The organism is Methylobacterium sp. DB0501 (assembly GCF_011043735.1).
Taxonomy (GTDB): Bacteria; Pseudomonadota; Alphaproteobacteria; order Rhizobiales; family Beijerinckiaceae; genus Methylobacterium; species Methylobacterium alsaeris.
The window spans coordinates 53,640-167,289 of the sequence record NZ_JAAKGV010000009.1 but is presented as its reverse complement, the minus strand read 5'-3'; the positions used below and the strand labels follow the sequence as shown (position 1 = coordinate 167,289).

General features: G+C 71.8%; 101 protein-coding genes, 1 tRNA gene and 2 pseudogenes (2 of these 104 only partly in view). 52 read left to right on the top strand and 52 right to left on the bottom strand.

Annotation, left to right across the window (positions count from 1 at the left end; translation table 11 throughout):
* Both G4G93_RS15325 and G4G93_RS15320 read right to left on the bottom strand, forming a co-directional pair.
* Positions 1-1,237, bottom strand: the 5' portion of a protein-coding gene (locus G4G93_RS15325) for an ABC transporter substrate-binding protein (RefSeq protein ID WP_165085259.1). 194 nt of this gene lie to the left of the window's left edge; the window shows 1,237 of its 1,431 coding nt (coding positions 1-1,237); the start codon lies at positions 1,235-1,237; its stop codon lies off the left edge, out of view.
* A gap of 73 nt (positions 1,238-1,310) precedes the next feature.
* Positions 1,311-4,343 (bottom strand): ATP-binding protein, encoded by a 3,033-nt coding sequence (locus G4G93_RS15320; RefSeq protein ID WP_312892001.1) that lies wholly within the window; start codon positions 4,341-4,343, stop codon positions 1,311-1,313.
* Between the two features lie 268 nt (positions 4,344-4,611).
* Here G4G93_RS15320 and G4G93_RS15315 point away from each other — a divergent pair, with 268 nt between their 5' ends.
* The gene (locus G4G93_RS15315; protein WP_165085257.1) at positions 4,612-5,100 is read left to right on the top strand and encodes a phasin; all 489 of its coding nucleotides are present in this window, start codon (positions 4,612-4,614) and stop codon (positions 5,098-5,100) included.
* A gap of 368 nt (positions 5,101-5,468) precedes the next feature.
* Here G4G93_RS15315 and G4G93_RS15310 read toward each other — a convergent pair whose 3' ends face one another.
* A complete protein-coding gene (locus G4G93_RS15310; RefSeq protein WP_165085256.1) occupies positions 5,469-5,720 on the bottom strand; it encodes a hypothetical protein in 252 nt (83 codons plus the stop codon).
* 182 nt (positions 5,721-5,902) lie between these two features.
* Here G4G93_RS15310 and G4G93_RS15305 point away from each other — a divergent pair, with 182 nt between their 5' ends.
* A complete protein-coding gene (locus tag G4G93_RS15305; RefSeq protein ID WP_165085255.1) occupies positions 5,903-6,214 on the top strand; it encodes a hypothetical protein in 312 nt (103 codons plus the stop codon).
* A 71-nt stretch (positions 6,215-6,285) separates the two neighbouring features.
* Here G4G93_RS15305 and G4G93_RS15300 read toward each other — a convergent pair whose 3' ends face one another.
* The 8 genes from G4G93_RS15300 to G4G93_RS15265 form a co-directional block, all read right to left on the bottom strand.
* Positions 6,286-6,945: a L,D-transpeptidase gene (locus G4G93_RS15300; protein WP_165085254.1), complete on the bottom strand. Its 660-nt coding sequence runs from the start codon at positions 6,943-6,945 to the stop codon at positions 6,286-6,288.
* Positions 6,946-7,114: 169 nt separating this feature from the next.
* Positions 7,115-7,921 (bottom strand): transglutaminase family protein, encoded by an 807-nt coding sequence (locus tag G4G93_RS15295; RefSeq protein ID WP_165085253.1) that lies wholly within the window; start codon positions 7,919-7,921, stop codon positions 7,115-7,117.
* A gap of 141 nt (positions 7,922-8,062) precedes the next feature.
* Positions 8,063-9,043, bottom strand: coding sequence for a transglutaminase family protein (locus G4G93_RS15290; protein WP_165085251.1), 981 nt, complete (start codon positions 9,041-9,043; stop codon positions 8,063-8,065).
* A gap of 71 nt (positions 9,044-9,114) precedes the next feature.
* Positions 9,115-9,363, bottom strand: coding sequence for a hypothetical protein (locus G4G93_RS15285; protein ID WP_165085250.1), 249 nt, complete (start codon positions 9,361-9,363; stop codon positions 9,115-9,117).
* Between the two features lie 200 nt (positions 9,364-9,563).
* Complete coding sequence (locus G4G93_RS15280; RefSeq protein WP_165085249.1) at positions 9,564-10,196, bottom strand: response regulator; 633 nt, start codon at positions 10,194-10,196, stop codon at positions 9,564-9,566.
* Positions 10,197-10,348: 152 nt separating this feature from the next.
* A complete protein-coding gene (locus G4G93_RS15275) occupies positions 10,349-11,467 on the bottom strand; it encodes a transglycosylase SLT domain-containing protein (protein WP_165085248.1) in 1,119 nt (372 codons plus the stop codon).
* Between the two features lie 213 nt (positions 11,468-11,680).
* The gene (locus tag G4G93_RS15270; protein ID WP_165085247.1) at positions 11,681-11,905 is read right to left on the bottom strand and encodes a hypothetical protein; all 225 of its coding nucleotides are present in this window, start codon (positions 11,903-11,905) and stop codon (positions 11,681-11,683) included.
* A 98-nt stretch (positions 11,906-12,003) separates the two neighbouring features.
* The gene (locus G4G93_RS15265; RefSeq protein ID WP_165085246.1) at positions 12,004-12,621 is read right to left on the bottom strand and encodes a hypothetical protein; all 618 of its coding nucleotides are present in this window, start codon (positions 12,619-12,621) and stop codon (positions 12,004-12,006) included.
* Positions 12,622-12,910: 289 nt separating this feature from the next.
* Between G4G93_RS15265 and G4G93_RS15260 the strand changes: the two genes are divergently transcribed.
* The 3 genes from G4G93_RS15260 to G4G93_RS15250 all read left to right on the top strand — a co-directional run bounded on the left by G4G93_RS15260 (position 12,911) and on the right by G4G93_RS15250 (position 14,355).
* On the top strand, positions 12,911-13,210 hold the full coding sequence (locus G4G93_RS15260; protein WP_165085245.1) for a hypothetical protein: 300 nt from the start codon (positions 12,911-12,913) through the stop codon (positions 13,208-13,210).
* A 477-nt stretch (positions 13,211-13,687) separates the two neighbouring features.
* Positions 13,688-13,972: a hypothetical protein gene (locus G4G93_RS15255; protein WP_165085244.1), complete on the top strand. Its 285-nt coding sequence runs from the start codon at positions 13,688-13,690 to the stop codon at positions 13,970-13,972.
* A 194-nt stretch (positions 13,973-14,166) separates the two neighbouring features.
* A complete protein-coding gene (locus G4G93_RS15250; protein ID WP_165085243.1) occupies positions 14,167-14,355 on the top strand; it encodes a hypothetical protein in 189 nt (62 codons plus the stop codon).
* Positions 14,356-14,457: 102 nt separating this feature from the next.
* Here G4G93_RS15250 and G4G93_RS15245 read toward each other — a convergent pair whose 3' ends face one another.
* Entirely contained in the window at positions 14,458-14,682 is a 225-nt protein-coding gene (locus tag G4G93_RS15245) for a hypothetical protein (RefSeq protein ID WP_165085242.1), read from the bottom strand.
* 203 nt (positions 14,683-14,885) lie between these two features.
* Here G4G93_RS15245 and G4G93_RS15240 point away from each other — a divergent pair, with 203 nt between their 5' ends.
* On the top strand, positions 14,886-15,320 hold the full coding sequence (locus G4G93_RS15240; protein WP_206289784.1) for a hypothetical protein: 435 nt from the start codon (positions 14,886-14,888) through the stop codon (positions 15,318-15,320).
* Between the two features lie 16 nt (positions 15,321-15,336).
* Here G4G93_RS15240 and G4G93_RS15235 read toward each other — a convergent pair whose 3' ends face one another.
* Both G4G93_RS15235 and G4G93_RS15230 read right to left on the bottom strand, forming a co-directional pair.
* Positions 15,337-15,630 (bottom strand): DUF6894 family protein, encoded by a 294-nt coding sequence (locus G4G93_RS15235; protein ID WP_165085241.1) that lies wholly within the window; start codon positions 15,628-15,630, stop codon positions 15,337-15,339.
* 133 nt (positions 15,631-15,763) lie between these two features.
* Positions 15,764-15,840, bottom strand: a tRNA-His gene (locus G4G93_RS15230).
* A gap of 171 nt (positions 15,841-16,011) precedes the next feature.
* Between G4G93_RS15230 and G4G93_RS15225 the strand changes: the two genes are divergently transcribed.
* From G4G93_RS15225 to G4G93_RS15215, 3 genes are all read left to right on the top strand, one after another.
* Positions 16,012-17,832, top strand: coding sequence for a chloride channel protein (locus G4G93_RS15225; protein ID WP_165085240.1), 1,821 nt, complete (start codon positions 16,012-16,014; stop codon positions 17,830-17,832).
* A 63-nt stretch (positions 17,833-17,895) separates the two neighbouring features.
* Positions 17,896-18,975 (top strand): tartrate dehydrogenase, encoded by a 1,080-nt coding sequence (locus G4G93_RS15220; protein WP_165085239.1) that lies wholly within the window; start codon positions 17,896-17,898, stop codon positions 18,973-18,975.
* Between the two features lie 152 nt (positions 18,976-19,127).
* On the top strand, positions 19,128-20,045 hold the full coding sequence (locus G4G93_RS15215; protein ID WP_165085392.1) for a DUF1236 domain-containing protein: 918 nt from the start codon (positions 19,128-19,130) through the stop codon (positions 20,043-20,045).
* Positions 20,046-20,065: 20 nt separating this feature from the next.
* Here the strand turns inward: G4G93_RS15215 and G4G93_RS15210 are convergent, their stop codons facing one another.
* Positions 20,066-21,262: a helix-turn-helix transcriptional regulator gene (locus G4G93_RS15210; protein ID WP_165085238.1), complete on the bottom strand. Its 1,197-nt coding sequence runs from the start codon at positions 21,260-21,262 to the stop codon at positions 20,066-20,068.
* A gap of 252 nt (positions 21,263-21,514) precedes the next feature.
* On the opposite strand from G4G93_RS15210, the gene G4G93_RS15205 reads away from it, so the two are divergent.
* The gene (locus G4G93_RS15205; protein WP_165085237.1) at positions 21,515-22,717 is read left to right on the top strand and encodes a pyridoxal phosphate-dependent aminotransferase; all 1,203 of its coding nucleotides are present in this window, start codon (positions 21,515-21,517) and stop codon (positions 22,715-22,717) included.
* A 553-nt stretch (positions 22,718-23,270) separates the two neighbouring features.
* Positions 23,271-23,516, top strand: a complete 246-nt coding sequence (locus G4G93_RS15200) for a hypothetical protein (RefSeq protein WP_165085236.1) — start codon at positions 23,271-23,273, stop codon at positions 23,514-23,516.
* A gap of 136 nt (positions 23,517-23,652) precedes the next feature.
* Here G4G93_RS15200 and G4G93_RS15195 read toward each other — a convergent pair whose 3' ends face one another.
* Positions 23,653-24,594, bottom strand: a complete 942-nt coding sequence (locus G4G93_RS15195) for a class I SAM-dependent methyltransferase (protein WP_165085235.1) — start codon at positions 24,592-24,594, stop codon at positions 23,653-23,655.
* 108 nt (positions 24,595-24,702) lie between these two features.
* Between G4G93_RS15195 and G4G93_RS15190 the strand changes: the two genes are divergently transcribed.
* From G4G93_RS15190 to G4G93_RS15170, 5 genes are all read left to right on the top strand, one after another.
* The gene (locus G4G93_RS15190; protein ID WP_165085234.1) at positions 24,703-25,767 is read left to right on the top strand and encodes a ligase-associated DNA damage response exonuclease; all 1,065 of its coding nucleotides are present in this window, start codon (positions 24,703-24,705) and stop codon (positions 25,765-25,767) included.
* Positions 25,764-27,473, top strand: coding sequence for a cisplatin damage response ATP-dependent DNA ligase (locus tag G4G93_RS15185; RefSeq protein WP_165085233.1), 1,710 nt, complete (start codon positions 25,764-25,766; stop codon positions 27,471-27,473). The genes G4G93_RS15190 and G4G93_RS15185 overlap by 4 nt, the downstream gene beginning before the upstream one ends.
* Positions 27,470-27,922, top strand: coding sequence for a secondary thiamine-phosphate synthase enzyme YjbQ (locus G4G93_RS15180; RefSeq protein ID WP_165085232.1), 453 nt, complete (start codon positions 27,470-27,472; stop codon positions 27,920-27,922). The genes G4G93_RS15185 and G4G93_RS15180 overlap by 4 nt, the downstream gene beginning before the upstream one ends.
* Before the next feature lie 321 nt (positions 27,923-28,243).
* Positions 28,244-28,501, top strand: a complete 258-nt coding sequence (locus G4G93_RS15175; protein ID WP_165085101.1) for a hypothetical protein — start codon at positions 28,244-28,246, stop codon at positions 28,499-28,501.
* A 191-nt stretch (positions 28,502-28,692) separates the two neighbouring features.
* Positions 28,693-29,358, top strand: coding sequence for a response regulator (locus G4G93_RS15170; protein ID WP_165085391.1), 666 nt, complete (start codon positions 28,693-28,695; stop codon positions 29,356-29,358).
* Positions 29,359-29,379: 21 nt separating this feature from the next.
* Here G4G93_RS15170 and G4G93_RS15165 read toward each other — a convergent pair whose 3' ends face one another.
* The 7 genes from G4G93_RS15165 to ptsP form a co-directional block, all read right to left on the bottom strand.
* A complete protein-coding gene (locus G4G93_RS15165) occupies positions 29,380-30,042 on the bottom strand; it encodes an acyl-homoserine-lactone synthase (protein ID WP_165085231.1) in 663 nt (220 codons plus the stop codon).
* A gap of 432 nt (positions 30,043-30,474) precedes the next feature.
* Complete coding sequence (locus tag G4G93_RS15160) at positions 30,475-30,615, bottom strand: hypothetical protein (protein ID WP_165085230.1); 141 nt, start codon at positions 30,613-30,615, stop codon at positions 30,475-30,477.
* Between the two features lie 98 nt (positions 30,616-30,713).
* A complete protein-coding gene (locus G4G93_RS15155; RefSeq protein ID WP_165085228.1) occupies positions 30,714-30,920 on the bottom strand; it encodes a hypothetical protein in 207 nt (68 codons plus the stop codon).
* A 235-nt stretch (positions 30,921-31,155) separates the two neighbouring features.
* On the bottom strand, positions 31,156-31,893 hold the full coding sequence (locus G4G93_RS15150) for a LuxR family transcriptional regulator (RefSeq protein ID WP_165085227.1): 738 nt from the start codon (positions 31,891-31,893) through the stop codon (positions 31,156-31,158).
* Positions 31,894-32,008: 115 nt separating this feature from the next.
* The gene (locus G4G93_RS15145) at positions 32,009-33,742 is read right to left on the bottom strand and encodes a PTS fructose transporter subunit IIC (protein ID WP_165085226.1); all 1,734 of its coding nucleotides are present in this window, start codon (positions 33,740-33,742) and stop codon (positions 32,009-32,011) included.
* 245 nt (positions 33,743-33,987) lie between these two features.
* Complete coding sequence (gene pfkB, locus G4G93_RS15140) at positions 33,988-34,938, bottom strand: 1-phosphofructokinase (protein WP_165085225.1); 951 nt, start codon at positions 34,936-34,938, stop codon at positions 33,988-33,990.
* Positions 34,935-37,496, bottom strand: a complete 2,562-nt coding sequence (ptsP, locus tag G4G93_RS15135; RefSeq protein WP_165085224.1) for a phosphoenolpyruvate--protein phosphotransferase — start codon at positions 37,494-37,496, stop codon at positions 34,935-34,937. The genes pfkB and ptsP overlap by 4 nt, the downstream gene beginning before the upstream one ends.
* A gap of 190 nt (positions 37,497-37,686) precedes the next feature.
* Between ptsP and G4G93_RS15130 the strand changes: the two genes are divergently transcribed.
* Positions 37,687-38,682, top strand: coding sequence for a LacI family DNA-binding transcriptional regulator (locus G4G93_RS15130; RefSeq protein ID WP_165085223.1), 996 nt, complete (start codon positions 37,687-37,689; stop codon positions 38,680-38,682).
* A gap of 42 nt (positions 38,683-38,724) precedes the next feature.
* On the opposite strand, the gene G4G93_RS15125 is transcribed toward G4G93_RS15130, so the two are convergent.
* On the bottom strand, positions 38,725-40,104 hold the full coding sequence (locus G4G93_RS15125; protein WP_206289783.1) for a CoA transferase: 1,380 nt from the start codon (positions 40,102-40,104) through the stop codon (positions 38,725-38,727).
* 108 nt (positions 40,105-40,212) lie between these two features.
* Here G4G93_RS15125 and G4G93_RS15120 point away from each other — a divergent pair, with 108 nt between their 5' ends.
* The 3 genes from G4G93_RS15120 to G4G93_RS15110 all read left to right on the top strand — a co-directional run bounded on the left by G4G93_RS15120 (position 40,213) and on the right by G4G93_RS15110 (position 44,704).
* Positions 40,213-41,358 (top strand): citrate synthase, encoded by a 1,146-nt coding sequence (locus tag G4G93_RS15120; protein ID WP_165085222.1) that lies wholly within the window; start codon positions 40,213-40,215, stop codon positions 41,356-41,358.
* Positions 41,359-41,469: 111 nt separating this feature from the next.
* Positions 41,470-42,441: a collagen-like protein gene (locus tag G4G93_RS15115; RefSeq protein ID WP_246736788.1), complete on the top strand. Its 972-nt coding sequence runs from the start codon at positions 41,470-41,472 to the stop codon at positions 42,439-42,441.
* Positions 42,442-42,634: 193 nt separating this feature from the next.
* Complete coding sequence (locus G4G93_RS15110) at positions 42,635-44,704, top strand: methyl-accepting chemotaxis protein (RefSeq protein WP_409513823.1); 2,070 nt, start codon at positions 42,635-42,637, stop codon at positions 44,702-44,704.
* A 397-nt stretch (positions 44,705-45,101) separates the two neighbouring features.
* Here the strand turns inward: G4G93_RS15110 and rnd are convergent, their stop codons facing one another.
* Positions 45,102-46,265, bottom strand: coding sequence for a ribonuclease D (gene rnd / locus G4G93_RS15105; protein WP_165085221.1), 1,164 nt, complete (start codon positions 46,263-46,265; stop codon positions 45,102-45,104).
* A gap of 86 nt (positions 46,266-46,351) precedes the next feature.
* Positions 46,352-46,744, bottom strand: a complete 393-nt coding sequence (locus tag G4G93_RS15100) for a hypothetical protein (protein WP_165085220.1) — start codon at positions 46,742-46,744, stop codon at positions 46,352-46,354.
* 325 nt (positions 46,745-47,069) lie between these two features.
* Between G4G93_RS15100 and aspS the strand changes: the two genes are divergently transcribed.
* The 5 genes from aspS (at position 47,070) to G4G93_RS15075 (ending at position 51,767) form a co-directional block, all read left to right on the top strand.
* Positions 47,070-48,884 carry an aspartate--tRNA ligase gene (gene aspS / locus G4G93_RS15095; protein WP_165085219.1) on the top strand — a complete coding sequence of 605 codons (1,815 nt, stop codon included), beginning with the start codon at positions 47,070-47,072 and terminating at the stop codon, positions 48,882-48,884.
* Between the two features lie 9 nt (positions 48,885-48,893).
* A complete protein-coding gene (locus tag G4G93_RS15090; RefSeq protein ID WP_165085218.1) occupies positions 48,894-49,799 on the top strand; it encodes a glycosyltransferase family 2 protein in 906 nt (301 codons plus the stop codon).
* Entirely contained in the window at positions 49,796-50,851 is a 1,056-nt protein-coding gene (locus G4G93_RS15085; RefSeq protein ID WP_165085217.1) for an acyltransferase, read from the top strand. The genes G4G93_RS15090 and G4G93_RS15085 overlap by 4 nt, the downstream gene beginning before the upstream one ends.
* Before the next feature lie 71 nt (positions 50,852-50,922).
* Positions 50,923-51,462 carry a hypothetical protein gene (locus G4G93_RS15080; RefSeq protein ID WP_165085216.1) on the top strand — a complete coding sequence of 180 codons (540 nt, stop codon included), beginning with the start codon at positions 50,923-50,925 and terminating at the stop codon, positions 51,460-51,462.
* An 8-nt stretch (positions 51,463-51,470) separates the two neighbouring features.
* The gene (locus G4G93_RS15075) at positions 51,471-51,767 is read left to right on the top strand and encodes a nucleotidyltransferase family protein (protein WP_165085215.1); all 297 of its coding nucleotides are present in this window, start codon (positions 51,471-51,473) and stop codon (positions 51,765-51,767) included.
* A gap of 20 nt (positions 51,768-51,787) precedes the next feature.
* Here the strand turns inward: G4G93_RS15075 and G4G93_RS36760 are convergent.
* Both G4G93_RS36760 and G4G93_RS15065 read right to left on the bottom strand, forming a co-directional pair.
* Positions 51,788-51,943 (bottom strand): annotated as a pseudogene (locus G4G93_RS36760) (CopG family antitoxin); the annotation flags it as partial.
* A 12-nt stretch (positions 51,944-51,955) separates the two neighbouring features.
* Positions 51,956-52,324, bottom strand: a complete 369-nt coding sequence (locus G4G93_RS15065) for a BrnT family toxin (RefSeq protein WP_312891995.1) — start codon at positions 52,322-52,324, stop codon at positions 51,956-51,958.
* Between the two features lie 168 nt (positions 52,325-52,492).
* Between G4G93_RS15065 and ligA the strand changes: the two genes are divergently transcribed.
* Both ligA and G4G93_RS15055 read left to right on the top strand, forming a co-directional pair.
* Complete coding sequence (gene ligA / locus G4G93_RS15060) at positions 52,493-54,973, top strand: NAD-dependent DNA ligase LigA (RefSeq protein ID WP_165085214.1); 2,481 nt, start codon at positions 52,493-52,495, stop codon at positions 54,971-54,973.
* Between the two features lie 32 nt (positions 54,974-55,005).
* A complete protein-coding gene (locus G4G93_RS15055) occupies positions 55,006-55,875 on the top strand; it encodes a 3'-5' exonuclease (RefSeq protein ID WP_165085213.1) in 870 nt (289 codons plus the stop codon).
* 90 nt (positions 55,876-55,965) lie between these two features.
* Here the strand turns inward: G4G93_RS15055 and G4G93_RS15050 are convergent, their stop codons facing one another.
* The 4 genes from G4G93_RS15050 to G4G93_RS15035 form a co-directional block, all read right to left on the bottom strand.
* Positions 55,966-56,190, bottom strand: a complete 225-nt coding sequence (locus G4G93_RS15050) for an AsnC family transcriptional regulator (RefSeq protein ID WP_165085211.1) — start codon at positions 56,188-56,190, stop codon at positions 55,966-55,968.
* A gap of 184 nt (positions 56,191-56,374) precedes the next feature.
* Positions 56,375-56,587, bottom strand: coding sequence for a cold-shock protein (locus tag G4G93_RS15045; RefSeq protein ID WP_048429112.1), 213 nt, complete (start codon positions 56,585-56,587; stop codon positions 56,375-56,377).
* A 225-nt stretch (positions 56,588-56,812) separates the two neighbouring features.
* The gene (locus tag G4G93_RS15040) at positions 56,813-57,019 is read right to left on the bottom strand and encodes a hypothetical protein (RefSeq protein WP_165085210.1); all 207 of its coding nucleotides are present in this window, start codon (positions 57,017-57,019) and stop codon (positions 56,813-56,815) included.
* A 36-nt stretch (positions 57,020-57,055) separates the two neighbouring features.
* Positions 57,056-57,430, bottom strand: a complete 375-nt coding sequence (locus tag G4G93_RS15035; protein ID WP_246736787.1) for a DUF6496 domain-containing protein — start codon at positions 57,428-57,430, stop codon at positions 57,056-57,058.
* 169 nt (positions 57,431-57,599) lie between these two features.
* Between G4G93_RS15035 and G4G93_RS15030 the strand changes: the two genes are divergently transcribed.
* Positions 57,600-57,986 (top strand): hypothetical protein, encoded by a 387-nt coding sequence (locus G4G93_RS15030; protein ID WP_165085209.1) that lies wholly within the window; start codon positions 57,600-57,602, stop codon positions 57,984-57,986.
* A gap of 163 nt (positions 57,987-58,149) precedes the next feature.
* Here the strand turns inward: G4G93_RS15030 and G4G93_RS15025 are convergent, their stop codons facing one another.
* Positions 58,150-58,371, bottom strand: coding sequence for a hypothetical protein (locus G4G93_RS15025; protein WP_165085383.1), 222 nt, complete (start codon positions 58,369-58,371; stop codon positions 58,150-58,152).
* Positions 58,372-58,521: 150 nt separating this feature from the next.
* On the opposite strand from G4G93_RS15025, the gene G4G93_RS15020 reads away from it, so the two are divergent.
* The gene (locus G4G93_RS15020; RefSeq protein WP_165085208.1) at positions 58,522-59,094 is read left to right on the top strand and encodes a type 1 glutamine amidotransferase domain-containing protein; all 573 of its coding nucleotides are present in this window, start codon (positions 58,522-58,524) and stop codon (positions 59,092-59,094) included.
* A gap of 192 nt (positions 59,095-59,286) precedes the next feature.
* Here G4G93_RS15020 and G4G93_RS15015 read toward each other — a convergent pair whose 3' ends face one another.
* From G4G93_RS15015 to G4G93_RS15005, 3 genes are all read right to left on the bottom strand, one after another.
* Positions 59,287-67,686 (bottom strand): ExeM/NucH family extracellular endonuclease, encoded by an 8,400-nt coding sequence (locus G4G93_RS15015; protein WP_165085207.1) that lies wholly within the window; start codon positions 67,684-67,686, stop codon positions 59,287-59,289.
* Positions 67,687-68,098: 412 nt separating this feature from the next.
* A complete protein-coding gene (locus tag G4G93_RS15010; RefSeq protein WP_165085206.1) occupies positions 68,099-69,106 on the bottom strand; it encodes a TRAP transporter substrate-binding protein in 1,008 nt (335 codons plus the stop codon).
* A gap of 77 nt (positions 69,107-69,183) precedes the next feature.
* Complete coding sequence (locus tag G4G93_RS15005; protein ID WP_165085205.1) at positions 69,184-70,035, bottom strand: MaoC family dehydratase N-terminal domain-containing protein; 852 nt, start codon at positions 70,033-70,035, stop codon at positions 69,184-69,186.
* Positions 70,036-70,179: 144 nt separating this feature from the next.
* Between G4G93_RS15005 and G4G93_RS15000 the strand changes: the two genes are divergently transcribed.
* Complete coding sequence (locus G4G93_RS15000; RefSeq protein ID WP_165085204.1) at positions 70,180-72,210, top strand: elongation factor G; 2,031 nt, start codon at positions 70,180-70,182, stop codon at positions 72,208-72,210.
* Between the two features lie 6 nt (positions 72,211-72,216).
* Here G4G93_RS15000 and G4G93_RS14995 read toward each other — a convergent pair whose 3' ends face one another.
* The 3 genes from G4G93_RS14995 to G4G93_RS14985 all read right to left on the bottom strand — a co-directional run bounded on the left by G4G93_RS14995 (position 72,217) and on the right by G4G93_RS14985 (position 75,603).
* Positions 72,217-73,206 (bottom strand): cation diffusion facilitator family transporter, encoded by a 990-nt coding sequence (locus tag G4G93_RS14995; protein WP_165085203.1) that lies wholly within the window; start codon positions 73,204-73,206, stop codon positions 72,217-72,219.
* Between the two features lie 108 nt (positions 73,207-73,314).
* Positions 73,315-74,133 carry an alpha/beta hydrolase gene (locus G4G93_RS14990; RefSeq protein ID WP_165085202.1) on the bottom strand — a complete coding sequence of 273 codons (819 nt, stop codon included), beginning with the start codon at positions 74,131-74,133 and terminating at the stop codon, positions 73,315-73,317.
* 120 nt (positions 74,134-74,253) lie between these two features.
* On the bottom strand, positions 74,254-75,603 hold the full coding sequence (locus G4G93_RS14985) for a dicarboxylate/amino acid:cation symporter (protein WP_165085201.1): 1,350 nt from the start codon (positions 75,601-75,603) through the stop codon (positions 74,254-74,256).
* A gap of 389 nt (positions 75,604-75,992) precedes the next feature.
* Between G4G93_RS14985 and G4G93_RS14980 the strand changes: the two genes are divergently transcribed.
* Both G4G93_RS14980 and G4G93_RS14975 read left to right on the top strand, forming a co-directional pair.
* Complete coding sequence (locus G4G93_RS14980; protein WP_395410925.1) at positions 75,993-77,771, top strand: ATP-binding protein; 1,779 nt, start codon at positions 75,993-75,995, stop codon at positions 77,769-77,771.
* Positions 77,768-79,108: a sigma-54 dependent transcriptional regulator gene (locus G4G93_RS14975; protein WP_165085200.1), complete on the top strand. Its 1,341-nt coding sequence runs from the start codon at positions 77,768-77,770 to the stop codon at positions 79,106-79,108. Before G4G93_RS14980 ends, G4G93_RS14975 begins: the two co-directional genes overlap by 4 nt.
* On the opposite strand, the gene G4G93_RS14970 is transcribed toward G4G93_RS14975, so the two are convergent.
* The 8 genes from G4G93_RS14970 to G4G93_RS14935 form a co-directional block, all read right to left on the bottom strand.
* Positions 79,099-79,923, bottom strand: a complete 825-nt coding sequence (locus G4G93_RS14970) for a methyltransferase domain-containing protein (RefSeq protein ID WP_165085199.1) — start codon at positions 79,921-79,923, stop codon at positions 79,099-79,101. The two genes, G4G93_RS14975 and G4G93_RS14970, sit on opposite strands and share 10 nt — an antisense overlap.
* A gap of 80 nt (positions 79,924-80,003) precedes the next feature.
* Positions 80,004-80,750, bottom strand: a complete 747-nt coding sequence (locus G4G93_RS14965; RefSeq protein WP_246736786.1) for an AraC family transcriptional regulator — start codon at positions 80,748-80,750, stop codon at positions 80,004-80,006.
* Positions 80,751-80,963: 213 nt separating this feature from the next.
* Positions 80,964-81,875: an outer membrane protein gene (locus G4G93_RS14960; RefSeq protein WP_165085197.1), complete on the bottom strand. Its 912-nt coding sequence runs from the start codon at positions 81,873-81,875 to the stop codon at positions 80,964-80,966.
* Positions 81,876-82,101: 226 nt separating this feature from the next.
* The gene (locus tag G4G93_RS14955) at positions 82,102-83,427 is read right to left on the bottom strand and encodes a folylpolyglutamate synthase/dihydrofolate synthase family protein (protein ID WP_165085196.1); all 1,326 of its coding nucleotides are present in this window, start codon (positions 83,425-83,427) and stop codon (positions 82,102-82,104) included.
* 120 nt (positions 83,428-83,547) lie between these two features.
* Complete coding sequence (gene accD / locus G4G93_RS14950) at positions 83,548-84,501, bottom strand: acetyl-CoA carboxylase, carboxyltransferase subunit beta (protein WP_395413652.1); 954 nt, start codon at positions 84,499-84,501, stop codon at positions 83,548-83,550.
* 47 nt (positions 84,502-84,548) lie between these two features.
* Positions 84,549-85,379, bottom strand: a complete 831-nt coding sequence (trpA, locus tag G4G93_RS14945; protein ID WP_165085195.1) for a tryptophan synthase subunit alpha — start codon at positions 85,377-85,379, stop codon at positions 84,549-84,551.
* Between the two features lie 101 nt (positions 85,380-85,480).
* Positions 85,481-86,413 (bottom strand): ABC transporter ATP-binding protein, encoded by a 933-nt coding sequence (locus G4G93_RS14940; protein ID WP_165085194.1) that lies wholly within the window; start codon positions 86,411-86,413, stop codon positions 85,481-85,483.
* A gap of 149 nt (positions 86,414-86,562) precedes the next feature.
* Positions 86,563-86,874, bottom strand: coding sequence for a hypothetical protein (locus tag G4G93_RS14935; protein WP_165085193.1), 312 nt, complete (start codon positions 86,872-86,874; stop codon positions 86,563-86,565).
* 230 nt (positions 86,875-87,104) lie between these two features.
* On the opposite strand from G4G93_RS14935, the gene G4G93_RS14930 reads away from it, so the two are divergent.
* Positions 87,105-87,491 (top strand): DUF2293 domain-containing protein, encoded by a 387-nt coding sequence (locus G4G93_RS14930; protein ID WP_165085192.1) that lies wholly within the window; start codon positions 87,105-87,107, stop codon positions 87,489-87,491.
* Between the two features lie 71 nt (positions 87,492-87,562).
* A complete protein-coding gene (locus G4G93_RS14925; protein ID WP_165085191.1) occupies positions 87,563-89,749 on the top strand; it encodes a primosomal protein N' in 2,187 nt (728 codons plus the stop codon).
* Between the two features lie 195 nt (positions 89,750-89,944).
* Here G4G93_RS14925 and G4G93_RS14920 read toward each other — a convergent pair whose 3' ends face one another.
* A complete protein-coding gene (locus tag G4G93_RS14920; RefSeq protein ID WP_165085190.1) occupies positions 89,945-90,241 on the bottom strand; it encodes a hypothetical protein in 297 nt (98 codons plus the stop codon).
* Positions 90,242-90,604: 363 nt separating this feature from the next.
* On the opposite strand from G4G93_RS14920, the gene G4G93_RS14915 reads away from it, so the two are divergent.
* From G4G93_RS14915 to G4G93_RS14905, 3 genes are all read left to right on the top strand, one after another.
* The gene (locus G4G93_RS14915) at positions 90,605-93,223 is read left to right on the top strand and encodes a PAS domain S-box protein (RefSeq protein WP_165085189.1); all 2,619 of its coding nucleotides are present in this window, start codon (positions 90,605-90,607) and stop codon (positions 93,221-93,223) included.
* Positions 93,220-93,579, top strand: a complete 360-nt coding sequence (locus G4G93_RS14910) for a response regulator (RefSeq protein ID WP_165085188.1) — start codon at positions 93,220-93,222, stop codon at positions 93,577-93,579. Before G4G93_RS14915 ends, G4G93_RS14910 begins: the two co-directional genes overlap by 4 nt.
* A 389-nt stretch (positions 93,580-93,968) precedes the next feature.
* A complete protein-coding gene (locus tag G4G93_RS14905; RefSeq protein WP_165085187.1) occupies positions 93,969-94,547 on the top strand; it encodes a response regulator in 579 nt (192 codons plus the stop codon).
* A gap of 86 nt (positions 94,548-94,633) precedes the next feature.
* On the opposite strand, the gene G4G93_RS14900 is transcribed toward G4G93_RS14905, so the two are convergent.
* Entirely contained in the window at positions 94,634-95,434 is an 801-nt protein-coding gene (locus G4G93_RS14900) for a GntR family transcriptional regulator (protein ID WP_165085185.1), read from the bottom strand.
* A gap of 165 nt (positions 95,435-95,599) precedes the next feature.
* On the opposite strand from G4G93_RS14900, the gene G4G93_RS14895 reads away from it, so the two are divergent.
* From G4G93_RS14895 to G4G93_RS14875, 5 genes are all read left to right on the top strand, one after another.
* The gene (locus G4G93_RS14895) at positions 95,600-96,268 is read left to right on the top strand and encodes an amino acid ABC transporter permease (RefSeq protein ID WP_165085379.1); all 669 of its coding nucleotides are present in this window, start codon (positions 95,600-95,602) and stop codon (positions 96,266-96,268) included.
* Positions 96,269-96,277: 9 nt separating this feature from the next.
* Positions 96,278-96,919: an amino acid ABC transporter permease gene (locus G4G93_RS14890; protein ID WP_165085184.1), complete on the top strand. Its 642-nt coding sequence runs from the start codon at positions 96,278-96,280 to the stop codon at positions 96,917-96,919.
* A 51-nt stretch (positions 96,920-96,970) separates the two neighbouring features.
* Positions 96,971-97,804, top strand: a complete 834-nt coding sequence (locus tag G4G93_RS14885) for a transporter substrate-binding domain-containing protein (RefSeq protein WP_165085182.1) — start codon at positions 96,971-96,973, stop codon at positions 97,802-97,804.
* Between the two features lie 155 nt (positions 97,805-97,959).
* Positions 97,960-98,682 (top strand): amino acid ABC transporter ATP-binding protein, encoded by a 723-nt coding sequence (locus G4G93_RS14880; protein WP_165085377.1) that lies wholly within the window; start codon positions 97,960-97,962, stop codon positions 98,680-98,682.
* Between the two features lie 29 nt (positions 98,683-98,711).
* A complete protein-coding gene (locus G4G93_RS14875) occupies positions 98,712-99,164 on the top strand; it encodes a type II 3-dehydroquinate dehydratase (RefSeq protein WP_165085180.1) in 453 nt (150 codons plus the stop codon).
* A 357-nt stretch (positions 99,165-99,521) separates the two neighbouring features.
* Here the strand turns inward: G4G93_RS14875 and G4G93_RS14870 are convergent, their stop codons facing one another.
* A complete protein-coding gene (locus tag G4G93_RS14870) occupies positions 99,522-100,223 on the bottom strand; it encodes an IclR family transcriptional regulator (RefSeq protein ID WP_165085179.1) in 702 nt (233 codons plus the stop codon).
* Positions 100,224-100,413: 190 nt separating this feature from the next.
* On the opposite strand from G4G93_RS14870, the gene G4G93_RS14865 reads away from it, so the two are divergent.
* The 8 genes from G4G93_RS14865 to G4G93_RS14830 all read left to right on the top strand — a co-directional run bounded on the left by G4G93_RS14865 (position 100,414) and on the right by G4G93_RS14830 (position 111,082).
* The gene (locus G4G93_RS14865) at positions 100,414-101,748 is read left to right on the top strand and encodes an MFS transporter (RefSeq protein ID WP_165085177.1); all 1,335 of its coding nucleotides are present in this window, start codon (positions 100,414-100,416) and stop codon (positions 101,746-101,748) included.
* 4 nt (positions 101,749-101,752) lie between these two features.
* Entirely contained in the window at positions 101,753-104,857 is a 3,105-nt protein-coding gene (locus G4G93_RS14860) for an FAD-binding and (Fe-S)-binding domain-containing protein (protein ID WP_165085175.1), read from the top strand.
* A gap of 38 nt (positions 104,858-104,895) precedes the next feature.
* Positions 104,896-105,810 carry a DUF1932 domain-containing protein gene (locus G4G93_RS14855; protein WP_165085376.1) on the top strand — a complete coding sequence of 305 codons (915 nt, stop codon included), beginning with the start codon at positions 104,896-104,898 and terminating at the stop codon, positions 105,808-105,810.
* 144 nt (positions 105,811-105,954) lie between these two features.
* Positions 105,955-106,629 (top strand): RraA family protein, encoded by a 675-nt coding sequence (locus G4G93_RS14850; protein WP_165085174.1) that lies wholly within the window; start codon positions 105,955-105,957, stop codon positions 106,627-106,629.
* Positions 106,630-106,686: 57 nt separating this feature from the next.
* Entirely contained in the window at positions 106,687-107,994 is a 1,308-nt protein-coding gene (locus G4G93_RS14845; protein WP_206289798.1) for an MFS transporter, read from the top strand.
* Positions 107,995-108,024: 30 nt separating this feature from the next.
* Positions 108,025-108,942: an SMP-30/gluconolactonase/LRE family protein gene (locus G4G93_RS14840; RefSeq protein ID WP_165085172.1), complete on the top strand. Its 918-nt coding sequence runs from the start codon at positions 108,025-108,027 to the stop codon at positions 108,940-108,942.
* A gap of 8 nt (positions 108,943-108,950) precedes the next feature.
* On the top strand, positions 108,951-109,901 hold the full coding sequence (locus tag G4G93_RS14835) for an amidohydrolase family protein (protein ID WP_165085170.1): 951 nt from the start codon (positions 108,951-108,953) through the stop codon (positions 109,899-109,901).
* Between the two features lie 251 nt (positions 109,902-110,152).
* Positions 110,153-111,082, top strand: a complete 930-nt coding sequence (locus tag G4G93_RS14830; RefSeq protein ID WP_246736784.1) for an amidohydrolase — start codon at positions 110,153-110,155, stop codon at positions 111,080-111,082.
* Positions 111,083-111,124: 42 nt separating this feature from the next.
* Here G4G93_RS14830 and G4G93_RS14825 read toward each other — a convergent pair whose 3' ends face one another.
* Positions 111,125-111,520: a tautomerase family protein gene (locus G4G93_RS14825; protein ID WP_165085167.1), complete on the bottom strand. Its 396-nt coding sequence runs from the start codon at positions 111,518-111,520 to the stop codon at positions 111,125-111,127.
* A 119-nt stretch (positions 111,521-111,639) separates the two neighbouring features.
* Here G4G93_RS14825 and G4G93_RS14820 point away from each other — a divergent pair, with 119 nt between their 5' ends.
* Positions 111,640-112,524 (top strand): LysR substrate-binding domain-containing protein, encoded by an 885-nt coding sequence (locus G4G93_RS14820; protein WP_165085165.1) that lies wholly within the window; start codon positions 111,640-111,642, stop codon positions 112,522-112,524.
* A gap of 246 nt (positions 112,525-112,770) precedes the next feature.
* The gene (locus tag G4G93_RS14815; RefSeq protein ID WP_165085164.1) at positions 112,771-113,157 is read left to right on the top strand and encodes a tautomerase family protein; all 387 of its coding nucleotides are present in this window, start codon (positions 112,771-112,773) and stop codon (positions 113,155-113,157) included.
* A gap of 281 nt (positions 113,158-113,438) precedes the next feature.
* Here the strand turns inward: G4G93_RS14815 and G4G93_RS36755 are convergent.
* A pseudogene (locus tag G4G93_RS36755) lies at positions 113,439-113,650 on the bottom strand (DUF6538 domain-containing protein) (its annotated part continues 91 nt past the right edge of the window); the annotation flags it as partial.

Genomic DNA, 113,650 nt, shown 5'->3' with positions numbered 1-113,650 from the left:
CCGGGCGGTGACCGCTATGGTCGGCGCAGGAGAGGCGCAGGCGGCGGGCGAAGCCGACGAGGCCGAGTTCCTTCCAGCGCACCGGGTCGAGGTTGATCGCCTCGAGCCCGCGGCGCATCTCGGGGCCGTCGATCCGGGCCCGGCCGGCGAGGCCTTGCGCGGTGCGGATGCCCTCGGCCAGGATCACCCCGGCATAGACACCGCGATTGTAGAGGGGGCCGGCGCTCTCCTCCTTGGGCGTGCGCGACAATCCGGCATCGACGACCAGGAGGTCGATCTGGTCGAAGGCCGGGAAGCTGTCGGTGAGGGCGTGCCAGGTCACGATGCGCAGGCCCTTTGCGACGACCCTGGGGGTCAGGTCGCGGGCGCCGCCGGCCGGCCGCAGCAGGTCGTCCTCGCCGGTCCAGCCGACCGTGACGATCCGGTTGAGGGGAAAGCCCGCCGCCGCGGCGTCGCGCAGGGGCGTGCCGGGAAGACCGGCGGTGGCATCGAGGATGACGTAGTCGGGATCCGCCGCCCGGGCGGTGCGCCAGGGGTCGGGCAATCGGTCGGGCAGGGGATTGGCCGAGGAATCGGACGAGCGCGCCTCGCCCTCCTCCGGGCCGGGATCCGGCAGGGCGTGGGCGCGGAACTCGAGGCCGGCCTCCGCCGCCAGCGCCCGCAAGACCGGCACCGGCTCGCGCCCGGCCGGGCTGTCGCGGTACATGTAGGCGAGGCTGCGCCCGAGCGGATTGCCCTCGCTGCCGTCCTGCGACAGGTGGATGATGGCTGCGGCGAGTGCCCCCCAGACCGTGACCGGCGGCGCGAAGGCCCAGGGCAGCGCGTCGCCCCGCGCCATCGCGGCGGGGCCGTAGCCGGAAGAGACGAGGGGCATCCGGTCCGCGGGCAGACGCGGCAGCAGGGCGAGCGCCGCGTCGGCGCTGCCGGGGACGACGGCGATGCTGCCGCGGGCGAGCGCCGCCTCGTAGCAGGCGGTCACCCGCGCCGCCTCGCCGCCGGTCTCGCATTCCTCGACGGAGAGCGGGATGCCGCCGACGCCGCCGTCGCGCCGGTCGAGCATCGTCAGGTAATCCGACAGGCCGTTCGCCAGCGGCGTGCCGGAGGCGGAAGCCGGGCCGCTGCGCTCGGTCAGCACGGTCACCGGCAGGCCGTCGGGCGCTGCGGCGGCCGGGACGGCCGCCAGCACGGCGGGGAGGGCGGCCAGGATGGAGGCGATGACGGCGGGGCGGGGCGGCATGGCCGGGTCCTGAAACGGCGAATCCCGAACGAGCGGGCCTGAAGCCTACGCCGAGGCCCGCCCCGGCGATAGGTCAGGCTTCCAGCACGCGGCCAGCCGGAAACAGCACTTCCACCAGCGTGCCCTCGCCCTTGCGGCTGGTGATGGTGAGCGTGGCGCGGTTCGCCTCGACCAGCGCCCTGGTCAGCGGCAGGCCCAGGCCGGTGCCGCCGCCGCGGCGCTGCTGGGCGGTAGCGATCCGGCGGAACGGCTGGAGGGCGGTCTCGATCTCCTCCGGGCTCATGCCGATGCCGGTGTCGCGCACCCGCAAAGCCACGCCGCCGCGATCGGTCGTCGCCGTCGAGACGATGACCTGCCCGCCGGCATCGGTGAACTTGATCGCGTTCGAGATCACGTTGAGGGCGGCCTGGCGCAAGGAGCGCTGATCGGCGAGCACCGCCGGCAGGCCGGGGGCGAAGCTGGTGCGCATCACCACCCGCTGGCGCGCGGCCTGGGGCTGCATCACGGCGACCGACGCCGCCACGAGGTCGTTGAGCCCGACCCCCGCAAAGGCGAGGTCGAGATGGCCGGCCTCGATCTTGGCGAGGTCGAGGAGGTCGTTGACCAGGCTCACCACGTGCTCGCCGGAGGCACGGATGTCGCGCAGGTAGTCGCGGTAGCGCTCGCTGCCGACGGGACCGAACTGCTCCTCGAGCATCACCTCGGCGAAGCCGATGATGGCGTTGAGCGGCGTGCGCACCTCGTGGCTGATCGTGGCCAGGAAGTCGGATTTCTGGGCGCTGGCGCGCTCGGCCTCGCGGCGGGCGCGCTGCAACTCGGCCTCGGTGCGCCGGAAGGCCGAGACGTCGCGCAGGATCGCGGCGACGCGGCGCTGCGGCCCGCTCGCCACCGGCGCCAGGGTGAGGACGAGAGGCGTCGGCCCCTCCGCCGCCCGCGCCAGCACCTCCTCGGCGGTGGTGGCGACGCTGCCGGCGCTCGCCCGCAACAGGGCGGCCTGCGCGGCCGGCCGGCTCTCGGGGGAGAACAGGCTCGTCAGGGATTCGCCCGCGACCTCGCGGGGATCGACGCCGAGGAGGCCTTGCGCGCCGCGGTTCATCCCGACGACGCGGCCCTCGTCGTCGAGCACCACCACCCCGTCGGTGACGGCGTCGAGGATCGCCGTGGTCTCGCGCAAGTGGGCGTCGCGATTCGCCAGATGGGCCTCGGCGGCGGCCAGGGACTGGGCCGGATCGGCATCGGGCAGGCGCCGGATGGTGAGGAGGCTGGCCGGCGCGCCATCCCACTCGACGGTGCCGACCGTGACGCCGACCGGAACCGAGCCGCCGCTCCGGGTCGCGAGCGCGACCGGCGCCCCCTCGCCGGGACCGGCCTGCGCCGCCGGATCGCGGCCGCGGAAGATCACGCCGGGACCGCCGGCCGCCGCCAGGGCCTCCGGGCTGTCGTAGCCCGCCAGGGTCAGCAGGTACCGGTTGGCGAGCAGGATCTCGTCGCCGCGATGGACCAGGAGCCCGACCGGCAGCCGCTCGACGAGGCGGGCGAGGGCCGCCTCGGCGTCGCGCTCGGGCAGGCGGGCGAGGGCGTGGGCGCCCCGGAATTGCGTCACCGCGCCGCGGCCGGGCGCGCCGGACTGGACCGGCGGCGGCTCGGCCCCCTCGGGATCGCCGGCGAAACGGGCGCCGAGCGCCCGGGCGATCTCCCGGAACGCCGCATGCTCGTTGAGGGAGAGGGCGGCGGCAGGGGGCTCCTCGTCGGACGACGGCTCGGACGGGGTTTCGGGCAAGGATTCCTGCAAGGATCCCTGCAAGGCTTCTTGCGAGGATCCTTGCAGGGATTCCGGAAGGGATTCTCGGGCCGCAGGCTCGGCCGCGGGTGCCGGGCCGGCCGGGATCGCGCCGGCCGGCGGCGCGTCGGCCCCGGGGATCTCCGCCGGCGGGGCGGGCGGGCGGGTGCCGAAGCCCCAGCTCATCCCGAGATGCGCGAAGGGCGCCGCCATCAGGCCGGCGAACTCCGCCATGGTGGCTCCGGCGAGGGAGGCGAGGTCGCGGGGGTCCTCGTCGCCGTTCGGAGGCGCGGCCGGGCGCGGGGCATCCTCGCCGGGACCCTCCTCCCGGCCGGCCTCGGGCCGCGGCGGAGCCTCGGTCGCGTTCTCCCCGGCGGCCGGACGGCCGACGGCGATCACCGCGGCGGCGCGCTCGCGCAGGGTCGGGCGGAGCGTCTTCGCGACGGCCTCCGGCCGGTCGGCCGCCGGGACGATCCGGTCCGGATGGATCACCCCGAAGCCGCTGAACCCCGCGAAGGCGCGGCCGGCCCCGAGGCGCGGCGCGCCTGAGAGATCGACGGCGACCGCCTGTCGGGTGCCGGCGAGGCGCCAGCGCACCGGCACCGCCCGGAAGGTGCGGCGCTCGGCCAAGGCTTGAGCGAGACCGGCTTGAGCGAGACCGGCTTGCACGCGCTCGGCTTCCGCCTCGACCGGGCCGGCCAGGAGGTCGTCCCAGGTCCGGCCGAGCGGCGAGGCGCCGGTGGTCTCGGGCAGGGCCGCCGTCACCTCGACGAGGCAGCCGCGGGCATCGCTGCGCCACAGGAAGCGCAGGCCGGGCCGGGGAGCGGCCGGGCCGGGCTCCGGAGCCGGCTCTTGCACGGGCTCCCGCACCGATTCCTGCACCGGCCCGGGCGCGGGTTCCGGCGCGGCGGCCGCCTCGGATGCCGGCGGCGCCCGGCGGGGACGGCGGGCGGGCAGCGGATCGAGGATCGCCACGGCGAGGCTGGGGCTGCCGTCCGGCAGGGCGGCGGGCAGGCAGGCGCAGAGGAGCGGCGGGGCGAGGCGTCCGGCGAGGCGCAGGCGCTCGAGCCGCGGCTGGCTCGTGCCGACCGGCAGGTTCGCCGAGCCGCGCAGCTGCGCCGGCAGGTTCAGGGACGGGTCGATCCGCCCCTCCGCATCGGCGATCGTCTCGCGCAAGGGTGCCGCCGCCGGAGAGGCATGGAGCAGCTGCGTCGCGCCGCGATCGAGCAGCAGGAAGGCCCGGTCGGGTCCGGCGATCCGCTGCCCGAAGGCCGGAACGGCCCGCAGGGCCTCGATCGTCGTCTCGAAGAGCACGTCCCGACCCACTGCCACTCCCCAGGCGCCGCGCGCCGCACCGGGCTCCGGCGGAAACCGGGCCACACGCATTGCTTTAAACCAACTCCCCCCTTCCCGCACCGGCACGAAATGCGCAGTCGCAGCGTTATCTCGCCGTCAACCTTAACGACCCACGGAAAGGTGGCATATTGCCTACCGGCATGCTATTGTGCAGTGCACAATGCGTGCCGGACCCCAAATAAGCGCCGGGCGTAGACCGTGCCGCGCCGTGGGCGGCGCCCAGACAGAGGAGACGAACATGACCCAGACCCCGAACTACGAGATCCCGACCGAGATGCGGGACTTCGCGGAGAAGAGCGTCGAGCAGGCCCGCAAGGCGTTCGACTCGTTCATCGGTGCCGCGCGCAAGACCGCCGACACGCTCCAGGGTTCGGCCGAGCTGGCCCGCCACAACGCCCAGGACGCCTCGACCCGCGGCTTCTCCTTCGCCGAGCAGAACGTGAACGCCGCGTTCGACCTCGCCCAGAAGCTGGTGCGCTCGAGGGACGTCCAGGAGGCGATGCAGCACCAGGCCGAGTTCGTTCGCAGCCAGTTCGCCGCCATGCAGACGCAGGCCCGCGAGTTCGGCGGCCTCGCGCAGAGCGCGATGCAGCAGGGCGCCGAGAACGCCAAGCAGGCCATGCAGCAGGGTGCCGAGCACGCCCGCAACGCCATGCAGCAGGGCACCGAGGCGGCCCGCACCACCGCCCACAACGCGACCAACGCCGCCAAGGACGCCGCGTCCTGAGGCGCGGGTTCGGCCCGCGATCGCCGGGCCGAACCGTACGGCCGCGCCCTGCCGAGGGGCGCGGCCTTTCTTATCGAAGAAACTCGCTTCCGTTCTATCCGACCCGGAACCTCATCCTGAAGTGACCGGGGATCGAGGATCGCCGTGCGCAACGGCTTCGACCAAGGGGTCCTGCGATCGGCGATCGATTGACGCCTCAGCAGGAACTCGCGCGTGGGATGCGGGAATGGACCGCTTCCTGGCGCCGACGCGGTTCGACGCGCGTCCAAGCGGACGAAGCACTGGCAGGCCAACGCTTCGTCCGCTTGGACGCTTGTTTCGTCGCAGATTTTCGTCGTGAACCCGGCGACCACTTTTGCGAGATCTGCTCAGACGTCGTCCGGCGCCTTGCTGCGATGCAGCGGGCCGACGTCGAGATCGGCCATGTCCATGTCCTCGTCGAGATCCTGGACCTCGTCGAGGCAGCCGCCGCTCGCTCCGCGGGGCGGCGGGTCGACGGTGCGGATCAGCCGGACGATCTGCATCGCCCGGTCGGCGCAGTCGGGCGAGATGCGGGCGATGTCCTCCGCCAGTTCGACGACGGCGTCGAGGGTGCGCTGCCATTGGGCCGAGGTGGTCACGGCGGATCTCCCAGGCTCTGACGATGACGGCTCGACACGACGAACCGCTCTCACGACGTGCGGGCCGCGATTTGCCGGAGCGAGGCGGTTCGGCTACCGATGCGGCGCCCCGGAGCCCCGCGGCGGCGCGCGGCGGCGCGCGGCGTCCTGCAGGGTGCTCCCCGCCAGAGAGGAACGCAATGATGCGAGGGTTCGTTCGCGCCGGCTTGTCGTCGGCCGTCCTGTTGGTCGCGGTCCTGACCGGCTCGGCGCAAGCCCAGTATTACCGGGAGGACACGCCCCCCGGCTACGGCTACGACCGGTACGAGCGCCCGGCCCCGCGGCGCGCGGTCGGCTACAATTGCGACGCGGTGCAGCGCGGCCTCACCGGTCCGCGGCCCTATTCCTGCCCGCTGCCCGGCCCGCGCCCGCTCGGCGCCCGCTGCTTCTGCGACGTGCCGCTCGCGGGCTTCAGCGCGCCGCAGCCGCCGGCCCCGGGTCACGTCGTCCCCTAAGCTCCCGCCATACGAAGAGGGCCGCCCGAGGGCGGCCCTTTGTTTGTGTCCGATCGGCGACGCCGAGGCCTTCAGTTCAGCACCACCACCTTGGCGCCGACCTTGACCCGCGAATACAGGTCGGTGACGTCGTCGTTGGTCATGCGGATGCAGCCCGAGGACACCGCCTGTCCGATCGTGTCGGGCTCGTTAGACCCGTGGATCCGGTAGAGCGTGCCGCCGATATACATCGCGCGGGCGCCGAGCGGGTTGTCGATGCCGCCGGCCATGTAGCGCGGCAGGTCGGGGCGTCGGGCCAGCATCTCCTTCGGGGGCGTCCAGGACGGCCATTCGCGCTTGGCCGTGATCGTCTTGGTGCCCGACCAGGTGAAGCCCGGGCGGCCGACGCCGACGCCGTAGCGCAGGGCCATGCCATCGCCCAGAACCAGGTAGAGGCGGCGCTCGGCGGTCGAGACCACGATCGTGCCGGGTGCGTAGGCGCCGTTGAACGGCACCAGTTCCCGCGGGATCGGGGCGACCTGGGCCTGCTCGGTGCTGCCGGCCGACTGGCCCTGGTAGGACTGGCCGTAATAGCCCTGCGTCCGGTAGCTCGGCGCGCCGTAGGGCTGACCGGCGTAGTAATCCTCGCCCGGATTCGCGTCGAACGGGTCGTAGGGCGCTGCCTTGACCGGTGCCGAGGCAAGAACGCACATGCTCATAACGCCCGCCAGGGCGGTAGCGAAGATCTTCATGGCCGGAGCCTTACCTCAGCAGTTACCTTTGCTGTACAATGCTGTCACGGCTCTGCGGTTCCCGGTTAAAGCGACGCTTAATCCGAAGCTGGAGTACCGAGCCGGGCCGGACGGTTCACATTCCGTTGATCGACCCGGCGGCATCCGAACGATCGGCATCGGACCCCCCTCAGACGACCTCGTCGGTGTGGACCTGGAAGCCTGCCAGCAGCGAGGGGCCGAAGATGGTCGAGATCGCGACGTCGGTGGCGTCGCGGCCCCGCGCCATCAGGATGCGGCCGATCCGCGGCCGGTTGTGGCGAGCGTCGAACGTGTACCAGCGCCCGCTCAGGTAGACCTCGAACCAGGCCGAGAAATCCATCGGGTCGGGCACCGCCGGGACGCCGATATCGCCGAGATAGCCGGTGCAGTAGCGCGCCGGGATGTTCATGCAGCGGCAGAAGGTGATGGCGAGATGGGCGAAGTCGCGGCAGACGCCCTCGCGCTGGTTGAAACCGTCGAGGGCCGAGCGGGTGGAGTCGGCGCGCTGGTAGTCGAAGCGGATGTGGTTGTGGACGTAGTCGACGATGGTCTGCACCCGCGCCCAGCCTTCCGGCGTACTACCGAAGAGCTGCCAAGCGGTGTTCGACAGCTTGTCGGTGTCGCAGTAGCGGCTGCCGAGCAGGTAGACCATCACGTCGTCGGGCAGGTCCTGGACCGGATGCTGGACCGCGTCGGGGGCGAACTCGTCCGGCCGGCCGTCGTCGTCGATCAGGAAATCGGCCGAGATCGTCAGCCGACCCGCCGGCGCGAGGATGCGGGTGCAGGTATTGCCGTAGCGGTCGGCATAGTCCCGCGACGGGATCGGCGGGTCGAAGCGCAGGGCCGGGGAGGTGACGCAGTCGCCGAGCCGGGACGGGTGGACGCTGAGCATCAGCAGCATCGGCGTCGGGGCCGGGGAATCGAAAGTGATCGCGTACCCGGTCCGGATCCTCATGCGGGCCTCCTCCACGGTGTTGCTGCTTCCCGGTGCGGCCGACGCGCGGGCGCCCGTCGGTCCGACACAGGGTAAGGCCCCAGCGTCGCAGCACGTTGCCCGAAGAAGCGGCAGGACCTGAGGGAAGTTGCGCCGTCCCGGCTAATCCGCGGCCACGTGCTTCGGGATCTCGGACAGGACGGGCGGCCGATCGTCGGAGACCGGCGTCTCGGTCACCCGGACGACGACGGACATGTCGAGGAAATCCTCCGGCCGTCCGATCCAGCTGCCGTGGAGCGGCACCGCCTGGCCGGGATGGCGGGCGACGGCGACGCGGACCAGGTCGCGGTTGCCGACGATGCCGTTGGTCGGGTCGAACTCCACCCAGCCGGCGCCCGGCAGGTAGGCCTGGACCCAGGCATGGGTCGAGCCGCCGCCGACATGGAGCGCGACGCCGTCGCGCTCCGGCACGTAGATGTAGCCCGAGACGAAGCGGGCGGCGAGGCCGAGGGCGCGGACCGCCTCGATCATCAGGAGGGCGAAGTCGCGGCAGGTGCCCCGGCGCAGCCGCAGGGTCTCGGCCGGCTCCTGCACGCCCCGCTCGATCCGGGCGGCGTAGATGAAGTCGCGCCGCACGGCCGCCGTCATCGCCGCGAGCAGGGTGCGGGTGTCGGCGGTGCCGTCGGGGTCGAGGAAGCTCCGCGCCCACGCTTCGACCGCCCTGGCCTCCGCCGTCCTCGCGTCCGCCTTCCTGGCCTCCGCCCCCCGGGCGCCGTCCGGGCTCCGGCGCTCGATGCAGGGTGCGAGGTCCGGCATCTCCTCGGCATCGTAGGCGAAGGGGTAACGGACGGCGCGCGGCGCCAGCGCGAAGGCGAGCGGCGGATCGGGCGTGTGCTCCAGGGTGATGCGGCAGGCGAAGCGCAGCTCGTCGGCGCGGCCGCGGAAGCGGGCCACCGCGACGCAGTTGCCGAACACGTCGTGGATCCAGTGCAGGCTGTGCGGCTCCGGCGTGATCGCCAGGGATGCGGCGATCAGGCGCTGGTCCCAGCTGTCCCGGGGCCGGAACAGGATCCGGTGCTCGCCGAAGCCGACGGGCTGCCGGTAGCGGTAGGTGGTGACGTGGTCGACGGAGAGGATCGGCACGAGCGTTCCGGCTCGCCGCGGCCGACGGCCGCGGCGGCATCACGAAGGTGAATCGTCGGGGAGGGCGGCGGTCAGGTGCGGCGGGCGCGGGCCTCGAAGGCCGCCGCCATGGTGTCGCCGTGGCGCCCCAGGGTCTCCAGCCGCTCGGCCCGCCGGCTCTGCTCGTGCCCCTCCTCGCCGGGGCTCAATTCGGCGAAGAACCGGGCCTGCTCGGCCTGCTGGCGGTGGCGTTCCGCCTGCTCGCGGAAGAAGGCCGCCTGCTGCCCCGCCGTCGCGGCATACTCGTCCCGGTAGCTGGTCTCGCGGTCGTTCGTCTTCATGGCAGATCCCCCGATCCGATTGTTCGTTCCGTGCCGGCCGGTCCCTCCGGCCTCCGGTCCCCCGAGTGCCGCGCCGGGCACCGGGCGACGCCCTCGCCGGCGCGGCTGTTCCCGGGAGAATAAGGCAGGAACGCCGCACCGATCAAATCGTGGCAGGCATCGTCTTATTGGGGAAGACCCGGTCCGGTCCGCACCGGCGCTCACGCCACGGGGGGACGGGGGTTGCGCGCGGCATGCTCGGCAAGAGCCAGCAGGTCGGGCGCCCGGTCGAGCGGCACCGCCTGCGGCGGCAGGCGGGCATCCGGCACGCGGGCCTCCGGGCGGGGCGGCTGCACCACCACGAGGTGGATGGTCGGCCACAAGGTCGCGACCGCCCGGGCGAGGGCCGCCCCGTCGAGGCGGCCGTCCCGCTCGGTCGGCAGGCCGATCAGGACCAGGGCGACCTCGTCGGCGCGCAGGCGCAAGGTCTCGAGGCCCTCGTCCGGGTCGTCGCAGCGGATCGCCTCCAGCCCGGCCCGGGCCAGCAGGGCGGCGGCCTCGCCGGCGCCGGGCACGTCGCCGACGAGCAGGGCGAGCCGGCCGGGGGCGCTCCCGGGTGCGGGGCCGCCCGCGCCGTCGTGCCGCGGCGCCTCCGGGACCGGGGCACCGTCGCCGAGCGCCTCCCGTGCCTCCCGTGCCTCCAGCGCGCGCAGGAGGGCGCCCAGTCTCTCCGGCACCGCATCGAGCATCAGGCCGTCATAGGCCGCGGCGAGGCCGGCCCCGAGGGCGTCGAGGGAGAGGGTCGGGGTGAGTTGCGTACCGCCGGTCCGGTGTCCGGCGCCTGCCACGCCCATCGTCACCTCCTGATCGTGTGTCCGTCGTCAGGAGAATAAGCCACGAGGAGCCGCGTGGTTTCCGTAACAGGAGCCGGAGCGGCAAACCTTTTCGGCACCACGACTTTTCGCGCCGGTCGACCAGCGGTCCGTTGCTCGCCGCGGGGATCCGGTCAGGGCGTGTCGGCGGCGTAGGCCATCACGCCCATCAGGGCGCCGACGTCGCGGTAGCGGGCACCGCGGGTGCTCATCATCGCCTCGAACTTGTCGTGGACCTGCGCCACCGTGAGGCTGCGGGCCTTCCGGCGGCCGACGCGCTCGTAGAAGATCGGGCGATTCGCCTTGGCGGGCTTCGGCAGCAGGGCGGCGGCCTCGGCCTTCGGCTCCTCCACCACCTTGGCCATGAAGCGCTCGGCGTCGTCCGGCCCGAGGAAGTGGGCGAGGTAGGTCTCGCCGAGGGTGAGCTCGCGGCCGATCCGGGCGGCGATGCGGGCCGAATCGCGCTTCAGCATCTCGCCGGCCATGACGGCGGAGAGGGAGGGATCGCGGCGCAGGTCGAGGATGCGGGCGCGCTCGGCGGCGTCGGCGACGCCGTTGTCGTCGCCGATCAGCCCGGCCTCGCGGGCATAGCCGTGCTGGGCGCCGAATTCCCGCATCACCTGGAGCCAGGTCCGCTCGATGAACTGGTACAGGCCGGTCGCCGAGGAGGTCCGCGCCTGGACCTCGGTCAGGAAGCTCGATTCCTTGTCGGCCACCGCCATCAGCAGCACCGGATCGGTCCGTACGGTGGCGGCGGCGCGCACGATGGTCTGGACCAGGTGGCGGCGGATCCGCATCGGGCCGAAGCTGAGCACCTCGTTGGGGTCGCCCCCGGTGCTGGCGGCCAGGAGGTCGTCGTAGGAGACCCGGTCGACGCCCGCCGAGCCCAGCGCGGTGTCGAGGTCGTGCACCGGCTCGCGGAGAGGAGCCATCACGGCGGCGTCGCGGGCTTGCGGGACCTGCGGCTTCAGGGTCTGGATCTTGGGCTGCGGCATCACCAGAAGGTCGGCCATGATCATGGTGACGGCCGGCCGGGCGGTGACGAGATCGCTGCCGTACTGGTGCAGCAGGGCGGAGAGGCCCGCCGCCAGGCATCCGGCGGCGAGCAGCGTCCGCGCCAGGACCGGGACGCCGCCCTGGGCGGCGCGGGCGCCGCCGCCGAAGGAGAGGACGTCCCCCGAGAGGACGTCCCCACGGGCTCCCGCCATCCGCAGGCCGCCCCGCTGCGCCGGTCCGTCCGCTCGACGTCGCATGTCTTGTATCGCCCCGGTTTCCCTGCCTGTGGGTCGCAAGAAGCCGGCGAGATGTGGCGATAAAACGGCGACGCTCGCAGAGCTCACGCAATCTCTGTTCAAGCTTCGCCATAAGCGACCCCGAGCATTCGGGCGCCGTTACGGCCAAGCTTGACCTGAGGGACCGGGCCCGCGACTGGCACGGGCGATGCTGCGGCGCAGCAAGCGGGCCGTTCAGCGGGTGGCGGGCTGCACGGCCGCGTCGCGGTCGCGCTGGCGCTTGTTGGCTTGGTGGCGGCCGAGGGCGCAGCCCGCGGCGGCTCCCGCGAAGGTGTGGCCGACGGCATGGCCGGCGATGCCGCCGACCACGGCGCCCTTGATGCAGCCCTTGGCTTCCGCTGCCCCGGCGAATCCGGCTAAACCCGCGGCCAGTACGGCACCGGCGATCATCTTGCGCATGGTACACTCCCGTACGTCACGTCATCGACGTCATTGAACAGCGCAAATCCTTTCCGGTTCCGCCGCAAGTGCGCGTGCCGTGGATGACGGGGAGGGGTTCAAACGTAGGCCAGCACGTAGATCTGGAGCATGATCTCGACCGCGAGCAGGAACGCGATCAGCGCGAGCAGCAGGGCCAGTACGGCCTGGCCGCGGGTCTCGAACAGCGCCGGCACCGGGCCGCCCCTCGCCAGAAGCGACGCCAGCGCGGGGGCGGGTTCCGGGACGACAGCCGGGGCGGGCACCATGCCGGGCGAGGACGCGGGGACGGGATCGCCGACGGGGCCGGGAACCGGCGCCTCGATCCGCCCCGCCTCCTCGGAGGGTTGAACCTCGAAGATCGGTCGGTAGGCGCCGACCGGCACCAGGATGCGGACCGGCAGGCGGCGGCCCTCGCCGGTGAAGACCTCGTCGAGGACGCGCCGGAGGCGGCCGGCCTCGACCCTCACGCTCGGATCGTTGCTCGGATCGAAGCTGTCCGACCGGCGCAGGGCCTGGGTGGCGATGGTATAGGCCTTGATGCCCTCGCCGCGCCCGGCCAGTTCCTCCTCGACAATGTAGGTCAGGAAGGCGGCCAGCTTCGGCGAGCGCCGGAATGCGGGGGCGCTCAGGCAGCCGTCGAGGCTGCACCGGACCACGTCGGCCGGGACGGTCTCCGCACTGGTCTGCTCGCTCATCTCACGTCGCCCGGGCCGCCATCGGTGTACGGCATCTCTATTACAATCTCGACTCGGAAAGGTTGTGCCATACGATATGCGTATGGTGGCATGCATCGATGCCGTCGCGTATTCGCAAATGACCGAGCGCGGGCCAAAAAGGATATGATAGATCGGCGACGGAGGGCGCCAGGGAAGGCAGCCTCTTCCTCTTCGGCAGTGGCCGGGACGGGGCCGGCGGGCGCCCTTAACCGATCGCTAACCATATCGGGCGGAAGATCCGACAACCCTGACCGCACCGAGGTGATCCATGCCGCAGCATCAGACCCGCCCGCTGCCCACGGCGTTCGCGCGCTACCCGATCCCGCTCGAGTTGCTGGCGGTCCTGCATCGCGCCAGCGAGGACGACGTGGACGCTCTCGTCTCGCGCATGCCGGAGACCGGGCGCGCCCGCCTCGCAGCCTACTGCACCGACAAGGATCACCTGCACCGCCTCGGGCTGCGCATCGCCGGCACCTGCGACCAGGCCGCCCTGGTGCGGGTGGTCGGGGCCGATGCGGGGGCGAGCCTCTACGCCCAGTCGCGGCCCGGCGACACGTTGCCGATCTGACCACGCTCCGGACCGCGATCGCCGGACCGTCATCGGGGGCTGCGCCGGGCGCGGCCCCTTTCGCGTTCCGGAGACGGCCGCGGGCGGTCCGCCGCGTCCTTCGCATCGTCCGGCCCCGGATCGTCCGACCTTCTGTCGCAAGTCGGGATCTTCGTTCCCGGCGACGGGGCCGCCAAAGAAAAAAGGCCGCTCTTGCGAGCGGCCCGAAGTCTAGGGAGGAAACGCCCAAAGAGGGCAGCAGGACCGCGACGCCATCGCGACCCTGCGATGCACAAGATAGCGTGCAGCGCACAAAACGCAAGCGCGATTTTCGGTTTCGTCCGCGATTGAAACAAATGGCAGCGCTGCACCGCGCGAATGCCTTTCGCATCCGCATGTTCGCGAAGGTTGTGTCCGCCCGCCGCAGTCCAAAGGGCAAGGAACCCGACCCAGCAGGCGTGGTTGAGGCCGGGACGACAACCTGCGGAGGAAACCACCATGACCCGCCTCACCGCGATCGGTGCCGGATTGTTCCTGCTGGCCGGCACTCTCGGCGCTGCCGCCGGCCCCTGCGCGCCGGGCCAGACCGCGCAGAAGATGGACAAGAGCTCGACCGTCGACCCGCCCGCCACCGCCTCGGTCAGCCCGGGCGCGAAGGCCGAATCGCCCGGCACGGTCGGTGCGATGCAGAATGTCGGCTCGCAGACCGCGACCTCGCCGGCCGATGTCAGCCGGCAGTCGAAGGGCGAGAAGACCGCCGCGCAGCAGGCCAACGACTGCTGACGCCGGCACACGGCAGCACGGTTCCGCGGCGCGGTCTCCCCTGCAGGGGGCCCGCGCCGTTCGTCTTTCCGGGGCCGGCCTCATGTCCGAATGTCGCAGCGGCGGGGACCGTTGCACCCGGACAGCGCCCGCGCGTTGGGTCGGTATCTTTTTCGGGCGCCGCTTTGGTGCCCAGGATGACGAGGAGGGGAGAGATGGCGGACAGGACACCCGAGATGGCGCGGGCGCAGATCGCCTTCGCGTTGCAGGCCAAGCGCGAGTCCCTGGCGGCGGCATCCAGCGCCCTGCGCGATTGCCCCGACAGCCACGAGGCGCGGCGCGTCGTCGAGCGGCTGACGGAGGATGTCGGGCGCCTGGAGATCCAGTTGCGCGGCGCGCTCTGAGCCTGCGGCGACGAGGCGGGCCCCGGCTCGCGGCGAACGGCGTCGCCATGACACGAAGCGCTGCCCGGCCGCGGAAGGGCCGGACAGCGCCCGGCCGAGGCCTCAGGCCGGACCCGATCCCCGGAGATAACCCTTCGCCCGCAGGTATTCGCGCAGGATGAGGCAGATCGCCTCGCCGCGGGAGCGCTGCTCCACCGCCGCGAACTCGATCAGGGCCAGGGCGATGTCGTCCGGGATGTGGAAGGCCTCCTCGTCGGCAAGGGGCTCGGCAGAGGAATCGGCAAGGGGCTCAGGCGAGGAGACGGGCGTCTCGGTGGGATCGGTCATCGGGCGCCTCCGGATCTCCCCGGTATCGCACCGGGGACCGGATCGTTCCGCCCGACCTGACCCGCCGGGCGTGGTCCACCTCGCACCATCGGCGTAGCTCCGTCGGGCCGCCCCCACCGGACGGCGCGATTGTCCGGTCGTCATCCTCCGGGGAGGATCGGGCGGGGCGTCGCGGACGCCCGATCTCGACGGGGGGACACGGCATGATCGCGGCGTTCGCGCGGACCGGCCTGCGACGCATCGCACGGGGTGCGGGCCTCGCCTGCCTGCCGGTGCTGGTCTGGCTGTCGTGGATCCCGAAGGACTGGGAGACCCGCACCGGCGCCGCCGGCCAGGTCGAGCACCTCGTCGCCTATGCCGGTACGGCTCTCCTCCTCGGCATCGGCTTCCATCGTGCGCCGGCTTGGCGGCTCGGCCTCGCCCTCGGCGTGCTCGCGGCCGTCCTCGAGATCGGGCAGATCCGGGTCCCGGGCCGGACCGCGCAAGGGATCGATGTCGTGGCGAGCGCCGCCGGGGCGCTCGCGGGCCTGTGCGCCGCGCGCATCGTCGGCCGGACGGCCGCCCACTTCCTGGCTGCCCGCGTCTTGTCCGGCCGCCCCTTGGCCGGCCGTCGGATCACGGCCGGCCCATGGACTTGATCAAGGGATCCGATCGTCAGGCCGCCCGGACCATCCGCGGACGGGCGGGCCGCGCGAGGCCGAGCCGCACCGGCTCCTCCGGTCCGCGCACGGTGAGGGCGAGGCTCACGGTCATGACCGGCTCGCCGGCCCGGTCGCGGACCCGGACCTTCAGGTCGGAGAGGTCGGCACCGGGCAGGCCGGCCCCGGCGAACTCGATCGCCGTCCGGGTCGCCTCGTTGCGGATCTCGTCCTGGCTGCAGAGAATGAGACCGATATCGTCCCGGCACTGCCAGGCCCCGGCGCTCAGATCGAAGAAGTAGCGTTGCACACCGTCCTCCCCTTGTTCTGGGGAAAGATGTGCACAGACCTCCCGGCCAACGCTTTAACAAATTTGAAAGGAATTTTCGGATCGACCCTCTCGACCTGGGCTTGGGCGCCCGGGAGGTCATCCATCTGGTGCGTGGTACCGCCACCCCGGCTCGAACGGGGGACCTCTAGATCCACAATCTAGCGCTCTAACCAACTGAGCTATGGCGGCTCGCGACGGGGGGCTGTGTAGTCCGGCCCGGGCGCCGTGGCAAGCGCCGATCGGGGGCTCGGGCGGGAAAAGTGCGCCGGCTGCCGACGCGATCCCGGTCGACCGGCCGGGTCCGGCGCCCTAAACCCCCGGGACGCCAGCCAGACCCCGCCCGCTTGCCCCGACGGTCCGATGACGCCGAAGCCCGAGAAGGCCCGCCGCTTCCTCACGGAGAGCGCCCTCGTGCTGGCGCCGAGTACCTTGCGCACCTGGGTGCGCAGCGGCGAGATCGGCCTGATCCTCCTCGCCGCCCTGGTCGGCTGCGTGTCGGGAGCGTTGGTCAGCGTCATGGGCTGGGCGGCGCAAGAAGCGCACGAACTCCTGTTCGGCCTCGAGCTCGACGAGCGCTTGAGCGCGACCCCGCACGTGCCGCCGCTCGTGGCGCTTGGCGTGCCGGCTCTCGGCGGCGCGGTGCTGGGCCTCGTGATCTGGCTCGGGGCGCGGTGGCGACGGGCACCGGGCCGCCCGGTGATCGACCCGATCGAGGCGAACGCGCTCCATGGCGGCCGGCTGTCGTTGCGGGATTCGGTGCTGGTGGCCGTGCACAACCTGATCTCGAACGGCTGCGGCGCCTCGGTCGGGCTCGAGGCCGGCTACACCCAGATCTCCGCCGGGGTCGCCTCGCGGCTCGGCCTGAGCTTCGAGCTGCGCCGCGCCGACATGCGGATCCTGGTCGGATGCGCTGCCGCCGCCGCCATCGCGGCGGCCTTCGCGGCGCCGCTGACGGGGGCGTTCTACGCCTTCGAGCTGATCATCGGCACCTACGCGATCGGATCGCTGACGCCGGTCGTCACCGCGGCGCTCGCCGGCGCCTTCGTGTCGCGGGCGATCCTCGGGCACCAGGCGGTCATCACCCTGGGCGCCACCCCGCCGGTCGGCCCGGCCGACTACCTGCCGACGCTGGGCCTGGGGCTGATCTGCGCCGGGCTCGGCATCCTGATCATGCAGGGCGTCACCCTGGTGGAGGAGGGGGTGCGCCGCACGAAGCTGCCCCCGCTCGCCCGGCCGGCCCTCGGCGGCCTGGCGGTCGGGGTGCTGGCCCTCGTGGCGACGCCGCAGGTGCTCTCGGCCGGGCACGGGGCGCTGCACCTCAACCTGACCGAGGACGGCGCGAGCGTCGGCGCCGGGGCGCTGATCGTGCTGTTCCTCGCCAAGGCGCTGGCCTCGGCGATCTCGATCGGCACGGGGTTTCGCGGCGGGCTGTTCTTCGCCTCGCTGTTCCTCGGCGCGCTCGCCGGCAAGGTCTTCGTGATGCTGGCCCCGCCCCTCGTCGCCATGGTGCTGCCGCCGGCGACCTACGCGGTGGTGGGGATGAGCGCGCTCGCCGTCGCGGTGATCGGCGGGCCGATGACCATGACTTTCCTGGCGCTGGAGGTGACGGGCGACTTTCCCATCGCCGGCCTGGTGCTGGTGGCGGTGATCGCCTCCTCGCTCACGGTGCGCAAGACCTTCGGCTACTCCTTCGCGACCTGGCGCTTCCACCTGCGCGGCGAATCGATCCGCAGTGCCCACGACGTCGGCTGGATCCGCAGCCTCACCGTCGGCCAATTGATGCGCCGGGAGGTGCGCACCGTGCGGACCGACACGACGCTGGCGGCGTTCCGGCGCGCCTTCCCGCTCGGCTCCGGCACCCAGGTCGTCGCGGTCGACGAGGCCGGGCTCTATGCCGGCATCGTGCTGGTGGCCGAGGCGCATGCCGCCCCCATCGACGACAAGGCGGCGGAGACGAAGGTCGCCGACCTGCTGCGCTACCGCGACCAGATGCTGCTGCCGCAGATGAACGCCAAGGAGGCGGTCGCCTTGTTCGACAAGGCCGAGAGCGAGGCTCTGGCGGTGGTCGAGAGCCGCGAGGCCGCCCGGGTGATCGGCATCCTCACCGAGAAGCACACCCTCAAGCGCTACAGCGACGAGCTCGACCGCCAGCGCAGGGCGAGCGTCGGAGAGGTGGCGTGAACGGCGATTGACCGAGCCCGCGCGATGCGCGACGGCGGGAGACCATAACAGGAGGAGATGCCCATGCCGTCAGCCAAGCGGACCTATCGTATCGCCGTGATCCCCGGGGACGGCATCGGCAAGGAGACGGTGCCGGAGGGCGTGCGCGTGCTGGAGCAGGCGGCCAAGCGCCACGGCTTCACGCTGCAGCAGGACTGGTTCGACTTCTCGTCCTACGACTACTACGCCAAGCACGGCCGCATGATGCCGGAGGACTGGAAGGCGCAGATCGGCGGCCACGACGCGATCTTCTTCGGCGCCGTCGGCTGGCCGGAGAAGATCCCGGACCACGTCTCGCTGTGGAACTCGCTGATCCTGTTCCGGCGCGAGTTCGACCAGTACATCAACCTGCGCCCGGTGCGGCTGATGCCCGGCGTGCCGAGCCCGCTGGCCGGCCGCAAGCCCGGCGACATCGATTTCTGGGTCGTGCGCGAGAACACCGAGGGCGAGTATTCCTCGGTCGGCGGCCGGATGTTCCAGGGCACCGACCGCGAATTCGCCGTGCAGGAATCGGTCTTCACCCGCCGCGGCACCGACCGGGTGCTGAAATTCGCCTTCGAGCTGGCAAGTTCCCGGCCCAAGAAGCACCTGACCTCGGCTACCAAGTCGAACGGCATCTCGATCACCATGCCGTACTGGGACGAGCGGGTGCAGGAGATGGCGCGCCACTACCCCGACGTCGCCTGGGACAAGTACCACATCGACATCCTGACCGCCCACTTCGTGCTGCATCCGGACTGGTTCGACGTGGTGGTGGCCTCCAACCTCTTCGGCGACATCCTGTCGGATCTCGGCCCCGCCTGCACCGGCACGATCGGCATCGCACCGTCGGGCAACATCAACCCGGACCGCGATTTTCCGTCGCTGTTCGAGCCGGTCCACGGCTCGGCGCCGGACATCGCCGGCCAGGGCATCGCCAACCCGATCGGCCAGATCTGGTCCGGCGCGATGATGCTGGAGCATCTGGGCGAGAAGGACGCCGCGGCCGAGATCGTCGCCGGCATCGAGCGGGTGCTGGCCGAGCGCACCCTGCGCACCCGCGACCTCGGCGGCAACGCCGACACGGCGGCCTGCGGGCTCGCGGTGGCGGAGGCGATCGGCTGACGACGGCCCGCCCGGCCCCTTCCGGGCCGGGCGATGGCGCGGAACCATTTTCCACACGTCTCCGTTGCGGCCCGGCACTGCAGCGACCCGCGCCATCGGCCGTGCGGGTGCGGTGGCGGGAGAGGGTCATGAGCAAGCTGATTCGCGGCAAGATGCTCCACGGCAAGATGCTTCGCGGAACGATGACGGCCGCCGTGCTGGTCCTCGGCGCGGCGACCGCGTTCGCGCAGGGCGGTGCCGGGGGTGCCGGCGGCGGGGCTGGCGGTGGCGGGGCCGCGGGTGCCGGCGCCGGTGGAGCCGGTGGTGGTGCTGGTGGCGGTGCCGGCGGCGGCGCGGGCATCGGCGGCGGTGCAGGTGGCGCCGGAGGCGGTGCCGGAGTCGGAGGAGCGGGCGCCGGCGGCGGTGCGGGCGGCGCGGCCGGTCCGCGCGGCGGGGGCGCCGGCGCGGCGCAGCCGGGCGGCGGAGCCGGTCAGGCAGGCGGCGCAGGCGCGCAGCCGGGCGCGCCCGGCGGACGGGCCGGCGGCGAGGGAGCCCAGCAGCCGGGCGCCGGCGGCCGCGGGGCCGAGCCGGGCGGCCGTGGCGCAGCGCAGGGCGAGCGCGGCGAACGGGGTGCCGAGCGCGGTGAGCGCGGCGGCGAGCGTGGGACCGAGCGTGGCGAACGCGGCGAGCGTGGGACCGAGCGTGGCGAACGCGGTGAGCGTGGGACCGAGCGTGGCGAACGCGGTGAGCGTGGGACCGAGCGTGGCGAACGCGGTGAGCGTGGAGCCGAGCGCGGCGAGCGCGGTGGCGTCCGCGGCGAGGCCCGGGGCGCGGTCTCGCGCCTCGACACCACCCAGCGCACCGAGTTCCGACAGACCATCGTGCGCTCCGGCGTGCGGCCGCTGACGGGGGTCAACTTCGCCCTCCGGGCCGGCGTGGCGGTGCCGCGCTCGGTCACCCTGCACGCCCTGCCGCCGGCGATCCTCACCCTGGTGCCGGCCTATCGCGGCTTCCGCTACGTGCTGGTCGGCGACGACATCGTCATCATCGATCCGGACACCTACGAGATCGTGGACGTGATCCCGGCCTAAAGGCCGGAACAGCCTCCGGCTCAGGCGTGGTCCGCGAGCCGGAGGATGAACACGGCGAGCTCGGATTGTCGCGACACCCCGAGCTTCGCGAAGACCTGGCGCAGCTGCGAGCGGGCGGTCTCGTGGCGGATGCCGAGGGCTCCCGCGGCCTGAACGAGGGAGCGCGACCCGTCCATCAGGACGGCGAGCCGTCTCTCCGCCGGGGAGAGGCCGAGATCGGCCAAGCGATCCTGTATTATCGAGCGATCCTGGATCGCGCGGTCCCGGATCGAACGGTCCCGCGCCGAGCGGCTCCCGCCGGCGGCCCGGCGCAGCACCAGCAGGACGAGGGGATCCGGCACCAGGAGCCGCGCCATCCCGAGCAGGCCGCGCAGATCCCGGCGCAGGCCGATCGCGGTGACGCCCCAGCGTCCCGCCTCCGTCGCCACCGGCCTCGCCGCAGCGTGATCGGCCGGGCCGTCGCCGCAGGCCAGGGCGACCTCCCGCACGGCCGCGGCAGCGAGGCGGGGCTGGCGGATCTCGAGCCGGTCGAGGGCGCCGACCCGCACGACCTCGCCCTCGCTCAGCAGCGCGTCGCCGGCCCGGCTCGCCTCGACGAGGCGCAGGTCGCGGGTGACCACGAAGGCCGGGTCGGCAACCCGCGCGAGCAGCGTCTCCTCGGGGACGCGGACGGCACCCGCCGGGAAGCAGGCCCGGTTCGTCTCGATCGCGCGGCGCATCCGCGGCCCGATCCGCATCATCAGCGCCGCCAGCCAGGCATGGTCGCGGGCCGCCCGGGCACGGTCGTGCTGGAGGTTCAGCACCGCCAGGCGGCCGCCGGCATCGACGAGCTTGATCCCGCTCGAGGCGGTCATGCCGCCGAGGCGCGACAGCCAGCCGGCGTGGAATTCGGTGTGGCGCAGGGACGAGGCCGGCATCCGCACCTCGGAATGCATCGGCACCATCGCGGGCGTGCCGAGGATCACCGAGATCCATGGGTTCACCGCGCCGTAATGCGCCTCGTAGGCCTCGACGTCGGCGGGGTCCCAGCCCGCATGAACCAGCGGCAGCCCGGTCGCGGCCTCGGCCTCGACGATCTGGAGCACCGGCCAGATCCCCGGCAGGACGCGGCCGATCTCGGCCATCACCCCGTCCCAGGCGGCGGGATCGCAGGCCGCGTGGTCGATCGCCAGGCCGATCGCCGCGCTCGCCCGGGTCACGCGCTCCGCCTCGCCCATCGCCGCCATCCTCGCCGGGATCCCCGCCGGGATGCCGTGCCGTCTCCAGTACGGTGTCACGATGCCGACCCGGCTGTCCAGGACCGGCGATTTCGCGAGCCGGGACAGCCTCTTCTTCGGGCATCGCCCGGCTTGCCCGCGATGGCGCGCGCGACTAGGGTCCCGCCCGCTCGAAGACCCGGACGGCCAGCGGCCGGAGCCGGGCACCTTTCCAAAGCTTTCGTGGTTCTCACGGTTCCTGGAGTCGACATCATGGGCTTTCTGGCCGACGCCCTCTCGCGCGTGAAACCCTCCGCCACCATCGTGATGACTCAGAAGGCGCGGGACCTGAAGGCCCAGGGGCGCGACGTCATCAGCCTGTCGGTCGGCGAGCCGGATTTCGACACGCCCCAGCACATCAAGCAGGCCGCCGTCGAGGCGATCGCCCGCGGCGAGACCAAGTACCCGCCGGTCTCCGGCATCGTGCCTCTGCGCGAGGCGATCGCCCGCAAGTTCAAGCGCGAGAACGACCTCGACTACAAGCCGAGCCAGACCATCGTCGGCACCGGCGGCAAGCAGGTGATCTACAACGCGCTGCTCGCCACCCTGAACCCGGGCGACGAGGTGGTGATCCCGCGGCCCTACTGGGTGTCCTACCCGGAGATGGTCGGCCTGTGCGGCGGCACCCCGGTCTTCGCCGAGACCACGATGGCGACGAACTTCAAGCTCCAGCCCGAGGAGCTGGAGCGCGCCATCACCCCCAGGACCAAGTGGGTGATCCTCAACTCGCCCTCGAACCCGTCGGGCGCCGCCTACAGCCACGCCGAGATGAAGGCGCTGACCGACGTGCTGGTGCGCCATCCCCACGTCTGGGTGCTCACCGACGACATGTACGAGCATCTGGTCTACGGCGACTTCACCTTCGTGACCCCGGCCCAGGTCGAGCCGGCGCTCTACGAGCGGACGCTGACCATGAACGGCGTCTCGAAGTCCTATGCGATGACCGGCTGGCGCATCGGCTACGCCGCCGGCCCCGAGCCGCTCATCAAGGCGATGGACTTCGTCCAGGGCCAGCAGACCTCGGGCGCGGCGACGATCTCGCAATGGGCGGCGGTCGCCGCTCTCGACGGGCCGCAGGACCACCTGGCCGAGTTCCGGGCCGCGTTCCAGACCCGGCGTGACCTCGTCGTGTCGATGCTGAACCAGACCAACGGCCTGCGCTGCCCGACGCCGGAGGGCGCGTTCTACGTCTACCCGTCCTGCGCCGAGCTGATCGGCAAGCGCACCGAGTCCGGCAAGGTGATCGAGACCGACGAGGACTTCGTCACGGAGCTGCTGATGGCCGAGGGCGTCGCCTCGGTGCACGGCTCGGCCTTCGGCTTAGGGCCCAACCTGCGCATCTCCTACGCGACCTCGAACCAGCTCCTGGAAGAGGCCTGCCGCCGCATCCAGCGCTTCTGCGGCTCGCTGCGCTGAATCCGGACGGCCGATCGGGGCGGCCCGGGACCCTGATTCGACCCGGCGGGCCCCGCGCCCGCCGGGTTTTTCGCGGTCCGGTCAAGATCGCTCGGGGCGCGCGTTTAGACGCAAGCGGCGGCTCCGCATTCCGGTTGCCCCGCCGCCCCGGTCTGGCCTACACGGACCGTCCTCGATGCCGGCGCGCCCGGAGGCTTCCGGAACCCATCCGGGCTGTGCGGCAAAGAGGTCGGCGACGACGGGGTGGGGCGGACCAGTTCTCTGCAACCCATTCCTGTGAGGCTCAGTGGGCCGAGCAGTCGCAGGAGCGTCACGGGTTCGGGGAACAGGAACCGCGACCCTGGCGCATGGCCCACCAGAACTTCACCGGAGGCCGGCGGTCTTCCGTTTGATTTTGCCATTCAGTCTTGCCGTTCGACCTAGTCCGTCGTCTCCCGTTGTGGGACGGCTCCGGCTTGAGCTTCGGGGGCCGCCCGTTAAGCATTGTGGCCCAAGACTGGCGGCGCGGGTCGGATCGACGGCCCTGAACCGAGATCGCGGGTCCCGACCAGTCATGTGGCGCCTCCTCACCGGTGGAATCAAAATCATCATCGCGATCGCCGCGCTGACCACGGCCGCGAACTGGATCGCCCTTCGCGAGAAGGACCGGGCGCCGAGCCCGGCCCTCGCGGCGGCGATCGATCCGCCGACCACCGGCACGATCGCCCCCCAGAAGGCCGGCACGGCGCCGGCCCGCCTCGACCAGCGCAGCCTCGGCCGGCTGATGTCGGAGGCCTCCGCGGAGGGGCGGCGGCGCTGAGCGCGGCGGCGCGAGGCGCTCGCCGTCGCGCCGGCAACCTCCGGTCCTGACACCGCCCTGGTCATTCCGGCCTCCGCTGCGCGGCCCCGGAATGCCGCAGCGGGAAGAGGAACCGTCGAGCGGCCGTCCCGGGCGCTCACCGCGCCAGCACCACCAGCCACCCCGGCACGGCCGCCCCGTTCTGCCGCCGGATCTCCGCCGGCTCCAGCACGGCGACCGCGAGCCCCGCCGCCGCCGCGTCCTCGCGCACCGTTTCGACGCCGTGGGCGTAGCGCCCGTCGGCCCCCAGCACGGCGCCGCGCTCGCCCGTCTGGCCCTGGACCGTGAAGGCGAACAGGCCGCCGGGCCCCAGCACCCGGGCCACCTCGCGCAGCGCCGGGCCGATCTCGCGCAGATAGATGAACACGTCGGCCGCCACCGCGAGGTCGGCGCGCGAAGGCGGCTCGGCGGCGAGCGCGGTCCGCAGGTCGCCCTCGTGCAGCCGGGCATAGAGGCCGGTGCGGCGCGCCTCGGCCAGCATGCGGGGGGAGAGATCGATGCCGGTCAGCGTGCCGGCGAGCCCGGCGAGCGCGCGGGCCATCAGGCCGGTGCCGCAGCCGAGATCGAGGACGTGGCCGAACCGGGCCTCCGGGCCCCGCAGACGCAGAAGGGCGTCGCGGATCAGCGCAGGGCCGCAATAACCCAAGCCCTCCACCAGATGACGCTCGAAGCGCCCGGCATAGCCGTCGAACAGCGCCCGCACATAGGCCGGCGAGATCGCCTCCCCGGCCGTCTCGCCGGAATCCCCCAAGCCGGGGGCACACAAGCCGAGTTCCGAGAGGTGAAGGCGGATGCCCAGGGAATCCTCCGGATCGAGGGCGAGCGCCGCCCGGAACGCCTCGGCGGCACCCGCCCGCGTGCCCGGATCGGCGGCGCGGGCGCGGCCGAGCAGCAGCCAGGCCGGGCCGTAGCCGGGGGCGATGTCCAGAACCTGGGACGCGAGGTCCGCAGCAGCGCCCGCGTCACCCTCGGCCCATGCCGCCTCGGCCCAGGCGTAGCGGCGGTCGGCGAGGAGGTCGCCGGAAGAGCGGACGGGCATCGCGGATGATTCCGGGGGAGGGCGGAGGGGAGAGGACGGACCGGGAGGACCGCCTATATACGCAGGCCCGCCTCCCTCAAGAGGCTTTGCGTCCTCCGACGGGGATCAATGGCGCCGCGCCCGACCGATCTGCTCACCCTGACCCGCGAGGGGCTCTTTTGCCCCCCCGGCGACTTCCACATCGATCCGGTCCGCCCGGTGCCGCGCGCCCTCATCACCCACGGCCATGCCGACCACGCCCGGGCCGGGCACGGCGCGGTGCTGGCGACGCCGGAAACCCTGCGCATCATGGCGGTGCGCTACGGCGAGGATTTCTGCCGGACCCGACAGGAGGCGCGGCTCGGCGAGGCGATCCGGCTCAACGACGTCACGGTGCGCTTCCACCCCGCCGGCCACGTCCTCGGCTCGGCGCAGATCGCGATCGAGCGGGGGGGCTGCCGGATCGTCAATTCGGGCGATTACAAGCGCGCCCGCGACCCGACCTGCCTCGGCTTCGAGGTGGTGCCCTGCGACGTGTTCATCACCGAGGCGACCTTCGGCCTGCCGGTCTTCCGCCATCCGGTCGCCCGCGACGAGGTGCGCAAGCTCATCGACTCGGTGCGGCTGTTCCCGGAGCGCACCCACATCGTCGGCGCCTACGCGCTGGGCAAGGCGCAACGGGTGATGGCGCTCCTGCGGGAGGAAGGCTTCTCGGAGCCGATCTACCTGCACGGGGCGATGGAGAAGCTGACCGACCTCTACCGCCGCGAGGGCATTCCGCTCGGCGAGACGGTCAAGGTCGTGGCGGCGGAACGGCCGAAGCTCGGCGGCAAGATCGTGATCTGTCCGCCCTCGGCGATCCAGGACCTGTGGTCGCGAAAATTCCCCGATCCCGTCACCGGCTTCGCCTCGGGCTGGATGCGGGTGCGGGCCCGCGCGCGCCAGAAGGGCGTGGAATTGCCGCTCGTCATCTCCGACCACTCGGACTGGGACGACCTGTGCCGCACCATCCGCGACACCGGCGCCGGCGAGGTCTGGGTCACCCACGGCCAGGAGGACGCCCTGGTGCATTGGTGCGGTACGCAAGGCATCCGGGCGAAGCCCCTGCACATGCTGGGCTACGGCGACGAGGGCGAGGCGGAACCCGAGCCGCGGCAGGCGGCAGAGGGCACGGATGCGGAGAATGCCGCGTGAACGACTTCGCCCACCTCCTCGACCGCCTCGCCTACGAGCCGCGCCGCAACGCCAAGCTGCGCCTGCTCCAGGACTTCTTCCGCCATACCCCCGACCCGGACCGCGGCTACGCGCTCGCCGCCATGACCGGCTCGCTCAGCTTCCGCGAGGCCAAGCCCGGGCTGATCCGCGGCCTCGTCGAGGAGCGGGTCGACCCGGTGCTCTTCCGGATGTCGCACAACTACGTCGGCGACCTCGCCGAATCGACGGCGCTGATCTGGCCGGCACGATCGAAACAGGAACCGGGCACCGAGCCGGGCCCCGGCCACAACAACCCGCCGGTGCCGACGCTCTCCGAGGTCGTGGAGGCTCTGGGCACCATCGGCAAGGGCGAGCTGCCGGCGCGGCTGGCCGCTTGGCTCGACGCCCTCGACGAGACCGGGCGCTGGGCGCTCCTGAAGCTCATCACCGGGGAGCTCCGGGTCGGCGTCTCGGCGCGCCTCGCCAAGACCGCGGTGGCGAGCCTCGGCGGGCACGAGGCCGACGCGGTCGAGGAGGTCTGGCACGGGCTGGAGGCGCCCTATCCGGCACTGTTCGCCTGGGTCGAGGGCCGCGCCGGCCCGCCGGAATCGGTCAACCCGGCGCCGTTCCGGCCGCCGATGCTGTCGCACCCGATCGAGGAGGAGGCCGACCTCGAGAAGCTCGACGCCGCCGCGTTCTCGGCCGAGTGGAAGTGGGACGGCATCCGGGTCCAGCTCGCCGGCGGGCGCGACCGCGACGGCCGCCAGGTCCAGAAGATCTACTCGCGCACCGGCGAGGACATCACGCAAGCCTTCCCGGACCTCGCCGAGGCGATCACCTTCGCGGGCGCCCTCGACGGCGAGCTGCTGATCCTGCGCGAGGAGCGGGTGCAGAGCTTCAACGTCCTGCAGCAGCGCCTCAACCGGAAGGCCGTGACCGGAAAGCTTCTGCAGGACTTCCCGGCCCATGTCCGCGCCTACGACCTCCTGGCGGAGGGCGACGAGGATCTGCGGCCGCTGCCGTTCCGCGAGCGGAGGGCGCGGCTCGAGGCCTTCGTCGCCGGGCTCGACCACGCCCGCATCGACCTCTCGCCGCTGGTGCCGTTCGCGGATTGGCAGGCCTTGGCTGCCGCGCGGGCCGACCCCGCATCGGTCGGTGCGGGGCCGGATGCCGACGCGATCGAGGGGGTGATGCTCAAGCGGCTCGCCAGCGCCTACCAGCCTGGCAGGCCGAAGGGCCCGTGGTGGAAGTGGAAGCGCGAGCCCTACCTCGTCGACGCCGTGATGATGTACGCCCAGCGCGGCCACGGGAAGCGTTCGTCGTTCTACTCCGACTACACGTTCGGGGTCTGGCGCGAGGCGCCGGACGGCGCCGAGGAGCTGGTGCCGGTGGGCAAGGCCTATCACGGCTTCACCGACGAGGAGCTGGGCAAGCTCGACCGCTACGTCCGCAACCACACCACCAAGCGATTCGGCCCGGTGCGGGAGGTCGAGTACGGTCTCGCCAAGGGGCTGGTGCTGGAGATCGCCTTCGAGGGCGTGCAGCGCTCGACCCGGCACAAGTCGGGCGTGGCGATGCGGTTTCCCCGGGTCAGCCGCATCCGCTGGGACAAGCCGCCGGCCGAGGCCGACCGGATCGACGTGCTGGAGCGCATCCTCGCCCGCGGCGAGACTGAGGTTCACCCCGGACGGGAGATCGCCGGATGAGACGCGTCGAGACGCTCAGCGAGGGCACCGTCGCCCGCCAGGCCACCGGCCGCCTCGTGGTCGAGACGAGAGGCCCCGGCTTCACCGACATCACCGCCGAGGCCGCCGGCTTCGTGCGCGAGGCCGGCCTGCGCCACGGGTTGCTGACGGTGTTCTGCCGGCACACCTCGGCCTCCCTGACGATCCAGGAGAATGCCGACCCGGACGTGCGCACCGACCTGATGACCGCCCTCGACCGGCTGGCGCCGCGGGGCGAGCCGTATATCCACAGCATCGAGGGGCCGGACGACATGCCGGCCCATATCCGCACCCTGCTCACCGACGCGGCGCTGACGATCCCGCTGGTCGAGGGCCGGCTGGCGCTCGGGACCTGGCAGGGGATCTATCTGATCGAGCACCGCGACCGGCCGCACCGGCGCGAGATCGTGCTGCATCTCGTCGGCGCCTGACCGGCCGCCAAGGCCCTGCCCAAGCGGCCGGGCGGCGTGCCGCGCCGCTCTTCGCACTCGCACAATCCTGCAACCGGCACACCGGGCCGGAGCATCGACAGCGGCACCTGTGTTTTCGCATTTCCTGCAAAAACGCGGGGTCGGCCGCTTTTCCGAGGTTACCCCTAGGCCATCACTCGTTACATCGCACCTTTGATCATAATATCGTCAAATCAATATCGTCACGAGGAACTGCAAAATATTTCATATTGCACCGCAGCAAATTTTATGATTATTGTATTGTAATTCGCAAATCGGTTCGATGTCTCGGTGAGAGCAGCCATGAAATATTTCGCGTTTTCTCTTCTCGTCCTTGGCGCGTGGCCGGCCCATGCGCAGGATCGTTCCTCCGCGGTGACCGTGTTTCCGCCCATCATGCGGGAGATGGCACGCGACAGCGGGAGCCTGCGGCCCCGGGCGGAACTGTCCACGACACCCCAGCCGGTCCCGGCCTCTCCGCGGTCCGCTCCTCGTCCCGAGCTGGTGGCGCGGGGCTATGTCGAGCCCGTCGCGGCCGCCCTCACCGGCGCGCTCGACTAAAGCAATGCCCGAGCGGGTCGCGATACGGCCGGGAAACCGCCGGCCGGTCACGCCCTGCGCACCTGGCCGGCCGCAGCGCCGGCGTGGATAGCGCAAAGCCTCCAGTTTCAAGCCCGCCAGAAAAAGCTATACAGACGAAAGAAGCAGGCCGAAGAGCGCCGAGGAGCGCGGGTGCCGTGGCGGGGAGTGCGTTGGGTTCCGAGACCACCATCGTCGTCGCGGACGACCACCCGCTGTTTCGCGGCGCCCTGCGCGGGGCCGTGACGGCAGTCCTGCCCGGCGCCCGGATCATCGAGGCGAGCGGGCTCGAACCGCTGACGAGGATCCTCGACGAGGAGCCCGAAATCGACCTCGTCCTCCTCGACCTGACGATGCCAGGGGTGCAGGGCTTCTCCGGGCTGATCTACCTGCGGGCCCAGCACCCGGCGATCCCGGTGGTGATCGTCTCGGCCAACGAGGACCCGGTGGTGATCCGCCGCGCCCTCGATTTCGGCGCCGCCGGATTCATCCCGAAATCCCTCGAGGTCGACCGCATCGGCGAGGCGATCGGCCAGGTGCTCGCCGGCGGCCACTGGTCGCCGCCGGACATCGAGCTGTCGGCCTCCGAGGACAAGGAGACGGCCGACCTGATGCGCCGCCTCGCCACCCTGACGCCCCAGCAGGTGCGGGTGCTGATGATGCTGTCCGAAGGGCTGCTCAACAAGCAGATCGCCTACGAGCTCGGCGTCTCCGAGGCGACCGTGAAGGCACACGTCTCGGCGATCCTGCAGAAGCTCGGCGTCGAGAGCCGGACGCAGGCGGTCATCGTGTCCTCGCGCATCGGCGCGACCCTGAAGCCCCCGGCCGGGGTCGAGTAGGGCCGCGACCGGCAGCGTGCGTCAGGACAGGCGCAGGCCGGGACGGCCGCGCTCCGCGATGCCGCGCCCGAGCCCGCGTGGCACGTCGTAGGGCGTGCCGTCGAGCCCGAACACCGCCCGGGTGGTGTCGGCGGTCGCCGGCGTCCAGCGGGCGAGGAACGGCACCAGGGGGCTGCCGTCATAGACCATCGGCAGCGCCAGGGGCTCGATGTCCCAGCCGAGCGTCGACAGGTGGGTGATCATGATCGGGTGGGCCTGGATCAGGTAGCCGTCGAGGCCCATCAGCCCGGTCAGCTCCGCCACCGCCACGAACTGGCGCCCGGCGACCGGATCCTTCGCGGTAGCCGACGCGCGCCGCCAGGGCGCGGCGCCGCAGCGGGTCCACTCGAAGATGCGCGGGCCGCTCGGCGCCGTCGCACCCTGGAGGATCTGCGGGTAGACATGGGTCTGAAGATGCGGCCGGGTCGTCGGCAGCAGGCGCGAGTAGGAGACGACCTCGCCGTCGTCGATCCCGGCGACGTGGATGCACTCGGGCCCGTCGAACTGGTCGCGCTCGCGCCCGTCCGGCTTGCGACACGCCTCCCACCGCATGGTCTCGACGAACAGGCGATGGCGGAAGCAATATATCCTGTCGAGAAGCTCCGCGTTGTCGCGGTAGTTTTCGCGATCGATGATCGTGATCAAGATCAGGGCTCCTTGCTCTGGCGCCCTTCATGATCTTTGAACCTAGAATGTTATAGTCCGTAAATTTACGGTGTGCTGAGGTCGCGAGGCTCGGGCCACGATCTCGTCAGGGTGATATTGAAAGTGTTACTGATTGTATAGTTTTGAAAAAATTATTTGATTTTAGGAAGCGGTAGCAACTTGAGGTTCAAGGGACAGGAAGGCCACGAAGAGAGGATTTCGAGAGGCAAGCGGATCCGGGTCATGCCTGAAGACGATGCAGCGCCTCACCAGCGTCATGGGCCGTCGGCCGCCGCGCCGCATCGCGGCGAAGATCTGGAGTTCGACTCGGGCTCCCGGACGGATCGTGGTCCAGGGTCGAGACTCGATCGGCCCCGGCATGCGACGACGGCAGCCGAGGCGGGAGGCGCGGCAACGTCTCCGGCGAGCTTGTCATTGCAGGTGGCGATGCGGCGACGGGTCGCGATCGCGCCGCCCATCGTAGCGGATCTCGCGCTTGCGAGCGCGAATGCCGGGCGCGGATGCCGGGAATGACCACGCCGAGGCCGACCCGCGCAGGCGGCCGTCGGCCACGACGCTCTTCTCGACGCCCGTGCCCGCGACGATGCCGCCCTCACTGAAGCACGGCGTACCCGTTCGTCACGGACGCGCGGAGCGTGAAGCCCGCAACCTCAGAGGTGGTCGGGGTGATGGTGGCGTCGTCGCGCCGAGGACTTACCGACCTCCACGCCCTGTGAGCGCGTCGTGGCGAGGGCTTCGTCCAGCGCCCTCTTCTCACGCTCGCGGGTCTCGGGCTGATCCTTGAGGCTCGCGTCCAGAGAACGTGAGCGAGCCGCAAAAACCTGCGCAAAGCGGGTGTCCAAGTCGTATGGGGTCACGCTGCCTCCAACTGCTCGATCGCCCGAACGAGGCTATCGCCTCGAACGCGTGTGTAGCGCCGTATTCCCGCCAGGGTTGAATTCCCGCGAACGCCCGGATCACGGCAGCATCCAGGTCCCTGTCCACGAGCCTCCCGTCCAATATCCCGCAGCAAGACTCATGCCTGAGGCGGCGAGGGGCGACGTGAGGATCATCCGGCCCGCATCGGCTGAGAGCGGGCAGGGGACCGTCATGCTAATCGATCAGCCCCTCGCGCATCGCCTGGGCGACGAGCTGGACCCGGTTGACGGCGCCGAGCTTGCGGGCGGCGTTGCGCAGGTAATCCTCGACCGTGCGCTGCGACAGGGACAGGATCTCGGAGGTCTCCCAGCCAGTCTTGCCGGCGGCGGCCCAGCGGATGCACTCGATCTCGCGCCGGGTGCAGCGCGGGGCGGCGCCGGACCGGACCGGCCGAGCCGGCACGGCGGGGCCGAGGCTGCGCGAGGCGAGGTGGGCGTAGATCGCCAGGAGGTGGAGCCCGGCCCGGGCCTCGTCCGAGAGGTCCATCCGCGGGGCACCGAACGAGGCGGCGCTCTCGGTGCCGTCGATGTCGTGGATCGGAACGCAGAAGCCGTCGCCGAGGCCGAAGGCCGGGGCCTCGCCCATGATCCGCCGGGCCAGGGCCGCGTCGCGGTCGACCCGGACCTCCGACCACAGGAACGGCGTGGTGGTGCGCCGCACATGCGCCATCACCGGGTCGTGCTGGACGTAGGCACGCTCGACGTAGCGGGTGGCCCATTCCTCCGGCCAGTGCATCAGCAGCAGCCGGTCGGGCAGGTTCTCGCCGGCGCTCTGCGGCACCCCGGCGATGGCGAAGCGCTCGTAGCCGAAGATCCCGCCCGCGCGGGTGAGCAAAGCCGTGACCTCGGCCGTGCTCCGCGCCGCCTTCACCGCCTGGACCAGATCCAGGGTGACCTGTCCGATCGCCGCCATGTCGACGCGCCGCCCAGCTCCGACAGATGTGCCGCAAGGACCCGCGGGATCGCCGGGGGTGCGACACTCCACCGTGCCACGCGGCGGCGCGCGACGCCATCGGAAGGACGGCCGCTCAGGCCGCCCGCTTCTTGAACACGCCGACCAGCACCGCCGTGATCACCGTGCCGGCGACGAGGGCGACCACCGCGCCGAAGACCGGGGTGATGGCGTTGGGGATCGGCAGCACGAACAGGCCGCCATGGGGGACGCGCAGCGCGACGCCGAGGGTCATCGAGATCGCACCGGCCACGGCCGAGCCGGCGACGAGGGCGGGGATCACCCGCAACGGGTCGGCGGCCGCGAAGGGAATCGCGCCCTCGGTGATGAAGGCGGCGCCCAGCACCGCCGCGGCGGTGCCGGCCTCGCGCTCCTGGGCGGTGAAGCGGCCGGGGAAGAGCCGGGTGGCCAGCGCGATGCCGAGCGGCGGGGTCATGCCGGCGAGCATCACCGCGGCCATCGGGGTGTAGATGCCCGAGGAGATCAGCGCCGCCGAGGAGGCATAGGCCGCCTTGTTGATCGGCCCGCCCATGTCGACCGCCATCATGGCGCCGAGGATCAGGCCGAGCACCAGCGCGCTCGCGCCCTGCATGCCCTTGAGCCAGCCGGTCAGCGCCGCCAGCAAGGCCGCCACCGGCACGCCGACGACGTAGACCATCAGGAGGCCGGTCACCAGGGTGCCGAGGAGCGGCAGGATCAGGACCGGCTTCAGGCCCTCCAGGTTCTTCGGCAGGCGGATCGAGCGGCTGAGGAACGACACGGTGTAGCCGGCGATGAAGCCCGCCACGATGCCGCCGAGGAAGCCCGCATTGAGGTTGGCCGCCAGCATGCCGCCGATCATGCCGGGCGCGATGCCGGGCCGGTCGGCGATGGAATAGGCGATGTAGCCGGCGAGCGCCGGCACGATCAGCGCGAAGGCCGCCTTGGCGCCGATCTCGCCGAGGGCGAAGCCGAGCGTCCCCTTGTTCTCGGGCGACATCGCGTCGATGCCGCCGAACGCGAAGGCGAGGGCGATCAGGAGGCCGCCCGCCACCACGAAGGGCAGCATGAACGACACGCCGGTCATGAGGTGCTTGTAGGCGCCGGCCTTCGTCTCGGCGGCGGCCGGGCGGGCGGGGCCGGCCTCGGTGGCCTCGGCGCCCTGCAGCTCAGCATCCTTGAGGGCGGTGGCGATCAGGCCCTTGCCGTCGCGGATCGCCGCCTTCGTGGTGGTGGCGTAGACCCGCTTGCCGGAGAAGCGCCCGCGGTCGACGCCGGTATCGGCGGCGATGAGCACGATGTCGGCCGCCGCGATCTCCTCGGGCGTGAGCGCGTCGCGGGCGCCGACCGAGCCCTGCGTCTCGACCCGGACCGCATGGCCGAGCGCCTGCGCCGCCGCCTGGATGCCTTCGGCCGCCATGAAGGTGTGGGCGATGCCGGTCGGGCAGGAGGTGATGGCGACGATGCGCCTCCGGTCCGTGCCGCCCGGCGCGGGCGCGCCCGATGCAGCGGCGCCCGACGCGGGACCGGCGCCTGCGAGCGCCCGGTCGATCACGCCCTCCACGTCGGTGAGCACATCCTCGATCGCGGCCTTGGCCCGGCGCAGCGCGCCGAAGCGGCCCTCGCCGAGATCGCCGTTGCCGACGAGCAGCACCGCGTCGGCGTCGCGGATCGCGCTTTCGCTCAGGGGAGCGCCGGTCGCGCCGCGGCCGCGCAGCTCGACGTCGAGGCGCTGGTTGCGCCGTCCCGCCGCCCGGCGCAGGGCCTCCGCCGCCAGCACCGCATGGGTGCTCAGATCACCGCCGCCGACGACGGCTACCAGGTGGGTCATCGGGTGTTCCTCCTCGGTCTTCTGCTTGATCTGGCTGTTCGCTCGTCCCACCCTCCGGGTCGTTCCGGGGCCGCGCAGCGGAGCCCGAAATCCAGAATCACAAGTGATTTGGAATGCATCGGAACGATTACACCTTCGCTCTGCATCGAATGTGCTTCCGGATCCCGGGATTTCACCTTCGGAGAGTTCCGGTATGACCTGTGGGGCGGGATTTCGATTTTTCGTTTCGAAAGACTGTTCGAGTCTCAGGCTTGCTCGGCGGTCAGCGCACGGACCTCGATACCCCTGGCGATCGCCTCGACTTGCTCCCGCCCCGGCAGGTTCGCTCCCGCCCGGGTCAGCTTGCCGGCCGCGAAGGCGAGCGCCAGGCGGGCGGTGTCGGCGAGGCTCGCATTCGCGCAGAGGCCGGCCACCAGCCCGGCCACCAGGGCGTCGCCGGCCCCGACGGTGCTCGCCACCTCGGTCGCGGGCGCCAGCGCGTGCAGGGCGTCATCGGCCCGCACGAACACCGCGCCCTCCGCCCCGAGGGAGACGACCACGAGCGGGATGCCGCGCCGCACGAGGTCACGGGCCGCCGCAACCACGTCGGCGAGGGCGGGGAGGGGGCGGCCGGCCCATTCCTCCAGCTCGTGCCGGTTCGGCTTGACCGCGTCGGGCAGCACCGCGGCGCCGAGCGCAGCGGCGAGCGGGGGGCCGGAGGCGTCGAGCAGCACCCGGGCGCCCCGCGCCTTCAGCTCGGCGGTCAGCGCGGCGTAGAGGCCGGGCTCGGCGCCCGCCGGCAGGCTGCCGGCCAGCACCGCGAGGGTGTCGGGGCCGGCAGCCTCGCTCAGCACCGCGCCGGCCGCCCGCAGGGTCGCCGGGTCGAGGGTGAGGCCCGGCAGGTTCACGTCGGTGGTGCCGGCAGGATCGACGAGCTTCAGGTTGGTGCGGGTCTCGCCCGGCACCCAGACGCAGCGATCGTCGATGCCCTTGGCGGAGAACAGGGCCTCGAAGGCGGCGGCGTTGCCGGCGCCGAGCACGCCGGTCACGGTGACGGGCAGGCCCCAATCGGCGAGGCAGCTCGCGACGTTGACACCCTTGCCGCCGGCATCGTCGCGGACCGCGCGGGCGCGGTGGACCTCGCCCGGCGCCAGCCGGTCGAGGGTGACGGTGCGGTCGATCGCCGGGTTGAGGGTGAGGGTGAGAATGCGGGTCACGGGCGCGCCTCCCGGTCGAGGGCCCGGACCGCGGCGGCGTCGGGCTGAGCGCAGGCCTCCTCGGCGAGCGCCTTGAGGTCGGCCAGCGAGGCGGCGCGCAGGCGTGCCTTCACGGCCGGCAGGTCGCGGGGCGTCATCGAGAGCTCGTGGACCCCGAGGCCGGCGAGCAGCCCCGCCCCGAACGGATCGCCGGCGATGCCGCCGCAGACCCCGACGAAGCGGCCGTGCCGGGCGGCCCCCTCGCAGGTCATCCGCACCAGCCGCAGCACCGCCGGGTGGAGCGAGTCGGCCTCGGGCGCGAGATCGGTGTTCTGGCGGTCGATGGCCAGCGCATACTGCGTCAGGTCGTTGGTGCCGATCGAGAAGAAGTCGCAATGGGGGCTGAGCGCGTCGGCCTGGATCGCCGCGGCCGGCACCTCGATCATGATGCCGAGCGGCACCTCCGGCGCCCCGATCTCGGCCCGGATCCGGTCGCAGACCGCCCGCAGGGCCAGCACCTCCGGCACCGAGGTGATCATCGGGAACATGATCGAGAGCGGCGCGTCCTTGGCCGGCGGCGCGTCCTTGGCCCGAGGCGCATCGGCCGGCACGCAATCCTTCGCGGCGCGGTAGAGGGCGCGCAGCTGCGGCTCCATCAGGTCGGGCCGGCGCAGGAGCAGCCGGGCGCCGCGCACGCCGAGGAACGGGTTCTCCTCCTTCGGCAAGGCGAGGTGGGGCACCTGCTTGTCGCCGCCGATATCGAGGGCCCGCACGATCAGCGGCCTGCCGTTCAGCGCCTCCAGCATCGCCCGGTAGGTGGCGTACTGGTCGTCCTCGCCGGGGCTGTCGCCGCGCTCGAGGAACAGGAACTCGGTGCGCATCAGGCCGACGCCCTCGGCGCCCTGCGACAGGGCGAAGGGCACCTGGTCGGGCGTGTTGACGTTGGCGCCGATGGCCAGCGCGTGCCCGTCGCGGGTGCGGGCCGGCAGGCCGCGCTCGCGGGCCTCCTCCTCCTGCTTCGCCTTCAGGTCGTCGCGCCAGGCGGCGGCCGCGGCGAGGTCGCGCTCGCTCGGATCGACGTAGAGGCGTCCCGTCGTCCCGTCGAGGATCGCGGTCCGGCCCGATGCCAGCCCGAGCAGGCCGGCGCCGGCCGCCACCACCGACGGGATGCCGAGCGTCCGGGCGAGGATCGCCGTGTGGGAGGTCGGACCGCCTTGCGCGGTGGCGAGCCCCAGCACCCGGGCCGGGTCGAGACCCGCCGTGTCGGAGGGCGCGAGGTCGGAGGCGACGAGGAGGCAGGGCCGATCGGGCAGGGCGTGGCCGGACTGGAGCGCCGGGTCGATCTGCGCCAGCACCCGGCGGCCGACATCGCGCAGGTCCGCCGCGCGGGCCGCGAGCACCGGGTTGCCCAGCGCCGAGAGCTGGTCCGCCATCCGCTCCACCGCCCGGTTCCAGGCGAAGGCGACGCCGTGGCCCTCGACCATCAGCTGACAGGCGAGCGTGATGAGGTCGGTGTCGGCGATGAGGTCGGCTTGCGCCCTGAAGATCCCGGCATCGGCCTGGCCGAGGCGCCGGCCGGTATCGTCGGCGAGCGCCTTGAGCTGCGCCGCCGTGCTCTCCAGGGCGGCGTGGAGCCGGTCGCCGCCGCGGGTCAGGGGCTCGGGCTCGTCCGGCACCGCGACCTCGGTCGGGCCGAGCACGTGGATCGGCGCGATGGCGAGGCCCGGGCTCGCGCCGATGCCGGGGATCACCCGGCACGGATCCGACGGGTTCCAGCCCGCCACCGGGCCGGCGACCTTGGCGGCGGCCTCCGCGGCGCGGGCCGCCGCGGCCTTCTCGCCGGCGGAGAGGCCGGTCACCGTGGCCTTGAGGCGGGCCAGCGCCGCCGGGGCGTCCTCGCCTTCGGCCGAGATCACCGCCTCGTCGCCGGCGCGCAGGCCGAGCTGGAGCAGGGCGATGAGGTTCTTGGCGTCGGCCACCTCGGCGCCGTGGCGGACCTGGATCCGGGCCGGGCTGGCGCGAGCCGCCTCGACCCAGGCGGAGGCCGGGCGGGCATGCAGGCCGGTCGGATAGTCGACGGTCCAGGCAAAGCTCTGGGCGAAGTCGGCGGCCGGGCCGGCGGCGCCCGGTGCCGCGGCATCCTCGGCGAGGGCCGCGGCGATCTCCGACGCGTCCGTCGTGGTGCGCAGGCGGGCGAGCCGCGCCTCGTCCTGGATCAACCGGGTGAGGCGGCGCAGGACCGTGATGTGGGTATCGGATTGCGCGGCGATCGCCACCACCAGGTGGGCGTCCTGCCCGTCGTGCCAGGCGACGCCGGCCGGCACCTGCAGCACGGCGAGGCCGCTCTCGCGCACCAGGGCCCGGTCGTCGACCATGCCGTGCGGGATCACGACACCGTGACCCAGATAGGTGTTCGCCACCTCCTCCCGGCGCAGCATGCTGGCCTCGTAGGCCGGGTCGATGCAGCCGGCGGCGACGAGGAGCTGGGCCGCCTCGCGGATGGCGGCCTCCTTGGTCGAGGGGGCGGCGGCGGTGCGGATCAGGACGCGCGGCGTCAGCGACGGGGTCGGCGCGAGCATGGCGAGGCTTCCTCCCGGAAGGCGATGGATTCTGGTCGAGGGTTCTGCTTACCGCCTATGAAAACGTTTTCACGACCATTGTCAATCACTCCCGCGAGGGATGCCGTTAGGGCGGGGAGTGTCAGGACTTGCACAGGGTGGCGCCGGGTGCCACCATGGTGCGAACGAGGCTGAAAACGTTTTCGAGGCGATGACCGTCGGCATCCGTGACGTCGCCCGCGCGGCGGGCGTTTCCACCGCGACCGTGTCGCGGGCCCTGGGCAAGGGCCCGGTCAGCGACGCCCTGCGCGAGCAGGTCGAGGCGGCGGTGCGGGCGACCGGCTACCGGCCGAACCTGTCGGCCCGCCGCCTGCGCTCGCAATCGGCGCAGACGATCGGGCTCATCGTCGCCGACATCCGCAACCCGTTCTTCACCGCGGTCAGCCGGGCGGTGGAGGATGCGGCCTACCAGGCCGGGATGCGGCTGATCCTGTGCAACACCGGCGAGGATGCCGAGCGCGAGGCGCTGTACCTGCGCCTGATGCAGGAGGAGCGGGTGACCGGCGTGGTCTTCGCGCCGACCCGCCGCACCGCCGAGCGGCTGCGGCCGGAGGATTTCGCCTTCCCGCTGGTGCTGATCGACCGCACCGGCCCGCCGGGCGGCCATGACGGGGTGGTGCTGGACAACGTCGCGGCGGGGGCGGCCCTGGTCGACCATCTGGTCGAGCGGGGGTATCGCCGCATCGCCGGCCTGTTCGGCTCGACGAGCTCCACCGCCGAGGAGCGCCGCGAGGGCTACGTCACGGCGATGCACCGCCACGGCCTCGCGCCGCAGATCCGCACCGTGCCGCCGGAGGCCGACCCGGCGCAAGCCGAGGTGGCGCGCTGGCTCGCCGAGCCGGACCGGCCGGAGGCGCTGATCCTCTCGAACGGCCTGATCCTGATGGGGGCGGTGCGCGCGGCCCGGGCGGCGGGCATCCCCTGGCCCGACGGGATCGCGCTGGCGGGCTTCGACAACGAGGCCTGGACCGACCTGGTCGAGCCCGGCCTGACGGTGATCGAGCAGCCGGTGGCCGAGATCGGCGCGCAGGCGATCGGGCTCCTGTTCGACCGGCTGAAGAATCCGGGCCAGCCGGTGCGCAAGGTGGTGCTGAGCGGGCGGCTCGTCGCCCGGGGATCGACGGAGGGGAGGGCGGCGCGGCGGTGAGGATCGTCGTCGCCATGGGCGCGGGCGAGCCCGCGCCGTCCCTCACCAGGCCGGCGGTGCCGCCCCCAGGGGACCGGCGGGCCGGTCCCAGCGCATCGGGACGCCGTCGAGCACGAGGGGCGGGCGCAGGCGCAGGGCCGGCCCCCAGGCGGTCGGCTCGGGCGCCTCGGCGTAATCCGCCCGCGTCGGCGGTACCGGCGCCGCCCCGGGCGGCGCGGGCGGGGCGCCGGTCAGCAGGCAGGCGGTGCGGGCGAGGGCTGCCTGCGCCGCCGAACCCCGCCCGGTGACGAGGCGCCGCGTCAGGCCGCGCAGGACCGCCGCCGCCATCAGGTAGCCGGTGGCGTGGTCGAGGGCCTGGACCGGCAGCGGCACCGGCCGGTCGGCGCCGGCACGGCGCATCCCGGCCTCGGCGATGCCGCAGCTCATCTGGACCAGGCTGTCGAAGCCGCGCCGCGCCCGCCACGGCCCGGTCCAGCCATAGGCGTCGAGGCTGACATCGACGAGGCCCGGCCGCAGGCGCGCGCGCGCCGCGGCGTCGAGCCCGAGGCCGGCCAGGGCGTCCGGCCGGTAGCCGTGGACCAGTACGTCCGTCGAGGCGAGGAGGATCCCAAACCGGGCGCGGCCCTCCGGCTCCTTGAGGTCGAGGCGGGCGCAGGCCTTGCCGAGGGTCGTCTCGGGCACCACGCCGGGCTCGTCCCAATGCGGCGGGTCGAGGCGCAGGACGGTCGCGCCGTACCCGGCGAGGAAGCGGGTCGCGACCGGGCCGGCGAGCACCCGGGTCAGGTCGAGGACACGCAAGCCCGCCAGGGGCCGCTCCGGCCGGGCTTCGGCGAGGCCGTCCGGCCCGGCCTCGCCCGGCTCCCACGACAGGAGCGGCTCCTGTGCCACGGCGGCGCCCTGCGGGTGGGCGGCCCAGGCTTCCGCCGAGCGCATCGCGGCGGCGCAGCCGCCTTCCGCCACCACGGCGGCCTCCAGTTCCTCGGCGGGCCGGCGCGCGACCGCGGCCGCCACCGCGGCCCGGTCCGGCGCGGTGCCGAGCACCCGAAGCGCCGCGTCGCGGTGGTGGGGCGCGTTGGTGTGGAGCCGGATCCAGCCGTCGGCGGCCCGGTAATCGCCGGCGACCGGATCCCAGAGCGGCGGCGGCTGCCAGCCCTGGGGGTCGAGGGAGCGGGAGAACCACTGCGCCGCGAGGCGCCTTTCGACCGTGACGCCCGGCCGCCCACCGAAGCGGGTCGCGACCAGTTCCGCGAGCGCCAGCCCCGCCGCCGCGACCGAGGCCGCCGCGAGGTCGCCGACGGGGTAGACCGAGGGCAGGGCGCCCGTCCCGGTCACGGCCACGGGCGCCGTCGCCTCCAGGCCGAGGGCGCGCCCGATCCTGTCCAGCAGGGCCCCGAAGGCCGATCCGTCCGCCTCACCCATCATTGCCGTCTCCCCGTCGAATGCCGTGACAGGAGCGCGCCCGGCGGGCCAGATCGTCAATCTTGATTAACCGAATCAACCCGAGCGGATGCCGGCGCCAGCCCGAGGACCATGACCGCCTTTCTCACCGCCGCCGAGGCGGCCGCCCGTCTCGGGGTCAGCCGCCAGACCCTCTACGCCTATGTCAGCCGCGGGCTGATCGAGGCCCACCCGACCGCGGACCCGCGGGTGCGGGCCTACGCGGCCGAGGCGGTCGCGCGCCTCGCCGAGGCCCGCCGGCGCGGCCGCCGGCCGCGAGAAGTCGCCCGCGCCACCCTCGACTGGGGCCTGCCGGTGCTGGAGACCGCCGTGACGCTGATCCGCGACGGGCGGCTCTCCTACCGCGGCCTCGATGCCGTGGCGCTCGCCGAGACCGCGACCCTGGAAGAGGTGGCGGCCCGGCTGTGGGACCTGCCGCTCGCCGACGCCTTCGGGCCGGACGCGCCGGCGGCTCCGGGCGCCGCCCGCCATGACGATCTCCTCGGCGCCTTCGCGGCCGCGACCGCGGACGAGCCGACGGCGCCCTGGCAGCAGGATCCGCGCCGGCTCGCCGCCGGGAGCGGCGCCCTCGTCCGGCACCTCGCCGCCTGCATCACCGGTGAGGCTCCCGATGCCGCGCCGCTGCACCGGCACTGCGCCGCGTCCTGGGGCCTCGATCCGGCCGGCGCCGAGGCCCTGCGTCGGGCCCTGGTCCTGTGCGCCGATCACGAGCTGAACGCCTCGGCCTTCACCGCCCGCTGCATCGCCTCGGCGGGAGCGAGCCTGCGGGCCGCGGTCGTCGGCGGACTCGCGGCCCTGAGCGGCAGCCGCCACGGCGGCATGACCGACCGGGTCGAAGCCCTGTGGGACGCCCTCGACGGGGCCGATCCGGCCGCGTCCCTGCGGCGCCGCCTCGCCGGACGCGACGGCCTGCCGGGTTTCGGCCACCCACTCTATCCCGCCGGAGACCCGCGGGCCGCCGCCCTCCTGGCGCCGCTCCTCGCGCGGGATCCGCGCCTGCGGGCGATCACGGACGCGGCCGAGGGACTGACCGGTGCCCGGCCGGCCCTCGACTTCGCCCTCGTGGCGCTCCGCCGGCATCTCGGCCTGGCGCGGGGCAGCGCCTTCGCGCTGTTCGCCCTCGGCCGCTCCGTCGGCTGGATCGCGCACGGCCTGGAACAGCGTCGGGCCGGCGGGCTGATCCGGCCGCGGGCGGTCTATGTCGGACCCGCACCGTGACGTGACCCGTGACCTTGACCGGTCAAGCTCCACCATCGGCGGGGGACATCGACCATCGCGCCTGTGCTTGAGCCCCGGGCGCGCTTGACTTTCGCGAGCCCGGAAAAACACTTGAGCGACTTGATGATCGCGGATGCGGGGCGGACGATGGCGCGCGGCGGAACCGGACGCTCCTCATGGCCGGTCCTGGGCCCGGCGCTCGGCTCGGGGCTCGCTCTCGGCTCAGGGCTCGCACTCGGCTTGGCGACCGCATCGCCCGCCCGGGCAGAGATCCAGGTGCTCGCGGCGCGGATCACCGCCGGCGAGCTCTGGGTGCTCGGCACCGCCGACGCACCGGACGGCGAGGTCAGCCTGGACGAGCGCTTCACCACGAAGGCCGATTCCCGCGGCAAGTTCGAGTTCCGCCTGATCTACCACCCGGCGACCTGCATCGTGACCTTGCGCGCCGGACGCCAGGAGCGCGGCGCGGTGGTGGGCGAGTGCGGCCAGCAGGGCCCGGCAGGTCCCCAGGGACGGGCCGAGATCGGCACCGTGGCGGGGCCGCCCGGCCCGCCGGGACCGAAGGGCGAGACGGGCCTGCGAGGGGAAGCGGGTCCCAGGGGCGAGGCCGGCCCCAAGGGAGAGACCGGCCCCGAGGGAGAGATGGGTCCCAAGGGAGAAATGGGTCCCAAGGGAGACACCGGTCCCGGAGGAGAAGCTGGTCTCAGGGGCGACGCAGGCCCGCCGGGCCCGCGCGGCGAGGCCGGGCCGGAGGGCAGGCCGGGCGCACCGGGAGAGGCCGGGCCCCGCGGCGAGACCGGCCCGGCAGGCGACCGGGGCGAGCCGGGCCGGGAGGGCACCGCGGGACCGCAAGGCGAGACGGGACCGGCGGGTCCGCCCGGCCCGGCAGGCGCCCCCGGGCCGATGGGTCCGGCGGGGCTGGCCGGCAGGGCCGGACCGCGCGGCCCCGCGGGCCCGGCCGGGCCGCCTGGGCCCCGGGGTCCGGCGGCGCCCGTTTCCCGCCCCCCGGCGGCGCGCCCGCCGGCGGCGCCCGCCGTCACCCGCCCGGCCCCCGCCGCCCCGGCGGAGGGCGACGTCTATTGAGGGCCGGTCGCACGCGCCCGGCTTCGTCCGCGCTTCCCGGTGGAACACTGTCTGTCGCTAGGGAACCGCAATGAATACAGCGCGGATATCGGACACTCGGCGAAATCGAAGCAATTTTATTAATCGGCCTCTCCCATCATCATGCCACAAAATTTTACCCGCCACACGATCGAAGTGGTCCGAGATGATGTCGTTGAAACAACGCCTGATCGCCCTTTTCTCGTTGATGATCTTGCTCTTCGCCGTGACGTTCAGCCGGGATTTCCATGCCGCCTATGAACAATGGACGCGTTCGACCGAAGCCTTGCGGCTGGCGGAGGCGGATCGTCTCCTGACCAACGCCCTCTCGCAACTGCGCTTCGAGCGCGGGGCCGCCATCTCGGGACTGATCCTCGAACCCGCCAAGCTCGACGGGAACCTGGCGGATCTGAGCCGGCGCCGCAGGCTGTCGGACGAGGGCTTGTCCGGCGCCCTCGGCATCCTGTCCTCCGCAAAGGCGCTCGATGCGGCCCCGACCGCGGCGGGCTACGAGGCCTGGCGGCGCGTCCGGGCCGACCTCGATGCCGCATTGAAGACGTCCGTGGCGGAGCGCCGGCCCGACCTGGCGCCGCAGATCAACGCCTCCTACGCCGCGCTCAATGCCGCGGTCGAGGCCCTGGTCCAGGGAACCGAGACGCGGCTGCGCCTCCTGCAGCCGGGCCTGTCGAACCTGCTGCGGCTGCGGGAGATGGGCTGGCTCACCCGGTCGCTCGGCGGCAGCGCGATGCTGATGGTCAACGACGTCCTGGTGAAGAACCGCGCCATGACGGCCAAGGAGCAGTTCGACTTCGCGGTCACCGGGCGCGAGGCGCTCTTCGCCTTCACCATCGCCCGCGGCATCGCCGAGGCCACGCCCGAGGCTCCCGGGCTGAAGGATGCGGCGGACCGCGCCTGGGTCGGATATTTCGACGGCCCCTTCGCGGCGCGGCTGCGCGCCCTGCAGCCTGCCCTGGCCGATCCCGCGCTGCCGCGCCCGACGCTGGCCGAGATGCGCGCGGACTCGAGCCCGGCCCTCGAAACGATCGCCGCGGTGGCGCTCGCGGCGGCTGCGCAACTCGAGACGGTCACCGCCGCGACGGCCGAGCGGGCCCGCGCCGAGCTCGTCATCCAGGCCGGCCTCCTGCTCCTCGCGCTGGGGCTCGGCCTCGGCGGCATCGCCTGGGTGGCCCGCGGCGTGACCGGGCCGCTCGCCGACATGACCGCGGCGATGCGCCGGCTGGCGGGGGGCGACACCGCGTCGGCGATCCCCTGTGCCGGCCGCCGCGACGAACTCGGCGCCATGGCGGCCGCCCTGGAGGTGTTTCGCGACGGCATGATCCGCACCCGCCGGCTGGAGGAGGAGACGGCGTTCGCCCGCGCCTCGGCCGAGGCGCAGCGCAAGGCCGGCATGCGCCAGATGGCCGACGGGTTCGAGCAGGCGGTCGGCGGCATCGTCGGCCTGGTCTCCGCGGCGGCGAGCGGGTTGCGGGATACGGCCGGGAGCATGAGCGCCACGGCGAGCGCGACCGCGCGCCGCTCGACCGGCGCCGCCACCGCCGCCGACCAGGCGGCCACCAATGTCGGCACGGTCGCGATCGCCGCCGAGGAACTCGATACCTCGGTCGCCGAGATCGCCCGGCAGGTCACCGATTCGTCCGACCTCGCGCAGAAGGCCGTGACCGAGGCGAACGCCACTGCGGGGCTGGTGCAGGACCTGGCGCAGGCCGCGAGCCGCATCGGCGACGTGGTGGCGATGATCTCCTCGATCGCCAGCCAGACCAACCTGCTGGCGCTCAACGCCACCATCGAGGCGGCGCGGGCCGGGGCGGTGGGGCGCGGCTTCGCGGTGGTGGCCGCGGAGGTCAAGGAGCTGGCCGGGCAGACGGCCCGCGCCACCGAGGAGATCGCCGGCCAGATCGGCCGGATCCAGGGCGCGACCGGGCAGGCGGTCGCGGCGATCACCGGAATCGGGACGCGCATCCGCGAGATCGCCACCGTCGCGGCCGCGGTCGCCGCGACGGTGGAGCAGCAGGGTGCGGCGACGCAGGAGATCGCCCGCAACGTCGCGCAAGCCGCCGCCGGCACCGGCGCGGTGACGACCTCGATCGCCGGCGTGGCCGGCGCGGCGGAGGAGACGGGACAGGCGGCGAGCCGGGTGCTGGTCTCGGCCTCCGAGCTGTCGCGCCAGTCCGAGCATCTCACCGCCGAGGTGCAGCGGTTCCTGGCCGGCGTGCGGGCGGCGTGACGGATTTGTCGGCTGTTCCGCTCCGATACAAGTGACGCCGGGGAATCCCCTCTCCCACATCTTGCAGGCGATCCCGGGCAGGTCCGGGGATCGCCTGGAGAGGGGAGATGCGCCTTGCCTTTACATGAAGGGACCGGCGGGAAAGGTTTCGCCGGAGCATTTTCCGACGAAGCGGATACCGGCCCGTCGCAGGAAATGCGGCAAAATCGAAGATCTAGAGCAGCGTTTGATGGCAACGCGATCGAACGCCGCTCTAGCTTTCGCGGCCGAAAGACCGACCGCGTCACCCCCGAGCCGCGAGAGTGGCGTCCGGGATGACGAGGCGGGTGCCCGTTCTGCTGGACATCAGGCGGGCAAGGGCCGGAGGGCACCCAAGTGTCCTCCCCACGCCGCGGCCTTACCCTTCCTGCGGCAGCTCCCGCACGACCACGCGCCCGCCCTCGGCCGAGAGCGCCAGGCGGCCGGCCTTGAGCGCCAGAGCCTTCTCGCCGAACAGGCCGCGGCGCCAGCCGTGCAGCACCGGCACGTCGGCCGCGTCGTCCTCGGCCAGGGCCTCGAGGTCGTCGACGGTGGCGATGATCTTCGGGGCCACGCGCTCCTCCTCGCAGACCGCCTTCAGCAGCACCTTGAGGAGTTCGACGAGCGCCCCGTTGCCGCCGCTGCGGGCGCGGCCGCGCTCAGGAAGCGGCACCGTGCCGGGATCGCGCGACAAGCCGCGCTCGACGGCGGCCAGGATGTCGGCGCCGGTGCGCGAGCGCTCGAACCCGGCGGGAATCGTACGAAGCCGCCCCAGGGCCTCGACGCTGCGCGGCGCCGAGGTGGCGAGGTCGATCACCGCCTCGTCCTTGAGGATGCGGCCGCGCGGCACGTTGCGGGTCTGCGCCTCGCGCTCGCGCCAGGCGGCCACCTCCATCAGCACCGCGATCTCGCGGGCCTTGCGCATCCGGGAGCTCAGGCGCTTCCAGGCCTGGTCCGGATCGGCCCGGTAGGTGTCGGGGGAGGTGAGGACCGCCATCTCCTCGTCGAGCCAGGCGCCCCGGTCGGTGGCGACCAGCTCCCGTCCCAGGGTCTCGTAGACCTTGATGAGGTGGGTGACGTCCGACAGCGCGTAGCTCAGCTGGGCGTCCGAGAGCGGCCGGCGCGACCAGTCGGTGAAGCGCGACGACTTGTCGATCTTCGCCTTGGCGACGTCGTTGACCAGTTGCTCGTAGGAGACGGAGTCGCCGTAGCCGCAGACCATCGCGGCGACCTGCGTGTCGAAGAACGGCTGCGGCAGCAGGCCGCCGAGCAGCCAGATGATCTCGAGGTCCTGCCGCGCCGAATGGAACACCTTCAGCACCCGCTCGTCGCCCATCAGGGCGAAGAACGGCGCGAGGTCGATCTCGGGCGCCAGCGGATCGACGAGCGCGGTCGACCCGTCCGGTGCCGCGATCTGGATCAGGCACAGCTTCGGATAGTAGGTCGTCTCGCGCATGAACTCCGTGTCGACGGTCACGAAGGGTTGCGTGGCGAAGCGCGCGCAGGCGGAGGCGAGTTCTTCCGTCGAAGTAATCAGCTTCATGACGTCCGGCTATAGCGGAGCCGGACGCCGAGGGCGAGAGACCGGCAGCGTGAGTTATGGGGATTGGGCGGCGTGTGAACCGAAAATCACGCCGCGCGGGAGCCGTCGCCGGTCCGTGCCGCTCTCCTGGCTGCGATCCCGGCTGCCTTGCGCAGGGCCGCAGCCCGGGCCCGCCGCGTGCCTTCCGCCCGGCGGGTGAGCCAGTCGAGGATGTTGCGCTCGACCCGCTCGCCGGTGTCGCGGTCGGTCAGGCGATGGATGCGGTCGGCGCGGAAGCCCCGGTAGCCGTCCCGGTCCCGGTCGGCGCCGCCGACCAGCACCCGGCCGGGGCCGATCTTCAGCTCGCGCGCCTGCAGCCGGCGCACGCTCCAGGCGCCGTTGCCGTCCTCGTAGACGAGTTCGAACCGGCCCTCGATCGGCAGGACCCGCCAGGCGCCCTCCTGGCGCTCGACGAATGCATCGTGATGATCGGCAGACATGGCGCCGGCCTCCGGTTGCGCTGCCCGGCTCACCGCGGGCGCGTCCCGGGGCGGATCGGGCAGGGGGTCGGACAAGGTCTCCGGATGCGGCTCGCGGGAGCCGAAAAAGCTGTGCTGATCCATAGGGATAATATAATTGTTCGTTGTTTGTTCCACAAGGGTGGACGCACCTGCGCCGCGGCCCCGCGCTTGACTTCGCTCCCCCCTTCGCGAATGGGTGCCGCACGCTTTAGCGTGCGGGCGGATCGCCCGCGCGCCCGGCCTGCCGGCCCGGTCGAGACAGCCAAAGATCCTGGTTAGAATTCTGGACAGCGAAGACACGCCCATGCACCGCTATCGTTCCCATACCTGCGGGGCGCTCCGCCCGTCCGACGTCGGCGCGACCGTCCGCCTCTCCGGCTGGTGCCACCGCGTCCGCGACCATGGCGGCGTGCTGTTCATCGACCTGCGCGACCATTACGGCATCACGCAATGCGTGATCGATCCGGATTCCGCGGCCTTCAAGGCGGCCGAGGCCGTGCGCTCCGAGTGGGTGATCCGCATCGACGGGCGGGTGCGCCAGCGGCCCGCCGGCACCGAGAATGCCGAGCTGCCGACCGGTGCGGTCGAGGTCTACATCACCGACCTCGAGGTGCTGGGCGCCGCCGCCGAATTGCCGATGCCGGTCTTCGGCGACCAGGAATACCCGGAGGAGACGCGGCTCAAGTACCGCTTCCTCGACCTGCGCCGCGAGAAGCTGCACGCCAACATCATGCGCCGCGGCGCCATCATCGATTCGCTGCGCCGGCGGATGCGCGAGGGCGGGTTCTTCGAGTTCCAGACCCCGATCCTCACCGCCTCCTCGCCGGAGGGGGCCCGCGACTTCCTGGTGCCGTCGCGCCTGCATCCGGGCAAGTTCTACGCTCTCCCGCAGGCCCCGCAGCAGTTCAAGCAGCTGACGATGATCGCCGGCTTCGACCGGTACTTCCAGATCGCGCCCTGTTTTCGCGATGAGGACGCCCGCGCCGACCGCTCGCCGGGCGAGTTCTACCAGCTCGACATCGAGATGAGCTTCGTCACCCAGGAGGACGTGTTCCAGGCGGTGGAGCCGGTCCTGCGCTCGGTCTTCGAGGAATTCGCCGACGGCAAGCGCGTCTCGCCGAGCTTCGTGCGCATCCCCTATGCCGAGGCGATGCTGAAATACGGCGTCGACAAGCCGGACCTGCGCAACCCGCTCGTCATCGCCGACGTGACGCAGGAATTCCTGCGCGACGACGTGACCTTCAACGCGTTCAAGAACGCCATCAAGGCGGGCGGCGTGGTCCGCGCGGTGCCGGCCCCGGGCGCCGCGTCGCAGCCGCGCTCGTTCTTCGACAAGCTCAACGACTGGGCCCGCTCCGAGGGCGCGCCCGGCCTCGGCTACATCGTGTTCGAGGAGGAGGGCGGCCAGCTCACCGGCCGCGGGCCGATCGCCAAGTTCGTGCCTGCGGAGGCGCAGGCCGCCATCGCCGCCAAGGCCGGGATCAAGGCGGGCGACGCGGTGTTCTTCTCCGCCGGGCCCGAGGCCAAGGCGGCGGGGCTCGCCGGCAAGGCGCGCATCCGCGTCGGCGACGAGCTCGCCCTGTCCGACAAGGACCAGTTCGCCTTCTGCTGGATCACCGACTTCCCGATGTACGAGTGGAACGAGGACGAGAAGCGGGTCGATTTCTCGCACAACCCGTTCTCGATGCCGAATTTCGACCACGACGCCTTCATGGCCCTCGACCCCGAGGACCACGCGACGATCCTCGGCATCAAGGCGTTCCAGTACGACATCGTCTGCAACGGCATCGAATTGTCGTCGGGCGCGATCCGCAACCACCGCCCCGAGGTGATGGAGAAGGCCTTCGGCCTCGCCGGCTACCCGAAGGAGGTTCTGGAGGCGAAGTTCGGCGGCATGCTGAACGCGCTGAAGCTGGGCGCACCGCCGCACGGCGGCATCGCCCCGGGCGTCGACCGCATCGTGATGCTGCTCTGCAACGAGCCGAACATCCGCGAGGTGGTGCTGTTCCCGATGAACCAGCGCGCCGAGGACCTGATGATGAACGCGCCGTCCGAGGTGACCACGAAGCAGCTGCGCGAGCTGCATATCCGCCTCAACTTGCCGCAGAAGCAGGGCTGATCGGCGCCGGTGCCCGGTCTCGTCGCGGTCGTCGTCGCGCATGACAGTGCCGGCGTGCTGCCGGCCTGCCTCGCGGCGCTCGCCCGCGAGCACGTGCCGGCGCTCGTCGTCGACAATGCCAGCCGCGACGGCTCGGCGGACCTCGCCGCCCGATTGGGCGCGCGGGTGCTGCGGCTGCCGCGCAACGAGGGCTACGGCCGGGGCAACAATGCCGGGATCTGGGCGGCGGGGCGGGCCGAGTACGCGCTGATCGTCAATCCCGACGTCGAGCTTCAGCCGGGTGCCGCCGACGCACTGCTCGCGGCGGCCGCCGCCTATCCGGATGCGGGCTTGTTCGCCCCCCGCATCGTCGAGCCCGACGGGCGCTACTTCTACCAACCGCGCTCGCTGCTCGCGCCCTACCTCACCAATCCGGGCGGGCGCCTGCACCCGCCCGACGGCGATGCCTGCGCGCCGTTCCTGTCCGGCGCCTGCCTGATGGTGCGGCGCGACCTCTTCCTGTCGCTCGGCGGGTTCGATCCGAACATCTTCCTGTTCTACGAAGACGACGACCTCTGCCGCCGGATCGCCGATGCGGGCAGGGCGCTCATCCACGTCCACGGCGCGGTGGCGCTGCACGGGCGGGGCGCGTCGAGCGCGCCGGAGCCCGGCCGGGTGCGCCGCGCGCGCTGGCACCAGGCCTGGTCGCGGTCTTATGTCTCGCGCAAATACGGCCTGCCCGACCCCACGGGTGCGATGCTGGCGAAGAACGGCGTGAAGGCGCTTCTCGCCGGCCTGGCCTTCCGCCGCTCCGGCCTCGAGCGCTACGGCGGCTCGGTCGCCGGGGCCTGGGCGGCGCGGCAGGGGCGCTCGGCACTGGCGCGGGAAGGGCTCGCCGAGGACTCTCCTCTTCGTGCCCCGGAGGCCGGCGCGTGACGCGGACCTTCGCCGCCGGCCTCGAGCGGCCGCACAACGCCTTCGGGGCGGTGCGGCTGGCGCTCGCGCTCCTCGTCGTGGTCTCGCACGCCTTCAGCGTCACCACCGGCGCCCTCCTCGACGAGCCGCTGACGCGCCTCACCGGCTACACGCTGGGCGAGCACGCGGTGAACGGCTTCTTCGCCGTCTCGGGCTTCCTCGTGACGATGAGCCTGATGCGCCGCGGCACCCGCGACTACGTGGTCGCCCGGGCGCTTCGCATCGCTCCCGGGCTGGTCGCGGCGACGCTCGCCGTGGCGCTCGGCCTCGGCAGCCTGATGACGACCCTGTCCCTGTCCGCCTACTGGAGCGATCCGGGGCTGTGGCGGTTCATCCAGGGCACCCTTACGACCTTCAAGAGCAATGCCGCCCTGCCGGGGGTGTTCTCGGAAAACCCGTTCCGCTTCCCGATGGGGACGGTCTGGACCCTGAAATACGAGGTCCTGTGCTATCTCGGCCTGCTGGCGGCGGGGCTCCTCGGCACGCTCCGCTGGCGCTGGCTCTGCCCGCTCCTGGTCGCCGGCCTCGCGGTGGCCCTGGCCGTCGCCGGCCTGCGGGCGGGCGAGATGCCGAAGGCGCTCGAAACGTCGTTACGCCTGCCGCTGATCTTCGCCACCGGTGCCGCCCTCTTCCTCTATGCCGACCGGGCGCGCCTGAGCTGGCCCCTGGCGCTCGCCCTCTTCGTCCTGGCCTGGCTCGCCCACGGCAGCGCCCTGTTCCCGCCGGTGCTGTTCCTCGCCGAGGCCTACGGTGTGCTGTGCCTCGGGCTGAGCCCCCCGATCCGCCACCCGGCCCTCGATCCGCGGGCCGACCTGTCCTACGGCACCTACCTCTATGGCTGGCCGGTGCAGCAGAGCCTGCACGCCCTGTTCCCCGGAGCCTCGGCCTCAATGCTGCTCGGGCCGTCGCTGGTCCTCACCCTCGCCGTGGCGGCCTTGTCCTGGCGCTTCGTCGAGCGGCCGGCCCTCGGGTGGAAGGCGCGGCTGATCGGCAAGCGCGCGGCGGCCGCCTGAGGCGCGACCTGTGGCCTCGCGCCGGGACTCGCACTATCGTGCCCGCTTCCTGACGCTACGGAAGAAAGCCGATGCGCGTGTTCGTGACCGGCCCGACCGGCAGCGGCAAGACGACGTTGGCCCGGAGCCTGAGCCGACACACCGGCCTGCCGATCCACTCCCTGGACGACATCCACTGGGTTCCGCATCCGGGCGCGGACCGCAGGCGGGAACCGGCAGAGCGCTCGGCGATCCTCGACCGGGTGGTGCAGGCCGAGGCCTGGATCATCGAGGGCGTGCAGTTCAAGTGGACGGATGGGGCGCTGGAGCGCGCCGACCTCTTCGTCGTCCTCGATGTCCCGCGCTGGCGGAGCGTCGCGCGCATCCTCCGCCGCTTCGCGGGCCGGCGCCTCGCAAGCGGCCCGAACCCGAGGGGGACGCTGACGGCCGTGCGCGAGGAGCTTTGCTGGTCGGCAGATTACTATGCCTCGGAGCGCAGGATGCTGTTCGACAAGCTGGCCGGGTATTCCGGACGGATTCTCATCGTCCGCAGCCGGCGGGACCTGCGCACCTTGGACGCGGTCATAGCGCCGGTCGCGGACGGTAGCGTCCCGCCGGGCTGCGCCATATGATGGGCACCATGACCCAGGGCGACGCCATCTCCCACCTCAAGGCGCATGCCGACAGCGTGCGGGCGATGGGCGCGACCGCCCTCTACCTGTTCGGGTCGACCGCCCGGAACGAAGCCCGGCCCGTCAGCGACCTCGACCTGTTCATCGACGACGACCCCGAGAGCCGCTTCAACGGCTTCGACCTCGTCGGCATCAAGCTCTTCCTCGAGGACCAATTGGAAAAAGCGGTCGACGTGACCACGCGCGACAGCCTGCATCCGCGGTTGCGCGAGCGTATCGAGCGTTCGGCGGTCCGGGTCTTCTGACGTCGGCGCCGGATCGCGGCTCAGCGCTCAGGCTTGGCCTCTGCCGGCTGAGATACGGCGAGTTCGAGCGCTCGGCGGATGAAACGCTGATAGGGCATTCCCTCCCGTGAGGCTGAAGCCTTAACGGCATCAAGCAGTTCCTTGGGCAAGCGCATGTTGACACGCTCCGTCTTCGGGGCAAACTCGAACTAAACTGGCCTGAACTGCGAAAAATCGAGATCGGACAGATCTTGCTCAAGGAAGATCTCAGCTTCGTCGTCGGTGCTGAATTCCGGAACCTTAATGACCATAGGATGCAACCTCTTTGCGATGCATGTACCGAGCGCCGATCGGCCGGATCCACTGCCATACCGCCTGAGCGTGAAGGCGATGAAGACAGATCGACCGGCGGATGTACGCCCGATGGCGATCAGGCGCTGCTCCGTCACCGAATGCTTCAGGTCGGGCGCGATCTGCAGCCGGCCACGGAACACGTCCTCGATCTCTGCGATCGAAACGCCATGCTTCTGGCACTTCACCCGATTGCCATCGTCCCACTCGACGTTGACCACCGGCACAGGCTGCTCCCGCCCATGATGCGCACAAATGTATGTACAAGGCCAGGGCGACGCCAGAGTTAACGAAATGAGAGATTTCGTCAGGCACGACAGACGGCGACCCGCGCCCGCCGCCCCGCCGCCGGGTTCCCTGGATCACGCCCGAACACCGTCCGCGTAAGAGCGTCCATGTCCCCCACCCGCGACACCGCCCTCGACGACCTCGACCCGAAGAGCGCGCAGAGCCGCCACGCCGCCCTCTCGGCGGAGATCGCGGAGCACGACCGGCGCTATCACGGCGAGGACGCGCCGACGATCTCGGATGCCGAGTACGACGCCCTGCGCCGGGAACTCGAAGGGATCGAGGCGCGGTTTCCCGATCTCGCCGGCACCGGCGAGGCCTCGGCCAGCGTCGGCGCCAAGGCGTCGGACAAGTTCGCCAAGGTGCGCCACGCGGTGCCGATGCTGTCGCTCGGCAACGCCTTCTCGGACGAGGAGATCGGCGACTTCGTCGAGCGGGTGCGCCGCTTCCTCGGCCTCGGCCCGACCGAGCCGGTCGCCTTCACGGCCGAGCCGAAGATCGACGGGCTGTCCCTGTCCCTGCGCTACGAGAACGGCCGCCTCGTCACCGCGGCGACGCGGGGCGACGGCGAGGTCGGCGAGGACGTGACTGCCAACGTGCGCACCATCCGGGAAATTCCCGAGGTGCTGGCCGGCTCCGACTGGCCGGAGGTGTGCGAGGTGCGCGGCGAGGTCTACCTGTCGCACGCCGATTTCGCCGGCATCAACGCGCGCCAGGAGGCGGCGGGCAAGCCGCTCTTCGCCAACCCGCGCAACGCCGCCGCCGGCTCGCTGCGCCAGCTCGATCCCGGCATCACCGCCTCGCGGCCCCTGCGGTTCTTCGCCTACGCCGCCGGCGAGATGTCGGACCAGCCGGCGGATTCGCAGTACGAGATGATCGAGGCCTTCCAGGAGTGGGGCCTGCCGGTGAATCCGCTGACCGTGCTGTGCGCGGATGCCCCCGCGATGCTGGCGCATTACCGGATGATCGAGGCCAGGCGCGCCGAACTCGGCTACGACATCGACGGCGTCGTCTACAAGGTCGATTCCTTCGCGCTGCAGCGCCGCCTCGGCTTCGTCGCCCGCGCCCCGCGCTGGGCGCTGGCCCACAAGTTCCCGGCCCAGCGCGCCACGACCGTGGTCGAGGCGATCGACATCAATGTCGGGCGCACCGGCTCGCTCAACCCGCTGGCGCGCCTGAGGCCGGTGACGGTCGGCGGAGTGGTGGTGTCGAACGCGACGCTCCACAACGAGGATTACGTCCACGGCGTCGACGCGGACGGCAATCCCATCCGCAGCGGGGTGGCGATCTGGCGCGGGCAGTCCTTGCGCGACGACGCCGACCTCGCTCACGGATCGGACGTGCGCGTCGGCGACACCGTGGTGGTCCTGCGCGCCGGCGACGTGATCCCGAAGGTCGCCGACGTGGTGCTGGAGCGCCGCCCCGCGGACGCCGTGCCCTACCGATTCCCCGAGACCTGCCCGGCCTGCGGCAGCCACGCGGTCCGCGGCCTCAACCCGCGCACGGGCAAGCTCGACGCGGTGCGCCGCTGCACCGGCGGGTTGATCTGCCCGGCGCAAGGGCAGGAACGGCTGAAGCACTTCGTGTCGCGCAACGCCTTCGACATCGAGGGCTTCGGCGAGACCTATATCGAGACCCTGTTCGAGGCGGGCCTGGTGCGCCAGCCCGCCGACCTGTTCCGGCTCGACTTCGAGCCCCTGAAGGCGGCCGTGGTCGCCAGGCGCCAGGCCCTCTCGGCTGAGCGGGCGCTCGCCGCCGGCAAGGAGATCAAGAAGGCCGGCAAGAAGAAGGACGACGAGGACAAGGCGATCAAGAACCTGCTTGCCGGGGTCGAGGCGCGGCGCACGATCCCGCTCAACCGGTTCATCTTCGCGCTGGGCATCGAGCAGGTCGGGGAGGCGACCGCCAAGGCGCTGGCCAAGCACTTCTCCGACGTGCCGGCCCTGATGGCGGGCGTAGCGGCCGCGGCCGCCTGCCAGCCCGGGCCGGACTGGATCGCGCTCGCGAGCCTCGACCGGGTCGGCGCCACCACCCGCGACCGGCTGCTGGCCGCGGCGGCCGAGTCGCCCGAGGCCGACCTTCTCGCCGGCGGCGCGGTGGCCCGCCTGTCGGCGCCGCAGCGCGACTCCCTGGTCGAGGCCTACGGCGATTCGGCGGGCGTGCGGGCGGCGGCGGAGCGGGCGGCGGGGCAGGTGCCGGGCGACGCCTACCGGGCGCTCGCCGATGACGGCGAGATCGGCCCCGTCACCACCGCCTCGCTGATCCAGTTCTTCTCCGAGGAGCACAACGTCGCGGCGGTGGAGGCCCTGCTCGCCGAGGTCGAGACCGAGCGGGCGGCGGCCCCCGCGCAAGCGGCGGCCTTCAGCGGCAAGACCGTGGTGTTCACCGGCAGCCTGGAAAAAATGACCCGCAGCGAGGCCAAGGCGACGGCCGAGCGCCTCGGCGCCAAGGTCTCGGGCTCGGTCTCGGCCAAGACCGACCTCGTCGTGGCTGGGCCGGGCGCCGGCAGCAAGCTCAAGGATGCCGAGAAGCACGGCGTGACGGTGATCTCGGAGGAGGAGTGGCTGGCGATGGTGGCCACCGCCTGAAAAACGGCGTCTTCGCGGGGAAGAGCGCGGGGATGACCAGCCCCCGCACCCTCGCGATCGACTTCGAGACCGCCAACGAGCGCCGTGACAGCCCCTGCGCCGTCGGCCTCGCCTGGATCGAGGGCGGCCGGGTGGTGCGGCGGGAGGCACGGCTGATCCGGCCCGCCGAGATGCGCTTCTCGCCCGGCAACATCCGGGTCCACGGCATCCGGCCGCGGGACGTGGAGCGGGCACCGAGCTTCCCGGAGGCGATGGCGCCGTTCCTGGCGGAGATCGCCGGCAGCCTGGTGCTCGCCCACAATGCGAGCTTCGACGTCGGAGTGCTCGCGGCGACGTTGCGCGCCTACGGATTGCCGCAGCCGGCCTATGCCTCGCTCTGCACGGTGCAGCTTGCGCGGCGGCACTGGCCCGGCGAGGGCGGGCAGGGCCAGGGAACCTACCGGCTGTCGTCGCTCGCCGCCCGCATCGGCGTGACGTTTCGCCACCACGATGCCGGCGAGGACGCCTATGCCTGCGCGGAGATCGCGCTGGCGGTGATGCGGGAGGCGGGCGCGCCCGACATCGCCAGCCTCGCCCGCCGCCTCGGGCTCGTGCGCGAGCGGACCGGGGAGGGGGCGCCCGCGACGGACGGCATCGCCGCGCGGGCGCTGCGCGGTGTGGCGCCGAGCCGCACCCGGGCGCCGGTCCTCCACTTCATCGTCCGGGGCAGCACCGGCACGCCCTACGACGTGCGGCTGGTCGAGGGCCGCGAGGGCCTGCGCCTGCGCTGCTCCTGCGCCGGGGCGCGGTTCCGGCCCGATTGCCGGCACGTCCGGGCGCTGGCCAATGGCGAGATCGACGCGCTGCTGTCGGACAATCCGGGGGATGTGGCGATGCTGGCGGGGCTGTTGCGGGCGGGATGAGGGCAGGCCCGGACACGACAAAGGCGGGTCCGCGCTCGCGCGCGGCCCGCCTCGTACGATGACGGCGGTCTAGAGGAGACCCGCGACGCCTTAATGGGCTTCGCGAACGGCCACCGCGCTCGGCGTCAGGCCGAAGCGCTCGGCGAGATGCCAGCGCAGCTCGCGGGAGGAGTGATAGCCGTAGCTCTTGTCGATCAGATGGCTCACATCGGTAGAGCCGGTATCGCCGTAGCGGTTGATCTGGTCGACGTGAAAGGTCGTGCCGTCGTTGAAGACGGAAGGCGCGCCGTCGCGCCGGGTGAACTCGAACAACATGATGTCTTTTCTTCTATCGTTGCGGCGCTCCCGGGGGAGCGACTGTGCGTGGCGGGCAGCCATGTGGCCGCTGGCGGAGCGGTGGCAAGCTCGCAGGCTGCCAACGCTCCAGTGCGGCCGAGGTTCCGTAACCTTAACGGAAATATCGTTAAGGTATCATGAACCCCGGGCCGGGAGGCCGCCCTCAGGCGACCTGCAGGTTCACGGCCGACATCTTCGTGCTGTCGCGCCGGTCGGCCTGCAACTCGTAGGAGACCTTCTGGCCCTCGACGAGGCCGCGCAGGCCAGCCCGCTCCACCGCGGAGATGTGGACGAACACGTCCTTGCCCCCGTTATCCGGCTGGATGAAGCCGAAGCCCTTCTGGTCGTTGAACCACTTGACAGTACCAGTATTCACGCGGTCGTCCTCGTCTCGTTAGAAGTCGCAGCGGACGGCCCTCGCATGAGGGCCACACGGCGCGACGGCGCCAATTGTCCGGGGGTTGGCTTCGCGTCTGGGTTCGGAAATCCCTCCCGGGACCCAACGCCCGAGGCCGCCCGCCCGTTGCCGCTGACCCCCATGTAGGAAGCCAGTCTGGCCGGAACAAGGCAGGACGGCCATCATCTACGCGCCCGCCGCGTGTCAGCGGTTGGTGCGCCCGCGCTGGTTGGGGTCGATCCCGCCTTGCGCCGTGGTGTCGTTGGCCACGTCGCCCTCGTCGGTATTGGCTCCGGCGAGATCCTCGGGGGCGCCGCCGGACATCGTCATGCCCTTCGAGGTGCCGATGCCGGGATTGCCCTTCAGGTCGGCGTCGGTCGGCGTGGTGGTCTTGGGCTGCTTCGAGGTCATGCGGCGCTCCGGGCGATATTCCGAGACTGAGCGCGCTCAACGGTTGAGGGCCTGCTCCAGTTCACCCCGGCTCATGCGCGAGCGGCCCTTGATGGCGCGGCGCTTCGCCTCGTCGTAGAGCGCGGCGCGGGTCGCCTGGGACCGCGTGTCGCGCTCCTTGGTCCGGGTGCGACGGAAATTCGCCCGGTTGTCGGCCGGGCTCTCCCGGTTCGAGGCGCCGGCCTCGCGCAGCGCGATGGCGATGGCTTGGCGGCGGTCGGTGACCGGTTCGCCGTCGCTGCGCTCCAGCTCGCCTTCCTTGAACTCGTGCATCACCCGGGCGATCGTGCCCTTCTGGGCGTCGGTCGGGGGCTTGTGCGCGGGGCTCTTGCCCGTGGGTTTCTCGCCTGCGGAGCTTTTGGGTGCGGCCATGGGCGTCATCCGCTCGGTTCGGGGGCGCGACTGCGCCCGTCACACCCGGTCAACGCCCGGCGATGCCGGGGCGTTTCGGCGGATGCGGGGCCGCCCTGCGTGGATTTCCCTGTCGCGCCCGGCAGATTGCTCCCATATACGGGCGATATCGTACAGTGTCGGACGCTCCATGGCGGGTATCTCGGTTTCCCTCGAAGGTTCCAACATCCAGCTCTCGTTCCAGAAGGACGACCAGGCCACCGCGGTCATCATGGATGCCAGCGCGGCCCGCGCCCTCGTGCGCGCGGTGGGCCAACTCCTCACGGTCATGCACGAGCCGGACGAGGGCGAGGTCGACGAACTCGGCGACGAGGAGGCGGCGTTGCTCGACGTGACCTCCCCGGCGATCGAGGTCGGCACCGACGAGCGGGGCCAGGCGGTGGTGGCGCTCCAGGCCGGCGGCCTGCCGCCGTTCCAGCTCCGCCTCACCGACGAGGAGGCGCGGCACGTCGCCACCTCCCTCAACGAGATCCTGAATGCTCCGCGGGACGTGCGCAGTTCGCATGGCGGGCATTGAGCCCCCCGCCCGGACACCGCCGACGTGAAAAAGGGCGCCCCGCGGGGCGCCCTTTTTCGTTCGAAGCAGGCTTACGTTGGCAGGCCGACGCTTCGTCCGCTTGGACTCTCATTTCGTCGCAGATTTCTCGCGCAAAACCGGCGACCGCTGTTGCGAAATCCGCTCAGAACCGCGTGCCGGGATTGGTGGGACCGCCCGGCAGGTAATCCGGCTCGGAGCCCGGCCCGGCCGGGTCGGTGATGCCCGGATCGTTCACCGGGTAGGGCGAGCGCGGCCCGGTCGGACCGGTATCGGGCAATTCGTCGGGAGCGACCGGCGGCGGGATGTCGCCCGGGATGCCGCCGCCCGGGGTCGGCTCGTGGCCGGGCAGGCCAGGATTGGCCATGTCGAGATGGGCCATGTCGTGCCTCCACTGGGGTTGGGATCGTGGGGATTCAACCGGCCCGGGCCGGGGCAGTTCCGTCGCGGCAGGGCCCAGGAACCTGCCAGATCCTGCATCGTTGCCGGGGCATATCCTCCCTCGGAGTACGAAAAGATGCCCAGCATCAACCAGGCGAAGATCCTCATCATGGCCACCGACGGGTTCGAGCAGGCCGAGCTCGAGGTGCCGAAGGCCAAGCTTAGCGGGGCCGGCGCGCAGGTAACGGTGGCGGCGCCGAAATCTCGCCAGAAGCCCGACAGCATCCGCGGCTGGGACGAGACCGATTGGGGCCGCCCGGTGACGGTCGATGCCGACATCGAGAGCATCGACGCATCGTCCTATGACGCCCTGGTGCTGCCCGGCGGCCAGATCAACCCGGACAAGCTGCGCCTAGAGCCGAAGGCGCTCGAGATCCTGCGCAGCTTCCTGACGAGCGGCAAGGTCGTCGCCGCGATCTGCCACGCGCCCTGGCTGCTAATCGAGGTCGGCGCCGCCAAGGGCCGCAAGATGACGTCCTTCGCCTCGATCAAGACCGACGTGATCAATGCCGGCGCCGAGTGGCACGATCTGCCGGTGGTCACCGACAAGGGCCTCATCACGAGCCGCAACCCGGGCGACCTCGACGCCTTCTCGGCCAAGATCATCGAGGAGGTCCAGGAGGGCCGCCACGACCGCACGGCGGCCTGACGGCGGCATCCTGGAAACGCGAGGCTGTCCGGAGAATCTTCGGGCGCCAGGAAAAGCGTGCTCTCTCCTCTCCCCGCGGGAGAGGAGAGAGCACGCATCATCGTTTTCCGCGGACCGCCCTGCTGAGGACGGGAAAGGCCCGTGCGGCGGCTGCCGCACGGGCCTTTCTCACGAAGGGGACGGCCTTGAGGACTACCCGATAGTACCCGCCCCGAAGGTGGTGTCGCCGAAGCGCTCGCGGCCTTCGACCGAGCCGTATTGCAGGTAGTGCTGCATCGGGTCGATCTTGGCCTGCGCCACGTCGCCGTAGGCCGAGAGATAGCCCGTCGAGTCGAAGCCCTTCGACGGGTCGCGGCCTTCCTTCCAGCCATACTGGTCGTAGTGCATCAGCGGGTCGATCCCGGCCGCCTTCACGTCGCCATAGGCGTCCAGGTAGCCCTTGGTGTCGAACACCGCGTTGGGGTTGCGCCCCTCCTTCCACCCGTAGGTCCGGTAGTGCTCGTAGGCGTGAGCGAACGCGTCCTTGCCGGAAACCGTGGCGGCGCGGGCGACGTCGAGGTTCGACAGGAGGTAGTACTCGGCGTCGAAGCCCGGATGAACGGCGAGGTCGGCGGTCTTGCCGATCGCGTCGTAGATCTGCCGGCCCTCGCCCTGGCCGTACTCGATATAGTGCTTGAGCGGGTCGATGCCGGCGGCCCTCACGTCCGGGTTGCGGGCCAGGTACTGCTCGTTGTCGAAGGCGGCGGAGGGGTCGCGGCCTTCCTTCCAGCCGGCCTGGTCGTATTGATCGAGCGGGTTCCGGCCCGAGGCGCGCACGTCCGGGTTGGCGGCGAGATAGCCGGTGGTGGAGAACAGCGCGTTCGGGTCGCGGCCCTCCTTCCAGCCGTAAGCGGCGTAGTGGGTGTCGGCGTCCTGGCCGGCGGCGAGCACGTCCTTGTTGGCGGCGAGATAGAACAGGTCGTCGACGAGCGGCGAGCCGTCGCCGGTGATCACCGTGGCGTCGGTGAACTGGTAGCGCTCGAACCCGGTCACCCGGTCCTGGCCTTCCGGTCCGACGATCAGCGTGTAGGCGCCGTCGCGGGTCACCGTGGCGTCGGCGAGCCGCGAGTTGAACACCAGGGTGTCGGTGCCGGTCGCGCCGGTGGGCGAGCGGCCGCCGAGCAGGATGTCGTTGCCGGGCGAGTTGACGATGGTGTCGTCGCCGGCGCCGCCGGTGATGATGTCGTCGAAGGCCGTGCCGGTCAGCGTGTCGCTGCCGTCGGTGCCGTTGCGGACGACGCCCCGGGCCAGGACCGTGTCGCTGCGGGCGGCGAGGTTCTGGATCCGGGTGTCGCCGGCCGGATTGGTGTCGGCGGTGCCGTAGGGCGTGTTGGTGTAGAAGGCCCGCAGGTACTCGGCCATCGCGTCCTGCTCGGTGCCCTGCGCCGCGAAGGTCGCGGTGTTCAGCAGCGAGGCGCCGGGCGTGGCGGAGGCGAGCGCCACCTTGTTCTCGCCATAGGCCGGGAACGGGTAGTTGTCGCCCCCTAAGCCCGGCGCCGTGGAGGTGCCGGTGGCCAGGAAGTCGAGGGTGACGGTGCGGATGCCGCGGTTCGGGTCGCCGACGAGCTGGCCGTTCTGCACCAGGGTGTCGGTGATCCGGCCATTCTCGTCGACGATCGCCGCGTTGAGGATCCGCTGGCCCTCGCGGGTGACGTTGCCGTTCGCGTCGAGGGTCTGGGCGGTCTTGGTGGCGTCGAAGGAGAAGCTCAGGCCCCCGATCTGCGGGAACTGGCCGGGCGTCGCGCCCGAGGCGGTCGCCGAGACCGCGTGCTCCAGGATCCGCTTCATCTCCAGGGCCGAGACCGTGGTGACGGCGAGCGCGTTGTTGAAGCGCAGCGAGTTGGTGACGTCGAGCTGCGAGATGTCACCGGACTGCTTGCCGGCCGAGGCGTTCGCCGCCGGGGGAAGCTCGGCGGTGCCGCCGCCCGCGGTCGAGAACGAGCCGATCGAGTCGCGGATGCCGCCGCCGTTCTTGATCGAGACGGCGACCGCGCCGTCGTACTGCTTGGCGTACCAGAGGTTGGCGTCGGCGGAGAGATCGCCGAGGTTGGTCTCCTCGGTGCGGACCTCGCCGCGGCGCCCTTCCAGGTAGACGCTGGTGCGGCCGAGGATGTTGCCGTCCTGCTGGCGGATGATGTCGGCGACGCCGGCGGTCTCCTGGATGCCGTCGTTGTTGACGTCGAGACCCTCGATCATTTCCTTGACGAGGTAGCCCTTGGTGCCGGGGGCGAAGGCCGCGTCCTTCGTGCCCCAAAGCTGCGCCACCGAGGTGTCGTCGACCGCGACCGCGCCCGAGTTCTGCGGCGTGATCGAGTTGCGGATGACGTTGCCCTGGTCGTCGAAGGTAACGGTCAAGCGGCCGACATAGGAATACTCGGAGGCGGTGTTCACCAGCGCCAGGGTCTGGCCCGAGGCATTGGTGAAGAATTGCGGGTAGGCGCCGCCCGAGACGTCGCCCGGCAGGAGCCGGTCGTTCGAGTCGGAGAGTAGGGTGTGCGAGCCGCCGCCGATCAGCACGTCGACGTTGCGCAGGAGCGGGGCCAGCGCCTGCTCGTTCGACAGCTGCTGCAGGTGGGTGCCGACGATGACCTTGTCGAGGCCCGGGTTGGCCGCCAGCACCCGGTCGACCTCGGCGTTGATCTGCTGGGCGAGGAGCGCGATCTCGTCGCGGCCGGTGAAGCCGTCGAGGGTGACGTTGCCGAGCGTCGTCAGCAGCGGCTCGAGCTGGGTGGTGGCACCGATGAAGGCGATCGTCTCGCCGTTCTCGGTGATGATCGTCGACTTGGCGATCTTGTCGGCGCCGGTGCCGGTCTGGGTCGAGGTCGGGCCGGTCTGGGCGAAGGTGGCGGCGTCGCCGTCCTTGTGGACGAGGCCCGAGAGGGCGGATTCCTTCGAGAAGTTCAGGTTCGTCGACAGGTACGGGAACTGCGACCCGACCCAGGTGTCGTCGGCCGCGCCCGGCGCGGAGCCGAGATTGGCGCCGATGATGTTGGCGACCTCGTTGGGGCCGGAATCGAATTCGTGGTTGCCGAACACCGCGGCCTGGACGCCGACGATGTTCTGGATCGTGATGTCGGCCCGGCCCGGCGAGGCGGTGAGCCGGCTGTAGGCATTGGCGCCCGACAGCCCGTAATACTGGTTGTAGACGCCGTTATAGGTCGCGTTCAGCTGCGGATCGGCGCCGGCGATGAAGAACGGGCTCGGGATCCAGCCGTCACCGGTCGAGAGGGTGATCGAGTTCGGGGTCGCGTCCTCGAGCTTGTCGACGATCGCCGCGAAGTTCGGCGCCCGCTGGGTCGCCAGGAGGCCGGCCTCCCAGTCCGAGGCATGCAGGATCTGGAGCGTGTAGGTCATCGGGGCGGCCTGCTGGGTGGTGAAGTCGAGCTGGTCCTGCGCGAGGCCCGCGAAGGCGTTGCCGGCGGTGTCGGTGAAGGCGCCCTTCGGCACGACCACGTCGTAGGCCGTGCCCGCCTTGAGGTCGGCGCTCGGGTTGATCGTCACGGTGTCGCCGCTGATCGCGACCTGGGTGGCGTCGGCGACCGCGATCGTGCGGGTGTCGCCCGCCCCGTCGGTGATCGTGAGGGAGCCGGCGCCGACCTTCACCGCCTCGCTGAAGCGCAAGGTGACGTTGGCGCCCGGGGCGACCCCGGTGGCGTTGTCGGCGGGCGTGGCGGCGAGGAGCGTCGGGGCGGTCTGGTCGAGCTTGAGGCCGACCAGCACCGGGTCGTGGTCGGATTCGCGCGCGGCGACCTTGCCGTCGAAGTACGAAGCGGGACGGTTGAAATCGAGGTTGTAGTCGATCGCGTCCGCCTCGTCGGCATTGACGTGCCACTCGGTCACGCCGGTCACCTGCCCGTTGAGGCTGCCGGTGGCGAAGGCGTGGTCGAGGGCGCCGTAGGCCCCGTCGAAGACGTAGGAATACGGGTCGGCGAGGCGGTCCTCGGCGAGGTTGGTGAAGCCCCCGGCCTTGATCGTGTCGAGGGCGTCCTCCTTGAGGTAGGCGTTGAAGTCACCGAGCAGGATCACGTCGGAATCCTGCGTGCCGGTCGGCTTCGTCGCCACCCACTCGGTCAGCGCCTTGGCGGCGAGCTCGCGCTGCTGCTGCCAGGCGCCCTGGCCGTCGCCCTGGTCGGCATCGGCCCCGGTGCCGGTGCCGCTCTTCGACTTCAAGTGGTTGATGACCGCCGTGAAGTCTTCGCCGCTGGCGATCTCGTGGAAGGTCACCGCAAGCGACGCGCGGCTGGTGTTCACGCCGTTGAACAGGTGGCCGATCGTGCTCTGCTGGAGCAGGGCGGGATCGATCCGCGCCACGTCCGCGTCGTCGAGCTTCTCGATCGTCGTGTTGAGCGCGACGCTGACCTTGCTCGGCTTGTAGATGAAGCCGACCGCGATGGCGTCGCCGCCGAGGAACTGGCCCTGGTCGAGCTGGCTGCCGGGATTGACGTAGGCGTAGGTGCCGGCCCCGGCCCGGGCGTTGAGCTGGCCGACGAGGTATTCGAGCGCGTTGCCCGGATTGCCGGGCTGGAACTGGTTCTCCAGCTCGGTGAGACCGAGCACGTCGGCGCCGGTGCCGAACAGGGTCGTGACGAGCTTCTCGGTCTGGCGCGCCAGCTCCTCGCTGGTGTTGGCGCCGCGGGGCTGCTGGCCGATCGCCGTGACCGCGCTCGACGAACTGGCGAGCGTCGTGAAGTAGTTGAGGACGTTGAGGCTGCCGACCTTCAGCGTGCCGCCGACCGCATCCGGCGCGCCCGGGCGCGGGTTGGCCCTGGTGAAGGTGTTCGAGCCGTCCTCGATCGACCGGACGCGGAAGGCGCTGGTCGGGCCGAAGCCCAGCGTGCCGGTGAGCCCGGTCACGGTGTCGCCCATCCGCGGCGCCGTGGCGGTCGAGTAGGTCGGGCCGAAGCCGTCGAGGTTCTCGATCGGCAGGTTCTGGGCGTTCGATCCGTCGTCGTAGGTGATCGAGCGGGCGGCGGTCTGGGCCAGATACGCGACGTAGGCCTGGGAATTCGGCTCGAACTCGTTGGTGAAGGTCTCAGGACGCCCGCCCGCCGCGAGGCGGATCTCGTCGAAGCGGTCGAGGTTGAACTGCTCGGAGATCGACAGGGTCTGCGGGAAGCGGACCAGCATGCCCTCGTAGCGCTCGAGGTCGGGTTGCGCGGTGGTGCCGGTGCCGATCGTGCCGGCCGCCGGCAGGCTGACATCCACCGCCTGCGCCTTGACCTCGGCCGCCGAGAGCGCGCCGGCCTGCACGACCTGGATGCCGGAGGCGGCATTCACCGTAAGCTGCGTCTCGCCGTTGAACTCGGTGACCGTGCCGGTGACCCGGACCCGGTCGCCCTCGTTCACGTCGACGAGGCGGTTGCCGGTGCCCTCGTAGACGAACAGCCCTTCCGAGGTCAGCGGATTGGAATCCTGGTCGGCCTTCTCCTCCTGGAGGTAGAAGCCGCCGAGGTTGCGCTTTCCGTCCGCGTCGCCGTTCTGGAAGTCGCCGACGACGATCGCCTCGACCGTGACGGCCCGGCCGACGAGCGGGCTGGCGCTGCCGGTGCCCTGCACCGCCGAGATCAGGGTCACGTCGTCGTTGACGATGGTGCCGGTCGCGGTGGCGTTGCCGACGCTCACCGAGGCGGTGATGCCGGCCTGGGTCGAGGTCGCGCCGAGGAGCTTGAGCGCGAAGGTCTCGTTCGGCTCCGGCACAGCGTCGCCCTGGGCGGTGACGGTGACGACCGCCGAGGCGGCGCCGGCCGGGATCGTGCCGGAGACGGTCAGCGGCAGGGTCGGGCTGCCGGCGAAGTCGGCGGCATTCGCCGGGTTGGCGCCGGTGCCGGAGAGTTCCGCGGTGAAGGCGACGGCGCCCAGCGTGCCGTTGCTGCGCTGGACCGTGAAGCTGAAGGTCGTGGTGCCGCTATTGCCCTCGGACCGGCTGACGCTCAGCGAATCGGGCGCGAAGGAAATCTCCTGCGTCGCGCCCTGCGGCAGCGCGGCATAGAGCGTCGCGCCGCCATTCGCTACCTCGTTGGCCGAGACCACGAGGTTGGTGCCGGTCGGGTTGCGGTCGGCCGGGATGAAGGTCAGCACCTCCGGGCCGAGATCCGAGGCCGAGCCGGCGAGTGGGGGGACGTAGGAGACGTAACTGGCATTCGCCGGATCGGTCACGTCGTAGACCAGGATGCCGCTCTGGCGCTCCAGACCGACGAAGGCGTAAATGCGCCCGTTCACCGTGCCGACGGTGATCCCCTCCGGTTCCGGCCCCTTGTTGTCGGAGCGATCGTCGGGCGTGTTGGCGACGGTCTGGTCGTTGTTGAACCGCTCCGGCGCGAGCTGGGCAAAGATCTTCTCGAATTCGCCGCCGGTCTCGCGCACCTTGGTGATCGAGCCGTCGGCATTCTGACGGAAGATCGAGATGCCGCGACCGCCGAGCGTGTTGAGCTTGTCGATCACCCCGTCGCCGTCGGTGTCGCCGGTGCGCAGGAGCACGTTGAGCCGGGCATAGGCCGGATCGGACTTGAGCGCCTGGAGCGCCGGAGTGAGCCGGCTGTTCGGCACCGCGCTCAGCCGCGACACGTCGTTCGCATCGTCGGCACCGCCGATGACCCGCTGGTCGCCCTCGTTGGCGGTAACGAAGTAGGTCGCCCCGCCCGTCGTGAACGACGCGATGCTGTCGGGCTGGAGCAGGCCGAGGATCGGGGTGCCGGCCGGGGTCGCGGCGATCCGGATCGAGGCGGTGCCGTTCGGCCCGTCGCGGTCGGAGGCGTCGAACTCGTTACCGGCGAGCGAGTGATCGACCGCGCCCAGGGGCTGGATCGCGATCGGCGCCGTGCCGGGATTGGCGAGATCGATCACCGCCACGCCGTTCACCTCCTGCAGGGTGACGTAGGCGAAGCGGTTGTCGGGCGAGATCGCGATGTATTCGGGCTCGATGTCGGCGGAGGCAACCTTGCCGGGCGTGATCGCGAGGCCGCGGGCGCGCAACGTCGCCTCGGCGCCGTCGAGCCCGGTGAACCCGACGGTGGTGGCGACGCTCGCGCTCGCAGGCCCGCCCGAGACGTCGATGATCGACACGCTGCCGACCGGGTTGCTGACCTGGCTCACCTGCTCGCCCTCGTTGGCGACGAGGAGGCGCGCACCGTCGCGGGTGAAGACCAGCTGGTCGGGCCCGACCCCGACGGTGAGCGAGCGCAGCAGCGTGCCGTCGGCATTGAACAGCGCGACGCGGCCGGGCGCGTCCCCGGTGGCGTTGGCGTAGGCCACCGCCACGAGGCCGTTGAAGACCGCGACCGAGTTCACCGCGCCGTATTGCTCGAGGCCCGACAGCAGGATCTCGCCGGACTTGGCGAGGGAGCCGGCGGCGTCGAGCGTCACGATCTCGATGCGGTTCTCGTTGGTGTTCTGGACGTAGAGCCGGCTGGTGGTCGAATCGTAGGCCACGACCTCGGCGTTCGGCGCGGCTTGCATCGCAGGATCGTTGGTGGTGGCGTAGGCGCCGAGCCGCACGAGCTGGAGCGCGTTCGTCGCCGTCGGCGGGGTCGTGGCGGTCGCGCCCGACAGGCCCTGGAGCGACGGCGCGGCGTCGAAGATCGCGGTGCCGCCGATCCGCGTGCCGGTGTCGTCGTTGAGGATCGTGCCGGTGCCCTGGCCCTTCGCCACCGTGGCGCCCGAGACGTTCGCGACCGTGACCGTGAAGGTCTCGGTCGGCTCCACCACCGTGTCGCCGGTGATGTCGACCGCGAAGGTCGCGCGGGTCTCACCGGCCGCGATGGTCTGGCGGGTGAGGCTGCAGGCGGTGTAGTCGCTGCCGGCGGTGGCGCTGCCGTCCGCGGTGGCGATGTCGAAGGTCACGCCGCCGGCGGGCGCCGCCGCGCTCAGCGACACCGTGAAGGTGAGCTGCTTCGTGCCGGCATCGCCCTCGCTCGCCTGGACGTCGTCGATCGACAGGGCCGGCAGGGGCTGAGCGGTCGTCACCGTGAAGGGGGCGTAGGCGGTGTCGCCGACCCGGGTGGTGGTATTCTGGGTCCAGGACGAGGTCGTGCCGACCGCGGCCAGGATCTGGTCGCGGGTGCCCGAGGTCGGGCCGGCATAGCGGCCGTTGGCGGAGGGGAGCGCGACCGCATTCTGGCCGAGGGTCAGGCCCGGCGGCAGGGCCGAGGTGCTGGCGCTGGTGGCGTTACCGGCAAACGTGGTGCCGCCGTCGGCGAAGTTGATCGCGTACAGGAAGGTCGGGCTCGCGGCCGCGCCCTGATAGGCCAGGATCTGGTCGCCCGAGGCGTTGAGCGCGAAGTTCTGCGCCGTGAACACGGGCGAGTTGGTGCCGCCGGCCGTGCCGTCCGTGGTCGGGCGGATCACCGTGCCGGCGGCGAGCGCCGTCGGCGCCGTGTAGGTGTAGGTGCCCTCGCCGGTGCGGAAGGCGTTGGTGCCGGAATTCCAGCCGTTGTCGGTGAAGCTGATGGCCGTGCCGGCCTCGACGTCGCGCAGAACCACGAAGGCGAAATCGTCCGGGTTGGTGGCGTCGTAACCGACGATGGCGATGTCGCCGGCGGCAAGCGTCGTGGCCATGGATTCCGATGTCTCCGGGCGCGCACGAACGGCGGCGGCGCGCGAGGCGGAGCCGCCCTCCAGCGCGGGGCTGTTAGGGCTTATCGAGAAGGGGAAGCGCGCAGCGGCACCGGGCTCGCCCGCGATCGTTCGACGTGTCGGACCGGAAGGGAGAGCGGGCGTTTCGTGTTACCGGATATTTCGAACTGTGTTCGCTCTGTATGGGCGTTTTGCGACAGGACTGTGAAGGTTGCCGGGCCGTGAATGCCGACCTACTGCCTGCCCGTGATGAAGAGCGATGGTTGCATCGTTGGCCGGCGAAACATCTCTCCGATCATCCGAAGGTCGCGACGGCAGCACGGCATGAAAAAGCCCCGCCGTCGATCTCTCGACAACGGGGCGCGATCGTCCGGAAAAGCCGGTGGGACGGTGTCTACTGTGTCCCGCCCTTCGCCTCCTTCTGGAACTCCTCGATCACGTCCTTGCCGACGCGCTTGGCCATGTCGGCGGTGACCGGCTCCAGGGCCGTCTTCCAGGCCGCCTTCTCCTCGGGAGTGAGCGTGATGAAGGTGGTCTTGCCCGACTTCCTCATCTCGTCGAGGGCGTCGGCATTGTCCTTGTCGGCGACCTGGTTGGCGTAGACGGTCGCCTCCTTCATCGCCTTGCCGAGCTCGGTGCGGATCTCGGCCGGCAGGCCGTCCCAGAACTTCTTGTTGGTGATCACCGCGTAACCGATATAGCCGTGATCGGACAGCGTGATGTATTTCTGCACCTCGTGGTGCTTCTGGGTGAACATGTTCGAGGGCGTGTTCTCCGAACCGTCGACCACGCCGGTCTGCATGCCCTGGTAGACCTCCGAGAAGGCCATCACCTGCGGGATCGCGCCGAGCGCGCGGAACTGCGCCTCCAGCACCTTCGAGGACTGAATCCGCATCTTCAGGCCGCGGAAATCGGCCGGCATCCGCAGCGGCTTGTTGGCGCTCATCACCTTGAAGCCGTTGTCCCAGTAGGCCAGCCCGGTGATGCCCTTGGTCTCCAGCTTGTCGAACAGGCGCTTGCCGAGCGCCCCGTCGGTGACGCGCCGCAGGGCCGCCTTGTCGGGCAGGATGTAGGGCAGGTCGAAGACCTCGAACTCCTTCGCGCCGAGCGGCCCGAACTTCGCCAGCGACGGCGCCAGCATCTGGACCGCGCCGAGCTGCAGCGCCTCGACCTCCTCCTTGTCCTTGAACAGCTGCGAGTTCGGGTAGACCTCCACCTTCACCTTGCCGTTAGTGTACTTCTCCGCCAGCTCCTTGAACTTGTCGGCGCCGCGGCCCTTCGGCGTGTCCGGCGCGACCACGTGGCTGAACTTGATCACGATCGGCGCCTGCGCCAGCGCCGCGCCCGACAGGAGCATGAGGGCGGTACCGGCCGCGAGGGCGCGGCGGGTCAGGTTCAGCATGGCGTTTCCTCGGTCTCGTTGTCCGGTTTGGTCGTCAGGCTGACAGTTCGGACCCGCCGGCGCAATGCGCCGATCGCCTAATCCCCGGCCTCCGCTTCCATGTGGACGTGACCATCGACGGCCGTCCAGGCGCGAAACCCGTCGCCCTCGCGCCGCCCCGCCACCGCGAAGCGCGACCCGGCGATCATCGGCGCGACGCCGCGGTAGCGGAACCGGGCCGGCACCCGGCCGAGGCGGGCCGCCGCGAGGTTGAGGAGCAGGCTCGCCTGCATCGGCCCGTGCACCACCAGGCCGGCATAGCCCTCGACCTGCGTCGCGTACGGAAAGTCGTAATGGAAGCGGTGGCCGTTGAAAGTCATGGCCGAGTAGCGGAACAGCAGCACGGAATTGGCCTCGACCGACCAGGCGGTATCGTTCCCGGCGGCGTCCTCGTCCGGAGCGGGCTTGGGCGCCGGCGCGGCGTCGCCCGGCCGGCTCGCCTCGCGGTAGACGATGTCCTGGCGGTCGCGGATCGCAGGTCCCCGCTCCGTCTCGTAGTCGTGCCGCACGGTGACGAAGCAGAGGGTGCCGGTGCGCCCCGTCTTCACCGCCACGTCGGCCACGGTCTCGCGCCGCACCACCCGGTCGCCGACGCGCAAGGGGGCCAGCGTCTCGACCTCGCCCCCGGCCCACATCCGGCGCGGCAGCGGCACCGGCGGCAGGAAGCCGCCCTTGGCCGCGTGGCCGTCGGGCCCGAGGGCGTCGGCGGCCGGGGTCTCGGGGCCGAGGCACCAGTGGAGCGCCAGCGGCGCCTCGCCGTCGGCCACCGGCGCGAGGTGGGGCGCCAGCGTCGCCCGGTACTCGGCCACGAGGCGCGGGGTCACGAAGTCCTCGACGTCCCGGCTGCGGCCGATCCAGCTGCGCAGGTGGTCGATGTCGATCTCGGGCATCGGCTCTCCTTGTCCATCACCCGCCGCGTGCGGGGCGTCGGCGCCCACTATCGCGCGGTTTTCGCGCCTGCACACCTTCCGCCTGGACCGCGCTGTCCACCGGTGCTTAACTCCCTGTCAACAAAGACAGGATGGAGGCGTCACGTGGCTGCGCAGCACAGGTGCATCGCGATCGTCGGTCCGTTCCAGAGCGGCAAGACCGCCCTGCTCGAGGCCATCCTCCATCGCACCGGCGCGATCGACCGGCCCGGACGCGCCGGCGCCCGGATCGGCGACACATCGCCCGAGGCGCGGGCGCACGGCATGAGCGTCGAGCCCGCCTTCGCCACCGCGCGCTTCCTGGGCGAAGCCTTCACTTTCGTCGATTGCCCCGGCTCGATCGAGTTCGGGCACGACCTCAAGGCGGTCCTGCCGGCATGCGACGCCGCGATCGTCGTCTGCGAGGCCGACGAGCGCAAGCTGCCGGCCCTGGAACTGACGCTCCGTGAGCTGGAAGCCGCCGGCATCCCGCGGCTCCTGTTCATCAACAAGGCCGAGACGGCGGCGGGCTCGTTGCGCGACGCGCTGGCGCTGCTGCAACCGGCCTCGCGGGTGCCGCTGCTGCTGCGCCAGATCCCGCTGATGGAGGGCGAGACGGCGGTCGGCTTCATCGATCTCGCGCTGGAGCGTGCCTTCATCTGGCGCGAGCAGGCGCCGAGCGAGGTGGTCGCCCTGCCGGACGGCGAGCTGCCGCGGGAGAAGGCCGAGCGCTACACGATGCTGGAGCGCCTGGCCGACCACGACGACGCCCTGATGGAGGACCTGATCGCCGAGGTCGAGCCGCGAGCCGACCGGGTCTTCGCCGATCTCGCCGGCGAATTGCGCCAGGGCCAGGTGGTCTCGGTGCTGTTCGGCTCGGCCGAGCACGGTCACGGCATCACCCGCCTGCTGAAGGCGCTGCGGCACGAGGCGCCCGGCCTTCCCGAGACGCGGGCCCGCCTCGGCGTGGCGGAGGAGGGGCCACCGCTGGTCCAGGTGATGAAGACCCTGCATACCGGCTTCGGCGGCAAGCTCTCGGTCGGCCGGGTGCTGCGGGCTACGATCCGCGAGGGCGAGGCGGTGACGGGATCGGGCGGCGGCACCGCCCGGGTGGCGGCCCTGACCCAGCTCGCCGGCGCCGCCGGCACCCGCGTGCCGGAAGGCCAGGCGGGCGAGGTCGTCGGCCTCGCCAAGCTCGATTCCATCGCCACCGCCGAGACCCTGACCACCGGAGCGGGAGCGCCGGAGGCGCTCGCAACCCTGCCGCCGCCCGAGCCGGTCCACGCCGTGGCTTTGCGGGTGCGTGACCGCAAGGACGACGTGCGCCTCTCGGCCGCGCTGACGAAGCTCGCCGAGGAGGACCCGGCGCTGATCGTCGAGCATCGCGCCGATCTCGGCGATCTGCGCCTGGCGGGCCAGGGCGAGATGCACCTGCGGGTCGCGGTGGAGCGCTTGGGGTCGCGCTTCGGCATCGGGGTCGAGACCGAGCGGGCGCGGATCGCCTACCGCGAGACCATCCGCGGCCCGGCCGAGGCGCGGGCGCGGCACAAGAAGCAGACCGGCGGCCACGGCCAGTTCGCCGACGTGGCCCTGGCGGTGCGACCGCTGCCGCGGGGCGAGGGGTTTTCCTTCGAGGACGAGGTCGTGGGCGGCGCGGTGCCGCGGCAGTACATCGCCTCGGTCGAGGCCGGCGCCCGGGCCTTCACCGCGAAGGGGCCGCTCGGCTTTCCCGTCGTCGATATCGCGGTGACGCTGAAGGACGGCGCCGCCCACGCGGTCGATTCGTCCGACGCCGCCTTCCAGGCCGCGACGCGGCTGGCGCTGGAGGAAGCGCTCGCCAAGGCCGGGCCGGTGCTGCTCGAACCGGTCCTGGCGGTGTCGATGGCGGTGCCGAGCGGCGCCACCGCGAAGGCCACCGGCCTCGTCACCGCCCGCCGCGGCCAGATCCTTGGCTTCGATGCCCGGCCCGGCTGGTCCGGCTGGGACGTGGTCGAGGCGCTGATCCCCGAATCCGAGATGACCGATCTGATCGTCGAGTTGCGCTCGGCCACCGCCGGGGTCGGCACCTTCACGACCCGCTTCGACCACCGGGCCGAGCTGACGGGCCGCGCCGCCGACGCGGTGCTGGCGCGCCAGCCGGTGCGCAAGGCGGGGTGAGGGACCCTACACCACGTGATCCGGTGCGAGCACGCAGGCCGGCCCGCCGGCCAGCTCCACCTGGAGCGTAACGTGAGCGATGCCGAAGCGGCGGCGCAGCAGGCTCGCGCAGTCGTTGAGGAAGGCGTTGCCGGGATGGCCGTCCGGCATCACCAGATGGGCGGTGAGCGCCGTCTCGGTGGTGCTCATCGGCCAGACGTGGAGGTCGTGGACCTCCGCCACGCCCGGCCGCCCGGCGAGGCAGGCCCGCACGTCGACCGGATCGATGCCCGGGGGCACGGCGTTCAGCGACAGCACGACGCTGTCGCGCAGGAGCCCCCAGGTGCCGGCGACGATCACCGCCACGATGACGAGGCTGGTGACCGGATCGATCCAGGTCCAGCCGGTCCACAGGATGACGAGACCCGCCACAACGACGCCGGCCGACACCGCGGCGTCGGCCAGCATGTGCAGGTAGGCGCCGCGCACGTTGAGGTCGCCCTTGCTGCCCGAGGCGAACAGCCAGGCGGTGATGCCGTTCACCGCGATGCCGATCAGCGCCACGATCGTCACGGTCAGGCCCGGGACCGGGGCGGGGGCGCTGAAGCGCTGGATCGCCTCCCAGGCGATGGCGCCGACCGCGACCAGCAGGAACACCGCGTTGAACAGGGCCGCCAGGATCGAGGACGAGCGCAGGCCGTAGGTGTAACGCGCCGTCGGCTGCCGCCGGCCGAGCGTCGCCGCCGCCCAGGCGACGACGAGGCCGAGCACGTCCGACAGGTTGTGGCCGGCATCGGCCAGCAGCGCCACGGAATCGGTCGAAAAGCCGTAGGCGCCCTCGATCAGCACGAAGCCGGTATTGAGGGCGATGCCGATCGCGAAGGCGCGACCGAAATCCGCCGGGGCGTGGATGTGGCCCGGGCCGTGGGAATGGCCTGCGCCGTGGGAATGACCATGGCCGTGACCGTGGTGGTCATGATCGTGATCGTGATCCGCGTGGTCGTGGTGCTGGCCCATTCCCGGTCCCCGGTCTCTCGCCCGGCCTCCCTCGCGCCCGGGCGGTCGTCGCGGCGCCTCTATCTTTAGGGCAGGGGCCATGGGACGACGACCCCCGCAGGCGAAGGGTCACCCGGCCGCCAGCCGCAACGCCGCCGCCGTCAACGCCCCGTCGGGCCGGATCATCTGGTCGAGCACCGTGAAATGGTCGTCGCCCGGGAGGGGCAGGAGGTCGCCGGGGAGGCCGGTCCCGGCCCAGGCGGCCTGGTAGACCTGCGATTGCCGGCACAGCTCCGGCAATTCGCTCGCGCCATACGCCACCGTGAGCGGACCGGCCTCGACCGGCAGGTGCCGGATCGGCGAAAGCGCCGCAACTTCGTCCCCGGTGAGGTGGAGCGCGTCGTCGAGCGCCGTGCGGCGGATCGGCGCGAGGTCGAAGACGCCGGAAATCGCCAGGCCGGCATCGACCTCCGGGCAGGCCATGGCGAGGGCCGCGAGGTGGCCGCCGGCCGACCAGCCCGAGACGACGAGGCGCAGCGGGCGCGCATGGGCGCGCAAGACGGAGAGCGCCGCCGGGATCTCGGCGGCGAGCGCCGTCATCGTCGCCTCGGGGCAGAGGGTGTAGCCGATCATCGCCACGTCGAGGCCGCGGGCCAGCGGACCTTCGGCGAGCGCCGAGAAACCGTGCTTGTCGTTGCGCTGCCAGTAGCCGCCATGGATGAAGGCCAGGAGCGGCGCCTGCGGCCGGCCGCAGCGGAAGAGATCGAAACGCTGCCGCGCCCCGTCGCCGTAGGGCCGGTCGAGCTCGCCGGCCGTCGTCTCGCGAAACGCCGCGCTGCGCTCGCGCAGGGACGCCATGAAGACGCTGCTGCCGGCCACCGCGCCGGAATTGTCGTAGGCCCGGCTCAGGGCCGCGCGGTCCATCCCGCGCCAGTCGTCAACCGCCATCGTCGTCCCCCGGGAACACCCGGGGCCAGGATAGCCCAGAAACGGGACGGGGCGGCCCTGCGCCGCGCGCAGGGCCGCCCCCGATCCTCGCAACCCGGGGCTGTCGCCCCGGATCGTCGCCTACTCGGCGGCCTGAAGGGCCGGGACCGGAACGATCTCGTCCAGCGGCATCGGGTTGCCGTCGAGGGCGGCCTTCAGGCGGTCCATGTCGACCTCACCTTCCCAGCGGGCGACCACGATGCAGGCCACCGCGTTGCCGATGAAGTTGGTGAGCGCCCGGCACTCCGACATGAAGCGGTCGATGCCGAGGATCAGCGCCATGCCGACGACCGGCACGGAGGGGACCACGGCCAGCGTCGCGGCGAGCGTGATGAAGCCCGAGCCGGTGACGCCGGCCGCGCCCTTCGAGGAGAGCATGGCGACGAGGAGCAGCAGGGCCTGCTCGCCGTAGGTCAGCGGCGTGTCCGTCGCCTGGGCGATGAACAGGGCCGCCATCGTCATGTAGATGTTGGTGCCGTCGAGGTTGAACGAGTAGCCGGTCGGGACCACCAGGCCGACGACGGGCTTCGAGCAGCCGGCGCGCTCCATCTTCTCGAGCAGCGAGGGCAGGGCCGATTCGGAGGACGAGGTGCCGAGCACCAGCAGCAGCTCCTCCTTGATGTAGCGGATCAGCTTGACGATCGAGAAGCCGTTGTAGCGGGCGACCAGGCCGAGCACGCCGAAGACGAAGATCGCCGAGGTCAGGTAGAACGCGCCGACGAGGTAGGCGAGGTTGGCGAGCGAGGCGATGCCGTACTTGCCGATGGTGAAGGCCATCGCGCCGAAGGCGCCGATCGGCGCGACCTTCATGATGATGTGGACGACGCCGAAGATCGCCTCGGACAGGATCTTGATGAAGTCGAGCACCGGCTTGCCGCGCTCGCCCAGGAAGGCGAGGCCGAAGCCGAACAGCACCGAGAAGAACAGGACCTGCAGGATCTCGCCGCCCGAGAACGCCCCCACCGCCGTCGACGGGATGATGTTCATCAGGAAGTCGGTGATCGTCTGCGTCTTCGCCTTCTCGGCGTACATCGCGATCTGCTTGGGATCGAGCGACTTCGGATCGATATGCATCCCCGCGCCCGGCTGGACGAGGTTCGCGATGATCAGGCCGACGATCAGCGCCAGCGTCGAGAAGGTGAGGAAGTAGATCAGCGCCTTGCCGCCGACCCGGCCGACCTTCTCGAGGTTGGTCATGCCGGCGATGCCGGAGACCACGGTGAGGAAGATCACCGGGGCGATGATCATCTTGACGAGCTTGATGAAGGCGTCGCCCAGCGGCTTCATGTCGGCGCCGAGCTGCGGGTAGAAATGGCCCAGCGTGATGCCGATCGCGACGGCGACCAGGACCTGGAAGTAGAGGGTCTTGTAGATCGGCTTCGGGGCCGGCGGCGCGTGGGGCGCGGTCAGCGGGGACGGGACGGTAGCCATCGGACGTTCTCCCTTTATGGCTCGTTGCGGGACGGCGTCGGCGGTCGAACCGGGTGACGCTCTTGCTTTTGGCCTCTCGGCGGGTGTCGACCTTTTCGCAAGGCCTGCCGCGCACCGGCGGGCCGCGGACGGAGACACGATGGCAACCGGCATGCCAGCCGGCGACCCGTCGAAATTTTTTGTTAAGTGCAGGCGAATAAAAGCTTTTTTCTCGACCAGGAGGAGACGCCCCGGTGGAAGCGTCCGGCGCGCCGCAAAGCGGACCGGGAAACCGTGCGGAAATCCGCAAAGCCCCGGAACCGGGCCCGCCCTCCCGCGGAGCGCCTGCGACCGGGTGGCGCGCCTGGGCGCGCTCGCCGGCCCTTCCCTGGATCCTGAGCCTCGCGGCGGTGCTGGCCGCCGCCGTCGTGGCCGGGCGGATCGCCGAGCGGGCGGCTTTGGCCGATCTGCGGCGCTCGGCGAATGCGACGCTGGCGCTCCAGGTCGCAGCCTTCCGCACCGAGATGCAGAAGCAGGGCTCGCTGCCGCTCGCGCTCGCCAGCGACCCCGAGATCGCCGCGGTGGTGGGACGGGCGCCCGATCCGGCGCTGGTCGCCCGGGTCGACGACCGCCTCGCCGAGATCGCCCGCGCCTCGGGGGCCGCCGTCATCTACGTCATCCGCCGGGACGGCATGGCGGTGGCGGCGAGCAATGCCGGCGAGCCGGGCAGCTTCGTCGGCACGTCCTACGCGTTCCGGCCCTATGTCCAGCAGGCTCTCGCCGAGGGGGCCGGGCGGCAATTCGCGCTCGGCACCGTCAGCGGTCGGCCCGGCCTCTATCTCAGCCGCCGGGTCGCCGGCCCCGACGGCCAGTCCGGCGTGGTGGTGGTCAAGGTCGAGTTCGACGGCATCGAGGAGGCCTGGCGCGAATCCTGGAAGAAGGGCGGGGAGACCGTGATGGTCACCGATCCGCGCGGCATCGTCCTGATGGCGAGCGAGCCGTCCTGGCGCTTCGGCGCCCTGCATCCGGTGCCGGACGACGAGCGCCGGCTGATCCGCGAGCGGCTCGAATTCGGCGCGGCGCCGCTGAGCCCCCTGCCGCTCCATCCGGCCTCGGACGGCTCGGGCCTCGTCCGGATCGGCAGCGGGGCGCTGCCGGCGCGCCTGGCTCTGCCCCTCGACGCCCCCATCCCGGGCACGACCTGGCGGCTCCATACGCTCACGCGGGTCGGCGTCGCGGTGGCGCGCGAGCGGTTGCAGGCCCAGGTCATCGCCGGCCTTGGCGTAGGCCTCGCCTGCCTGGGCCTCGCCGAGATCGTCGGCCGGCGCCGGCGCCTGCGGGCGAGCCTCGCGGAGGCGGCGGCGCGGCGCACCGAATTGGAGGAGAGGGTGCGGGCGCGCACGCAAGACCTCACCGAAGCCAACCGGATGCTCAAGGCCGAGATCGCCGAGCGGCAGCGGGCCGAGGCCGACCGGCAGCGCCTCGGGCGCGAACTGGCGCATGCCGGGCGCCTCGCCGCCCTCGGCCAGTTCGCCGCCAGCATGGCGCACGAGATCAACCAGCCGCTCGCGGCGATCCGCTCCTACGCCGACAATGCCGGCATCCTGATCCAGCGCGGACGCCTGCCGGAGGCGACCGAGAACCTCTCGGCCGTCGGCCGACTGACCGAGCGCATCGCCGGGCTGACCCGCCAGCTCAAGGGCTTCGCCCGCAAGGCGTCGGGGCGGCGCGACCCGGTGGCGCTGGGGAGCGTGGTGCGGGCAAGCCTGGAGGTGGTGGAAGGGCGCCTGGCGGGCATCGACTTCGCCCTCGCCCTGCCCGAGCCCTCGCCTTATGTCCTGGGGGAGGGGCCGCGGCTGGAGCAGGTCGTGGTCAACCTGATGCAGAACGCCCTCGACGCCGTCGCGGGCGTGAACGATCCACGCATCGCCGTGACGGTGCGGGTCACGGGGGAGCGCGCGGTGCTGGAGGTGAGCGACAACGGCGGCGGGCTGCCGGACGGGGGCGGGCCGATCTTCGACGCGTTCTTCACCACCAAGGCCAACGGCCTCGGCCTCGGGCTGGCCATTTCCCGCGGCATCGTCGAGGAGTGCGGCGGCACGCTCTCGGCGGGGTCGTCGCCGGAGGGCGGCGCCCTGTTCCGGGTCGAACTGCCGCTCGCACCGGCCGGGCAGGGAGCCGCCGCATGAGCGCAGCCTTCGACCGCGTGGTCTTCGTCGACGACGAGGAGGAGGTGCGCCGGGCCAACGGCCAGAGCCTCGACCTCGCCGGCTTCGCCGTCGAGACCTATGGCGACGCCGAATCGGCGCTGCGGGCGGTCCTCGCCGCGCCGCCCGGCGTCGTCGTCACCGACGTGCGCCTGCCGGGGCTCGACGGGCTCGGGCTGTTTTCCGCCCTGCAGGAGGCCGACCCCGAATTGCCGGTGATCCTGATCACCGGCCACGGCGACATCACCATGGCGGTCAGGGCGATGCGCGCGGGCGCCTACGACTTCCTGGCCAAGCCCTATCCGGCCGAGACCCTGGTCGCCTCGGTGCGCCGCGCCCTGGAGCGCCGGGCGCTGGTGCAGGAGAACCGGAGTTTACGCGCCCGCCTCGACGCCGCGGTGGCGGAGGACCCGGCCTTCCTCGGCGTCTCGCCGGCGATCACGCGGCTCCGCCAGTTCGTCCGCGAGGTGGCCGAGGCCGATGTCGACGTGCTGGTGCTGGGCGAGACCGGCTCGGGCAAGGAGGTGGTGGCGAGCGCGCTCCACCGCTGGAGCCGCCGCGCCAAGGGCCATTTCGTCGCGATGAATTGCGGCGCGCTGCCCGACACCGTGGTCGAGAGCGAGCTGTTCGGCCACGAGGCCGGCGCCTTCACGGGCGCGCTCAAGAAGCGGGTCGGGCGCATCGCGCATGCCGACGGCGGCACACTGTTCCTCGACGAGATCGAGAGCATGGCGCTGACCATCCAGGTCAAGCTCCTGCGGGTGCTGCAGGAGCGGGTGGTGGAGCCGCTCGGCACCAACGCGATCCAGCCCGTCGACATGCGGGTGGTGGCCGCGACCAAGATCGATCTCGGCCAGGCCGCCGCGCAGGGCACCTTCCGCGACGACCTCTATTACCGCCTGAACGTGGTCTCGGTGGCGATCCCGCCCTTGCGCGAGCGGCGCGAGGACGTGGCGCTGCTGTTCGAGCATTTCCTGCGCAAGGCCGCCGCCCGCTTCAACCGCGAGCCGCCGCCGGTGACCCCGGCGATCCGCGAGCATCTGAGCCGGCACGACTGGCCCGGCAACGTGCGCGAACTCGGCCACTTCGCTGAGCGCTGCGCGCTCGGCCTCTCGCCCACCGGCCCGGCGCAGGCCGAGCCCGCGAGGCCGGCGACGCTCGCCGAGCAGATGGACCGGCACGAGCGCGGCCTGATCCGCGACGAGCTGATCATGGCGGGCGGCGACGTGCGGGTGGCGGCCGAAGCCCTCGGCACCCCGCGAAAGACCCTCTACGACAAGATCGCCCGCCACGGCCTCGACCCGAACGACTACCGGTGAGGAGACGGGGCCACGGCCGTTGCCTTGAAGAACGTGTAGCTGAAGGTGCCGTCCGGCGCGGTCGTGCGCAGGAGCGCGTGAAGGCCGGCCTCGAACGTCGCCTCGTCGGTCAATCCCGCCCGCACCGCCTCGTCCCGGATCCCGGCGACCATCGCCGTGAAAGTCCGGCGGACGAAGCCATCCACCAGGGCCGGCCGGCCGGCATCGGCGTAGACCGGGCGCGGCGAGACCCGCACGTCCGCGAAGCCGGCGCGAGCGAGAAGCGGCGCGAGCCGGCGTCCGATTCGGGCATCCCCACCGGTCGCCTGCTGCAACGCCACCTGGCAGGCGATCGCCGCGTGGGCGGCCTCGTCGTCGGGATGGAGGAGCACGGAACCATGGTCGCCCTCGATCACGGTGAGGCTGCCGCTCGGACGCAGAACGCGGCGCAGCTCGGCCAGGGCTGCCTCCGGCTCCTGCAGATGCTCCAGCACGAAGCAGACGAAGGCGTGATCGAAGGCGCCGCTGGGGAAGGGCAGCGCCAGCAGGTCCGCTTGGTGGAAGTTGGGGAGGGGTAAGCCTGCGGCGCGGATGCGCGCCCGCGCTGCGTCGAGGGAGCGCGCGGAGCGGTCCAGGCAGGTCAGCCGGATGCCGGGGCTGCGCTGCAGGAGTGGGATCGTCTGGGCCCCGACCCCGCTGCCCGCCTCCAGCACGGTGCTTCCGGGCGGGAAGATGCTGTCGTGGTGCAAGAGTTCTTCGAGCGTCGTCGCCTGATCGTGCAGGCGACGGTCCTCCGCTGCCGCGTAGCCGTGAATGTAGGTGTGATCCTGTCCCATTGCGTTCCCCTCCGGCACTTCCGGCAACTCGGGGACGTTGTCGCGCCGGGATGCGCTGCGGTCTTGAACGCGATTGCGCCTCAGGCGAGGGCGGCCCGGGTGCGGGCCGGGGTCACGCCGAACTGCCGGACGAAGGCGCGGGTCAGGTGGCTCTGGTCGGCGAAACCGGATTCCGCGGCAGCCTCCGCCGGGCTGCGCCCTGCCGCGAGGAGCCGGCGGGCCAGCCGGACGCGATGCTGCACCAAGTAGGCGTGCGGCGTGGTTCCGACCGCGCGCGAAAAGCCGCGCAGGAGCTGAAACCGGCTGACCCCCGACAGCCCCGCCAGCTCAGCGAGGGTCATCGGCTGATCAGGCGCCTCCTCGATCCGGCGCAGGGCACGGGTCACGAAGGGCGGCGGCTCCGGACGTGGCATCGGCCGGCTACCGTGGCGGGCGACGAGGTGGGTCAGGGTCCGCACCATGGTCTCCTCAACCGCGAGAGGGTCCGGGGTGGGCGCGGTCAGGACGGCGAGGAGCCGGGAGACGGCGGCGGCAAGGATCGGGTCGCTGACGGCAGGGCGGGTGATCTCGACGGGGCCGGACACCGTCTCGCACAGCAATCCGTCGAGAAGGTGGGGCTCGACGTAGAGCATCCGCCACGTCCGAGGCTCGGCCCGGACCGGCGCGCCGTCGTGGATCTCGCCCGGATTGACGGTGATGACATCGCCCGCGAGGGCTTCGACGAGGCCGCGGCCGCTCCAGGATCGGTGGCCCCCCGCCACGATGACGCCGATGCCGAGCTGGTCGTGCCCGTGGCGCGGGAAGGTACGCCCGGAGGCGAGGGACATCGCCTCGAGTCCTGGCAGGCCGGAACGATGGTGCTGCGCTTCGTGCCGCTGCCGCACCATGCCCGCCCCCGATGCCGATGCGCCGTCGGACCCGCTGATCCCGCCGACTTTTCCCAACGACACGGCTTCGCCAGGTTGCGTGCGGGGCGCACAACGCGAAAAGCCCGGCCGTGAGGCCGGGCTCCGCTCCGTCGAGGCGACGGAGTTCGGGTCTTAGTACGAGCCGAACTTGTAGTTCAGGCCGGCGCGGACGACCGCGAACTCGGTCTCGCGGCGGTACAGGTTGGCCGGGCCGACCGACACCACGCCCGGCGAGAACACCGAGTACTGCGTGCCGTTGGTGGTCTGCGCGAACACGCCGTTGTTGCGGTTGCCCTGATCCAGGTTCACGTACAGGCCTTCGACCTTGATGGTCACGGCCGACGAACGGAAGAAGTTCAGGAACGAGTCGGTGGGCAGAGCGTACTCGACGCCGCCGCCGACGACCCAGCCGGTCTGGAACTCGTCGCGCGAGCTGTTGGTCAGGCCGAAATCGCGACCGCCGCCCGAGCCGTAGGCGAAACCGCCGGTGGCGTAGACGAGGGTGCGGTCCCAGGCGTAGCCGAGACGGCCGCGCACGGTGCCGAAGTAGTCCAGGCCCGAGATGCCGTTCGGGTTGAACACCAGGGTGCCGGGGACGATGCCGCCGCCCGGAGCGGTGGCGAAGGCGTAGCGGTTGCGGCTGCGGCCGAAGTCGACGTACTGGGCGTCGGCCTCGATGCCGACGACCACGCCCGAGCCCGGGGTGAACTGGTAGTTGTAGCCGATCTGGCCGCCGCCGACGAAGCCGTCGTTGCTGTTGCGGTTGCCGAAGGCGAGCACGCCGGTGGTCGGGACGCCGGCGGCGGTCACGAACACGGTGCTGCCGAGGTTGGCGCCGGCCGGCACGCCGACGACGGTCGGGGCGCGGGTGTCAGCGGTGTTGAAGCCGTAACCGGCGTTGAAACCGGCGTAGAAGCCGGTCCAGGTGAAGACCGGCACCGGCGTGAAGACCGGCGGCGGAGCAACGCGACGCGGCAGGTCCGCGGCCGAAGCGGCGGCGGTCAGCGCGGTGAAGGCAGCAAAAGCACTCAGGAGTTTCTTCATGATGGTCCCCAGCAGGTTCCCCGATCGAGGCCAAGCTAGACCATTTCCGCCGGGTTCGATGTAGCAGTTCAGCCACATCGGTGCGGCAACGACACGGGCGGCCCTAGCGACGACGCGAAAATGTCAAGCCTGCCGGCGAAGGATCCAGCGGATCCCGAAGGCCCGCATGGCACACTTTCGGGCAGTTCCCCTCTGCGCCGGGTCTCGTGCCGGATCCCGTGCCTCGTCAGGTCGGCGGGGTGCCGTTGGCGGCGAGCACCGCTCCGGCGAGGTAGAGCGAACCGCAGATCAGCACCCGGGGCGGGCGCTCCCAGGCCCGGTCGCGCAGGGAGACCAGGGCGGCCTCGACGCTCGGCGCCGTCGCGGCGGAGAGGCCGACCCGGCCGGCGATCTCGGCGACCTCCTCGGCCGGCCGCGCCGCCATCTGGCCCGGCAGCGGCACCGCCACCAGGAAGCGGGCGAGGCCGGCGAAGTTGGCCAGGAACCCCTCCGCGTCCTTGGTGCCCAGCAGCGCGGAGACCAGCACCAGGGGTGCGTCGCCGCGCTCCTGCAGGTCGGCCATCGCGGCGGCGAGGATGCGCCCGCCATCGATGTTGTGGCCGCCGTCGAGCCAGAGTTCCGAGCCCTGCGGCACCAGGCCGGCGAGCCGGCCCTGGCGCAGGCGCTGCAGCCGGCCCGGCCACTCGATGGCATTGAGCCCGGCCTCGAACGCGTCCGTTCCGATATCGCCGAAGCCCGCGGCGCGTAAGGCTGCGATCGCCGTGCCGGCATTGACGATCTGGTGGCGGCCGGCGAGCTTCGGCCGCGGCAGGTCGAGGAGCCCGTCCTCGTCCTGGTAGACCAGCCGCCCGCGCTCCTCGTGGGCGGAGAAATCCTGGTTGCCGACGAGGATCGGCCCGGCCCCGACCGCCTCGGCTCGGGCGCAGAGCACCGCGTCGGCCTGGGCGTAGTCCTGCGGGGCGATCACCGCCGGGCAGCCGCGCTTGAAGATGCCGGCCTTCTCGCCGGCCACCGCCTCGACGGTGTCGCCGAGATACTCGGCGTGGTCCCGGCCGATCGGCGTCACCACGGCGCAGGCCGGCCGGTCGATGACGTTGGTGGCGTCGGCCCGGCCCCCTAAGCCTACCTCGAGCAGCAGCACGTCGGCGGGTGCTTCGGCGAAGAGCAGCAGCGCCGCCGCGGTGGTGATCTCGAACACCGTGATCGGCGCCCCGGCATTGACCGCCTCGCAGCGGGCGAAGGCTTCGGCAAGCCGCTCCTCGGGCACGAAGCGGCCGCCGCCGACCGCGCCGAGGCGGATGCGCTCGTGGAAGCGCACCAGATGGGGCGAGGTGTAGACGTGGGCCGAGAGGCCGCCGGCCTCCAGGATCGCCCGCATGGTGGCGATGGTCGAGCCCTTGCCGTTGGTGCCCGCGACGTGGATCACCGGCGGCAGGCGCCGCTCCGGGTGGCCGAGGGCCGCGAGCAGCCGTTCGATCCGGCCGAGCGACAGATCGATGGTGCGCGGGTGCAGCGCCAGGAAGCGCGCCATCAGGGCGTCGGAGGATTCCATCGGGGCGTTCCGTCCGGGCTCGTCGCCGGTGGGCAGAAGGGAGCAGAGCCGGGCGGGACCGGCAAGCCCGGCAAAAGGCCGGGTCGCCGGCGAGAACCGGGAAGGCCCGGGCGCGAGGCCCTATGCCGGAACCGGCTTGGCCTCGGCCTTGGCGTCGGGCCGGGTCTCCGCCCGGGCCTCGGCCGGCGCCGCCTCAGCGGCCGCAATCTCCGCCGGGACCTGCATCAGGAGCCCGCACAGCCGCGCGATGGTGCCCTTCAGGTCGCGCCGGTGGACCACCTGGTCGACCATGCCGTGATCCTTCAGGTACTCGGCGCGCTGGAACCCGTCGGGCAGCTTCTCGCGGATCGTCTGCTCGATCACCCGCGGGCCGGCAAAGCCGATCAGCGCGCCGGGCTCGGCGAGGTGCACGTCGCCGAGCATCGCGTAGGAGGCGGTGACGCCGCCGGTGGTCGGGTTCGTCAGCACGACGACATAGGGAAGGCGGGCCGCGTTCAGCCGGCGCACTGCCACGGTGGTGCGGGGCATCTGCATCAGCGACAGGATGCCCTCCTGCATCCGCGCGCCGCCGGAGGCCGCGAACAGCACGTAAGGCGTGCGCTTCTCGAGCGCCGTCTCGGCGCCGCGCACGAAGGCCTCGCCGGCCGCCATGCCGAGCGAGCCGCCCATGAAGCCGAAATCCTGCACCGCCAGCGTCATCGGCAGGCCGGCGACGCGGCCGAACCCGACCTTGAACGCGTCGGTCATCCCGGTCTTGGCGCGGGCGTCCTTGAGCCGGTCGGCGTAGCGCTTCTCGTCGCGGAACTTGAGCGGGTCGGCCGGCGCGTCGGGCAGCGGCACGTCGAGCCAGGTCCCCTGGTCGAACATCAGCTTCAGGCGCTGCTGCGCGGTGATGCGCAGGTGGTGCTCCGAGCCCGGGATCACCCAGCCATTGGCCTCCACCTCCTTGTGGAACACCATCTGGCCGGTCTCCGGGCATTTCACCCAGAGGTTCTCCGGCGTCTCGCGCTTGAACAGCGTCTTGATCTTCGGGCGCACGACCTCGGAGATCCAGTTCATCGCCTCGACCATGATCGCTCCTCGGTCGTCGGAATCGTGTCGGTGATATGGGGTCTGCGGCGTCAGCCCGCCCGTCCGGTGCGGATTCCGGCGGCGAGATCGCGCACGAGGGTCGTCACCGCCTCGACCGAGCCGGCGCCGGCCTTGCCCGCGCCGTCGAGGGAGCGGGCGAGCGCATCGACGATCGCCGAGCCCACCACCACGCCGTCGGCATAGCGGGCGATGGACGCGGCGTGCTCCCCGGTCTTGACGCCGAAGCCGACCACCACCGGCAGGTCGGTATGGCGGCGGATGCGCTCGACCGCGCCGGCGACCGCGCCGAAATCGGGCGTCGCCGTGCCGGTGATGCCGGTGATCGAGACGTAGTAGACGAAGCCCGTGGTGTTCGCGAGCACCGCCGGCAGGCGCGCCTCGTCGGTGGTCGGGGTGGCCAGGCGAATGAAGGCGAGGCCGGCTTGAATCGTCGGCAGGCAGAGTTCGTCGTCTTCCTCGGGCGGCAGGTCGACCACGATCAGCCCGTCGATCCCGGCGGCCTTCGCCTCCTCCAGGAAGCGGGCGACGCCGTAGATGTAGATCGGGTTGTAGTAGCCCATCAGGATCACCGGCGTGCCGGTATTCTCCTCCCGGAAGCGGCGCACCAGTTCCAGGGTGCGGGCGAGGGTCTGGCCGCCTTTCAGCGCCCGCAGGCCCGCCGCCTGGATCGCCGGCCCGTCCGCCATCGGATCGGTGAAGGGCAGGCCGAACTCGACGATGTCGGCCCCGGCCTCCGGCAGGGCGCGCAGCACCTGCAGCGAGGTCTCGGGGTCGGGATCGCCGGCCATCACGTAGGTGACGAGGGCGGCGCGGTTGTCCGCGCGGCAGCGGGCGAAGGTGTCGGCGAGGCGGGTGGACATCGGGGGCGACCTCGGGGGCGGCGTCGCCCCGGTGGGGCGCGCGCCGCGGACGGGCGGAACGGATCGCCGCGCCTACACCATCGGGGGCCGCAGATAAAGTTTCACGCCGGCCGACCGCCTTCGGCCGCGTCGCGCAAGGCGGCGAGCGTCACCGAGCCGTCCCCGAGGCCGACGCGCTCGTGGCCGCTCGCCAGCATCAAGGCCAGCGCATCCTTGAGCGAGGCGTCGGGCGCGAGGCGCGGCGCGGCGCCGGCGGGATCCGACCCGGCATGGTCGCGGGCCGGCAGCAGCGAGAGGCGGCGCAGCAGCCGGTCGCCGCCGACGAACTCCGCCGCGAAGGCATCGGCGGGGGCGGCGAGCAGGGTGGCGGGCGGGGCGACCTGGACCAGGCGCCCCTCGCGCATCAGCGCGACCGTGTCGCCCATCCGCACCGCCTCGTCGATGTCGTGGGTGACCATCAGCACGGTCTTCTTGAGCCTCCGGAGGATTCCCCGGACCTCATCCTGCAGGCGGGTGCGCGCCACCGGATCGACAGCGCCGAACGGCTCGTCCATCAGCAGCACCGGCGGGTCGGCGGCGAGCGCCCGGGCGACGCCGACACGCTGGCGCTGGCCGCCCGACAGCGCATCCGGCCGCCGGTCGCGGAACTCCTGGGGCGAGAGGCCGACGAGGTCGAGCATCGCGTCGACCCGCTCCCCGATCCGTGCCCGGTCCCATCCGAGGAGGCCCGGTACCGTCGCGACGTTCTGGGCCACCGTCCGGTGCGGGAACAACCCGACGCCCTGGAGCACGTAGCCGATGCGCCGGCGCAACGCGATCGGATCGAGCCCGGCGACGTCGCGCCCCTCGACCAGGACCCGTCCGGCGCCCGGCACGACCAGCCGGTTGACCATCTGCAACGCCGTCGACTTGCCGCAGCCCGACGGGCCGATCAGCACGCAGGTGGTGCCGGCCTCGACCGTCAGGCCGAAGGCATCGAGCGCCGGTTTTCCCCGGCCCGGATAGGTCTTGGCCGCACCCTCGAAGCGGATCATCGATGCGCCCCTCGTCCGGGAAGGCTGGAGCGCCGCCCGATCGCGCCGCGATCGGACAGCCCTCCAGGTCTCTGATCTTGCCACATTTTCTGCGACGAGCCGGTATCCGCGTCGTCGGAAAACGCTCCGGCCCGGTTCACCGGCCGGGCTCAGCAGCCGTGGCAGATCGACCCGAGGGTGCGCTTCATCCGGGCGTCCCAGGCCTTGTCGCGGGCCGCGGTGGCGGCCTGGGCCTTGCGGAAACCCTCCGCCGAATCGGCCTTGGCGGGCGCGGGCTTCGCTTCCGCCTGTACCCCGTCGACCCGGCGCGGCTGGCGCCGGCCGGCGGCGGGAGCGGCGGGCGCCGCCTCGGGCGCGACGACGCCCGCCGGCGAGGTGCCGAGGGGGGCGGGGGTCTCTGTCTGCGCCGAGGCGGTGCCGGCGGCGAGCGCGAGGAGGGCGGTGGCGAGGAGGAGGCGCATGGCGGGGTCTCGGGTGCCGCCCGCAGGGTCGCGGGCAGGCGAAGAAAGTGCGGTCGCTCCACCTTATGCATCTTTCGGCCGGCGGGGACACCGCTGCCGATCGGCGCATGGGGTCGTCGGATCGGCACGGTGGGCCACGAGGACCCGGGTCTCGCCAGGGGCGTCCGGGGGTGACAGGACCACTCCGCTCCGGCAGGGTCCCCGCCCCAGCCGCGCCGTCGAGGACGCCGATGCCCGCACGCCCCGATCCGCGCCCGTCCGCTCCCCCGACGCGCCGCGACGCGGTGGAGGCGGCGCTCTCGCGCCTCGCCCCCCGGGTGCCGGACTTCGAAGCGGAAGCGATCGTCGACCGGGCGCTGGCGAGCACGGGACTGCGGGGTGCGGCCCCCGAGACCGCCGCCTGGCTCGGGATGGTATCGTATGCCCGCCACGTCTTCACCGAGTACGATTCCCTCCTGGGGGAGGGCTACGACCAGGACAGCGCCCGCCACTTCGTCCTCGACGACCTCAACGCGGTGCTCTCCGACTGGGGCGTGCGCCGGCGGATCGGCCAAGAGAACGGCCAAGAGAACGGGGAAGGGAACGGAGAAGAGGACGGGGATGCGGAGGCGTCGTGAGCGCCGCGGCGTGACCGTTCCTATATGAAGCCTCGCCCCCGCCCGACCGCTCCGTCCGACCGTCCAGCCCGATGACCGCCCCGATCGCCGACGTCCTGATCCCGCTCGCCCTCGACCAGGCCTACAGCTACGCCGTCCCGCCCGAACTCACCCTCGCGGAGGGCGACGTGGTGCAGGTGCCGCTGGGGCCGCGGGAGACGGTCGGGGTGGTGTGGTCCCTGCGCGACGGCGCCGGCTCCAACCTGCGGCGCGTCAGCGGGCGGATCGGCGTCGAGACCTTGAGCCCGGCGCTCCGCCGCCTCGTCGAGTGGATCGCCCGCTACACCCTGGCGCCGAAGGGCTCGGCCCTCGCCATGGCCCTCCGCCTACCGGAGGAGAGCCGCACCGAGACCGCCAAGGTCGGCGTGCGCGCGACCGGGATGCCGCCGAGCCGGATGACCCCGGCGCGGGGCAAGGTGGTGGCGGTGGCGGCAGACGGCGCGGTGCGGGGCAAGCGGGCGCTGGCCCTCGAGGCCGGCGTCAGCGCCGGCGTGATCGACGGGCTGATCGACGACGGGGTCCTGGAGACCGTGGCGCTCGCCCCCGACCGGGTCGCCGAGCCACCGGATCCCGACCACCCGCACGATCCCCTCTCCGAGCCCCAGGCCGAGGCGGCGCGTGCGCTGATCGCGACCCTGACGGCGCCGCCGGCCGGGGGCGGGCCGGCGGGGGAGGGCGGCGTGACGCTGCTCGAAGGCGTGACCGGATCGGGCAAGACGGAGGTCTATTTCGAGGTGGTGGCCGAGGCCCTGCGCCGGGACGTGCAATCCCTGGTGCTGATGCCGGAGATCGCCCTGACGGCTCAGTTCCTCGACCGTTTCGCCAAGCGGTTCGGGGTCCGGCCCGCCGCCTGGCATTCCGGGGTCGGCGGGCGGCGCCGCGAGAAGATCCGCGCCGGCGTGGCGTCCGGCGAGGTGCAGGTGGTGGTGGGCGCCCGCTCGGCCCTGTTCCTGCCGTTCCGCAAGCTCGGCCTCATCGTCGTCGACGAGGAGCACGAGGGCGCCTACAAGCAGGATGACGGCGTCTGCTACCACGCCCGCGACATGGCGGTGGTGCGGGGCAAGCTGGAGAACGCCGCCGTGGTGCTGGCCTCGGCGACGCCGGCGATCGAGACCCGGGTCAATGCCGAGCGCGGCCGCTACCGCCGGGTGGTGATGCCCGAGCGCTTCGGCGGCCGGCGCCTGCCGGAGATCCGCGCCATCGACATGCGGGGCGAGAAGGTGCCCCGCGGGCATTACCTCTCGCCGAGCCTGGTCGCCGCCATCGCCGAGACCAACGGGAGGGGCGAGCAGGCGCTGCTCTTCCTCAACCGCCGCGGCTACGCCCCGCTGACGCTCTGCCGCGCTTGCGGCCACCGCTACCAATGCCCGAACTGCTCGACCTGGCTCGTCGAGCACCGCTTCCGCCGGGCCCTGGTCTGCCACCATTGCGGCCATGCCGAGCGGCGCCCCGAGGCCTGCACCGAGTGCGGCACCTTCGACAACCTGACCGCCTGCGGCCCCGGGGTCGAGCGCATCGCCGAGGAGGTCGCCGCCACCTTCCCGGACAAGCGGGTGATCGTTCTGTCGAGCGACTTTCCCGGCGGGGCCGAGCGGCTGCGGGCCGAATTGCAGACCGTGGCCGAGGGCGGCTGCGACATCGTCGTCGGCACCCAGCTCGTCGCCAAGGGTCACAACTTCCCGCACCTGACGCTCGTCGGCGTGCTCGACGCCGATATCGGGCTGACCTCCGGCGACCCGCGCGCCGCCGAGCGCACCTTCCAGCTGCTGCAGCAGGTGACGGGCCGCGCCGGACGCGGCGAGAAGCCGGGGCGGGCGCTGGTCCAGACCTACCAGCCCGAGCACCCGGTGATCGCCGCCCTCATCTCCGGCGACGCCGAACGGTTCTATGCGGAGGAGACGGCGGCGCGCGAGGTCGCCGGCCTGCCGCCCTTCGGACGCCTCGCGGCCCTCGTGATCTCCTGCACCGACCGCGAGGCCGCCGAGGCCCATGGCCGGGCGCTGGCCCGCGTCGCCGAGCCGCCGGCCGGCGTGATGGTGCTCGGCCCCGCCGAGGCGCCGCTGGCGCTGGTGCGCGGCCGCTACCGCTTCCGCCTGCTGGTCAAGACCGAGCGCGAGATCGACCTCCAAAGCTACCTGCGCGACTGGCTCGCCCGCGGGCCGAAGGTCCGGGGAAACCTGAGGGTGGGGATCGACGTCGATCCGCAGAGCTTCCTGTGATCTCGTGTCCGGATGGAAGCTTCCGGACACGAGATCATACGACTTCCGATTGATCGCTCGGCGATTGCTGCGCGATCGCGTTCGCCATGCGGAAGCCGGCTTCGCTCAGGCGTGTGGAGCCCCGGGCTGGTGATACGAAATCCGGAAGATCTCTTCCGGATTTCGATCAGTCGGAAATCGCCGGGATCGCCGTGATCAGGCCACCCGCTGCGAGGCCGGGATCCCGGTGCGGCCATGCGCGCACTCGAACAGCGCGTTGAGCTCGGCCCCGACGGTGCGGGCGATGCGGGTGGAGGCTGTGCCTTCCGCGCGGTCGGCGACGATGGTCTGAAGCGCCTCCGCCGTGCGCTTCTCGACGGCGTAGAACAGGCTCTCGGCCGCCTTGGCGTTGGCGCTCAGCAGCACCGCCGCGAGGTCGTGATAGGCCTCGCGCAGGAGGTGATGCGCCAGGCGCTCGGCCGCCTGGTCGTCCGTCAGCCCGTCGTCGCCCATCGCTCAGCACTCCATCCATGGTCCGGCAGACCCACCCATGAACGCAGAGCGTGTACGACCCGGGTTGTGCGGAGCTTGCGCGGCCCCCGGCGATCCCCCGGCAGGGCCGGTGCGGCGTCACCCCCGTGACGTGTGAGCGCACCACGCTCGTCACACCCGCCCGCTTGTCGCCCGCCGGTATAACCCATGTTGTTGGCTCGCCGCCCGCCTCCGGCTCCCTGATTCCATCCCGCCTCCGGCTCCTCGGGTCCATCCCGCCTCCGGCTCCTCAAGTCCATGATGCAGGCTCCCACGATCCCGGCCCCGACGGCGCAGCCTCCCGCGGCCTCTCAAGCCCGAACCTGGCCACCATGCCCGGGCGAGATGGCGGACCGCATCCGCGATCACGACTGGGGCGCCACGCCGCTCGGGCCGGTCTCCGGCTGGTCGGGCCGCCTCAAGGTCATGGTCGAGCAGGTGCTCGCCAACCCCCTCGCGGCCTCCCTGGTCTGCGGGCCCGAGCGCATCCTGATCTACAACGACGCGGCGGCGCACCTCTACGGCGACCGGCACCCCGCCGCGCTCGGGCGCAGTCTGCCGGAGACCTTCCCGGCGGCCTGGGCCACCGTCGCGCCGTTCTACGCCCGCGCCTTCGCGGGCGAGACGGTGCGGGTCGGCGGGCAGTCCCCCGACACGCCGGCGGGCGAGGGCATCGGGACGGAGGTCTTCGACGCGCTGCTCCTGCCGGTCCGGGAGGAGGACGGCCGGATCGCCCACGTCCACGCGATCAGCCCGGATGTCGGCGGGCGGATCGCCGCCGAGGCGGCCCTGCGCGAGATCGAGGAGCTGCGCCGCATCGCCCTGGAGAGCGGCGGCATGGGGGCGTGGGCCTGGGACACCCGGACCGGCCTCATCCGGGCGGACGAGGCGTTCCATCGGATCTGGGGCGTCGCGTTCGCCGACGCGCCGCACCCGTCCTCGGTCTATGCCGAGCGGATGGACCGGGACGGCGCCGCCGTGCTCGACGCGGTGATGGCCGGCGAGATCGCCCCCGGGGAGGAATTCCAGGACCGGGTGCGGGTGACCGGCGGCCCGAATGCCGGTCGCTGGGTCCAGTGGCGCGGCCGCGCCGAGCGGGACCGGCCCTGGATCATCAACGGGGTCACCTTCGACGTCACCGCGCAGATGCGGGCGGAACGGCAGGTGCACGACAACGAGGAGCGCCTGCGGGAGAGCGAGGCGCGCCTGGCGGCGATCTTCGACAGCGCCCCGGTCGGCCTGTCCGAGATCGACGGCGAGGGCCGCTTCCTGCGCGTCAACGACCAGCTCTGCCGCATCCTCGGCCGGCCGCGGGAGTGCCTGCTGCGGTCCGGCATCGCCGACGTCACCGACCCGGAGGATGTCGGCCGCAGCATCGAGGCGGCGTGCCGGGCGCGGGAGACCGGGCAGCCGGTGGCGCTCGACAAGCGCTATCGCCGGCCGGACGGTACCGCGGTCTGGGCGAGCAGCATCCTGTCGGTCCTGCGCGACCGCCACGGCCGGCCGGGCAGCCTCCTCGCGGTGACGGCCGACCTCACCGAGCGCCGCGCGGCGGACGCCGCCCTGCGGGCGAGCGAGCGGCGCTACCGCACCCTGCTCGAGTCGATGGACGAGGCCTATGCCGACGTGGAGATGCTCCGGGACGCCGCCGGCGTGTGGTGCGACTTCCGCTTCATCGCCGTGAACCCGGCCTTCATGAAGCACACCGCGATGCCCTATCCGGTGGGCCGGACGGCGACGGACCTCCTCGGCGCGCCCAACCCGCGCTGGAACCGGATGTACGGCCAAGTGCTCGAGACCGGGACGCCGCTCAGGGTCCAGGAGCACGAGAGCGTCCTGGGTCGGACCTTCGACCTCAACATCGTCGGCATCGACCGCGAGCGGAACCGCGTCGCGGTGCTGTTCACCGACATCACCGAGCGGCTGCGGGCCGAGGCGGCCCTGCGCGAGAGCGAGGGGCGCCTGCGGCAGTTCGGCGACGCCTCCTCCGACGTGCTCTGGATGCGCGAGGCCGAGACCCTGCAATGGGTCTACCTCACTCCCGCCTTCGCGATCACCTACGACCGCGACCGCGCCGCGGCCTTCAGCGGCGACACGCTGGCGAACTGGCTCGACGTCGTCCTGCCCGAGGATCATCCCTCGGTCCTCGCCGGCATCGCGCGGGTCCGGGCCGGCGAGCGGGTCTCGTTCGAGTACCGCATCCGGCGGCCGGGCGACGGCGCCGTGCGCTGGCTGCGCGACACCGACTTCCCGATGCGCGACGCCGCCGGGGCCGTGCGCTGGATCGGCGGGATCAGCCGGGACATCACCGAGGAGAAGGAGACGACCGAACGCATGGCGGTGCTGGTCGCCGAATTGCAGCACCGCACCCGCAACCTCCTCGGCGTGGTCAAGGCCCTGTTCCACGAGACCGCGCGACGGAGCGACGCGCTCGACGCCTTCCGGGAGCAGTTCGGCGAGCGCCTCGATGCGCTCGCCCGGGTCAACGCGCTCCTCTCCCGCTCGGGGCAGCCGCGGATCACCATCGGCGAACTGGTCCGCACCGCGCTCGACGCGCTCGGCGGCAGCGCCGCGGGCGGGCGCATCCGGCTCGACGGGCCGGAGGTGCGGCTGCGCAACTCGATCGTGCAGACCCTCGCGCTGGCGCTGCACGAGCTGGCCACCAATGCCCGCAAGTACGGCGCGCTCGCCGACGAGCGGGGCCGCCTGGAGGTGACCTGGTCGACCCACCGGCCGGACGGCGAGGAGGAGCGCCTGGTCGTGGAATGGGTCGAGCACGGGGGCGCGCCAGGCCAGGATAAGGCGGAGCCGTCCCGGCGCGGCTACGGCCGGGAGCTGATCGAGCGGGCGCTGCCCTACGCGCTGAAAGCCCGAACGCGTTACGAGTTGAGCGGGGAGGGGGTGCGCTGCTCCCTCGACCTGCCGCTCACCCGAGCCCTCCGGCGAGAAAGGCCCACACCATGATCGCGACGGCCCCTTCCACCTATCGCGTGCTGCTGGTGGAGGACGAATACTTCCTGGCCCAGGAACTCACGGAGGTGTTTCAGGGCCGCGGCGCCGAGGTGGTCGGCCCGGTGCCGAGCGTGGAGGAGGCCCTCGCCCTGATCGCCGCCTCGGCGCACCTCGACGGCGCCGTGCTCGACATCAACCTGCAGGGCGAGATGGCCTATGCGGTCGCCGACGCGCTGGCGGCGCGCGGGGTGCCGTTCGTGTTCGCCACCGGCTACGACCGGACGGCGATCCCGGCGCGCTACGCCCGGGCGCGGTTCTTCGGCAAGCCCCTGGTCGTCGGTCAGGTCGCCGAGGCGCTGCTCGCCTGAGGCGCGCCGGGCGGTGCGAGAGGCAGGGCGACCGCGCAGAGCAGCAGGCCGTCGGGCTCGCCGTTTCCGTCGACCGGCGGGGAGCGGGCGGGATCGACCCGGATCCGGGCCGGCCGCGCCGCCGTCGAGGGGCCGATCCCGGGCTCGCCGATCGTCGTCGCTCACGCGGGACACCCTCGCCCGCGGCGGCCTGCCGCCCCGGGGAACGAGCGGCCGCCACGGTCGCGTTCCACCCCGGGGTCCTGCCCCGCGCGGCCCGGACGACCGATCTCTACACGGCCACGTTGAAACCAATACGGCCGCCGGGGCTTCTCCTTCCGAATGGCTTAATCTGGATTAATCGGCGGCCCGGGGCGTGGAATACGGCCTCCTCCGGGCGAGGAGGACATATGCGCCAGGCCAGCTACTTCTATCGCGGCGTGGCGGAGGGGCCGGCCGCCGTCGGCCACGGCATCGCGCGGGGCCTGCTGGAGGCCCTCCCGGTCCCGGACGAGGGGCACCTGCCGGACCGCCTGCGCGACCTCGTCGCCCTGCTGATCGAACGGGACGCCGCGAAGAGCGGCGGCGACCGGGCGGGGCGGACCGAACCCACCCGCCTCGTCCTCGTGCTGGAGGACGATCCGTCCCTGCGCGAGCAGGCGGTCGCGCTCCTGCGGGAGACCGTCCTGGACGTCGTCACCTGCACCACCGGCGACGAGGCGGTCACCTTGCTGCGCGAGCGCGGCGGCGAGGTCGCGATGGTGTTCACGGATGTCGATCTGCCCGGCACCCTGGACGGCGTCGCCCTGGCGCGGGCGGTCCGGACGTTGTGGCCGGGCATCCGCCTCGTCGTCACCTCGGGCCGGGCGGAGGTGCGGGACGAGGACCTGTCCGACGACGTCGTCCATCTGCGCAAGCCCTGGCGCGCCCTGGACGTCCTGGCCCAGGTCGATCACGCCGTGCGGTGCCCGGCTCCGCCGGTGCGGTAGCGCCCCCCCACCCATGCGGCGATCGAGCGTGCGACAGGCCGTGCTTCGGTCGAATCGGGCTCGGCACGGATCCGCCCCCGCAACGATCACCGCCGCCGTGCCGCCCGGCCGGATTTCGGGCGCGCCGGGGCATCCCGCCCCGACGCGGCGGCCTGCGGCGCGTCGGGCGGCACGGGCCCGGACGCCCAGGCCGGCGGCCCGTCGGCGAGGGCGCAATCCAGGCAGCCGTCGATGTGGACCGTCAGGATCCGGGTCGCGCGGTCGGCATCGCGGGCCAGCGCGCAGGCGCGCAGGTCGGCATGCTCCCGGATCGACGCTTCACCGCGGGAGATCGCCGCCAGCGACAGGTAGCGCAGGTAGCGGTCGTGGATCGTGCCGAGGGTCTCCATCAGCACGCGCGAGCCGCAGGCCGAGGTCAGCGCCTGGTGGAAGGCGCGGTCGCAGTGCCGCAGCAGGGTCGGGTCGGCCTCGGTCCCCGCGAGCAGGCGCTGCTCGGTGACCGCGAGCTTGTGGTGGGCGGCCACCACCCGCGCCTCCCAGTCGAGGTCGCCCGCCGCGAAGGACAGGGCGAGGGCGTGCCCCTCGAGGAGCCGGCGCAGGGCCGCGATCTCCCGGAACTCGGTGGCGGAGGCCGGCGCCACCTCGAAGCCGCGCTGCGCCTCCGCCACGACGAACCCCTCGGAGGCGAGGCGGTTCAGCAGCTCGCGCATCGTGCCGACGCTGACGCCGTAGCGCCGGCTCGCCTCGTCGAGGCGCAGCCGCGCGCCCGGCGCGAGCCGGCCGAACAGGATGTCGGCCCGGATCCGGGCGTGGACGGCGTCGCCGAGCGTCTCGCCGCCCGGCCCGGTGGCGCCGCCCCCGGCGCGGGCTTCAATGGGAGCACCCATGATTCCGTCTTGGCATCGCCGGGCCCATCATGCAACGTATGACGGATTGCCTCCCGTTGGGTGATCCCGTAATCATCCAAGCATAAGGGCACCGGCTGGAGCCGGCCAGGATGCCCGGGGATGCGGCGCGGCTCGAACGGGCCCGCCGCACGGGGGAAGCGCCACGTGAACTACACGCTCGATTTCGGGCCGGTCGTCGCGGGCCTGCCCGACCTCCTGAAAGGCTGCGCCGGCACGCTGTTCCTCGCCATCTCCGGGATGGCGATCGCGCTCGTGATCGGCATCGTCGGCGTCGTGCTGCGCGATTCGCCCGTGCGCCCGCTGCGCTGGTCCGTCATCGCCTTCGTCGAGCTGATCCGGAACACGCCGTTCCTGGTCCAGATCTACTTCGTGTTCTTCGCCCTGCCGCTGGTCGGCCTCCGCCTCGCGCCGACGCCGACCGCCATCATCGCGCTCGGGCTGAACGGCGGCGCCTACGCGATCGAGATCATCCGCGGCGGCGTGCAGTCGATCCACAAGGGCCAGGTCGAGGCCGGCTTCGCCCTCGGTCTGAACAAGCGCGACGTCTTCCGCTTCATCGTGCTGCGCCCGGCGCTCCGGGCCGTCTACCCGTCGCTGACCGGCCAGTTCGTCATGCTGACCCTGACCACCAGCATCGCTTCGGCGATCGCCGCCTACGAGCTGACCTCGGTCGCCAAGCTGATCGAGAACGAGTCGTTCCGCAGCTTCGAGGTCTACGGCACGATCACGATCCTGTACTTCCTCCTGTCCTGGCTGATGATGCGCGCCTTCGGGCTCGTCTCGCGCCGGTACTTCAGCTACCCCGTGAAGTAGGGCGCGACGATGGGCTGGCCCGAATTCCTGTTCCTGCTCGAGGGCATGAAGTGGACGATCGCGCTCTCGGCGATCGGCTTTGCCGGCGGCGGCATCGTCGGCCTCGCCGTCGCGCTCGCCCGCACCTCGGGGCGGCCGGTGCTGGAGCGCGCGACGGCGGCCTATGTCAGCGTGTTCCAGGGCACGCCGCTCCTGATGCAGCTCTTCGTGGTCTATTTCGGCCTCGCCCTGATCGGGCTCGACCTCGCCCCCTGGGAGGCGGTGGCGGTCGGCTTCACGCTGCATGCCAGCGCCTATCTGGGCGACATCTGGCGCGGCGGGATCGAGGCCGTGCCGCGCGGGCAGAGCGAGGCCGCCCGGGCGCTGAGCCTCGGCTACGTCTCGCGGATGAAGGACGTGATCCTGCCGCAGGCCTTCCGCGTCTCGCTGCCGGCGACGATCGGGTTCCTGGTGCAGCTCATCAAGGGCACGTCGCTCGCGTCCATCGTCGGTTTCACCGAGCTGGCGCGGGCCGGCAACATGGTGTCGAACCAGATCTTCAAGCCGCTGCTCGTCTTCGGCATCGTGGGCGCGATGTATTTCGCGCTCTGCTGGCCCCTGTCGCTCTACGGCTCCTGGATGGAGCGGCGCCTCGCCGCGCCCTCCCGGTAGCCGAGCCTCTCACGAATCCGCAAATCTCACGAAGCAACAGGGGAGGACACCATGGAACGCCACAGCCTCAGCCGCCGCACGCTCATCGCGGGGGCGGGCGCCGCGCTCGCCCTGCCGGCCCTGATGACCGGCCGGGCGCTCGCCATCACGCCCGAGCAGATCAAGAAACGCGGGCGCGTCATCATCGGCATCCAGGGCGACAACCCGCCCTGGGGCTTCGTCAACAGCACCGGCAAGCAGGAGGGGATCGACGCCGATATCGGCGAGCTCTTCGCCAAGGAACTCGGCGTGCCGGTCCAGTTCATGCCGCTCGAAGTCGCGAACCGCATCCCGGCCCTGACCTCGGGCCGCTGCGACGTGCTGTTCGCCACGATGGCGATGTTCCCCGACCGCGCCAAGGCGGTGCAGTTCTCGAAGCCCTACGTCGCCAACCAGATCGTGCTGCTCGCGCCCAAGACCGTGGCGGTCAAGTCGAACGCCGACATGGGCAAGCTCACCATCGCGGTGCCCCGCGCCGCGGCCCAGGACACCGAGGTGACGCGCAACGCGCCGCCCGGCACCAACATCCTGCGCCTCGACGGCGACGCCGCGGCGATCCAGGCCGTGGTCTCCGGCCAGGCGCAGGCGGTCGGCGGCAACATCTTCTACATCCGCCGCCTCGACGAGGCGAAGCCCGGCGTGTTCGAGCAGAAGCTCACCTTCACGAACATCTACAACGGCGCCTGCACGCGGCTCGGCGAGAAGGAGATGAACGCGTTCATCAACGACTTCATCGACAAGATCAAGGCGAACGGCGAGCTGAAGAAGATCACCGACAAGTGGATGAAGGCCGAGCAGCCGCCGATGCCCGAGCGCATCGAGGGCGTCCCCTTCACCGCCAGCTAGCGCATCGCCCGATCGCATGGCGATCGGGCGATGCTTGAGGTCTTTCATTTTTGCCGCATTTTCTGCGACGAACCGGCATCCGCTTCGTCGGAAAACGCTCTTGGCGGGAGGACGATCCAGTGTCACCGAACCAGGCGGCCGGCCCCCTCATCGCGATGCACGGAGTGGACAAGTGGTACGGTGACTTCCACGCCCTCAAGGGCGTGACCCTGGAGGTCCGCCGGGGCGAGAAGATCGTCCTGTGCGGGCCCTCCGGCTCGGGCAAGTCGACGCTGATCCGCTGCATCAACCACCTGGAGACGATCCAGAAGGGGCGGATCGTGGTCGACGGCACCGCCCTCGACGATTCGGCGCGGGCCGTCGACGCGGTGCGACGCGAGGTCGGCATGGTGTTCCAGAGCTTCAACCTGTTCCCGCACATGACGGTGCTGGAGAACTGCACGCTGGCGCCGATGCGGGTGCGCGGGACGCGCAAGGCCGAGGCCGAGGCGACGGCGCGCCGCTACCTGGAGCGGGTGCGCATCGGCGAGCAGGCGGGCAAGTACCCGGCGCAGCTCTCGGGCGGGCAGCAGCAGCGCGTGGCGATCGCCCGGGCCCTGTGCATGGAGCCCAAGGTGATGCTGTTCGACGAGCCGACCTCGGCCCTCGACCCGGAGATGGTCAAGGAGGTGCTCGACACCATGATCGGGCTCGCCCGCGACGGCATGACGATGGTCTGCGTCACCCACGAGATGGGATTCGCCCGCCAGGTCGCCGACCGGGTGATCTTCATGGCCGACGGCGCGATCCTGGAGGAGGCCACCCCCGAGGCCTTCTTCCGCAGCCCGCAGCACCCGCGGGCGCGCACCTTCCTGGGCGAGATCCTGGCGCATCACTGACCCGGCATCGGCCGGCACGGAGAACCACCATGAGCGAGCCGGTCATCTTCGTGCTGAACGGGCCGAACCTCAACCTGCTCGGCGAGCGCGAGCCGGAGATCTACGGGCACACCACCCTCGCCGAGATCGAGGCGGCCTGCCGCGCGCGGGCCGCGACCCACGGCCTGGGCCTCGAGTTCCGCCAGACCAACCTCGAAGGGGTGCTCATCGAGAGCGTGCACGAGGCCCGCAGGCGCGCCGCCGGCATCGTCATCAACCCGGCCGGCTACAGCTTCACCTCGGTCGCGCTGCTCGACTCGCTCAAGATGTTCGACGGCCCGAAGATCGAGCTGCACATCTCGAACATCCACCGGCGCGAGGAGATCTACCACCGCTCGCTGGTCTCGCGGGCCGCCACGGCCGTCATCGCCGGGCTCGGCCCGGGCGGCTACGGGGTGGCGCTCGACGCGATGCGCCTGCTCCTGGACGAGCGCAGGACCTGAGGCACGGGCTCCCGCCGACGGCCGGGGTGGGCGATCGTCGTATCCTCCGTCGCGCCCGAGCGGGCCGACATGTATGGTGCCGAGACCGTGCTGCCGGCCGGCCAGGAGCGCGGCGTGGGTCTCGGTGGGCGTGCCGGCCTTGTCGGGCTCGATCGGCACGGCATTGGCCGCGCGCTCGACGCGCCCCGCATCCGAGGAGCAGGTGGTCGAGGTAGAAGGCGAGATCGACGACCGGCTCGCCGGTCCAGGGATCACCGTCGCGGGCCTGGCGATCGTCGGCATCGACCGGCAGCGGATCTCGCTCGACGCCCTCGTCTCTTCGCCATGGCGACGCTCCCGATCCGCCGGGATGTCGGCTCAGATCTCCGCCCCCAGCTCGGACGACAGGCGCTCGGCGGCGTCGCGGAGCCTCGGCGCGAGGAGGCCGGCCTGCTCGGCGGTGAGACGCGAGGACGGGCCCGAGAGCGCCAGCGCCCCGATCAGTCTGCGCCCGGCGCCGAAGACCGGCATCGCCAGCGAGGCGACGTGCGGGTCGGTGATGCCCGAGGTGTAGAGCGGCAGCGCGGGGGTCGCCTGCGCGCCGGCCCGGTCGCCGAAGGCCGCCAGCACCTGGGCGATCGCCGACTGGTCCATCGGCCGCATGTCGCCCGGCCGCACGTTCATGCGCAGAGGATAGGGCGAGTCGGCCCGGAACAGGCACAGCCGCTGGTTGCCGCGGCGGATGTAGAACGACGCCGTCTCCATGGATTCAGCGGCGAGCCGCTCCAGCACGGGAACCACCCTTTCCTCCAGCGCGAAGGATTGCTGGTAGACCGAGCCGATCCGCGCCGCCTCGACGCCGAGGCGGTAGCGCCCGTCGTCCAGCCGCTCGATGAGGCCGAACTTCTCGAGCGAGATGCACAGCCGCATGATGGTGCTCTTCACCAGTTCCGTGCGGCGGGCGAGCTCCGTCAGTTCGAGCGCGTCGTCGCCGCGCTGGAACGCGGTCAGGACGGTCAGCACCCGCTCGGCCGAGGCGACGCCTTCGAGCTTGGGTCTCGGTCGGGCCTCTTTCTGCATTCGTCACACGCTCACGGTTGTCGGGCTTCGCGGTCGCCTCCCTTAGCGGCGCCGCGCGCCGCCGCCAAACTGCCGGAGAGGGCGCCTCCCCCCTGCGGCGTTCGCGGCGGAGACCTGATGCTTGACCCGTCCGGGCGACGCATGTAGGCAAATTGAAACGCCGTTGCAAAAATAATAGGGAGCAGGCGCCATGACGCGGGCAGGGCCGGCACGGCCGGATTTCTCACCACCGGCCTCAGTCGACGAGGCGACGCTGCATCGCAAGATGATGTGGCGCATCCTGCCGTTCCTGTTCGTCTGCTACGTGATCAGCTACCTCGATCGTGTGAATGTCGGCTTCGCCGCGCTGACGATGAACAAGGATATCGGTCTCTCGGCGACCGCTTTCGGCGTCGGCGCCGGCCTGTTCTTCTTCGGCTACTTCATCGCCGAGATCCCCAGCAACCTGATCATGATGCGCGTCGGCGCCCGGATCTGGATCGCCCGGATCATGATTACCTGGGGGCTGGTCTCGGCGGCGACGGCCTTCGTCACCGGCCCGGTGCAGTTCGGCATCGCGCGTTTCCTGCTGGGCCTCGGCGAGGCCGGGTTCGTGCCGGGCGTGTTCCTGTATCTGAGCCTGTGGTTTCCCTCCGCGGTGCGGGCGCGGGCGACCGCCTTGTTCCTCCTCGGCATCCCGGTCGCCAACATCCTCGGCTCGCCGATCTCCGGCGCGCTGATCCAGCTCGAAGGGTTCGGCCTCAAGGGCTGGCAATGGCTCCTCATCCTCGAGGCGGTGCCGGCAATGGCCTTGGGCATCGCCTGCGTGTTCGTCCTGACCGACCGGCCCGAGAAGGCGGCCTGGCTGTCGCCCGCGGAGCGCGACGCCCTGGTGACCCGCCTCGCGGCCGAGAAGGCCGCCATCGAGCGGAAGCACGCGATGACGCTGACCCAGGCGTTGCGGAACTGGCGCGTCTTGATGCTGGCCTGCATCAACTTCTGCGCCATTGTCGGCTCGCTCGGCATCGGCCTGTGGCTGCCGCAGATCATCAAGCAGCTGGGCTTGGCCACCTCCCTCGTCGGGGTGGTGACGGCGATCCCCTATCTCTGCGGCGCGGTCGCCATGGTGGTGTGGGGCCGGATGTCGGATCGCGGCAGCGACCGGACGATCTACCCGGCGATCTCGCTCTTCGTCGGCGCGGCGGCCCTGCTGGCGAGCGCGGTCACGCCCACGCCCCTCCTCACCATCGCGGCGCTCTGCGTCGCCGTCATGGGCATCAACTCCTTCGTCGCCACCTTCTGGGCGGTGCCGTCGGGCTTCCTCACCGGGCGCGCGGCGGCCGGCGGGATCGCCATGATCGTGTCGATCGGCAATCTCGGGGGCTTCGCCGGGCCGTACATGATCGGCCTGGTGCGCGATCTCTCGGGCGGGTTCACCGCGCCCCTGCTGGCGGTCGGCGCCTGCCTGCTGATCGGGGCGTTCCTGATGCTCGCCTTCGGCCGGCGCGTCCGCCGCGCCGACCTCCCGGTGGCGGTCCCGGCCTGACGTCATGATCCCGCGCCTCGCCTCCGGCCCCGAGACGGCGCCGCTCCACGCGGCCTTCTGCGCCGAATTGCGGGCGCGGGGCTTTGCCGGCGACCTGTCGCTGTCGCGCGCCGACCGCACCGTGCTGGCCACCGACAACTCGATCTACCAGCTCACCCCGCAAGGCATCGCCTTCCCGCGCGACCGCGACGACCTCGTGCGCATCGCCAGGCTGCTCTCCGAGGATCGCTTCGCGGAGGTGAGGATCGCGCCCCGCGGCGGCGGCACCGGCACCAACGGCCAGTCCCTCACCGACGGGCTCGTGGTCGACCTGTCGCGGCACATGAACCGGGTCCTGGCGATCGACCCTGAGGCCCGCACGGTCCGGGTCGAGGCCGGCGTGGTCAAGGACCAGCTCAACGCGGCGCTCAAACCCCACGGGCTGTTCTTCGCCCCCGAACTCTCGACCTCGAACCGCGCCACGATCGGCGGCATGATCTCCACCGATGCGTGCGGCCAGGGCTCGTGCCTCTACGGCAAGACCCGCGACCATGTGCGGGCGCTGACCACGATCCTCTCCGACGGCACGGTCTGGCATTCCGAGCCCCTCGACGCGGCCGGGCTCGCGGCGGTGCAGGCGAGGGACGACCGGGCCGGGGCGATCCACCGGGACCTCGACCGGATCCAGCGCGAGAACGCGACGCTCGTCGCCGAGCGGTTCCCGCCGCTCAACCGCTGCCTCACCGGCTACGACCTCGCCCATCTCCGGCGCGCCGACGGGCTGTTCGACCTCAACGCCGTCCTGTGCGGCTCGGAAGGAACCCTCGGCTTCCTGGCGGAAGCGACCCTGAACGTCCTGCCGCTGCCGAGCCACGCGGCCCTGGTCGTCCTGCGCTATGCCGGCTTCGACGCGGCCTTGCGCGACGCGCGGGCGCTCGCCGATCTCGCGCCCGCCTCGATCGAGACGGTCGATTCGACGGTTCTGGCTCTGGCACAGGGCGACCCGGTCTGGGACGGCGTCGCCGCCTTCTTCCCCGAGGATGCGGGCGGGCGGGTCCGCGGCGTCAACCTCGTCGAGTTCGTCGGCGACAGCGAGGCCGCGGTCGCGGGACAACTCGCCCGCCTCACCGCCATGCTCGATGCTGCAGGACAAGGGGCCGGGCAAGGGGCCGGGCAAGGGGCCGGGCAGGCGGCGGGGCGGCGCGGCTACACGGTGGCGCGGGGCGAGGCCGAGATCGGCCGGATCTGGACCATGCGCAAGAAGGCGGTCGGCCTCCTCGGCAACCGGACCGGCGAGGCGCGCCCGATCGCCTTCGTGGAGGATACCGCGGTCCCGCCGGACAACCTCGCCGACTTCATCGCCGAGTTCCGGGCCGTCCTCGACGGCCACGGCCTCGATTACGGCATGTTCGGCCACGTCGATGCCGGCGTGCTCCACGTCCGCCCGGCGCTCGACATGAAGGCGCCCGGCGCGGAAGCCCTGGTGCGCGCGGTCACCGAGGAAGTCGTCGCGCTGACGCAGAAATACGGCGGCCTGCTCTGGGGCGAGCACGGCAAGGGCGTGCGCTCCGAGTTCTCGCCCCGGTTCTTCGGCCCGCTCTACCCGGCGCTCCAGGCGGTGAAGGCCGCCTTCGACCCGAGGAACCAGTTCAACCCAGGCAAGATCGCGGCGCCCGACGGCGACGCGCTGCTGACCATCGACGGCGTGCCGACCAAGGGCGGCCACGACCGGGCGATCCAGGCCGCGGTGCGGGCTGCCTACGACGAGGCGTTGCACTGCAACGGCAACGGCGCCTGCTATTCCTGGGACCCGGACGAGGCGATGTGCCCGTCCTGGAAGGGCACGCGGGAGCGCCGGCACTCGCCCAAGGGGCGCGCCCAGCTGATGCGCGAGTGGCTGCGGCGGCTCGCCGCCCAGGGGATCGACCCGTCGGCGGAGGCGCACGCCGTCCGCGCCCGCCCGGGCTGGCGCGGCTTCCCGGCCCGCCTCGCCGCGACCCTGCGGCGGCGCGACGACGACTTCTCGCACGAGGTCCACGAGGCGATGGCGGGTTGCCTCGCCTGCAAGTCCTGCACGGGCCAATGCCCGATCAAGGTCGACGTCCCGACCTTCCGGGCGAAGTTCCTGGAACTCTATCACGGCCGCTACCTGCGGCCCTTGCGCCACCACGCGATCGCGGCCCTGGAGCCGCTGGCACCCCGGCTCGCCCGGGCGCCACGCCTCGTCAACGTCGCGACGAGGCTCGGGGCGGGGAGGGCGATCGGTCTCGTCCACGCGCCGGCCCTGTCCGGTCTCGACCTCGGTCGGGAGATGGCGCGCCGGGGCGTGGCCCCGGCCGATGCGGAAGTGCTGGCGCGGCTCACGCCGGCCGAGCGGCGCTCACACGTCGTCGTGGTGCAGGACGCCTTCACCAGCCACTACGACACGCCCGTCCTCCTGGCGCTCCTCGACCTGCTGATCGGGCTGGGGATCCGGCCCTGGCTCGCGCCCTACCGTCCGAACGGCAAGCCCTTGCACGTCCACGGCTTCCTCGGCCGCTTCGCGCAGGTCGCCGCCCGGAACGCCGAGGATCTCGGCCGGCTCGCCGCGACCGGCGTGGCGCTGATCGGCCTCGACCCGTCGATGACCCTGACCTACCGCGCCGAATACAGGCAGGCCCTGCCGGGGCGCGACCTGCCGCAGGTGCGGCTGGTGCAGGAATGGCTCGCCCAACCATGGCTTGCCGCGCGCCTCGACGCCCGCGTCGCCGAGCCGGACGGCGAGCCCTACCGGCTGCTGCCGCACTGCACCGAGCGGGCGACGGCCCAAGCGGCCGTGGCGGCGTGGGAAACCGTCTTCCGGGCCTTCGGCCTGCGCCTCGCGATCCTGCCCTCGGGCTGCTGCGGCATGGCCGGCACCTACGGCCACGAGGCCGAGAACCGGGCCACCTCCGAGCGGATCTACGACCTCAGCTGGGCGGAGCCCGTGGCGCAGCATGGCCGGACCGGCCGCCTCCTCGCCGACGGCTATTCCTGCCGCTCGCAGGCCAGGATCGTCGACGGCGTGCGGCTGCCGCACCCGGTCGAGATCCTGCGCGACCGCCTGACGACGACGATTCCCGCGCCCCGCCCCGCGGCGGCGGCGCACTGACCCCGACATCACCGGAGACCACCATGCAGGAGACCACCATGGCAGAGCGGACGCAGTTCAGGTTCGGCCTCGTCGGCTACGGCGAGATCGGCAGCACCCTCGGGGCGGGCCTGCGCGGCGCCGGCCTGGACAGCATCGCCTGCTACGACCGATACGCCTTCGACGGCCCCTATGCCGACCTGATCCAGGGCCGGGCGCGGGAGGCCGGGGTCACCCTGGTGCGCTCGAACGCCGAGCTCGCCGAGGCCGCCGACCTGATCGTCAGCGTGACGCCGGGTGCGGCCTCGCTCGAGAGCGCCGAGGCCTTCGCGCCGGTGCTGACCGGCCGCCACACCTTCCTCGACTTCGCCTCCGCCACCCCGAAGGTGAAGCAGGGCGTCGCCGAGCGGCTGTCGGCCACCGGCGCGCTCCTCGGCGACGGCGCGATCGAGGGCACGCCGCTGCACGGCTATGCCATGCGGATGCTGTCGAGCGGGCCGGCCGGCGAGCGCGTGCGCGACCTGCTGGTGCCCTGGGGGATGCAGATCGCCTTCATGGGCCCGGCGCTCGGCACGGCCTCCGGCATCAAGATCCTGCGCTCGGTCCTGATCAAGGGCATCGAGGCCCTGCACGACGAGATGCTGCTCGCCGCCCGGCAATACGGCATCGACGAGGTCGTCCTCGCCTCCGCCTCGAAGACCCTGGCCCGGCCCTGGATGGACACGGTGCAGAGCCTGACCCCGTCCGGCGTCATCCACGCCCGGCGCCGGGCCGAGGAGCTGGAGATGTCGGCCGAGGCGGTCGCCGATTCCGGCGTCGAGCCGATCATGGCCCGGGCCATCGCCCAGCGCCTGCGCTGGAAGGAGAGCCTGGGGCTCAAGGACCATTTCAAGGGCGTCGTGCCCGCCACCTACCAGGAGGCGCTGGATGCGATGGCCGAGAAGGCGGGGCTGAAGGCAGTCAAGCCGGCCTGATCCAAGATCTTTCAGGGTCTATTTTTCGCCTACATTACTCACATTCTCCATCGTCATTCCGAGTCCGAGTATCGGAGCCCGGAATGACGGGCTTGTTCTCAGGGCCCCGGAGCCAAGCAACACTTTCAACTTCGGATGATTCCAATGCCCATCGGCTTCAAGATCCATCCCCGCACCCGCACCGTCGACGCCGCTACGGTCGAGAAATTCAAGGCCATCGCGGTCGCCAACCTCAGCGACTCGATGAGCCGCATGGTCCATGGCGGGGCGCGGCTTCGCCCGATGCATGCCGGCGGCGTGCTCTGCGGCGTCGCCCTCACGGTGAGGACGCGCCCCGGCGACAACCTGATGGTCCATGCCGCCCTCAACCGCGCCAGGCCCGGCGACGTCCTCGTCATCGATGCCGGCGGCGACCTCACCAACGCGCTGATGGGCGAGCTGATGCTGGCCCACGCCCAAGCGATCGGCGTCGCCGGCGTGATCCTGAACGGCGCCGTGCGCGATTCCGCCTGGATCCGCGCCAACGCGCTGCCGGTCTTTGCGGCCGGCGTCACCCATCGCGGCCCCTACAAGGACGGGCCGGGCGAGATGAACGTGCCGGTCGCCCTCGACGGGATGGTGATCGCGCCGGGCGACCTCGTGGTCGGCGACGACGACGGCGTCGTCTGCGTGCCCTTCGACCAGGTCGAGGCGGTCTACGCCGCCGCGAACGCCAAGCAGCAGGGCGAGGCCAGAACCATGGCGGCCATCAAGGCCGGCACCGTCGATCGGTCCTGGGTCGAGCGCGCGCTCGAGAAGGCCGGCTGCGAAGGCCTCTGACCCCACCAGCCTCGAAGAAACCGACACCAAACGGGAGGACGGGACGTGAGCGCCATCATGGATGACCCGCAGACCCTCGAGGCAACGACCATGCGCCGGGTGATCCTCCGGCTCGTGCCGTTCCTGATGGTCTGCTACTTCTTCGCCCTGCTCGACCGGGTGAACGTGGGCTTCGCCGCCCTGCAGATGAACCAGGATCTCGGGCTCACCCCGGCGATGTTCGGCTTCGCCGCGAGCCTGTTCTTCGTCTCGTACTTCCTGGTCGAGGTGCCGAGCAACCTGGCGCTCCAGCGCGTGGGAGCGCGGCGCTGGATCGCCCGGATCATGATCACCTGGGGCCTCGTGACGATGGGCATGGCCTTGGTGACCGGGCCGCACTCGCTCTACGCCATGCGCTTCATCCTGGGTGCGGCGGAGGCCGGGTTCTTCCCGGGTGCGATCCTCTATCTCACCTACTGGCTGCCGGGCCGGTACCGGGCGCGGGTGCTCGCCACCTTCACGGTCTCGATCCCGCTCGCGACCTTCCTCGGCTCGCCGCTCTCGGTCTCGCTGCTGGAGCTGCACGGCTGGTTCGGGCTCAAGGGCTGGCAGTGGCTGTTCGTGCTGGAGGGCCTGCCGACCGTGCTGCTGGGCATCGCCTGCCTGTTCGTGCTGACCGACAAGCCGAAGGACGCGACCTGGCTCGAACCCGCCCAGCGCGACTGGCTGGTCTCCCGCCTCGCCGAGGAGGCGGCGGGCAAGACCCCGGTCGGCCACATCTCGCTCTGGGGCCTGCTGCGCAACAAGTACTTCCTCACCATGGCGCTGGTCTGCGCCGGGGCCTCGGCCACCGGCAGCACGCTCTCGGTGTGGCAGCCGCAGATCATCAAGTCGTTCGGGCTCACCAACCTCCAGACCGGCTTCGTCAACTCGGTGCCGTACGGCATCGCGACCGTCCTGATGATCCTGTGGGGCCGCCACTCGGACCGCCGGGCGGAGCGCACCTGGCACACCGCGATCCCGCTGCTGCTCGCCGGAACCGGCCTCGCCGCGCTCAACCTCGCGGGCGGCATCACGATGACGATCGTGGCGGTGTCGTTCGCGCTCGTCGGCGCCTACGCCTTCAAGGGGCCGTTCTGGGCCCTGTCGGCCGGCTGGCTCTCGGCCGGCACCCTGGCGGCGGGGCTCGCCGGCATCAACGCCATCGCCAACCTGATCGGCGGCGGCCTGATGGTGAACGTCGTCGGCCTGGTGAAGACCGCGACCGGCAGCTTCGCCCTCGGCCTCCTCCCGGTGGCGCTCCTCGACGTCGCCGCCGCCGTCAGCGTGCTGGTGATCAGCCGCTCGCATGCCCGCACCGTGCGGGCGCAGGCGGTCCCGGCCTGATCGCGCGATCCCGATTCTGCGAGGCCCCCGATGTTCTTCTCCCCCCCGCCGGCCGTCACGGCCGACATGTTCACCCGCCTGCCGGATCGCTACCGCAAGGCCAAGCCCACGGCCTGGGCCGACGCCAACCGCGGCGGCGAGGCGATCGGGTCCTTCCTCGAAGGCCCGGTCTTCGACCGCCAGGGCCGGCTCTACGTCACCGACATCCCGCACGGCCGGATCTTCCGCATCGCGCCGGACGGGACCTGGGACCTCGTCGCCGAGTATGACGGCTGGCCGAACGGGCTGAAGATCCATCGCGACGGGCGGATCTTCATCACCTGCTACAAGCGCGGAATCATGCGGCTCGATCCCGACAGCGGATCGGTGACGCCGTTCCTCGAAACGGCCGGGTCGGAGGGATTCCGGGGCGTCAACGACCTCACCTTCGCGCAAAACGGCGATCTCTACTTCACCGACCAGGGCCAGACCGGCCTCCAGGACCCGACCGGCCGGGTCTACCGCCTGCGCGCGTCCGGCGAGCTGACCTGCCTGATCGACACCGTGCCGAGCCCCAACGGCATCGTCGTCGACACCGCGATGAAGAACCTGTTCGTCGCGGTGACCCGGGCGCAGCAGGTCTGGCGCATCCCGCTGAACGCCAGCGGGCTGGTCTCGAAGGTCGGGGTGTTCGCGCAGCTGCACGGCGGGTTGGGCGGGCCGGACGGCATCGCCCTCGACGCGGAGGGCTGCCTGATCGTCGCCCATACGGGCTTCGGCTCGATCTGGCGCCTGTCGCCGGTGGCCGAGCCCTTGCTGCGGGTCAAGTCGCCTGCCGGCCTCTCGACCACCAACGTCGCCTATGGCGGGCCCGACCGAAGGACCCTGTTCATCACCGAATCCGCCACCGGCAGCATCCTCACAGTTCCGATGCCGGCTCCCGGCCAGCCCCTGTTCTCCCACGCGTGAGAGTGTCGATGAGCACGATGACGCGGCGCGACCACCTCGCGCTCCTGGCGACCGGCGCATTGGCGGCCGGCTTCGCCCTCGGCGGCGCCGGCCCGGCCGCCGCCCAGGCCGTGCGCTGGTCCGGCGGCACCGGCAGACCCCAGATCACGGTCCCGGCGAACGCCGCGGACTGCCACCACCACATCTACGATTCCCGCTTCCCCCCGGCGCCGGCCGCGACCCTGCGGCCGCCGGATGCGAGCGTCGCCGATTACCGCGCGCTCCAGCGCCGGCTCGGCCTCACCCGCAACGTCGTGGTGCAGCCTTCGACCTACGGCACCGACAACCGGCTGCTGGTGGAGTCGCTGAAGGCCTTCGGGGCGAGCGCGCGGGGCGTGGCGATGCTGGATGCGAGCGTCACCCCGGAGGACTTGCGCCGCCTCGACGAGGCCGGGATCCGCGGCGTGCGCTTCGGGACGCGCCTGCCGGGGGGCGCCCCGATCACCGATCTCGAACCGGTCGCCCGCAAGATCGCCGATCTCGGCTGGCACATCCAGCTCGTCTCCGAGGGCGAGAAGATCGTCGAGTTGAAGGACGTGCTGGAGCGCTTGGCCGTCCCGGTGGTGTTCGACCATATGGGCCACCTGCCCGAGCCCGCCGGGCCCGACCACCCGGGCTTCCGGGTGATCGCCGACCTCGTCGCCACCCGCGGCGCCTGGGTGAAGCTCACCGGGGCCTACATTCTGTCGAGGTCGGGCCCGCCGGTTTACGCCGATCGCGGCCGGCTCGCCCGCGCCTATGTCGCCCTCGCGCCCGAGCGGCTGGTCTGGGGCTCCGACTGGCCGCACCCGACCTTCCCGGCCGAGGGCAAGCCGGACGATGCCGGCCTCCTCGACCTCCTGGCGGAGTGGGCGCCCGATCCGGCCGTGCAGGCCAGGATCCTGGTCTCGAACCCGGCCCGGCTCTACGGCTTCGGATAATTTCCCCAAGGATGCCGTGCGACGAAGACAAGTCATTCGAAATTCGAATGCCTGCTTCGCAATGCGGATTTCGGCTTCGCTCAGACACCGCGCGGACTGGTGATCCCATTTCCGGAAGCCATCGTCCGGAACCGGCATCACGGGCTCCCCTCTCCCGTGTGGGAGAGGGGAGAAGCGCTTTATCGCCGATCGACAACGACGAACACGAAAGGGAGGTCACCATGACGGTTCTTGCCCCGTCGCGACGAGACATGCTGAGAGCCGCCGGCGCTCTGGCCGCCGCCGCCTTGCCCGTCGGCGGCATCCGCGCCCAAACCGCCGTGCCGTTCTCCGCCGGCACCGAACGGCCGAAGACCGAGGTGCCGGCGCAGGCCTGCGACTCGCACATCCACATCTTCTCGACGCGCTTTCCCGCCTCGCCGCATTGGAAGGGCCAGCCGGTCGCCGACAGCGATGTCGCGGCCTATCGCCTGTTCCAGGCGCGGATCGGGACGAGCCGCACGGTCGTCGTGACCCCGTCCACCTACGGCATCGACAACCGCGCCACTCTCGACGGCGTGGCGCAGCTCGGAACGTCCGCCCGCGCCATCGTGGTCGTCAACCTCGACGTGACCGAGGCCGCGCTGAAGGACATGGCCGCCCGCGGCGCGGTCGGCATCCGGGTCAACTTCGTGACCCCGCAATCCTGGGGCGTCACCACGGCCGAGCGCCTGGAAGCGATGGCCCGGAAGGTCCACCCCCTCGGCTGGCACGTCCAGGTCTACATGACCGGCGACCAGATCGCCGACCACGCCGAGGTGCTGGCACGCCTGCCGACCCCGCTCGTCATCGACCACCTCGCCCGCCTCCTGCCCGGGCAGGGGCTGAACCACCGCGCCGTCCCGGTCGTTCGCCGGCTCCTGGACGGCGGTCGGACCTGGATGAAGCTGTCGGGTGCCTACCTCAACACCACGAGCGGCCCGCCGGCCTACGCGGACGCGACCGAGGTCGCGAAGCTTTTCGCGAAGGCAGCGCCGGAGCGCATGGTCTGGGGCAGCGACTGGCCGCATCGCGGCGAGAAGCACATGCCGGACGATGCCGGCCTGTTCGATCTTCTCGCCGAATGGGCCCCGGGCGAGGCCGCGCAGCGGCGCATCCTCGTCGACAACCCGGCCGCCCTGTACGGCTTCGGCACGTCCTGATGTGTAAATTTTGACGGGCAAGTCCTGACCGGCATGGCCCGGTCAGGCCGCGTCGTCCGCAACGTAGGAGGGAAGGCCGTTGCCGAAGGACCAGTCGTCCCGCGCGTTCGGCGACAGGACGACGATCACGTCCTCCGGGCGCAGGCCGGGACTCGCGACGAGGTTGTCGGTGATCGCCCGGTAGAGCGCCTTCTTCTGCGCCATGTCCCGCCAGTTCCCTGCGACGATGGTGATGATGACGATGTCGTCGGTGCGGCGAAGGCCGAGGTAGGCAGCGTCGTAGACCAGCTCGTCCCGTGCGTGCTGGTGGATGAGCTGAAAGCGATCGTCGGCGGGCACACCGTAGGCGTCGATCAAACCACGATGGACGCCGTCGGAGATGGCGCGGATATGCTCAGGCGACTTTCCCTTGATGAGCGAGATGCGGGTGAGGGGCATGGAAGCTTCCTCCGTAGGACGGCCGCACGCCGCCGCAGGCTTGACGAGCCATGCCTACCGGGGCACGATCATTCTGAAAATTTGAAATTACCCAAGTCATACATCGGCAAGATTGAACGATGGCGGCCCGCATCAACCTCGACATGGATGTGCTCCGGACCTTCGTGACCGGGTTCGAGCTCGGCAGCTTCGCCCGGGCGGCCGAGCGTCTGGGCCGGTCGCAATCCGCCGTCAGCACGCAGCTCCGGAAGCTGGAGGAGCAGGTCGGGCAGCCCCTCGTGCAGAAGGCCGGGCGCGGCCTCGCCTTGACGGCCGCCGGCGAGAGCCTGCTCGGCTACGCCAAGCGGCTGCTGGATCTTAACGACGAGGCGGTCGACCGTCTCCGCGGCACGGACCTCGAAGGCTGGGCGCGGCTGGGCCTCGCGCAGGATTTCGCCGAAAGCTGGCTCCCGGCGGTGCTCAAGCGGTTCTCCCGGGCCTATCCGAGGGTGCGCCTCGACGTTCAGGTCGGGCCCGGCGCGCAATTGAGCGACAAGACGCTCAAGGGCGATCTCGACATCGCGCTGGTCTGGGGCGACGGCGGCGACGCTCCGCACGCGCGACGGGTCGGCGAGTGGCCGATCCACTGGGTCGGCCAGCCGGATTGGCCGGGCCTGGCGAGCCTCGGCGGGGAGCCGATTCCCTTCGCGGCCTTCGCGCCGCCCTGCACGTTCCGGTCCGCGGCCGTGGCCGCCCTCGACGACGGCGGATTGCCGTGGCGGCTGGTCTTCACGAGCCCCAGCCTCTCGGGTCTCTGGGCCGCCGCCGAAGGAGGGCTCGGCATCACCGCGCGGACCGTCGTCGGCCTGCCGAAGACGTTGCGCGTGCTCGATCCGGTCTCGACCGGTCTGCCGGCCTTGCCGAACGCGCCGCTGACTCTCCACCAGGCGGAAGCCGAGCTATCGCCGGCCGTCGCACGGCTCAGCGAGATCTTTCTCGAGACGATCCGGGAGCGTGCCGCGTGACCGATCGCGCCTGCGCCTTGACCGATCCGAACGTCGCCCGGACGGCTCGGGCAGGGCTGACGAGACTGCCGACAGGGACGGACCACCCTCCGTGCCAAACCGCACGTCGGACCCGGCGCCGGGCGAAACGTTCGATTTCATAGAAGTCTGATTTCTTATTTTTCAAATTTACCGAAGAGATGACCGGATATAGCCCTGTCCCAACACGGACCGCACGGGCGGCTGGGAGCGGAAGGACGAGCGATCATGCCCTTCGTCAACGTCAAGGTGGCGGGCCAGCCTCTCGCGCAGAGCCAGGTCGCGTCGATCCAGGCGGGCCTCACCGCCCTGATGGCCGATATTCTCCACAAGGTCGGCCCGCTGGTCGGCGTGTTGATCGAGGAGGTCCCGCGGGCGGGATGGAGCCTCGGCGCCGCGCCGGTCGCGAGCGCCGCGCAGGTGGATGCCATCATCAGCGCCGGGACCAACACGCCCGAGGAGAAATCGCGCTTCATCGCCGAGACGTACCAACTCCTGAAGACCGTCCTCGGCGCGGGCCTCGCCGAGGTGTCCTACGTCGTCATTCACGAGGTGCCGAAGGACAGCTGGGGGTATGGCGGCCTGACCCAGGCCTACCGGGCCGAACGCCGCTGAAGACGCTCCCGGACAGCGGGAATCGGCGCCCGGAGCCGCGCAGGCCTCGGGCCGACCTCTCTCCCCGACGCGAGGACAGCCCCCGGCGACACCGAGCCGGTTGCAGCGTGCTGGGCACGTCGCGCCGAAGGACGCGCCATGCCCTCTGAGATGAGGCCTGAGCCTGCCCGCCTTCCTGCGAGCCTACTTCCCCGTGAAGAGCGCCGACTGGCCGGGCAACCGCCCGCATCCGCTGGCAAACGGCTCCGCCGCCGAGCTCGCGATGCTCTCAACATACGACATCATGAATCAGGCGCTCTGCATGGCCGCCACGGTCGCCCCCGACGCGCCGAGACCGCCGCCAATCCATGGCTGCCGGATGCCGATCTCGCCCTCCCTGTGCGGGCCTTCCGGCGCGCTGGGTCCAGGACGCACACCACTGGTTCCGCTGCCACAAGCGCGGCCGGCCATTCCTCAATCTTGCGGATCGCCTCGGGGTGCAGCCGGTGCGCTT

Coding starts and splice junctions, on each gene's coding strand:
- G4G93_RS14830 (WP_246736784.1), top strand. CDS start 110,153: ATGCTGAGAGCCGCCGGCGCTCTGGCCGCCGCCGCCTTGCCCGTCGGC.
- G4G93_RS14870 (WP_165085179.1), bottom strand. CDS start 100,223: ATGCAGAAAGAGGCCCGACCGAGACCCAAGCTCGAAGGCGTCGCCTCG.
- G4G93_RS14835 (WP_165085170.1), top strand. CDS start 108,951: ATGAGCACGATGACGCGGCGCGACCACCTCGCGCTCCTGGCGACCGGC.
- G4G93_RS14825 (WP_165085167.1), bottom strand. CDS start 111,520: ATGCCCCTCACCCGCATCTCGCTCATCAAGGGAAAGTCGCCTGAGCAT.
- G4G93_RS15215 (WP_165085392.1), top strand. CDS start 19,128: ATGCTCCACGGCAAGATGCTTCGCGGAACGATGACGGCCGCCGTGCTG.
- G4G93_RS15270 (WP_165085247.1), bottom strand. CDS start 11,905: ATGCGCAAGATGATCGCCGGTGCCGTACTGGCCGCGGGTTTAGCCGGA.
- G4G93_RS14900 (WP_165085185.1), bottom strand. CDS start 95,434: ATGGGTGCTCCCATTGAAGCCCGCGCCGGGGGCGGCGCCACCGGGCCG.
- G4G93_RS14880 (WP_165085377.1), top strand. CDS start 97,960: ATGCACGGAGTGGACAAGTGGTACGGTGACTTCCACGCCCTCAAGGGC.
- G4G93_RS15040 (WP_165085210.1), bottom strand. CDS start 57,019: ATGACCTCGAAGCAGCCCAAGACCACCACGCCGACCGACGCCGACCTG.
- G4G93_RS15080 (WP_165085216.1), top strand. CDS start 50,923: ATGCGCGTGTTCGTGACCGGCCCGACCGGCAGCGGCAAGACGACGTTG.
- G4G93_RS14955 (WP_165085196.1), bottom strand. CDS start 83,427: ATGGAATCCTCCGACGCCCTGATGGCGCGCTTCCTGGCGCTGCACCCG.
- ligA (WP_165085214.1), top strand. CDS start 52,493: ATGTCCCCCACCCGCGACACCGCCCTCGACGACCTCGACCCGAAGAGC.
- G4G93_RS15205 (WP_165085237.1), top strand. CDS start 21,515: ATGGGCTTTCTGGCCGACGCCCTCTCGCGCGTGAAACCCTCCGCCACC.
- trpA (WP_165085195.1), bottom strand. CDS start 85,379: ATGTCCACCCGCCTCGCCGACACCTTCGCCCGCTGCCGCGCGGACAAC.
- rnd (WP_165085221.1), bottom strand. CDS start 46,265: ATGAAGCTGATTACTTCGACGGAAGAACTCGCCTCCGCCTGCGCGCGC.
- G4G93_RS15190 (WP_165085234.1), top strand. CDS start 24,703: ATGGCGCCGCGCCCGACCGATCTGCTCACCCTGACCCGCGAGGGGCTC.
- G4G93_RS15025 (WP_165085383.1), bottom strand. CDS start 58,371: ATGGCCAATCCTGGCCTGCCCGGCCACGAGCCGACCCCGGGCGGCGGC.
- G4G93_RS15255 (WP_165085244.1), top strand. CDS start 13,688: ATGACCCGCCTCACCGCGATCGGTGCCGGATTGTTCCTGCTGGCCGGC.
- G4G93_RS15295 (WP_165085253.1), bottom strand. CDS start 7,921: ATGAGGATCCGGACCGGGTACGCGATCACTTTCGATTCCCCGGCCCCG.
- G4G93_RS15120 (WP_165085222.1), top strand. CDS start 40,213: ATGACCGCCTTTCTCACCGCCGCCGAGGCGGCCGCCCGTCTCGGGGTC.
- G4G93_RS14850 (WP_165085174.1), top strand. CDS start 105,955: ATGCCCATCGGCTTCAAGATCCATCCCCGCACCCGCACCGTCGACGCC.
- G4G93_RS14820 (WP_165085165.1), top strand. CDS start 111,640: ATGGCGGCCCGCATCAACCTCGACATGGATGTGCTCCGGACCTTCGTG.
- G4G93_RS15180 (WP_165085232.1), top strand. CDS start 27,470: ATGAGACGCGTCGAGACGCTCAGCGAGGGCACCGTCGCCCGCCAGGCC.
- G4G93_RS14970 (WP_165085199.1), bottom strand. CDS start 79,923: ATGGGACAGGATCACACCTACATTCACGGCTACGCGGCAGCGGAGGAC.
- G4G93_RS15130 (WP_165085223.1), top strand. CDS start 37,687: ATGACCGTCGGCATCCGTGACGTCGCCCGCGCGGCGGGCGTTTCCACC.
- G4G93_RS15015 (WP_165085207.1), bottom strand. CDS start 67,686: ATGGCCACGACGCTTGCCGCCGGCGACATCGCCATCGTCGGTTACGAC.
- G4G93_RS14875 (WP_165085180.1), top strand. CDS start 98,712: ATGAGCGAGCCGGTCATCTTCGTGCTGAACGGGCCGAACCTCAACCTG.
- G4G93_RS15050 (WP_165085211.1), bottom strand. CDS start 56,190: ATGTTGTTCGAGTTCACCCGGCGCGACGGCGCGCCTTCCGTCTTCAAC.
- ptsP (WP_165085224.1), bottom strand. CDS start 37,496: ATGCTCGCGCCGACCCCGTCGCTGACGCCGCGCGTCCTGATCCGCACC.
- G4G93_RS15100 (WP_165085220.1), bottom strand. CDS start 46,744: ATGTCTGCCGATCATCACGATGCATTCGTCGAGCGCCAGGAGGGCGCC.
- G4G93_RS15150 (WP_165085227.1), bottom strand. CDS start 31,893: ATGGCGGCGATCGGACAGGTCACCCTGGATCTGGTCCAGGCGGTGAAG.
- G4G93_RS15265 (WP_165085246.1), bottom strand. CDS start 12,621: ATGAGCGAGCAGACCAGTGCGGAGACCGTCCCGGCCGACGTGGTCCGG.
- G4G93_RS14930 (WP_165085192.1), top strand. CDS start 87,105: ATGCCCGCACGCCCCGATCCGCGCCCGTCCGCTCCCCCGACGCGCCGC.
- G4G93_RS15275 (WP_165085248.1), bottom strand. CDS start 11,467: ATGCGACGTCGAGCGGACGGACCGGCGCAGCGGGGCGGCCTGCGGATG.
- G4G93_RS14885 (WP_165085182.1), top strand. CDS start 96,971: ATGGAACGCCACAGCCTCAGCCGCCGCACGCTCATCGCGGGGGCGGGC.
- G4G93_RS14920 (WP_165085190.1), bottom strand. CDS start 90,241: ATGGGCGACGACGGGCTGACGGACGACCAGGCGGCCGAGCGCCTGGCG.
- G4G93_RS15200 (WP_165085236.1), top strand. CDS start 23,271: ATGTGGCGCCTCCTCACCGGTGGAATCAAAATCATCATCGCGATCGCC.
- aspS (WP_165085219.1), top strand. CDS start 47,070: ATGCACCGCTATCGTTCCCATACCTGCGGGGCGCTCCGCCCGTCCGAC.
- G4G93_RS15315 (WP_165085257.1), top strand. CDS start 4,612: ATGACCCAGACCCCGAACTACGAGATCCCGACCGAGATGCGGGACTTC.
- G4G93_RS14990 (WP_165085202.1), bottom strand. CDS start 74,133: ATGGCGGTTGACGACTGGCGCGGGATGGACCGCGCGGCCCTGAGCCGG.
- G4G93_RS14960 (WP_165085197.1), bottom strand. CDS start 81,875: ATGAAGAAACTCCTGAGTGCTTTTGCTGCCTTCACCGCGCTGACCGCC.
- G4G93_RS15250 (WP_165085243.1), top strand. CDS start 14,167: ATGGCGGACAGGACACCCGAGATGGCGCGGGCGCAGATCGCCTTCGCG.
- G4G93_RS15005 (WP_165085205.1), bottom strand. CDS start 70,035: ATGCCCGAGATCGACATCGACCACCTGCGCAGCTGGATCGGCCGCAGC.
- G4G93_RS15285 (WP_165085250.1), bottom strand. CDS start 9,363: ATGAAGACGAACGACCGCGAGACCAGCTACCGGGACGAGTATGCCGCG.
- G4G93_RS14905 (WP_165085187.1), top strand. CDS start 93,969: ATGCGCCAGGCCAGCTACTTCTATCGCGGCGTGGCGGAGGGGCCGGCC.
- G4G93_RS14935 (WP_165085193.1), bottom strand. CDS start 86,874: ATGCGCCTCCTCCTCGCCACCGCCCTCCTCGCGCTCGCCGCCGGCACC.
- G4G93_RS15280 (WP_165085249.1), bottom strand. CDS start 10,196: ATGGGCGTGGCAGGCGCCGGACACCGGACCGGCGGTACGCAACTCACC.
- G4G93_RS15145 (WP_165085226.1), bottom strand. CDS start 33,742: ATGACCCACCTGGTAGCCGTCGTCGGCGGCGGTGATCTGAGCACCCAT.
- G4G93_RS15075 (WP_165085215.1), top strand. CDS start 51,471: ATGACCCAGGGCGACGCCATCTCCCACCTCAAGGCGCATGCCGACAGC.
- G4G93_RS15125 (WP_206289783.1), bottom strand. CDS start 40,104: ATGATGGGTGAGGCGGACGGATCGGCCTTCGGGGCCCTGCTGGACAGG.
- G4G93_RS15245 (WP_165085242.1), bottom strand. CDS start 14,682: ATGACCGATCCCACCGAGACGCCCGTCTCCTCGCCTGAGCCCCTTGCC.
- G4G93_RS15020 (WP_165085208.1), top strand. CDS start 58,522: ATGCCCAGCATCAACCAGGCGAAGATCCTCATCATGGCCACCGACGGG.
- G4G93_RS15210 (WP_165085238.1), bottom strand. CDS start 21,262: ATGGGCGAGGCGGAGCGCGTGACCCGGGCGAGCGCGGCGATCGGCCTG.
- G4G93_RS14910 (WP_165085188.1), top strand. CDS start 93,220: ATGATCGCGACGGCCCCTTCCACCTATCGCGTGCTGCTGGTGGAGGAC.
- G4G93_RS14890 (WP_165085184.1), top strand. CDS start 96,278: ATGGGCTGGCCCGAATTCCTGTTCCTGCTCGAGGGCATGAAGTGGACG.
- G4G93_RS14855 (WP_165085376.1), top strand. CDS start 104,896: ATGGCAGAGCGGACGCAGTTCAGGTTCGGCCTCGTCGGCTACGGCGAG.
- G4G93_RS14845 (WP_206289798.1), top strand. CDS start 106,687: ATGGATGACCCGCAGACCCTCGAGGCAACGACCATGCGCCGGGTGATC.
- G4G93_RS15300 (WP_165085254.1), bottom strand. CDS start 6,945: ATGAAGATCTTCGCTACCGCCCTGGCGGGCGTTATGAGCATGTGCGTT.
- G4G93_RS14840 (WP_165085172.1), top strand. CDS start 108,025: ATGTTCTTCTCCCCCCCGCCGGCCGTCACGGCCGACATGTTCACCCGC.
- G4G93_RS15260 (WP_165085245.1), top strand. CDS start 12,911: ATGCCGCAGCATCAGACCCGCCCGCTGCCCACGGCGTTCGCGCGCTAC.
- G4G93_RS14915 (WP_165085189.1), top strand. CDS start 90,605: ATGGCGGACCGCATCCGCGATCACGACTGGGGCGCCACGCCGCTCGGG.
- G4G93_RS14995 (WP_165085203.1), bottom strand. CDS start 73,206: ATGGGCCAGCACCACGACCACGCGGATCACGATCACGATCATGACCAC.
- G4G93_RS15010 (WP_165085206.1), bottom strand. CDS start 69,106: ATGCTGAACCTGACCCGCCGCGCCCTCGCGGCCGGTACCGCCCTCATG.
- G4G93_RS15240 (WP_206289784.1), top strand. CDS start 14,886: ATGATCGCGGCGTTCGCGCGGACCGGCCTGCGACGCATCGCACGGGGT.
- G4G93_RS14975 (WP_165085200.1), top strand. CDS start 77,768: ATGAGCGCAGCCTTCGACCGCGTGGTCTTCGTCGACGACGAGGAGGAG.
- G4G93_RS14985 (WP_165085201.1), bottom strand. CDS start 75,603: ATGGCTACCGTCCCGTCCCCGCTGACCGCGCCCCACGCGCCGCCGGCC.
- G4G93_RS14925 (WP_165085191.1), top strand. CDS start 87,563: ATGACCGCCCCGATCGCCGACGTCCTGATCCCGCTCGCCCTCGACCAG.
- G4G93_RS14860 (WP_165085175.1), top strand. CDS start 101,753: ATGATCCCGCGCCTCGCCTCCGGCCCCGAGACGGCGCCGCTCCACGCG.
- G4G93_RS15225 (WP_165085240.1), top strand. CDS start 16,012: ATGACGCCGAAGCCCGAGAAGGCCCGCCGCTTCCTCACGGAGAGCGCC.
- G4G93_RS15030 (WP_165085209.1), top strand. CDS start 57,600: ATGGCGGGTATCTCGGTTTCCCTCGAAGGTTCCAACATCCAGCTCTCG.
- G4G93_RS15055 (WP_165085213.1), top strand. CDS start 55,006: ATGACCAGCCCCCGCACCCTCGCGATCGACTTCGAGACCGCCAACGAG.
- G4G93_RS15175 (WP_165085101.1), top strand. CDS start 28,244: ATGAAATATTTCGCGTTTTCTCTTCTCGTCCTTGGCGCGTGGCCGGCC.
- G4G93_RS14965 (WP_246736786.1), bottom strand. CDS start 80,750: ATGTCCCTCGCCTCCGGGCGTACCTTCCCGCGCCACGGGCACGACCAG.
- G4G93_RS15035 (WP_246736787.1), bottom strand. CDS start 57,430: ATGGCCGCACCCAAAAGCTCCGCAGGCGAGAAACCCACGGGCAAGAGC.
- G4G93_RS15220 (WP_165085239.1), top strand. CDS start 17,896: ATGCCGTCAGCCAAGCGGACCTATCGTATCGCCGTGATCCCCGGGGAC.
- G4G93_RS14815 (WP_165085164.1), top strand. CDS start 112,771: ATGCCCTTCGTCAACGTCAAGGTGGCGGGCCAGCCTCTCGCGCAGAGC.
- G4G93_RS15305 (WP_165085255.1), top strand. CDS start 5,903: ATGCGAGGGTTCGTTCGCGCCGGCTTGTCGTCGGCCGTCCTGTTGGTC.
- G4G93_RS15195 (WP_165085235.1), bottom strand. CDS start 24,594: ATGCCCGTCCGCTCTTCCGGCGACCTCCTCGCCGACCGCCGCTACGCC.
- G4G93_RS14940 (WP_165085194.1), bottom strand. CDS start 86,413: ATGATCCGCTTCGAGGGTGCGGCCAAGACCTATCCGGGCCGGGGAAAA.
- G4G93_RS14865 (WP_165085177.1), top strand. CDS start 100,414: ATGACGCGGGCAGGGCCGGCACGGCCGGATTTCTCACCACCGGCCTCA.